Genomic DNA, 111,346 nt, shown 5'->3' on the forward strand with positions numbered 1-111,346 from the left:
CCACTCGGGTCGCCGCCTACGCCGCACCCGCCGCGAAGGCCCCGCTGGAGCGCACCACCGTCCCGCGCCGCCCCGTGGGCGCACACGACGTGCTCATCGAGATCAAGTACGCCGGCATCTGCCACTCCGACATCCACCAGGTCCGCGACGGCTGGGGCGAGGGCATCTACCCGATGGTCCCCGGCCACGAGATCGCCGGTGTCGTCACCGAGGTCGGCCCGGAGGTCACGAAGTTCGCGGTGGGCGACCAGGTCGGGGTCGGCTGCTTCGTGGACTCCTGCCGCGCGTGCGAGTACTGCCTGCGCGGCCAGGAGCAGTACTGCGTACAGGGCATGACCGCCACGTACAACGGCCGCGACAAGCAGGGCGAGCCCACCTACGGCGGCTACTCCACGCACGTCGTCGTCGACGAGAACTACACCGTCCGCATCCCCGACGGCCTCGCCCTGGACGCCGCCGCGCCGCTGCTGTGCGCGGGGATCACCCTGTACTCCCCGCTCAAGCACTGGCAGGCGGGCCCCGGCAAGAAGGTCGCGATCGTCGGACTCGGCGGCCTCGGCCACATGGGCGTGAAGATCGCCCACGCGCTGGGCGCCGAGGTCACCGTCCTGTCGCAGTCGCTGCGCAAGAAGGAGGACGGCCTGCGGCTGGGCGCCTCCCACTACTACGCCACCAGCGACAGGGCGACCTTCGAGGAGCTGTCCGGCACCTTCGACCTGGTCATCTCGACCGTCTCCGCCCCGATCGGCCTCGACGCCTACCTCGGCCTGCTGAAGGTCGACGGCGCGCTGGTCAACGTCGGCGCCCCGGAGGAGCCGGTCGAGCTCAACCTGTTCTCCGTCATCGGCGGCCGCAAGACCCTGGCCGGCTCCATGATCGGCGGCATCGCCGAGACCCAGGAGATGCTGGACTTCTGCGCCGAGCACGGACTCGGCTCGGAGATCGAGCTGATCCGCGCCGACCAGATCAACGAGGCGTACGAGCGGGTCCTGGCGAGCGACGTCCGCTACCGCTTCGTCATCGACACCACGACCATCTGACCCGGCCGGCGCTCACGTCCCGGGGTGACGGCCCCGGGACCGCTGCGCCAGGTGGCACCGCGCAGGGCCGAACGGGCGCACGGCGGCGCGGCCGGCAGGTCCTCATGCCCATCCGCTCAGCGCGCGCTCTGCATTGTCGGCCAACTCCTTGTAGGTGACGACGTCAACGCGACTCATGTGCGTGTTGAGCGTGCGCAACGCTTCATTGATGTCCTCCTCGGCCACGTCTGGCTGTACGGAGGGGTGGCCGATCAATACGAGAGCGCTCGCCCGGCGCGTTTCGATGCCCAGTTCATCCCTGATCCGGAGGCGGTGTTCGTCCAAGCCGACCAGATAGTTCACTGCCTGGCTCACTGCATCGTGCACGTCGGCCGTCGGCACCCAGCATCCCCGGTGTCTCTTGACCAGAGAGCCGCGAAGGCCCATGGAGCGCTTCAACTCCACGATGTGGAGGGAGCCGTCGCCGCGTATCAGCGGGATGTCGACCTCGTCACCGGGTACAAGTCTGCGCCGCACCGCCTGGCTTGCGAACTGTCCACCGAAGATCCAGTACTGCCCGTCCAGGGCGCGTTGCAGGTCTCCCTCGCTCGCTCCGGGATCTTCCACCGCCTTGCGCAGCTTCTTGAGGCCCTGTCGGCGCCGCCGGACTTCTGCGGCCTGCAGGAGCAGTTGACCCTCCTTGTCCGCTGCCAGGATCGCCAGAGAGTCGGGGGACATCACGATGCGGCGGGCGGCTTGCTCCGGGTCTTCCACGTCCACCCGCCCGTGGAAGACCTGCTCAAGCCACGCGGCCACCTCGCTGCTGCCACGAAGGATCCGATACCGCCCGGGGCGCTCCTGCGACTGCTGCATGTACCGGGCGTCCCGGCCGACGGCCTCGACATGGGCGAGTAGCTCGCCCGGGTTAGCCTCAGGGTGCTGACCGAGGTAGTCGCCTGCCAGTTGCGTGAAGAATTTCAAAGTCGCGGACAGCGTCCGCGCCAGGTAGTCCTGGTGAGAGCCGGGCGGCTGTGTCGATCGCTGGAACAGCCGGTACCGCTCCTCGAAATCGGGTCGGAGGATGCGGCCTTCGGCGTAGTCCAAAGAGTCTTGGATCAGCCGCACGACCTGCCACTCATCCGTCGTCGCTGCCGTCGAGCGAACCTCCTCCAGCAGTGTGACGAGTGCTCTGCCGCCTCTGCGACTGCGGCTCCGGCCTCCGGTCATGTGCTTGAGAACGGCTTCGAGCGCATCCTTGACCCGGGGATCCAGGGCGCGCTCGGCGACGTGCTGCAGCTGGAGCTGCAGCGCAAAGTCAGACCTCACATCCACGGGGACGATTGTGGGGCCCGGCACTGACAGCGGGTGCCTGACCGGTGGGCGGGAGCGACGGCCGTCGGTCCCGCCACGGTGCTTGCGGCAGCGTCGCGCGACGCCGGTGTTCAGCCGTCGGCCCTGGCCACGCCCACCGGGCAGGAGACGCCCGTGCCGCCGATGCCGCAGTAACCGCCGGGGTTCTTGTCGAGGTACTGCTGGTGGTAGGGCTCCGCCGGCCAGAAGGGGCGCTCCGCGGACGGGAGGACCGCCGTGGTGATCTGGCCGTAGCCCGAGGCCGTCAGGACCTGCTGGTAGGCCTCCCGGGAGGCCTCCGCCGCGGCCTGCTGGGCGGGGGAGTGGGTGTAGACCGCGGAGCGGTACTGGGTGCCGACGTCATTGCCCTGGCGGAAGCCCTGGGTGGGGTCGTGGGACTCCCAGAACAGCTTCAGGAGCGCCGCGTACGAGACCTGCGACGGGTCGAAGACCACCCGCACGACCTCGGTGTGGCCGGTCCGGCCCGAGCACACCTCCTCGTACGTCGGGTTCTCGGTGAAGCCGCCCTGGTAGCCGGCCAGGGTGGTCCACACCCCCGGCGTCTGCCAGAACGTGCGCTCCGCGCCCCAGAAGCAGCCCAGCCCGAAGTCGGCCACCTCCAGATGGGCCGGGTAGGGACCGGCCAGCGGGTTGCCGAGCACCGTGTGCTTCTCGGGCAGGCCGAAGACGGGTTCCGCGCGGCCGGCCAGGGCCTCCTCGCGGGTGGGGAGCTCGGGCGTACGGCGGTACGAAAACATGGGTTCCTCCTCGTGGTCTTCCTTCAACGGCAAAGGGCGGGCCGGGATTCCTCCCCGCCCGCCCCGTGCCCGCGACCCCGGACCTACGCCAGGCCCGGGGTGACCTCGCGTACGCACCAGTCGCGGGCCGTCACGTACCGGTTCCGCGGCGAGGCCGCATAGCTCCACGGCAGCGCGCCGACGTACCCGTCGACGTGCCGGAACTGCACGACCGCCTCCTCGTCGCGGTCCTGCATCCACAGCATCCACGCCAGGAGGTGGCGCAGCCGCACCGCCCGCCGGTCGTCCGCGGAGGCGGCCGCCAGGTCGGCGAGCGCCGCGTCGACGGCGGCGAGGACCTCCGGTTCCTTCAGGAACACGTCCGCCTTGAGGTCCTCCTCGTAGGTCTGCTGCTCGAAGTAGGCGATCAGCGGCAGCAGGGAGAGCAGCTCACCGGGTGCACCGGCAGCCGCCGACGCGCGGGCGAAGGCCAGTGCCAGCTCGTGCGAGCCGCGCCACTTCCGGCACCAGTACTGCAGGGCCGTGGTGTGCGCGCTGAGGATCTTCGGGTCGCGCCGGGTGATCTGCCCCCACAGCTCCTCGTACTGCTCGTGCGGGTAGCCGAGGCCCTGCGCGATCGGCTGCTCCACCATGTACGGGACCGGGTCGGCGGGGTCGGCCATCCGCTGGGCCGCGTGCGCGGACTCCTGTGCCTTGAGCAGCAGCTCGTGGAAGAGCCGGAACTGCTCCTGGGTCGTGCGGCTGCCGGACTGGCTGCCGCGCACGTTCCAGGCGACGTTCACCGCGGCGTCGGCCTCGACCAGGGCCGCCGTCGGGTCGGACGGGTGCTCCGCCCGCCAGGCCAGCAGGAACGCGTCGTCCTCCGCCGCGACCTCCGCCAGGGCGCGGACGCGCTGCCAGCGCTCCTCCCAGTCCGAGCCGGCCGCCGCCACGTAGGCGGCTCCGGCCTGCCAGTCGCCGGCGCGGACGGCCGCGACGGCCGCCGTCCGCTCCGGGGGCACCGGCTGGGCGTTGTCGGTGTCGAGGTCGGCCTCGGCGACGAAGCCCAGGGCGACGACCGCGGCTGCCTGCCGCGCCTTCTTCTCGGCCTTCTCGGCATCGGTGGCCGCCGCCCGGGCGGCGGCGGTCCCGGCCGGGCGGGTCTTCGTCCGGGCGGTGAGGAAGCGGTACGCGGCCCCGCCGAGCAGGAGGAGCGCGAAGATGATCAGACCGAGCATCAGAGCAGCACCAGCTTTCGCAGCGGTTCGGTGTCGGGCAGGTCCGCGACGAGCGCGTCCAGGGCGGGCTCCAGCCGGTCCTCGAACCCCTCGGCCGCGTACTGCAAGGCGGCCGAGTCGGACCAGGACAGCTGCCAGCGGGCCGCGCCGCGGGCCGTCAGCTCGGCGGTGACCAGCTGCTTCACCGCGCGCCGCAGGACGGGGCGGGCGAACTCGCGGGCGGCGCGGCCGGTGGCGGCCGCGGCCTCCTCGGACTTCGGGAAACGGTCCGCGATCCGCCAGCGCAGCGCCGGGTCGGCGTCGACGGCGTCCAGGAGGGCGGCCAGTTCCGGGGAGGCGCCTTCGGCGACGACGGCCTCGCGGATGTCCTGGGCACCCTCGCCGACGTACCGGGTCATGCTCTCGTGGACGAGTTCCGCCCAGTCCACCCGGGTGAGCGCGAGGGCCTCGGGGGTCAGGACCGCCTGCTCCAGCGCGGCCAGCGCGGCCTCGGGGGAGGCGAGCAGTTCCAGCGCCGGGCGGGCCGCCTGGCCGCCGCGGCCGTCGTCCGGCAGGGCCTCGATGCGGGCGACGCGCTCGGCGAGCGCGGGGTGGGAGTCGTACGGGGAGGTCGGCTCCTGCGGCAGCTCGCTGCGCAGGTCGTCCAGCTCCTCCGTACGGGCGTCGAGCAGGTGCCGCAGACCGCCGAAGACCTGGCCGGGGCGCGGCAGCAGGCCCGCGCCGACGCCGAGGGTGGCGTAGGAGTCCATGTAGAACCGGTGCGCGGGCGCCAGGACGTTGAGCTCGCGCAGGGCGGAGGCGGCGGAGTCGCGGCCGGCGACGCGGACGGAGGCCAGGTCGGCGGCGAGCTCCTGACGGCGGCTTCCGGAGAGGGTGGCGCGCATGTAGAAGTGCGCGTAACCCGTGTAGATCTTCGCCATGGCGCGGTACATGGCGCCCTGGCCGGCCGTGTCGACCTCCTTGGCCTTCTTGCCCTTGGCGAGGCGCTTCTCGGCGGCCTTCTCCTGGCGGGCCCGCTCCTTGGCGACCTTGGTGTCGGCGCGGTCGTGGAAGTGCCCGATGGTGCGGATCAGCTGGGCGCGGCCGCGGGCGATCAGCGGGGTGAGGCGGGTGTCGAGGTTGGCGTAGTGGCCCATCTCGTGGGCGAGCACGGCGCGCAGCTGCATCTCGTCCAGGCCCGTCATCAGGGGCAGTCCGAGGTAGAGGCGGCGGGTGCCGGGCAGCAGGCCCAGCAGCCGGGCGTCCTCGCCGACGGCCGCGTTGACCTCGTCGATCAGCAGGATCTCGTCGGGGGCGCGGGTGCCGACCTCGGCGGCGATCTCGCGGACGGTCCGCCACAGCACGGGTTCCTGCTGCTCGGTGACGGGGACGCCGGGCTGCGGTTCGCCCTTGGGGGTGCGCAGCATGAACATGCCGCGCACGATCGGGACCGCGAGGACCACCGAGACGATGAGGATCTTGCCGGCGACGCCGCCGTGCAGCCAGGTGACGGTGGCCCAGTCGACGGCGGCGAGGACGGCGAGCAGGACGAGGCCCAGCAGGTAGAAGCCTGCGAGCAGAACGAGGGCGCGCAGCGCGCGCAGTGAAGCGCCCATACGGACGGGGTCCCCCCACGGGATGAAGCGGTGCAGGTGTCGGATGCGGCGCAGGCGCCGCGGGCACGGCGCGTGCCGTGCTCGGCGCATCATGCGCGGTACCTGTCACTTACAGCAACCTTATGGCCGAGGGGGGCGGCCGTGGGTGCCGCCGGGCCGGGCTCCGGCCGGCCCCGCCGGCTCAGTGCGGCAGGGTGGCCGGGGACCCGCCGTTCGCCTCGTAGCCCGCCACCGCCAGCGCGCGGTACACCGCGTACTGCGCCGCCGGATCAGCCGAGACCGACCACGGCAGGGCGCCCACGTACCCGTCCACGTGCCGGACCTGCTCCATCGCCTCCGCCCAGCGCTCCATCGGCACCAGGAACGACAGCAGCATGTGCCGTACGTGCGCCAGCATCGGATCGTCCGGGCGCGCCGTGTGCACCGCGTACAGCGCACCCTCCACCGCCCGCGCCACGACCGCGCCCCGCCAGAAGTTGGTCAGGACGACCTCGGGGACGTGCTCGTACACCGCGAACAGCGGCAGGGCCGCCAGCAGCGAGCCCTGCGGGGCCCGGGCCGCCGCGGCGTGGGCGAAGGCGTCGGCCTGCTCCCGCGAGCCGTGCCACTTCTCGCACCAGTAGTGCAGGGCCGCCAGATGCGCGCCCATGTGCGCCGGAGCCACGTCGATGATCTTCGCCCAGAGCGCGTCGAACTCCGCCTCCGAATACCCCAGCGCCCGCGCGACCGCCAGCTCCGTGATGTGCGGGACCGGGTCGCCCGGCGCCAGCAGCGCCGCCTTGCGGCACGCCTCCCGGGCCTCCTCCAGGATGATCCGGTGGTCCGCCGAGCCCACCCCGCCCGAATGCCGCCACGCCTGCTGCACCAGCAGCTCGGCGTGCACCTGCGCCCCGCCCGCGTCCTTCTCGGCCTCCAGCCGCCACGCCTTCAGCCACTGCGCGCCGCTGCCCGGCTGCCGGACGAGCTCCAGCGCCGCCGCCCCGCCGAAGGCCTGGACGCGCTGCCAGCGCAGCTCCCCCTCCTTCGGGGTCCCGGCCAGCAGCTGCGACGCCGCCTGCCAGCGCCCGGTGCGCTGCACCGCCTCCAGCGCGTCCATCAGGTCCTCGTCGGGCCCCGGCACGCGCACGTCCAGCTGCTCCTGGCGGGCGAAGCCGTAGTTCTCCGGGTCCGCCGCGTCGGGGCTTCCGGGCTCGACCAGCTGTACGCCGCCCCGCCTGCGCCGCAGGTACGGGCTGAAAGCGGCCAGCAGCAGGCCCATCGCGAGCAGGAACCAGAGAATCTCCATGGCCCCCAGCGAACCAGACCACCGGGGTCAAACGCCAATGCGAAAGAGGCCCGCGGCGCAAGCGGGGCATAGCATCTGCCTCATGAGCGACGACAGCCACGAGCACCAGAGCTTCGAGACCCGCGCGATCCACGCGGGCAACACGGCGGACCCGCTGACCGGCGCGGTCGTACCCCCGATCTACCAGGTGTCCACGTACAAGCAGGACGGGGTCGGCGGCCTGCGCGGCGGTTACGAGTACAGCCGCAGCGCCAACCCCACCCGTACCGCGCTGGAGGAGAACCTCGCGGCGCTGGAGGGCGGCCGGCGCGGCCTCGCCTTCGCGTCCGGGCTCGCCGCCGAGGACTGCCTGCTGCGTACGCTGCTCACCCCGGGCGACCACGTGGTCATCCCCAACGACGCCTACGGCGGAACCTTCCGCCTCTTCGCGAAGGTCGTCTCCCGCTGGGGCGTGGAGTGGTCGGTGGCCGACACCTCGGACCCCGATTCGGTACGCGCCGCCCTCACCCCGAAGACCAAGGCCATCTGGGTCGAGACCCCCTCCAACCCGCTGCTCGGCATCACGGACATCGCCGTCGTCGCCGACATCGCGCGCACGGCCGGCGCCAAGCTGGTGGTCGACAACACCTTTGCCTCGCCCTACCTCCAGCAGCCCCTCGCCCTGGGCGCCGACGTGGTCGTGCACTCCCTGACCAAGTACATGGGCGGCCACTCCGACGTCGTCGGCGGCGCCCTCGTCACCGCCGATGCGGCGCTCGGCGAGGAGCTGGCCTACCACCAGAACGCGATGGGCGCCGTGGCCGGCCCCTTCGACTCCTGGATCGTGCTGCGCGGCATCAAGACCCTCGCCGTCCGCATGGACCGCCACGCCGAGAACGCCGCCAAGGTCGCCGAGGTGCTGACCCGCCACCCCAAGGTGCACAAGGTCCTCTACCCGGGCCTGCCCGAGCACCCCGGCCACGAGATCGCCGCCAAGCAGATGCGCAACTTCGGCGGCATGATCTCCTTCCAGGTCACCGGCGGCGAGGCCGCGGCGGTCGAGGTCTGCAACCGGGCCAGGCTGTTCACCCTGGGCGAGTCCCTCGGCGGTGTCGAGTCCCTCATCGAGCACCCGGGCCTGATGACCCACGCCTCGGTGGCCGGCTCGGCCCTGGAGGTCCCCGCGGACCTGGTCCGCCTCTCCGTCGGCATCGAGAACGCCGACGACCTGATCGCGGACCTGACCCAGGCCCTCGGCTAGTACCCGGGCCCGGGCCCGGACGAGAAGTGCGCCGCCGGGCGGTGGCTACCAGCCCTCCAGGGGCGGGGAGACATCGCTCGGCGGCACCTCCCACGGGCGGGTCAGCGAGGCCCACACCGCGAAGGCCACCGCCGCCGCGCACAGCAGCGTCCAGCCGGCCCGGCGCAGCGCCCGGCGGCGCCGCAGCAGCCGGTCGCCCCGGGCCGCGGCGCTCGCCGCGAGCCCGGCCGGAACCACCGGGTACGGGCCCTCCATCAGCCGCCTGACCTGGGCTTCCTTACGGTCCGGGACACTCATGCCGCCGCCTGTCCGGAGCGCATCGCGGCCACCGCCCGGCTGCACAGCACCCGTACCCGCTCGACCGGCAGCCCCAGCTGCGCGGCGGTGACCTCCTCCGCGACCCCCTCGTACACCCGCAGCACGAGGACGAGCCGCTCCAGCGTGCCGAGCCGGGCGAGGACCCCGGGACCGCCGTGCAGGCGCCGGCCCGTGCGGGCGAAGGCCGTGCACAGCTCCTGGCGGGTGGCGGCGTACGGGTCGTCGCCGCGCAGTCTGCGCCAGTTCGCGTACGTGTGGGCCAGCGCCCCCGCGAGCAGCCGCCGCGCGGCGGCCGGCCGGTCCGGCGCCTCGGCCGTCAGCAGCAGCGCGACATGCAGGAGCCGCCCCGCCGCCCCCGCGACGAAGGCCTCGAACTCCGCGTAGGCGCCCGGCCGGTGGTCGTCCACAGGACACATGGTGCGGGCAGCGCCACCACCCCGGTCAAGGGGTCGTACGCGCCCGGTCCGCGACCCGGCTCAGGAGGCCGGGCCGGCCTCCGCGACCGCGCCCATCAGCTCCGACAGCGACACGTTGAAACGGGTCAGCAGCGCGGTGAACGACTCGCGCTCCTCCTCGGTCCAGTCGTCCGTCACCCGGGCCATCAGCTCGCGCCGCGAGGAGCGGACCTCCTCCAGCCGCGCCTGCCCGCGCGGGGACAGCGCGAGGACCACGGCCCGGCCGTCCTCCGGGTGCGAGGTGCGCTTGACCAGCCCGCCGTCCACCAGCGGCGCGACCTGCCGGGTCACGGTGGAGGAGTCGATGCCCATGCCGCCCGCGAGCGCCTTGACGCCCATCGGGCCTTCCAGGTCGAGCCGGTTCAGCAGCAGGTAGGCGGCCCGGTCCATCGAGTTGCGGGCCTGGCCGACCCCGCCCAGGCGGGTCTGCTCGGCGCGGCGGGCGAAAACGGCCACCTGGTGCTGGAGCGCGTCGAGGAGACCGGCTTCGGCAGGCGTCTCGGCCGCCTTGGACAGGTCGGAATTGGCCGGGATGGAGGGCATGGCCGTGAGCTCTCTTCGCGTGGGGCCGACAAGGATGGGGGACAGAGTACGCGGCCGTGCGGGCGCCCGTACGCCGCGTACGAGAACTGGTACGGGCAGTCCCGACGCGGCCCGCGGACCTGTCCCGGATGGCGGGATTTCGCCCCTGTACGACCCCTCCACCGCGGCCCTGAGCCGCGCCCCGCACGGACTGCGAGACTGGCGGCATGAGCTACCGCGTGCCCCAGCCCGTCCCGCAGGTCATCCTCGACGACGTCCGGGGGGCCCAGAAGATGCTCTCCGGCGTCTCCCGGGTCACCCCGATGGAAGGCAGCCGGCACCTCTCCGCCCTCACCGGCTCCCCGGTCCACTTCAAGTGCGAGAACCTCCAGCGCACCGGCTCCTTCAAGCTGCGCGGCGCGTACGTGCGCATCGCGGGCCTGCGCCCCGAGCAGCGGGCCGCCGGCGTGGTCGCCGCCAGCGCCGGCAACCACGCGCAGGGCGTGGCCCTCGCCTCCTCCCTCCTCGGGGTCCGCTCGACGGTGTTCATGCCGGTCGGGGCGCCCCTGCCCAAGGTGGCCGCGACCCAGGAGTACGGCGCCGACGTACGGCTGCACGGGCAGGTCGTCGACGAGACCCTCGCGGCCGCCCAGGAGCACGCCGACCGCACCGGAGCCGTCTTCATCCACCCCTTCGACCACCGCGACATCATCGCCGGCCAGGGCACGGTGGGCCTGGAGATCCTGGAGCAGTGCCCGGAGGTCCGCACGATCCTCGTGGGCATCGGAGGCGGCGGCCTCGCCGCGGGCATCGCCGTCGCCGTGAAGGCGCTGCGGCCGGACGTCAAGGTCATCGGGGTCCAGGCCGCCGGCGCGGCCGCGTACCCGCCCTCGCTGAAGGCCGGGCACCCCGTGTCCGTCGACAACCCCGTGACGATGGCGGACGGCATCAGGGTCGGCCGCCCCGGCGACGTCCCCTTCAAAATCATTGGCGAACTGCTCGACGAGGTCCGTACGGTCTCCGAGGACGCGCTCTCCAGCGCGCTGCTGCTGTGCCTGGAGCGGGCCAAGCTCGTCGTCGAGCCGGCCGGCTGCAGCCCGGTGGCCGCACTGCTGAGCGAGCCCGAGCTCTACGGCGGCGGCCCGGTCGTGGCCGTCCTGTCCGGGGGCAACGTCGACCCGCTGCTCCTCCAGCGCATCCTGCGCCACGGCATGGCGGCCGCCGGCCGCTACCTGTCGCTGCGGCTGCGCGTGGCCGACCGGCCGGGGGCGCTGGCCGGACTGCTGGCCGTGTTGTCAGTGGTGGATGCGAACGTGTTGGACGTGAGCCATGTACGGACCGACCCGCGGCTCGGGCTCACCGAGGTGGAGGTGGAGCTGCAGCTGGAGACGAAGGGTCCGGAACACTGCGCCGAGGTCGCGCGGTCGCTGCACAGCGCCGGGTACAGGGTCATGGGCTGAGTACCGGATCAGTGACGTGACAGTCCGCTGAGGAATACGAATCACACTTCACACTGGGAGAACCTCTATGCCAGGCGCCATCTACGCCGAAGGCCTGGTCAAGACCTTCGGCGATGTCCGGGCTCTGGACGGCGTGGACCTCGACGTCCCCGAAGGCACCGTGCTCGGTCTGCTCGGCCCCAACGGAGCCGGCAAGACCACCACCGTGCGCGTCCTGACCACCCTCCTCAAGCCCGACAGCGGCAAGGCCGTCGTCGCCGGCATCGACGTCCTCAAGCACCCCAACGAGGTCCGCCGGGCGATCGGCCTCTCCGGCCAGTTCGCCGCCGTCGACGAGTACCTGACCGGCCGCGAGAACCTCCAGATGGTCGGCCGGCTGTACCAGATGGGCGCCAAGGCGGCGAAGGCCCGGGCGGGCGAGCTGCTGGAGCGCTTCAACCTCGCCGACGCCGCCGACCGTACGGCCAAGACGTACTCCGGCGGCATGCGCCGACGCCTCGACCTCGCCGCGGCCCTCGTCGTACGCCCGCCCGTGATGTTCATGGACGAGCCCACCACCGGCCTCGACCCGCGCAACCGCCAGCAGCTCTGGGACGTCATCCAGGAGCTCGTCGCCGGCGGCACCACCCTGCTGCTCACCACCCAGTACCTGGAGGAGGCCGACCACCTCGCCCACGACATCTGCGTGGTCGACCACGGCAAGGTCATCGCCCGCGGCACCTCCGACCAGCTCAAGGCCCGCACGGGCGGCGAGCGGGTGGAGGTCGTCGTCCACGACCGCGAGCGCATAACCGACGCCGGCGCCGTCCTCGCGGGCTTCGGCAAGGGCGAGACCACCGTCGAGGAGCACACCCGCAAGCTCACCGTGCCGGTGACCGGCGGCGCCAAGCTGCTCGCCGAGGTCATCCGCGAGCTGGACGCCCGGGGCATCGAGATCGACGACATCGGCCTGCGCCGCCCCACCCTCGACGACGTGTTCATCTCCCTCACCGGCCACGCCGCCGCCCTGGCCGACGAGGAGAACGGCGAGGCGCCACCGCAAGACGCCAAGGGCCGCAAGGCCCGGAAGGAGACGGCGAAGTGACCATCACCTCCCCGACCCCGGAGCTCTCCGCACCCCGCCCGCGCGGCGGCCTCGTCCAGGGCGCCAGCGACTCCCTGGTGATCGCCAAGCGGAACCTGATCCGGATGTCCCGGATTCCCGAGATGATCATCTTCGGCGTGATCCAGCCGGTCATGTTCGTCGTTCTGTTCAGCTACGTCTTCGGCGGCTCGATCAGCGTCGGCGGCAACACCTCACCGGCCGCCTACCGCGAATTCCTGATGGCGGGCATCTTCGCCCAGACCGTCACCTTCGCCACGGCCGGCGCGGGCGCGGGCATCGCCGACGACATGCACAAGGGCCTCATCGACCGCTTCCGCTCGCTGCCCATGGCCCGCGGTGCGGTCCTGACCGGCCGCACGCTCGCCGACCTCGTCCAGACCACCCTCACCGTGGTCGTCCTGGCCGTCGTCGCCCTGATCGTCGGCTGGCGCACCCACGAGAACTTCGGCAAGGTGCTCGCCGGCTTCGGCCTGCTGCTCCTGCTCGGCTACGCCTTCTCCTGGATCGGCGCTCTGATCGGGCTGTCGGTGCGCACCCCGGAGGCGGCCACCTCCGGCGGGCTGATCTGGCTCTTCCCCCTGACGTTCATTTCGAACGCCTTCGTGCCCTCCGACAACATGCCGGCCTTCCTGCGGCACATCGCGGAGTGGAACCCGTTCAGCGCCACCGTCCAGGCCGCCCGCGAGCTCTTCGGCAACCTGCCGCCCGGCTACGAGGCCCCCCAGGCCTGGCCGATGCAGCACCCGGTCCTCGCGTCCGTCCTGTGGTCGCTGGTGATCATCGCGGTCTTCCGCACCCTGGCGGTCCGCAAGTACCGCTCGGCCACCGCGTAGCGCAGGAGCTCGCACAACGCAGAGCCCCCGGCGGATTACTCCGTCGGGGGCTCGTGCGCGTCCGAGGGTGATCAGCCGGTGAACGGCTTGACGTCCAGGATCTTGACCGTGGCCTTCTTGCCGTTCGGCAGCTCGTACTCGGCGTCCTCGCCGATCTTCTTGCCGAGCACACCCGTGCCGAGCGGGGACTGCGGGGAGTACGTCTCGAAGTCCGCGGACGCGTACTCGCGCGAGGCGAGCAGGAAGGACATGGTGTCGTCCTCGTCGCCGTCGAAGGCGATCGTGACGACGGTGCCCGGGGCCACCTCGCCCTCCGCGGCGGGGGCGGTGCCGACCTTGGCGTTCTCCAGGAGCTGCGTCAGCTGGCGGACGCGGAGCTCCTGCTTGCCCTGCTCCTCCTTGGCCGCGTGGTAACCGCCGTTCTCCCGCAGGTCGCCCTCTTCGCGGGCGGCTGCGATCTTCGTGGCGATCTCCGTGCGTGCGGGACCAGAGAGGTAGTCCAGCTCGGCCTTCAGCTGGTCGTACGCCGCCTGGGTCAGCCAGGTGACGCTCTCGCTCGTCTGGGTCACGGGTGCTCCTCGTCGGTACAGGGGACTACATGGCCGCCAGCGGCGGGCGAAACCACGAGCCTAACAATTCGGGAAGAAAAGGGGGAGGACACCATGGGTATGAAGTGTGTCATTGGGCCCGGTGGGCGGCACGTGCCCGATGGGTCCGTCCGGGAGGCCCGCCGACCGCAGCCGCGGCTCGCCGGGCCGGTCAGCGGGCCTGGCCCTGCGCGGCGGCCGCCTGGCAGCCGACCAGTTCGATCATCACCGCGCGGCCGGTCGTGCGCAAGGAGACGACCTCGTCCACCCGCGCGTCCTTCTGCCCGAAAGTGAAGTCGGCACGCCCCACCTCGCCGTGGTCCCTGTCCTGGGAGCTCAGGGTGCACACACCGGTCACGGAGGGGTCCTTGCGCACCTCCAGGTGGACCTTCACCTCGGTGTCGGACACCACCTGGAACTTGATCACCTCGGCGCTGACGCTCTGCCCGGCCACGTAGTCCCAGCCGATCCAGCCGACCACGGCGATCAGCCCGACCCCGAGCGCCGACCCGACGATCTTCAGCCGCCGGTCCGCACGCTGGTCCCCGGACCGCCCGTAGCGACCCTCGGGCAGTCCCTCGCGCACCGCGCTCATGATCGTTCCTTCCGAGAGGTCAGGGTCTTGGCCGGTTCCGGGCCACCCCGGAATTTTTCCACCCCCCGATTCGGTCACTATAGGAGCCGTACGCCCTGACGAATCACAGAGGATCCTGTCTTGACCGAGCAGCTTCGACTGATGGCCGTCCATGCCCACCCCGACGACGAGTCGAGCAAGGGCGCGGCCACCATGGCCAAGTACGTGTCCGAGGGGGTGCCCGTGCTGGTGGTGACCTGCACCGGTGGCGAGCGCGGCTCGATCCTCAACCCCAAGCTCCAGGGTGACAAGTACATCGAGGAGAACATCCACGAGGTGCGCCGCAAGGAGATGGACGAGGCGCGCGAGATCCTCGGCATCCAGCAGGAATGGCTGGGCTACGTGGACTCCGGCCTGCCCGAGGGCGACCCGCTGCCGCCGCTGCCGCAGGGCTGCTTCGCCCTGGAGGACGTGGACGAGGCCGCCGGGCGGCTGGTGCGGAAGATCCGCGAGTTCCGGCCGCAGGTCATCACCACGTACGACGAGAACGGCGGCTACCCGCACCCCGACCACATCATGACCCACAAGATCTCGATGGTGGCCTTCGAGGGCGCGGCCGACACCGAGAAGTACCCGGAGGCCGAGTTCGGCCCGGCGTACCAGCCGCAGAAGCTCTACTACAACCAGGGCTTCAACAAGCCGCGCACCATCGCCCTGCACGAGGCGCTGCTGTCGCGGGGCATGGAGTCCCCGTACGGGGAGTGGCTGGAGCGCTGGAAGGAGTTCGAGCGCACCGAGCGGACGCTCACCACGCACGTGCCCTGCGCGGACTTCTTCGAGATCCGCGACAAGGCCCTGATCGCGCACGCCACGCAGATCGACCCGGACGGCGGCTGGTTCCGCGTCCCGATGGAGATCCAGAAGGAGGTCTGGCCCACGGAGGAGTACGAGCTCGCGAAGTCGCTCGTCGACACCTCCCTCCCCGAGTCCGACCTGTTCGCGGGCATCCGGGAGAATGCTCGGTCATGAGCGCTACGCAGGCAGCACTGACCCAGCTCCTCCCGCTGGCGGGTGACACCTTCGACAAGAACAAGGTGACGCCCGGTCTCCTGGGCTTCATCGTGTTCGCGGCCCTCGCCCTCGGCGTATGGGGCCTGATGAAGTCGATGAGCCGGCACATGAACCGCGTCGACTTCGAGGAAGCCCCGGACCCGGCGGCCCGGCCGGCCGGCGGCGAGCCGGCCCCGTAGGGAACGCCCCGAACGCCCCGAACGCCCCCGAACGCTCCGGGATGCGCCGCCCCGCCGACCGGCGGGGCGGCGGCTTCCGTGCGCCGCCGCCCTGGCTCCGGCGGCAACGGCCCCCTCAGGCGGAGGCCGTCGGCGGCAGCGGGACCCCCATGATCTCCCGCGAGTGCAGGTTCGGGACCAGCCCGAGGCGCCAGGCCTGCCAGTCCTCCGCCGGGTCCACCCCGCGCCCCAGGGCCACCGCGTACGCGTCGAGGCAGTCCTCCAGCCGGCCGTCCCGCATCGGGTGCGGGGCGTCGCCCAGCCGGGCCAGTTCGGCGCGGGCCTCCTCGGCGCCGCCGCCCGGGACCGCGTACGGCAGCAGCGTGCAGCGCAGGAAGCGGGCCCAGTCCTCGCCGCGCCGGTCCCCGTACGAGATGAACAGCCGGGCCGCCTCCTCGCACAGGCCGAGCGCCTGCGCCACCCGCCCGTTGCCTGCGTCGACGACGGCCAGTTCCAGGCAGGTCCAGGCCTCGCCGTGGGCCAGGGAGATCCGCCGGAAGTCGGCCCGCGCGTCCACCAGCAGCTGCCGGGCGAAGCCGGAGTTCCTCAGGTTCCCCGTCTGCGCGGCGCGCTGGTCGCGGGTGACGCGGCCCGAGTGGTGGCGGGCGTGGGCCAGCCCGTACACGTCCCGCATCCGCGAGAACATCGTGCGGGCCCGTTCCAGCTCCCGGACCGCCTGGTCGCGGTCGCCGCTCTCCTCCAGCGCCTGGCCCAGGTAGTACAGCGTCCACGCCTCGCCGCGCGCGTCCTCCGCCTCCCGGTGCCGGGCCAGCGCCTCCCGCAGGCCTTCCACCGCCGGTCCGGGATCGCCGTCCACCACCCGGGCCCGGCCCAGCTGGGTCAGCGCCCAGGCCTGGCCGCGGTCGTCGCGGGTGCGCCCGTACAGGTCGAGGGCCTGCCGCAGCTCCTCCTCGGCCCGCGGGACCTCGCCGAGCCGCAGGTGGACCTGGCCGAGCTGGAAGTGCGCCCAGGCCTCGCCGTGGACGCTCTCGCTCTCGCGGTGCAGGGTGAGGGACTGCTCCAGCAGGGCCATCGCCTCGGCCAGGTGCGCCCGGTCGCGTTCGACGGCCGCCAGCGCGTGCAGGCCCCAGGCCCGGTCGCCCGCCAGCTTGTCCGGTTCCTGCAGGACGAGTGCCTCCCGGATCCGGGCCGCGGCCTCGGGGAGCTGGCCCTGGTGGTGCAGGGTGATGCCGAGGGAGATCAGCGCCATGGCCGCGCCCGCGTCCTGCCGGGCCTCGCGGTACTGGTCGACCACCGAGGTCAGGGTGGTGCGGGCCTTGTCCAGTTCGCCGAGCTGGCGGGCCGCGATACCGGTGCGCCACTGCACCGACCGCACCAGCCGGCCTTGGCCGGGCCCCTGGTCCACGGCCCGCATCAGCTCGTCGATCTCGCCGAGCCGGTACAGGTCGCCGCGCAGCAGGCAGAAGTCGCACAGGGCGCCCAGCAGGTCGAGTACGGCGTCCTGGTCCACGCCGTCGGAGTGGCGCAGCGCGGCCGTGATGAAGCTCGACTCGTCGTCCAGCCAGCGCAGCGCCGCGTCCAGCGAGGCGAAGCCGTGGCCGCCGAAGTGGTGGGCGCGGGTGGACATCTTCCCGTCGACCATCCGGATCACGGAGTCGGCGAGCTGGGCGTAGTTGCGGATCAGCCGCCCGTGCGCGGCGGTGGCCTGCGCCCGGTCCTCGTCGGCGGCCAGGCGTGCGGCCGCGTACGAGCGCACGGCGTCGTGCATCCGGAAGCGCTCCCCGCGGACGTGGTCCAGCAGCCCGGCCCGTGCCAGCTCGCGCAGCAGCAGCCCGGCCTGCGCCCGGTCGGCGTCGATCAGCGCGGCCGCGGCGGAGGGGCCGAGCGAGGCCCGGCCGGCCAGGGTCAGGCGCCGCAGCAGCCTGCGCCGGTCCTCCGGCAGGGCGGCGTAGGCCAGGTCCAGGGCGTCGTCGAGGCTGCCCGCCCCGTGGGCCTGCTGCTGCGGGGCGGCGGCGTGGACCGGGGCCAGGACGCGCAGCGCCAGCGGCAGGCCGCCGCCGAGCGCGAGCAGGCCGGGCAGGGCGTCGGCTGCGTACGGGGCCGCGTCGGCGGCCTCGGCTCCGGCCCGGAGCAGGGCGGCCGCCTCGGGCTGCGCCAGGCGCTCCACCGGCAGCTGGTGCACCCAGGCCGCGAGGTCCCCGGGCAGTTCCAGCGGCTCGCGGGCGGTGACCAGCACCAGGCTCTCGGACCGCTCGGGCACCAGCGTGCGGACCTGCGCCGGGTCCGAGGCGTCGTCCAGGATGACCGTCACGGGCAGCCCCTGGAGGTGCTGGTGGTAGAGCTCGCCCAGGCGCCGTACCTGCTGCTCCGCGGAGGAGCCCTCGCGGAACAGCAGCTGCTCGCGGGGTGCCCCGAGCCGGTTGAGCAGGTGCAGCAGCGCCTCCCTGGTCGGCAGGGGGGACTCCCCGCTGAGGGAGCCGCCGCGCAGGTCCACCACGCACGCCCCGCGGAACTGGTCGCGCAGCGCGTCCGCGGCCCGCAGCGCCAGTGCGGTGCGCCCCGATCCCGGCTCGCCGTGCAGGACGACCACCACCGGACGGGTCTCCGTACTGGCCCGGGCCGCCTGCACCCACTGCGCGATGCGGGTCAGCTCGCTGCGGCGGCCGGTGAACGCCGCCTCGGGTGCCGGGAGTTGGCCGAAGGACTGCTCCAGTACGCTGCGCCGCCGGGCCTGCGCGCTGCGGTCGGTGCCCCGCAGCTGCGGGGCCGGCCGGGGTGCCCGCGCGGCGGTGGCCACCGCGCGCTGCTGCTCCAGGAACGGCCGGATCCCGCGGACCTCCAGCGCCGACAGCCACTGCAGCCTGAGCTGTTCCGCCCCGCCCGGCCGGCCGAGTTCCCCGGCGCGCCGGTTGGCGGCGGGCAGGTGCAGCGCGGTCACCTTGGCGACGGCGGCGACGGCCCCGGCGATGCCGGTGACGGCGCCGGCGGTCAGCGCGGTGCCGGCCGCCACGCCGAGCGCGAGGTCGGTCCCGGCGGCCGCGACGGCGGCAACGGCCGTCACCAGCAGGGCGGTCGAGGTGTTCCCGCGCCGGAACGCCTCGCCGAGGGACTGTTCCCCGGCCGCGGCCGCGGCCTCGTCCAGGGCCCGGGCGTACGCCCCGTACTCCTCGGCCGCGCTCGCCGCCAGGGCGTCCAGGGCCTCCCGGCCGCGCGCGAGGAGCGCCGCCGTGTCGACCGGTGCCCCCGCGGCCCGCCGCGCTTCCTCGTCCACGGCCCGCTCCAACAGCCGCTCGGCCTCACCGCGATGGCTGTCCCGCATCGGCATCCCCCTCAAGAGAGCTCCGGCAACGTGCGCCAAGTGTCCGCCGGGACGCGCGTCAGCGCGAGGAATCTGAGCTAGTTCAGAGGGAGTTGAGCCTTTGCCGGTCAGCCGCGCGCATATATGTACGTTCTAGGCTGGGCCGGTGGACCGAGGACGGGGAAGGCCGGTACGGACGGCGGCCGTGCTGCTGACACCGGCGCTGACGGGCTCCGGCTGCGCGCGGCCCCCGGCCGGCGTAGATGCGTCATGGGCTGCCCCGGATCGGCCCCGTGAGCGGGGGCAGGTCGGGCGGGGGTAGGGGACCTGCGGAGAGGAGGTTCTCGGCGTGGTCGGTGGTGCGTAGGGCCAGGGAGGGCGTTGGCGCGTCATGGCTCGCCCGGACTGCCACCGGCCGGCGAGCCCCCCTCTTCTCGCAGGTCCCGACCTCCGTCAGGGTGCACCGCCGGCCTCCGGGGCCGGTCTGGGTCGGGCGGGTCCGCCTCCTGGGCACCTCGGGCGACGCCCGTCAGCCGTGGGCTCGTGGCGTATCGGCCGGCAGGGCGGCGACCGGGCCGAGGAGGACGCCGCCGACCGCTTCGCCACCCTGATGCTCCTGCGCGAGGGCCCGTCCGGCGAGGCGAAGCTCCGTACCGCCGCCGAGGCGTACGAGCTGGCGGCGGCCGAAGGCCCCGCCCTCCGCGGCGACGAGCACGCCCCGCCCGAGGCCCGCGCGGCCGCCCACCTCTGCCTGCTGTACGGCGCGGGATACGCGCGGCGGCCCGGCTGGTGGGCCGCCGTACCGCCCTCGTCCTCGGGGTCCCGGCCGGCGCCCGCCGCCTCCGGCGTGGCGGGCCGCGCCTTCGCCGAGTTCGTCAAGGGCGGCTGGTCGATCCGCTCGACCCTGCCGGGCCCCGACGGCGGACGCAAGGACACCGGGCGGGCCGCCGTACGCGAGGACGGCACCTGGACCATCGTCTGGTCCGGCGTCGCCGGGACCTGGACCGGCCGCTGGTCCCTGCACCGGGGCCGCCTCGACCTCCGGGTGCTCACGGGACCGCGGCCGCTCACCGACCCTTACGACGGCACCGACCTGCGCATCCGCCATATGGACCTGTCCGGCGCCATGTCGGTCCACGTGTGCACCCGAGCCTGAGGCGGGCCCGCGCGGGGTGCGCGAGGATGGCCCCATGTCGAACCGCCTCGCGAACGAGACCTCGCCCTATCTCCTCCAGCACGCCGACAACCCCGTCGACTGGTGGCCCTGGTCGCCGGAGGCCTTCGCCGAGGCGCGGGAGCGCGACGTGCCGGTGCTGCTCAGCGTCGGGTACAGCAGCTGCCACTGGTGCCACGTCATGGCACACGAGTCCTTCGAGGACGAGCTGACCGCCGCCGCCATGAACGAGCACTTCGTCAACATCAAGGTGGACCGCGAGGAGCGCCCCGACGTCGACGCCGTCTACATGGAGGCCGTGCAGGCCGCCACCGGGCAGGGCGGCTGGCCCATGACCGTCTTCCTCACCCCCGATGCCGAGCCCTTCTACTTCGGCACCTACTTCCCGCCCGAGCCGCGGCACGGAATGCCCTCCTTCGTGCAGGTCCTCGAAGGGGTGCGGACCGCCTGGACCGGGCGGCGCGAGGAGGTGGCCGACGTCGCGCAGCGGATCGTACGGGACCTGGCCGGGCGGCAGCTGGACTACGGCAAGGCCGGCGCCCCGGGGCCGCAGGAGCAGGCGCAGGCGCTGCTCGCGCTGACCCGGGAGTACGACGCCGTGCGCGGCGGGTTCGGCGGGGCGCCGAAGTTCCCGCCGTCCATGGTGCTGGAGTTCCTGCTGCGCCACCACGCCCGCACCGGGGCCGAGGGGGCACTGCAGATGGCCGCCGACACCTGCGAGGCCATGGCCCGGGGCGGGATCTACGACCAGCTGGGCGGCGGGTTCGCGCGGTACTCCGTGGACCGGGACTGGGTGGTTCCGCACTTCGAGAAGATGCTCTACGACAATGCGCTGCTGTGCCGGGTCTACGCCCACGTGTGGCGGGCGACCGGCTCCGACCTCGCGCGGCGCGTGGCGCTGGAGACCGCCGACTTCATGGTCCGGGAGCTGCGCACCGCCGAGGGCGGCTTCGCCTCGGCGCTCGACGCGGACAGCGAGGACCCGGCGAGCGGCAAGCACGTGGAGGGCGCGTACTACGCCTGGACGCCGCAGCAGTTGGCCGAGGTGCTCGGCGAGGAGGACGGTGCCCTGGCCGCCGCGTACTTCGGGGTGACGGACGAGGGCACCTTCGAGCACGGCACGTCCGTGCTCCGGCTGCCGCAGGACGGACCCGCCGTGGAGGCCGGGCGGATCGCCGGGATCCGGGAGCGGCTGCTGCGGGCCCGCGCCGAGCGGCCCGCGCCCGGGCGGGACGACAAGGTCGTCGCCGCGTGGAACGGGCTGGCGATCGCCGCCCTCGCCGAGTGCGGGGCGTACTTCGACCGGCCGGACCTGGTCGAGCGGGCCACGGAGGCCGCCGATCTGCTGGTGCGGGTCCACTTCGACGCGGTGGCCGGCCGGGCCCGGCTCGCCCGGACCAGCAAGGACGGGCACGTCGGCGCGAACGCCGGGGTGCTGGAGGACTACGGGGACGTCGCGGAGGGCTTCCTCGCGCTGGCGTCGGTCACCGGCGAGGGGGTGTGGCTGGAGTTCGCGGGATTCCTCCTCGACCTGGTGCTGGACCGGTTCACCGCCGAGGACGGGTCGCTCTACGACACCGCGCACGACGCCGAGCAGCTGATCCGCCGCCCGCAGGACCCCACCGACACGGCGGCCCCCTCCGGCTGGACGGCCGCAGCCGGCGCGCTGCTCTCGTACGCGGCGCACACCGGCTCGGAGACGCACCGGACGGTGGCCGAGCGGGCGCTGGGGGTCGTGCACGCGCTGGGTCCGCGCGTCCCGCGTTTCATCGGGCACGGACTGGCGGTCGCCGAGGCCCTGCTGGACGGCCCGCGCGAGGTGGCCGTGGCCGGTGACCCGGAGGATCCGGCGACGGCCCGGCTCCACCGGACGGCGCTGCTGGGGACCGCTCCCGGGGCCGTGGTGGCGGCCGGTGTGCCGCAGGCGGCGGACGGCGGGGCCGAGTTCCCGCTGCTGGCCGGGCGCACCCTCGTGGACGGCCGTGCCACGGCGTACGTGTGCCGCCACTTCGTCTGTGCCCGGCCCACGACGGACCCGGCCGAACTGGCGCAGCAGGTGGGCGCGGTCCGCGACTGAAGCCGCCGGAGCTCCGCCGGGCAGCCCCGCCGCCGACCGCGCCGGGGCTGCCGCGGCGGGGCGCCGAGGCCCTAGCGCCCGTAGGCGGCCAGGGAGATGCCCACGTAGTGGGCCACGAAGGCGGCCAGCGTCAGCGAGTGGAAGACCTCGTGGAAGCCGAAGAAGCGCGGGGAGGGGTTGGGGCGCTTGATGCCGTAGATGACGCCGCCCGCGCTGTAGAGCAGGCCGCCCACGATCACCAGGACCAGGACGGCGATGCCGCCGGCCCGCATGAAGTCGGGCAGGAAGAAGACCGCCGCCCAGCCCATCGCTATGTAGCAGGGGGTGTAGAGCCAGCGCGGGGCGCCGACCCAGAAGACGCGGAAGGCGATCCCGGCCGCGGCCGCGATCCAGACCGCCCACAGCAGCGTCCGTCCGGTGGAGGGCGGGAGCAGGAGGACGGTCAGCGGGGTATACGTCCCGGCGATGATCAGAAAGATGTTGGCATGGTCGAGCCGCCGGAGGATGGCCTCGCCCCGGGGTCCCCAGGTGCCGCGGTGGTACACCGCGCTGATGCCGAACAGCAGGCAGGCCGTGAGGATGTACACCCCGCACGCCACCCGGGCCCGGGTCGAGTCGGTGAAGGCCATCAGCACGACGCCCGCGACGACGACGGCCGGGAACATCCCGGTGTGCAGCCAGCCGCGCATGAGCGGTTTGGCCTCGGGAGCGGCCGGCACGGCCACGGCAGCGGCGTCAGAAGTCATGAACGCCATGCTACCTACGGGTCCGTAGGTTTCAGTTGTGCGCTTTACGGAAGATTGACGGGAGTGGCGATGCTCACGTGAGAGGCCCCCTGGACATATGCGCACATCCACCGGATGATCAGATGAGTGCGGTCGGCACCGGATGAGCGGAGCGCGAAGCGTCCGGGTCGCAGCCCCCACGGGGCATACACCAAACACACCCCTCAACAAGGAGCAATCGTGGCGCGCGACAACGCGGCTCCCACTTCCGTCCCGACGAACCACCAGGCGCTGGTCGCCTGGGTGGACGAGATCGCAGCCCTCACCCAGCCGGACCGCGTCGTCTGGTGCGACGGCTCCGAGGCCGAGTACGAGCGCCTGTGCGAGGAGCTCGTCGCCAAGGGCACGTTCAAGAAGCTCGACGAGACCAAGCGCCCGAACTCCTACTACGCCGCCTCCGACCCCTCCGACGTCGCGCGCGTCGAGGACCGGACCTTCATCTGCTCCGAGAAGGAAGAGGACGCGGGCCCGACCAACCACTGGAAGGCCCCGGCGGAGATGAAGGAGCTCTTCGCCGGCGAGAAGGGGATCTTCCGCGGCTCCATGAAGGGCCGGACGATGTACGTCGTCCCGTTCTGCATGGGCCCCCTCGGCTCCGAGCTCTCCGCCATCGGCGTCGAGATCACCGACTCCGCGTACGTCGCGGTCGCCATGCGCACCATGACCCGCATGGGCAAGGCCGTCCTCGACGAGCTCGGCACCGACGGCTTCTTCGTCAAGGCCGTCCACACCCTCGGCGCTCCGCTCGCCGAGGGCGAGGCCGACGTGCCGTGGCCCTGCAACACCACCAAGTACATCTCGCACTTCCCCGAGACCCGCGAGATCTGGTCGTACGGCTCGGGCTACGGCGGCAACGCCCTGCTCGGCAAGAAGTGCTACGCGCTGCGCATCGCGTCCGTCATGGCCCGCGACGAGGGCTGGCTCGCCGAGCACATGCTGATCCTCAAGCTCACCCCGCCGCAGGGTGAGGCCCGGTACGTGGCCGCCGCCTTCCCGTCGGCCTGTGGCAAGACCAACCTCGCCATGCTGGAGCCCACGATCCCCGGCTGGACGGTCGAGACCATCGGCGACGACATCGCCTGGATGCGCTTCGGCGAGGACGGCCGCCTCTACGCGATCAACCCCGAGGCCGGCTTCTTCGGCGTCGCGCCCGGCACCGGCGAGCACACCAACGCCAACGCCATGAAGACGATGTACGCGAACACCGTCTTCACCAACGTCGCGCTCACCGACGACGGCGACGTCTGGTGGGAGGGCATGACGGAGGAGTCTCCCGCCCACCTCACCGACTGGAAGGGCAACGACTGGACCCCGGAGTCCGAGACCCCGGCGGCTCACCCGAACGCCCGCTTCGCCGTCCCGGCCTCCCAGTGCCCGACGATCGCCCCCGAGTGGGAGGACCCCAAGGGCGTCCCGATCTCCGCGATCCTCTTCGGCGGCCGCCGCGCCTCCGCCGTTCCGCTGGTCACCGAGTCCTTCGACTGGAACCACGGCGTCTTCATCGGTTCGAACATCGCCTCCGAGAAGACCGCCGCCGCCGAGGGCAAGGTCGGCGAGCTGCGCCGCGACCCGTTCGCCATGCTGCCGTTCTGCGGCTACAACATGGGCGACTACATGGCGCACTGGATCAAGGTGGGCGCCTCCGCGGACGCCGCCAAGCTCCCGAAGATCTACTACGTCAACTGGTTCCGCAAGAACGACGCGGGCAAGTTCGTGTGGCCCGGCTTCGGCGAGAACAGCCGCGTCCTGAAGTGGATCGTCGGCCGCCTCGACGGCACCGCCGAGGGTGTCGAGACCCCCATCGGCATCCTGCCGACCAAGGACTCGCTCGACCTCGACGGCCTGGACCTCCCGGCCGAGGACCTCGACTTCCTCCTCACCGTCGACAAGGAGGTCTGGCGCGAGGAGGCCGCCCTGGTCCCCGAGCACCTGAACACCTACGGCGACCACACTCCCAAGGAGCTGTGGGAGCAGTACCACGCGCTGGTCGAGCGCCTGGGCTGAACGAGCCCGAACGAGCCCGCCCGTAGAGGGCGCACGGATGTGGGAGCCCCCGACCAAGCGGTTCCCACCGCAGCACCGACCACCTGTCGCGTCTGTCAGTAGCCCTCGTGCTCCTGCAGACAGGTCGTGTGCGCCTGCTGACGGCGGGCCTCCCTTGTCAGGAGGCCCGCCGTCACGCGTTCCGCCTCCTCGTGGAGCAGCGCCAGCCGCCGCTCCAGGTGGCGCTCCGGCGACTCCCCGCCCGGCGTGACCGGGTCCACCAGCGCGTGCGGTGGTAGGTGTCCACGCATTCCGGGACGTCCTGTTCGATCGCCCGCGACAGCGTCTGCACCCACTGCGGTCCCGCGGCGGCCGCATCCGCCGCCCGCCCCTGCTCCAGCAGCGCCCCCGCTCCAGCAGCCGCGTGAGCAGCGCCTCGGCCTCCTGGGGCAGGTCCACCCCGTCCATCCAGTCCCGCAGCCGGGCCAACTGCCGTCGTACGTCGTCGACCTGCTCGGCGAGTCCCCCCGGCACGGGTGGCTGCGGCCGCTCGGGCGGGGCGATCAGCGCACCCGCCGCGTACAGGCCGGCCACGACCGCCGGCCCGTACCGGCCCGCGGCCCCGGTCGGGGCCAGACCCAACCCGGCCAGGCCGCAGGCGCTGCCGGCGAGGTTCTTCCCCGACTCCAGGTAGCCGAGCACCCTATTGGTAGCCACGGATCTCCTCGAAGGCCCCGTCCAGCGAGCCGTTCCCATTCGTCGCGTCGAACAGCCGGCCGCCGGTCAGCTCGGTGATGTGGCCGAGTTCCCTGCGGTCCGAGTCCCCGAAGAGCACCGCGAAGACCGGGGTGCGCTTCTGCGCCTCGGGCAGGGCCGCGTAGAAGCCGTCGAAGTGCGCGGCGTTCGCGCCCTCGGCGTTCCGGCCGTCCGTCATCAGCACGATGGAGGTGAAGGCGTCCGCGACGCCCTGCCCCAGGTGCTGGTAGGCGGCCTCCAGGGGAGAAGAACGGCCTGGTGGTCTGGGCTCCCTGCACCCCGGCCGCGGCCTCGGTCTCCGTGGCGGGTTCGCTGCTGCTGGGGAAGGCGAAGTCGTAGTCCCCGAGGGCGAGCTGGTCCATCGCCCAGGAACCCGACGTTTGCCGTCTTCACGGTGTAGCCCTTGGATCCGAGGGCTTTGACGACGTCGGGATCGCGGAAGTATTCGGACTTCTCGGATCCGATGACGCCGTGCACCGCGGTCTTCGTTGCCGTGGTCCCCGGCCGTTCGTCCCCCAGGAGCACGACGGCCGCCACACCGCCGAGCAGCAGGACCGCCAGGGCGATTCCCAGGATGCGTCTCACGGGTGCAGCGTGCTCACGGAAACCCGCATTCCGCGCGGAGTTGCATGAACGTCCGGTGTGCAGGCGGTCCCACTTCGAAATGCTGTGTGGGTCCGAGGGTGCTGGCAGGCGGGGCGGCAGGCCGGGAGGATCGTGCCATGGGCGTGAGCGCATTGAAGTGGCAGGGCTGGGTGGTCGGCCTCGTGGCCCTGGCCGGAATGCTGGTGTTCGCCCCGTTGGGCCTGTACGTGTGGGCCAGCGCCGAGCCGGGCCCGCCGCCGGTGCGGCCCGCGGTGGAGGACGTACGGATCACGGGGTGCCGGATCGACGCGGCGAGCCGGCGCGTGGTGGCGGCGGTGGAGGTGACGGGCAGCCCCGCGGGGCCCGGCGCGTACGTGGTCACGGTGGAGTTCCGCGACACCGCCGAGCCGGGGCCGGGCACACGGGCGGCGCAGGCGCTGGTCCGGGTCCCCGGTGTGGCTCCGGGCGCGCAGGAGCGCAGCGAGGCCGTCGGCCCGGTGTGGCCGGTCGCCACCGCGGCCTGGTGCGGGGTCGCGGGGGCGGAGTTCGTGCCCGCACCCTGAGCGCGGCGCGCGCGTGGCACCCGGTCCGGGGCCTCGGCGGCCCCGGACCGGGGCCGTCAGAGGGCGCCGGCCAGGTCCGTGGAAGCCAGGGCGGCGGCATGCGCGTCCATGCGCTGGGCGGCGAGGATCGCGACGGTGGTGTCGGCACGGGACGCGGCGACGACCAGGGCGCGCCCGGCCAGGTCATGGGCCTTGCGGTGCAGTGCGGGGAGCTCCTCGGCGGGAGCCTTCGGGGCGCGTGCGGGCTCGGCTCCACCGCGCAGCCGGGTCACCTGGGCGGCGATGCGGGCGGCCTCGCCGTCGAGCCCGAGCTCGTCCGTGACGGCGAGCAGGGCCGCCAGATGTCCGGCGAGCTGGGTGTCGAGCGCTTCGGCGCGACTGCTGTGCGGGTAGCCGGTGTGGCTGTCGGTGTGACGGCCGCCCACTCGGTGGACGACCGACTTGGTACGGATCGGCTCGTACATGAGGAGGCCTCCTGCGTGGTCAGGAGGCCATCCTACATTGGATTCGTTCTAAAGTTGTGTTCGATCCGGTACTGATACCGCTCCGATGGGCTACGGCTGGCCGTAGCCGTCGAGGAACGTGCCGATCCGGACCACCGCGTCGCCCAGGTCCTTGGCGTTCGGCAGCGTCACGATGCGGAAGTGGTCGGGCTCGGGCCAGTTGAAGCCCGTGCCGTGCACGACCATGATCTTCTCGGCCCGGAGCAGGTCGAGGACCATCTGGCGGTCGTCCTTGATCTTGTAGACGGTCGGGTCGAGCTTCGGGAACAGGTACAGCGCGCCCTTGGGCTTCACGCAGGTGATGCCGGGGATCTGCGTCAGCAGCTCGTACGCCGTGTCGCGCTGCTCCAGCAGCCGCCCGCCGGGCAGCACCAGGTCCTCGATCGACTGGCGGCCGCCGAGGGCGGTGGCAACGGCGTGCTGCGAGGGCATGTTGGCGCACAGCCGCATGTTGGCCAGGATCGTCAGGCCCTCGATGTAGGAGGCGGCGTGCTGCTTGGGGCCGCAGACCGCCATCCAGCCGGCCCGGTAGCCCGCGACGCGGTAGTTCTTGGACAGCCCGTTGAAGGTCAGGGTCAGCAGGTCCGGCGCGATCGCGGCGGTGTTCGTGTGCGTGGCGCCGTCGTAGAGGATCCGGTCGTAGATCTCGTCCGAGCAGACGATCAGGTTGTGGCGCCGCGCGATGTCCGTGAGCCCGCGCAGCATCTCGTCGTCGTAGACGGCGCCGGTCGGGTTGTTCGGGTTGATGATCACGATGGCGCGGGTGCGGTCGGTGACCTTGCGCTCGATGTCCCCGAGATCGGGCATCCAGTCGGACTGCTCGTCGCAGCGGTAGTGCACGGCGGTGCCGCCCGCGAGCGAGACGGAGGCGGTCCAGAGCGGGTAGTCGGGCGCCGGCACGAGCACCTCGTCGCCGTCGTCCAGCAGCGCCTGCATCGACATCTGGATCAGCTCGGAGACGCCGTTGCCGAGGTAGACGTCCTCGACGTCCAGGTCGATGCCCTTGGTCTGGTAGTGCTGCATGACCGCGCGGCGCGCGGAGAGCAGCCCCTTCGCGTCCCCGTACCCGTGGGCGTTGCCCAGGTTGCGGAGCATGTCCTCAAGGATCTCGGGAGGGCACTCGAAGCCGAAGGCCGCGGGGTTGCCGGTGTTGAGCTTGAGGATGCGATGACCTGCTGCTTCGAGCCGCATCGCCTCTTCGAGGACGGGGCCGCGGATCTCGTAGCAGACGTTGGCGAGTTTCGTTGACTGGATCACCTGCATGACGGGAGCTTACGGGCCCGGCGGCGCGCCCGCTGCGGTATTGCGGCCAGGAGTGGAGGAGGGATATGTCCCGTTTCGCGTGATGGCCGGGTGACGCCCGGCTCCGCCCTTGGAAAACCCGGCCGCACCCCGCTGCGGCCTGCGGAATGGCGGAGTACGGTCCGGACGGGACGCGGCGGGTGTTGCGCTCGTCACGTGGCCTGCGCTGTGGGTGCCCGTCGGTGTGCGGGGCGTCCTGGCGGTGACCGTCTACGACAGCGACTCGATGATCACCAGCGGGAGCTCGCGGGGTGCGGCCGCCGCCCGGTAGTCGTCGAAGAGCGGCCACAGGGCCGTCATCGCCGGCCAGTACACGTCCCGCTCCACCGGGCATGCCGTGCGCGCCGTGGCCCGCAAGACGGCCGGGCCGACCTGGAGGCGGACCTCCGGGTGCGCCGTGAGGTTGCGGTACCAGGCCGGGTGCTCCGCCGCGCCCCACCCCGCCGCCACCACCAGGTGCCGGCCGGCGTCCTCCGCGTAGATCAGCGGGGTCCGCGCGGTGCGGCCCGTGGCGCGGTCGACGGTGGTCAGCAGGAGCGTCGGGACCCCGTGCCAGAGGTGCCCGTCGAGACCGCCGGTCGTGACGTAGTCGCGTACGTGCTCCCGCTCGCGGACCGGCTTCGGGTCGGCGGGGTGGTCCCAGTCGATGGTGACCGTCTGCATGCTGCCTCCGAGTAACGACCCCCGCCAGGCTTAACGATCCTGCACCCCTCTGGATGCGGTCGCCCCGCGGTCGTCCCGGGGCACGGCCGGGCCCCGGCCCGGGCGCGCGCTGCCCCGGACCGGGGCCCACCAGCAGCCACCGCGGCGCTGCCGCCCGCCCGGTCGGGGACCTAGGGCAGGTAGCGCTCGATGACCTCCGGGCCCTCCTTCTCGATCAGCTGCCGGGCCTTCTCGACCCGCTCCGGAGTCGGGTCGGCGCCCGTCGCCATGACGAGGTCCTCGGGGTCGTACGCCCGCTCACCGCCCGTCCACAGCTTGGCGGGACGGTCGCCCGTGGGCTGCTGGTCCGATTCACTTTCCATCGGGTACCTCCTCGAAGTGCCCCCCCGGTCCCCCCATCCTCCGGCGGCGGCCCCAAGAACGCACTTCGGCCCGGTCAGCGCCCCCGGAGGGGCGTGCGGCGGACCGCCCGGCCGGCCAGGACGTCCGTCCTGCGGCCCTCCCGCACCACGAACCGCCCGTCGATCAGGACGTGCGGGATGCCCGTCGGCCGGGCGCGCGGGTCCTCGTACGTGGACCCGGCCGCGACCGTCAGCGGATCGAAGAGGACGAGGTCGGCGCGGTGGCCCTGCCGGACCAGCCCCCGGTCCGGCAGGCGCAGCCGGGCCGCCGGGCGCCCGGCCAGGTGCGCCACGCACTCCTCCAGGGAGAGCACGCCCAGCTCCCGCACGTAGTGGCCGAGGTAGTGCGGGAAGGTGCCGTACGCCCTCGGGTGCGGCTTCGCGCCCTGGAGGATGCCGTCGGAGCCGCCCGTGTGGATCCGGTGCCGCATGATCGCCCGGACGTTCTCCTCGTGCCCCACGTGCTGCAGGATCGTCGGCCCGAGCCGGTCCCCGAGCAGCAGCCGCCGTGCGGTGTCCCAGTCGGGCAGGCGCGTGCCGACGTACGCGGCCAGAGCCGGATCGGTGACGCCCGACACCTCGATCGCGGACCAGTCGACGGGCACCCCGTGGCAGCCGTCGGAGCCGGTCACCTCCAGTGCGTGGCGGATCCGCTCCGCCCACGCCTCGTCGCGCAGCCGGGCGAGCACCGCCTCGGGGCCGCCCTCGCCCGCCCAGCTGGGCAGCAGCGCCGCGAGGGTGGTGCAGCCGGCGGTGTACGGATAGCTGTCGAGGGTGATGTCGCAGCCCTCGGCGAGCGCCGCGTCCAGCAGCGCGAGCAGCTCGGGCGCCCGGCCCCGGTTCTCGGGGAAGTTCATGGTGGCGTGGGCCAGGTGCAGGGCGCAGCCGGCCTCCCGGGCCAGCGCGACCATCTCCGCATAGGCGTCGAGCGCGCGGTGCCCGTACGAGCGGTGGTGCGGGCAGTAGTAGCCGCCGTACGCCGCCACGACGCGGCACAGCCCGGCCAGCTCGGCACCCTGCGCGTACATGCCGGGGGTGTAGGTGAGCCCCGAGGACATCCCGACGGCGCCCTGCGCGAGGCCCTCGGCGACCAGCGTGCGCATCCGGTCGAGCTCGGGGGGTGTGGCGGGCCGGTCCTGCCAGCCCAGGACGTACGCGCGGACGGTGCCCTGGGGCACGAGGTAGGCGGCGTTGACGGCGATGCCCGTGCGGTCGAGCCGGTCGAGGTAGCCGCCGACGGTGCGCCAGTCGAAGTCCACGTCGTCGCCGGGGCCGTTCCAGCCGGCGATGGCGGCCCGCACCTCCGCCAGGGTGCGCTCGTCCACGGGCGCGTAGGAGAGCCCGTCCTGGCCGAGCACCTCCAGGGTCACGCCCTGGGCGGCCTTCGCGCTGTGGTCCGGGTCGCGCAGCAGGGCGAGGTCGCTGTGGGCGTGCATGTCGGTGAAGCCCGGTGCCAGGACGAGGCCGTCCGCGTCCAGGGTCCGCCGCCCGCCGGACCGCGACCGCCCGATCCCGGCGATCCGGCCCTCGTGCACGGCGACGTCGGCGGTGTACGAGGGGCCGCCCGTGCCGTCGACGACACGGGCCCCCCGGATCACCAGGTCCACCGCGGCGGCCGGGGCCTAGAAGAAGGTGCGCACGTAGTCGGTGACGGTGCCGTCGGCCTCCACCACCGGGATCAGCGGCCACTTCTCGAAGATGGTGCACGGATGGGACATGCCCAGGGCCACCCAGTCCCCGACCTGGACGGCGTCCGCGGAGTCGGTCTCCAGCCAGGCGTGCTGGTCGGACAGCTTGACCACGCGGACGCCCGTCGCGGGCCGCTCGGCGCCGGTGAGGGGGTCGCGGACCAGTTCGGCCTCGGGCAGGCCCAGGTCGTAGGCGACGTCGCGCTTGCCGGCGTTGACGAAGGCCTGGCCGGCGGTGGGGCGCGAGACCACCTGGGTCCACAGGCGGAAGGCGGGCCGCAGGCCCCCTTCCGCGGGAACCCGGTTGAAGGGGGTCAGGCGGCCGTACCAGCCGTGGTCGTGGGAGACGTACGCCCCGGAGCGCAGCAGGCGCAGGACGGGCCGGGACAGTTCGGGCAGTTCGCCGAACACGTCGGCGACGGCGTCGAACCAGGCGGAGCCGCCCGCGCTGACGACGATCTCGTCCAGGCCGGCGGAGAACCGCCCGGCCTTGTCGAACTCGACGGCCAGCCCGGTGAGCCGGCGCAGGTAGGCGTGGACGCGGTCCGGGTCGGCGCCGGGCACCTCCGCCTCGTACCCGGCGACGCCGACCAGGCGCAGGGTGGCCGTCGCGGCCACGGCGTCGGCGACGGCCCGGCAGTCGTCCTCGGTCCGCGCGCCGGTGCGGGCGCCCTCGCCCGCGCCGAGCTCGACGACCACGTCCACGCGCCGCCCGGCCCCTCCGGTGTGCTCCCGAAGCGCCCGGTCCATGAGCTCGGCGCCGCGTACGGAGTCGACGTAGCAGACGAACCGGAACTCCGGGTCGGCGGCGAGCTCGTCGGCGACCCAGCGCAGCGCGACGGAGTCGACGAGCTCGTTGGCGAGGAAGATCCGCTGGATGCCGAAGGCGCGGTAGACGCGGGCCTGGTGGGGGACGGCGGCGGTGATGCCCCAGGCGCCGTGGTCGAGCTGGCGCCGGAACAGCTGGGGCGCCATGCAGGTCTTGCCGTGCGGGGCGAAGGCGAGCGAGTGGCGCTCGGCGTAGGCGCCGAGGACGGTGAGGTTGTGCTCCAGCGCCTCGGCGTCGAGGGTCAGGACGGGGGTGGTGAACCCGCCGGTGTAGAGGTCGCGGCGCTCCGCGGCCAGCTGCCCGACGGTCAGGCGGGCGCGTTCGGCGTCCGGGGGCAGGCCCTTGAAGCGGTGGTCGACCGGTTCGTCGGCGAGCCGCCGGACTGCATCGCTGCCCATGCCAGGTTCCTCCTTGCGTTGCGGGGTACGCAACGGTTGTTGCAGGGTGTGCCCTCGGCTGTCTAACAGCCCGCGCGACGGCGGGTCAACATCGCGCCGCACCGCCCCCGCAGGCCGCGCTTTCGTCCACCGGCAGGCCGAGGGCCGCTGCCGGTCGGGCGCCCGGCTCCAGGATCAACGCAGGGGGCGCCCTCCCGGCGGAAGGCGCCCCCGTTCACCCGGTCCGGACCGCTAGACGCAGTACTGCGCCTGCTTGCCGATCGAGCGGTACATGCAGTCCGCGTTCTCCAGCAGCTGGAGCACCGCGTCCCGGTTGCGCGCCGTCTCGCGGTCGATCACCTCGTCGGGCGGGTAGAAGCCGCCCCCGCCGCCGGTGTCCGACGGGTACATCTCGAAGGTGTAGGCGAAGATCTTCTGGTTGCCCCACAGCCAGTCGTCGATGGTCCCGTCCGTGATGTACAGGTCGCTCGACTGCTCGGGCGTGTAGCCGTTGCTGCGCGCCATGCTCGTGCCGATGGTCTTGTACACGGCGAGGTCGTCGGCGGTCATGCCCGGAGCCGTGTCGTTGTACGTCCACCCGAACGGCCACAGCACCAGCTCGCTGTACGTGTGGAAGTCGATGGCGGCGGTGATCTGCTGCTTGCCGCCGACCACGCGGCTGCGGACGAAGTCCGAAACCACCTTCACCTCGGGAGCCGACTCGGCGGCCGCGCCCCGGTAGGTCTCGGAGCTCTTGCTGCCGCTGGATCCGCCACAGCAGCCCCACTTGTAGTTCCAGTTCCGGTTCTCGTCGGTGCCGACGTAGGAGGAGCCGGAGTTGGGCTGCCGGTTCTTGCGCCACGAGCGGTACGAGCCGGTCGCGATGTCGTACTCGCCGCCGTCCGGGTTGAGGTCCGGCACGATCCAGATCTCGCGCGCGTTGACCATGTTGGTGACCCGCGCGTCGGTGCCGTACTTGGAGCCGAACTCCTTGAGCAGGTAGAGCGCCATCTCGACGGTCAGGTGCTCCCGGGCGTGCTGGTGGTGCGTGAAGAGCACCTCGGGCTCGTTCTCGTCGGTGGCGACGTTGTCGCTGATCTTGATGGCGATGATGTCCCGGCCCTGGTACGACTTCCCGATCACCTTCTTGCTCATGATCGAGGGGTACTGGGCGATGCGCTGGTCGATCTCGGCGTTCGCCTCGGCGTAGTTGTGGTACAGCGAGTCCTTGGACGGGAAGTCCATCGGGCTCGCCGCCACGCCGCGCTCGGAGCGGTCCGGCGGCCCGGGCAGGGCGGTCAGCTTGTAACCGAGCGCCCGCAGGGTCTTGGCCTGGAGGGGGTCGGCGCTGACGACGACCGAGCGGGCGTCGACCTCGTCGATCGAGACGCCCGTGCGGAGCAGGGCCGTCCGCTCGGCGGCGGTGGACGGGCCCTGGATCTCGTACTGGGCGATCGCCTCGTCCTGGGTGGCGGTGGACGGTGTGGGCGGTGGGGCCGCCGTCGCGCTCATGCCGTAGGCGGGTGCGCCGAGCGCGAGAGCGAGCAGGGCCGCCGTGACGGCGGCCCTGCGTCGGGTGTGGAGCCGCATGCGTTCTCCTGGGTGGGAGTGTGGGGGTAGCCGTGCGGACGCGCACAGCGTGCTCTTGTGGCATGTCCGGGTCAAGACCCGCCGTGCACTTATCAGACACGCGGCCGGGTCTGCCGTACGGCCACCCCCACAGGTACCGCCTAGGGGAGTCCGTGGACCTTCGGACCCACCGCGTCGGACCAAGCACCACCCGCCTTGGCGTCCCAGTTGGTCGACCAGGTCATCGCCCCGCGCAGCCCCGGGTAGGTCTTCGAGGGCTTGAAGGAACCGCAGTTCGTGCCCCGCGCCAGGCAGTCCAGCGCGTTGTTCACGACGGTCGGCGAGACGTACCCGCTGCCCGCGCCGCTCGGGGAGGCCGGGACGCCGATGCCCACCTGCGAGGGGTCGAGGCCGCCCTCCAGCTGGATGCAGGCCAGCGCGGTGAGGAAATCGACCGAGCCCTGCGAGTAGACCTTGCCGTCGCAGCCGTTCATCGAGCCGCTGTTGTAGTACTGCATGTTGACGACGGTGAGGATGTCCTTGATGTTCAGCGCCGTCTTGAAGTAGCCCCCCGCCGTCGACTGCATGTCGATGGTCTGCGGAGCCATCGTGATGACCAGGGACGGCCCCGCCTTCGCGGACAGCGCGCGCAGCGCCTGCGTCATGTAGGTCGGGTTGAGGCCGTTCTCCAGGTCGATGTCGATCCCGCTGAAGCCGTACTCCTGCATCAGTGCGTACGCCGAGTTCGCCAGGTTGGCCGCGGAGGCCGCGTCGTTGACCGAGATGGTGCCCTTCTCGCCGCCGACGGAGAGGATGACGGACTTCCCGGCGGCCTTCTTCGCGGCGACGTCGGCCTTGAACTGGGCGACCATGTAGCCGCCGAGGCCGGCCGTGTCGAGGTTGAAGGTGATGGCCCCGGGCGTGGTGGTGGCGTCGGCGAAGGAGACGGCGATGATGTCGTACTGCGCGGAGACGTCGGAGATCTTCTGGACGGTGGCGCCGTTGTTGAAGTTCTGCCAGTAGCCCGTCAGGGCGTGCCTGGGCACCGACGGGTTCGGGCCGGGGTCCCCGCCGCCGGTGGTGGTGCCGGTCACCGCCGCCGACTTCGGGCCCTCGCCCGCCGCGTTGTACGCGCTCACCTGGAAGGAGTACGAGGTGGCCGCGGCGAGCCCGGTGATCTGGGCCGGGGAGGCGGAGACCGTCCGGACGCGGACGCCGTCCTGGTACACGTGGTAACCGGTGGCCCCGGAGACCGCGTTCCACGAAAGCGTGAGCCCGCTTGCGCTCTGGCCGGAAACGGCGGGCCGGGCCGGGGCGCCGGGGACGGAGGGGCCGGGATCGGTGCCGCCACCGCCGTCCGGACCGAAGACGCTGAGCTCGTCGGCGAAGTACGCGGGCTGCCCGTACCAGCCGTGCGTCCAGACGGTGACCTCGGTGGTGCCGGGGCCGGTGCTGAAGGTGGTGGAGAGCTTCTGCCAGCCGCCGCCCGAGCCGGGGGTCCAGGTGGACACGTCCTGGGTGCCGGTACCGGTCGCGCCGAGGTACACGTACGAGCCCTGGACCTGCGCGCTCAGCGTGTACGTCGAGTTCGGCTTGACGGTGACGGTCTGGCTGCACCGGGCGTTGTCCTGGCCCGCCGGGGTGGCCTTGAGCGCGCCGGAACCGGTGTGGACGGGCGAGGGGACGACGGCGCCGCTGCCCGAGGTGCAGGTCCAGCCGGCGAGACCGGACTCGAAGCCTCCGTTGCGGGCGACGTTGACGTCGGCGGCCTGGGCGGTGCCGGTGGCGAGGGCGGTCAGGCCCGCGGCGGTGAGGGCGGCCGCGCCGACAAGGGCGAGGGAGCGTATGCGGTTCACGTGGGCTCCGTGGGGGGAGGAAGGAAGGCGAAGGGGGTGGTGCAGCGGGGGTGTTGAGGAGCATGTGGGGGATCCCCGCAGACCGGTGCGCCCCAAGTTGGTCCAGACCAATCCTCGTGTCAAGACTCTTTGCAATGTGGCTTGAACTGATCGGGCCCCGGGTCCTGGTTGCCCGGGTTTTCGGCCACCTGTGACAGGGCGTCGGAAGGCGGGAATCACCAAGGGCCTGACCTGCCAGGGACGACGCGGATATGGTGCTGGAGCACGGGGGATGTGCGTCGATCGTTTGCGGTCGCGCAGGGTGCGCGCGTACGGGAGCGGGCGCACCGACACATGTGGCGTACGGGGTGAACAGGGGGATTCGCGTGCCGACCGCCATTGCCGTCACCAGCACCGATCTGGTGCTGCCGGCCCCTGACCGGCACACGCCGCCGGCCGTCGTGCTGCGCCCGCCGGGGCAGCTCGACCTGGAGGGCGCCCTCGCCGAGACCAGCACCCTGCTGGAGCGCCACGGCCACCTCGTGGCCGTCGTCCCGGACTGGCTTCCGCCCGCCGCCGTCCGCCGGCTGCACACGGTACGGGCCATCCTCGAAACCGACCGGATCGCCCTCGTCGGCACCGATCTGCCCCCGCTCGCGACCGCCCTGCTGGTACGTCAGCTGCGTCAGCTCAGCGTGTGCGACTTCAGTCCCGGTGTCGTGGCCTCCGCCGCCCGGCTGCTGTCGCACTACATCCACGCGGGCGCCCTGCTCGGCTCGGTGGCCCGGCTGGACCGGGTCGCGGTGAGCCTCAAGGCCCACGCGAAGTCGTGGTCGCCGGGCGCGCAGTTCGCCGTACTCGCCCACCCGGCCCCGCACCTGCTCAAGCTGGGCGGCTCCGGGTCGGGGGCCCACCGCAGCGGCGGACTGCCGCCCGGCCCCGACTTCGCCACCCACCTCACCTTCGCGCGCGGCCAGCTCGCCTCCGACTGGGTGACGGCCGAGCTCGCCCCCGCCTGGCGGGTCCAGGGCGTGATGGAGAACCCGCTGCCGGCCGACTCGGCCGCCTGGTGGGCCACCCCCAAGCTGGTGGAGTTCGCCGCGGCCATCCCGGACCTGTCCGTGCTCTACCAACTGGTGGCGTCCGTACGCCGCGAGGAGTGCCGGTGGTGCGGGTTCGAGCTGATCGGCGACCGCTGCGGCTTCTGCGCCGCACCCCTCACCGCGCCCCCGCCCGCCGCACCCGCGAGTGCGTCCGGGGCTTCCGGCGCCGGCAGCCCTTCCGGGACCACCGGCTCCTCCCGTTCCTCCCGCTCCTCCAGCTCCTCCAGCTCTTCCAGATCGTGACTCCGACCGGCCCGAACGAACGAAGAACGGCGAGGTAGTACGGCTCATGAACTCACGCCAGCGCCGCGGCGTCATCCTGCTGCTCCTGTCGGCCCTGTGTGCCCTCGCGGCGTTCGGCGGGGTTCTCGTGGTGATCGGTGACGTCAATTCCAAGGTGGGCTCCGAGGTCGTCGCGTACCGCGCCAAGGCCGACATCGCGCCGTACAGCCCCCTGGCGGCCGGCCAGTTCGAGGAGGTCGCCATCCCCAAGCGCTGGCTGTCCGCGACCGCCGTCACCGACCTCGGCCAGGTCAAGGACAAGATCGCCCTCACCACCCTGAGGAAGGGCTCCCTGCTCCAGGCGGACATGTTCGTCGACAAACCCCAGCTCCAGCCCGGGGAGCAGGAGATCGCCATCATGATCGACGCCGCCACGGGCGTGGCCGGCAAGATCTACTCCGGGGCCAAGGTCAACATCATCGCCACCTTCAGGGGCGCCAAGGACACCGAGCCCTCCCGCTCGGTGATCATCGTGGCCAATGCCCGGGTCCTGAACGTCGGCAAGCTCACCCCGCTGGACCGGGACAGCGACAAGAAGGGCCCGGCCGAGGCCGTCCCGATCACCTTCGCCCTGAACACCAAGGACACCCAGCGCGTCGCCTACGCCGAATCCTTCGCGGAGCACGTCCGCCTGGCCCTGGTGGCCCCCGGCACCGACTCCGCGCCCGGCGCGGCCGACCGCACGTACACCCTCGACGGGGACAGGTGAGGCCCGGATGACCACGCGAATCCTCCCCGCGGCCGGAGACCCGGACGCCGCCCGCACCCTCTCCACCCTCCTCGGCCGGATCCCGGGCGCCGAACCGGCCGCCCCGGTCCCCGACTCCGCCTCCCTGCTGGACACCCTGGCCCGGCTGGCCGCCGACTCCATCGACGAACTGCCCGAGGTCGTCCTCCTCCACGAGCGGATCGGCCCGGTGCCCGCCCTGGACCTGATCCGCGAGGTCGCCCTGCGCTTCCCGGCGGTGGGCGTGGTCCTGGTGTCCTCCGACGCCGGCCCGGCGCTCTTCTCCGCCGCCATGGACGCGGGCGCGCGCGGCCTGGCCGGCCTGCCGCTCGCCTACGAGGAGCTCGCCGCCCGCGTCCAGTCCGCCGCCCAGTGGTCCGTGGGCGTACGCCGCCACCTGGGCCGCGGGCCCGAGCCGTTCACCGGCCCCGGCGGGCGGCTGGTCACGGTCAGCGGAGCCAAGGGCGGGGTGGGCACCACCTTCACGGCGGTGCAGTTCGCGCTGGCCGCCACCGCCGCGGGGCGGCGTACCGCACTGGTCGACATGGACCTCCAGGCCGGCGACGTCGGCTCCTACCTGGACGTCCAGTTCCGGCGTTCCATCGCCGACCTCGCCGGCATCCAGGACATCTCCCCGCGCGTCCTGCAGGACGCGGTCTACGACGACCGCACCGGCCTCGCCCTGCTGCTGGCCCCGGCCGACGGCGAACGCGGCGAGGAGGTCGACGACCGGGCCGCCCGGCACATCGTCACCGCCCTGCGCAGCCGCTACGAACTCGTCGTCGTCGACTGCGGAACGCAGGTGACCGGCGCGAACGCCGCCGCCGTCGAGATGGCGGACGTGGCGGTCCTGGTCACCACCCCCGACGTGGTCGCCGTACGCGCGGCCAAACGGATGGTCCGGATGTGGGAGCGGCTCCAGGTGCGCAAGGCCGAGGACACCGCGGTGGTCGTCAACCGCTGGAGCAAGCACACCGAGATCCAGCCCTCCCTGATCGCGAAGATCACCAAGACCCGGCCGACGCGCACCCCGGTCCCGGCGGCCTTCAAGGAACTCCAGGCCGTCGTCGACGCGGGCCGGGTGCAGGACCTCGACAACCGCTCCACCGTGAAGCAGGCCCTGTGGGCGGTGGCGGGCGAACTGGGCCTGCTCGCGGCCGCCGATCCGGAAGCCGCCGCCCCCGGCGCGGCCCTGGCCGTACGGGCCTCCGGACCTGTGGCCCGGCTGCGGGCCGGCGACCGGGGCGCCCTCGGGCCCTGGCTGCGCCGCGGCCGGGAGGGCTGAGCCATGGCCGGCGCCCGCGGGGACCGCGGCCAGGTGGCCGTCGAGTTCGTCGGCACGGTCCCGCTGATCCTGCTGCTCGTGGCGGCCGTGTGGGAGTGCGTACTGATCGGGTACGCGTTCTCGCTGGCGGGAAACGCGGCGGACGAGGCGGCCCGCGCGGGCGCGGTGCACGGGGGCGGCGCGTGCGCCGCAGCGGCCGGCCGGCACATCAGCGGCGCCTGGACCATGGAGGCGTCCTGCGCGGAGTCGGGCGACCTCGTCAAGGCCACCGTCACGCTGCACCTCCCGGTGTTCCACCCGGGCCTCAGCATCGGCGTCCCGATCACGGGCGAGGCCGCCGCGGCCAAGGAGAGGGAGAACTGAGATGCCCCACCGGCTCACCCCCGTCTCCGGCCCCGGCCCGGACCCCCGTTCCGGCCGCGCGCCCGGCTCCGGTCCGGCGCCCGGCTCCGGTTCGGCGCCCGGCTCCGGTCCGGCGCCCGGCTCCGGCCCGGCGCCCGGCGTCTGCCGCGCCCGCGGCGTCCGCCGAGCCCCCGCGGAGGCGCGCGACCGCGGCCAGGTGGCCCTGGAGTACATCGGGTTCATCCCCATCCTGCTCTTCGTGGCGCTGTGCGGGATCCAGCTCGGCTGGGTCGCGTACGTCCACGAGCAGGCCGACACCGCCGCCCGTACCGCGGCGCGCGTCGAGGCCCGCAACGGCCGCGGCGGGGCGGCGGCCGGGAAGGCGGCCGTCAAGGGGGGTTTGGCCCCGCAGGTGGACGTGTCCACGACCGGCGACGCCGTCACCGCGACGGTGACCATCAAGATCAAGTCCATCGTGCCCGGGCTCGCCCTCGACCCGGCCACGGCCACCGCCGTCATGCCGAACGACGACCCGGAGGTGACCGGACCATGAGCCTGCGCTCCCGCGTCAACACCCCCGACGACCGCCACGGTCCGCGCGAGGACGGCCGGCTGGTCTCCTCCTACCGCGCCAAGCTGCTGGAGGAGATCGACCTCGCCGAGATGTCCGCGCTCGCACCCGCCGAGCGCCGGGCACGGCTGGAGCGCGTCCTCGGGCACATCATCAGCCGCGAGGGCCCCGTCCTGTCCACCGTCGAGCGGGCCCAGCTGATCCGCCGGGTCGTGGACGAGGCGCTCGGCCTCGGGGTGCTCGAACCGCTCCTCGAAGACCCCTCCATCTCCGAGATCATGGTCAACGGCCCGGACCAGATCTTCGTGGAGCGCGCCGGCCGGGTCGAGCAGCTCCCGCTGCGCTTCGCCTCGCACGAACAGCTGATGCAGACCATCGAGCGCATCGTCTCCACCGTCAACCGCCGCGTGGACGAGGCCAACCCGATGGTCGACGCCCGCCTGCCCAGCGGCGAACGCGTCAACGTGATCATCCCACCGCTGTCCCTGACCGGGGCCACGCTCACGATCCGCCGCTTCCCGCGCGCCTTCACCCTCCACGAGCTGATCGCCCTCGGCTCGCTCGACGAGCAGATGCTGCTGCTCCTGTCCGGGCTGGTCCAGGCGAAGATGAACGTGATCGTCTCCGGGGCCACCGGCACGGGCAAGACCACCCTCCTCAACGCCCTCTCCGGCCTGATCCCCGAGGGCGAGCGGATCATCACCATCGAGGACTCGGCCGAGCTGCAACTCCAGCAGGCCCACGTGATCCGCCTCGAATCCCGCCCGGCCAACGTGGAGGGCAAGGGCCGGATCACCATCCGCGACCTGGTCCGCAACTCCCTGCGGATGCGCCCCGACCGGATCATCGTCGGCGAGGTCCGCGGCGGTGAGACCCTCGACATGCTCCAGGCGATGTCGACCGGCCACGACGGCTCCCTGGCCACCGTCCACGCGAACAGCGCCGAGGACGCCCTGATGCGCCTGCAGACTCTGGCGTCGATGTCCGAGGTGGAAGTGCCCTTCGAGGCGCTCCAGGACCAGATCAACAGCGCCGTGAACGTGGTCGTCCAGCTCACCCGCTTCGGCGACGGCTCGCGCCGCATCACCGAGATGGCCATCCTCGACTCGCACGGCCGCGAGCCCTTCCGGCTCACCACCGTGTGCCGCTTCGCGGCCCAGCCGATGGCCGCCGACGGCCGCGTCCACGGCCGCTTCGAGTACCACCCGCTGCCGCGGCGGATCGCGGACCGCCTCTACATGAACAACCAGCCGATCCCGCAGGCCTTCGGGGTCGCCCTGTCGGACGACGCACTCGCCACCCGCATCACCCGGACCGTCCTGTGAACCCACTCGTCCTCCTCACCCTCGGCGCCACCCTGCTGGCCTGCGTGCTCGTCGTCGCCGGCGTCCACGCCTACGCCGCCGGCCGGGCCCAGCGCGCCGCCCTCGTCGAACGCCTCTCCCAGGAGGGCGCACCCCCGCCGGCCGGCCGCAGACGCCGCTTCACGGGCGTGGACCGCCGACTGCGCCGTACCGCGCTGGGCCGCCGGATCGAGGTGAAGCTGGCGGTGACGGGCCTCGATCTGACGCCGGGCGAGTTCTTCGTCTACGTACTCGCCTCCGTGGCCGGAACCTGGCTGATCGCGGCGAGCTTCCTGGCCCCCTTCTTCGGCCCGGTGGCCGGGCTGACCGGCCTGTGGGCGGCGAACGCCTTCCTCAACTGGCAGCGGGCCCGGCGTACCGAACGCTTCATCAACCAGCTCCCCGAGCTCGCCCGCATCCTCGCCAACGCCACCCAGGCCGGGCTGGCCCTGCGTACGGCCATCGCCATGGCGGCGGAGGAGCTGGAGGCCCCCGCGGGCGAGGAGCTCTCCCGGGTCGCCGACCGCCTGGCCGTCGGGCACTCGATCGAGGAGTCGCTGGGCGAGATCGCCGAGCGGCTCCCCTCCCGGGAACTGGTCGTCCTGGTCTCCACCCTGGTCCTGTCCGCGCGGGCCGGCGGGGCGCTCGTGGGGAGCCTGCGCAATCTGACGGTCACGCTGGAGCAGCGCAAGGAGACGCGGCGCGAGATCCGCACCCAGCTCTCCCAGGTGACGGTGACCGCCTACTTGGTACCGGCGATCGGGCTCGGATCGCTGCTGCTGGTCAACCTGATGATGCCGGGCGCGCTGGACCGGATGACCGGCGCGTTCATCGGCCAGACGGCCGTGCTCGTCGCACTCGGCCTCTTCACGCTCGGCTTCGTCCTCATCCGCCGCCTGTCGAAGATCGATGTGTGAGGGCCGGTCATGACTGCTCTGCTGCTGGCGCTCGCGGCCGCGGTGTCGATCCTCGGCGTCTTCCACGGCGTCCGCCTCTACCGCGCCGACGTGAAACTCCCCTCCGACCTGGCCCTGGCCTTGGAGGTCGGCGCCACCCGTACGACGGCGGTCGGCTCGGCCGTCGACCGGATGGGCATCCGCTGGGCTCCGCTGGTGCTGCGCCTGATGGGCCCCCAACGGGTGGCGCGCAAACGCCGCCAGATCGACATGGCCGGCAACCCGGCCGGCCTGACCATCGACCGCTACGCGGCCCGCCGTGCGGTGTACGGCTTCCTGGGCGCCGTGGGTGCCTTCGCGATGCTGCTGGGCGGCCGGCTCGTACCGGCGCTGCTGATGGTGGCGTTCGGACTGTTCTGGATCGAGGTCGGCCTGTGGTCGGCGATCCGGGTCCGCCGCGACCACATCGAGCGGACGCTGCCCGACTTCCTCGACGTGCTCGCGGTGGTGGTCAGCGCGGGGCTCGGCTTCCGGCAGGCGCTGGAACGGGTGGCCGGCAAGTACGAGGGCCCGTGGTCGGACGAGGTCCGCATCACCCTCCAGCAGATGGACATGGGCGTCAGCCGCCGCCAGGCCTTCGACGAGCTGCGGCGGCGCAACGACTCGGAGCAGGTGGCCCAGTTCGTCACCGCGCTCCAGCAGGGCGAGGAGCTGGGCTCCCCGATCGTGGAGACGCTGATCGCCATCGCGGAGGACATGCGCCGCACGGACGCCCAGAACGCACGGCGGCGGGCGGCCCGGGCCGTGCCGAAGGCCACCTTCGCGGTCACCATGTTCATGCTGCCGGGAACGCTGATCCTGCTGGTGTGCGGGTTCGTGTACGGCGCGGACGTCGACTTCGGCGCGATGCTCGGGGGTGGATGAGCCATGGCGGTACTGGACATCGCGGCCGGGGCGTTCGGCCGCCACCGGCCGGAGACGGCGACGGGTACGGGGACGGGTACGGCGTCGACGGGCGCGTGGGCCGGGGGAGCGGCGGCCGGGGGAGCGGCGGCCGGGGGAGCGGCGGCCGGGGGCGCTGCGGCCGGAGGAGCGGCGGCCGGGGGTGCGGTGCAGGCTCCCGCTCCGGCCCTCCAGGCGGGGGCGCTGCAGGCGCTGTGCCGCCAGGTCTTCGCCTTCCGGATGGTGATGATCGGCCTGGGGGCGCCGCTGGCCCTGGGGCGCACGGCCCCCGGCGGACCGGCGTACCTCGTCGGCGGCGCGATCCTGCTCACCTTCATGCTCTCGTACGTCCTGTTCCGCGACTGGGAGCGGTTCGGGCCGCTGCTGCTGCGCCACCGGTGGCTGCTGGCCGCCGACATGGCGTTCAACGCCCTGCTCCTGGCCACCGCGACCCCCGAATCCCCGCTCGGCTTCGTCTCCTTGTGCACCCCGCTGCTGGCAGGACTGGTCTACGGGTGGCGGGGCTCGGCCGTCTACGCGGCCCTGCAGGCGGCCCTGGTGACGGCCTCGGGCGGCGCCCTGTCCCTGGCCGGCCTCTGCCTCCTGGCGGGCGCGGCCGGGTCCTGCCTGCGGGACCTGCTGTTCCGCTTCGGGGCGGCGAGCCGGGCCCTCACCGAGACACGGGCCCGCCTGGCGGTGGCCGAGGCGGTCCGCGCCGAACGGGACCACCTGGCCCGCGAAATGCACGACTCGGTGGCGAAGACCCTGCACGGCCTGGCGCTGGCCGCCGACGCCCTCGCGCGCACCACGGACCCCGAGGCAGTCCGCCGCCAGGCCGCACTCCTGGCGGGCGCGGCCCGCCTCGCGGTCGCAGAGTCCCGGGAGCTGCTGACCGACCTGCGGCGCGATGCGGATGCGCCGGGCGTCTGCCTGCTGGGCGAACTACGCAGGATGACCGCCCCCGGCGTGGAACTGCGCACGAGCGGAACCCTGCCGCCGGTCCCGGCCGCGGTGGCCCGCCACCTGCTGGCGGTGGCCTCGGAGGCCCTGGAGAACGCCCGCCGCCACGCCGGAGCCACGGCGGTGACGGTGACGGCCGGGGTGGAGGGCGGCCACCTCACGCTCACCGTCGAGGACGACGGCCGCGGCCTGCCCGGCACCGCCCCCGACCTCCGGGCCCTGCACCGCGCCGGCCGCTTCGGGCTGCTCGGCATGGCGGAGCGCGCGGCGGCCATCGGGGCCCGCCTGCACATCGGCCCCCGCCCGGCCGGCCCCGGCACCGAGGTACGCCTGGACCTCCCGCTCGCGGCCCTGCCCCGGGAGGAGACCCCGTGATGCCGCTCCGCGTCCTGATCGCCGACGACAACCCGGTCGTCCGCGCCGGCCTCGCGGCCCTCCTGGCCACCGCCGACACCGTCGAGGTCGTCGCCCAGGCGGCGGACGGCCGCGAGGCCCTGAGCCTGACCAGGCGCCACGCCCCCGACGTGATCCTGCTGGACGTCCGCATGCCCGGCGTCGACGGCATCTCGGCCCTGCCGCACCTGGTCCAGCTGGCGCCGGTGCTGATGCTGACGTACAGCCAGGAGGCGCAGATCGTCCGCGAGGCCCTGCTCTTGGGCGCGGGCGGCTACCTGGTCCACGGCGAGTTCACGGCGGACGACCTGCTCCGCGCGGTCCACGACGTCCGCGAGGGCCGCGCCCACTTCACCCCGACGGCGGCCACCGCCCTCCTCGCGGAACTCCGCACCTCTTCGCAACCGCAACGAACTGTGGCACAGTCTTCTGAGCGGCTGCACAACCTGGCGCTCTTCGGGCTGAGTTCGCGGGAGGTGGAGATCATGGATCTGATCGCGTCCGGGATGAGCAACCAGCAGATCGCGGCGGCGTGCTTCATCAGCGAGAAGACGGTCAAGAACCACATCAACCGCATCTTCGCGAAGCTCCAGAGCACCACCCGCAGCGAGGCCATAGCCCGCTGGCTGGGAACCGCCCGTCCAGGGGTGACCGGCCATGGGTAGACGGAGTGCGCAGTGGGTCCGTAATTGGGCCCCGGGACCCTTGGTGATGACTCGTCACTCGCCGTACGGTCCGCAAACCAGCACCGTCACCGGCCCGGGAGGAAACCCCCATGCTGCAGAACACCCTGGCAAGGCTGCGGACCCACCTCACCCCCCACCGAACCCGGGACCGCGGCCAGACGGCCTTCGAGTACCTCGGCATCATCCTGGTGGTGGTGGTCATCATCGGCGCGATCGTGGGCACGGGCATCGGCCAAGCCATCACCAACCGGATCGCCACGGCGGTCGCATCAGTCACCGCCGGAAGGTGATTTCGAAGAGCCTGAACGATCGAGGGCAGGCTTTTCCGGTTTACATCGTCGTGATAACCGGCATGCTGTTCGCGGCATTTGCCTTCTTTGTGGTGGGAGCGGCGGCACTTACGCGCAGCGATGCGCAAGGGGCGGCTGACGCCGCCGCGCTGGCGGCGGCACGTGACGCGCGAGACCACTTGGTGCCGGGGTTGGATTTCTCCAGGTTCGGCCCCCAGGAATGGGAAAAGGTTCTGCGAGGCGAGTTGCTCGACGATGCGGGAGCATGCGGGCAGGCGCGGAGCTTCGCGGAACAGAACGACGCGTCGGCGACCTGCACGGCTTCTATGCCCCGGTTCACCGTCGGGGTGACGACCAATAGAACGGTGGGGAAGTCGGTTGTCCCGGGAACGGACAGCGTCCATGGAAAGGCGAAGGCGACCGCTGCGATCGAATCGCGCTGCCGCCTGGATGCTGCCCCTACCCCTACCCCTACCCCTACCCCCGCCCCCACCCCTACCCCGAGCCCCAGTCCGAACCCGCAAGCGCCTTCGAGGGTCAAGTTCACGTGCAAGGGCGGCAAGCCGTTCGAGGTGGACCCCGCGAAGCCCGGGCCGTGGCGCACGTTGGCGAGAAGACTGTTCGACGTGCGCTTGGTCGATTGACAATGGATGAGAGAAGGAAGCGGCATAGATGAGCACTCGGCACTCGGTGAACGTCCGTCGGGGAGCGGCTGTCGTGGCGGCGGCAGTCTTGGCACTCACCGTGGCCGGCTGCGGCGGGGGCGATGACCAGAAGAACAAGGCTCGGCAGAGTCCTGCGCCCTCAAGGTCCCAGAGTGGCCAGCCTCAGTCACCACCCAGCAGCAGCGTCCAACCCACGCCGACCGAGGTGCTCGCTAGCGTCAACGGCGAGGCTGGAATGACCCTCACCGTCAACTCTGCAGTTCGCGATGCCGCTGGCTTTCTTACGGTCAGTGGTCAACTGAAAAACACCGGCAGCCAGCCCTTCGCCAACGTGGCAGCTTGGCGTGGCAACGAACTCAACAGCAGTGGAGCCTCGGTGGCGGGTGTCACGCTCGTCGACAAGGCTGCCAAAAAGAGGTACTACGTGCTTCGCGACACCGACGGCAGATGCCTCTGCACCACCGGACTGACGATCATTGACGCCGGCCAGGTGGTGCCGTTCTTCGCGCAGTTCCCCGTGCCACCGAACAGCACAAGTCAGGTGGAATTCAGTCTGCCGACCTTCGCCACGGCGACCGTCAAGATCTCCGGGTGACCCCATGACACAAAGCCACCGCACCACCGCTGCGACGGTAGTCGTCGGGCTCGTCATCGCCGGGGGGCATTTCCTCGGGGCGGGCAGTGCGTATGCCGATGACGTCAAGCCCTCCGTTCCGCCCGGCACCGAGCCGTCCGCCGCCGCCCCCGTGCCCATCGACTCCAACGCCCCCGGGCTGAAGATCCCCCAGGGCGGGACGCTGGCGCCCATCAAGGTGCTGGACATCGCCGAGGTCGTCGAAGACCTCGGCGGGGAGCAGCGGCGGCAGGAGACCAATCAGACCGTCATGATGGCGTTGCAGTCCGAGGTGCTGTTCCCCGAGAACAGTGCCGTCTTCAACGCCCAGGCCGCCGCCCGGATACAGGCCATCGCCAACGAGATCAACACGCAGAAGGCCACCCGCATCCGGGTCTTCGGGTTCACCGACGACCAGGGCAGCTACGAGCACGGCAAGGAGCTCTCCAAGCAGCGCGCCGATGCCGTGCAGGCCGAGTTGGCCAAGACGGTGACCAACCCCGGTGTCATCTACGACGTCCGGGGGTACAGCGAGGACTACCCGATCGCGGACAACAGCACCGAGGAAGGCCGCAAGAAGAACCGCCGCGTCGAGATCACCTTCCCCCGCAGCGTCGGCAACTAGGCCGCCGCGGCCAGGACGGACGCCGCCGCCCGGGCGCGGTGGGCCGGTTCCGGGCCGGGGGTGAGGGCGGCGACCGCCGTCGCGCCCTCGACCAGGATCAGCAGCTGGTCCGCCAGGTCGGGACGGTCCGGTCCGGCCAGGTCGGCCAGCAGGGCCCGTAGCTCCGCCTTGTGGCGGCGTACGACGTCCAGGACGCCGGCGGGGCCGGTGCCCAGCTCCCCGTAGGCGTTCAGGAACGCGCAGCCGCGGAAGTCCGGCTCCGTGAACCACCGCGCCAGCCAGTGGAAGACGGCTCCGACCGGGTCGGCCGCGTCGGCCTTCACCGCCTCGCGCAGGCTGTTCATCCAGCGCCGGTCGCGCCGGTCCAGGTAGGCCGCGACCAGCGATTCCTTGGCCGGGAAGACCTTGTAGAGCCGCTTGAGCGGGACGCCCGACGCCGTGCGGATGCGGTCCATGCCCACGGCCTGGATCCCCTCCGTGTAGAACAGCGCCTCCGCGGCGTCCAGCAGCCGGGTGCGGCCCTCTTCGTCGTCCATGCGGGGAGCGTAACCCAGAATCGCTTGCGCAGAGAACGATCGTTCTCTATCGTCCGAGAACGATCGTTCTCGTCGTCGAGGTTCGAGAGGCTGCCGCCATGGCCGTGTCCGTACGCCCGCCCCTGCCCCCCTTCACCGAGGAATCCGCCCGCGCCAAGGTCCAGGCGGCCGAGGACGCCTGGAACTCCCGGGACCCCGAGCGCGTGGCCCTCGCGTATACCGAGGACTCCGTGTGGCGCAATCGCGACCGCTTCCTCAGCGGCCGCGCCGAGATCCGGGAGTTCCTCGCGGAGAAGTGGGAGCGCGAGCTGGACTACCGCCTGCGCAAGGAACTCTGGGCGTACACCGGCAACCGCATCTCCGTCCGCTTCGAGTACGAGTGGCACGACAGCGCCGGCCAGTGGTGGCGCAGCCACGGCAACGAGCAGTGGGAGTTCGACGAGGACGGCCTGATGCGCCGCCGCGAGGCCAGCATCAACGACATCCCCATCACGGAGTCCGAGCGCCGCCTCCGCCGCCCCACGCCGTGACGCCCCTTTCGCCCGTCAGGCTCTGGAGGCTCCCAGGCCGACCAGGGCGCGGGTGACCAGCTCCGCCTGGTGGGTGGTGCCGCGGAGGTTCGGGTGGAGCAGGGTGCAGGCCTCGCCGGGTGAAGGGATCGCCCGGCAGAGGATGGACGGCTCATCGCTCTGGTCTCCGGGGCCCGTCAGCTCGTCCTTGATGCCGTACATCCAGCGCTCCTCCCCGCTCGCGCACACCCCGTGCCCGGCGCTGGAGGCGTACGTGTCCACATAGGCCGCGCCCGCCTTCCCGGCCTGCTCGCGCAGGACGGTGTTCACCCGCCGCTCCATGCTGTCCAGCCACGGCAGATCGCCCTTGGCGGCGGTGCCGAACTGCTGCCACGAGCCCCAGCGGCAGCCGGCGCTGTCGTCGACGAGCGCCGGATACCCGACCAGCGCGACCCTGGCCTGCGGTGCGCGGGCCCGGACGGCCTGCATGAGGGTCCCCAAGTCGGCTTCCAGGGAGGCGAATCTGTCGTTCAGGGCGGAGGCCCCCTTCCCCGTCGTGTAGTACGAGGTGCACGGCTTGCCCATGCCGAAGGCGGCAACGCCCTGCGCGACGCACTGCTCGACGATCTCCTTGAAGCCGATCGAGTTGCCTCCGATGCCGATGGTGACCAGGTCGGTGCCGGCCGACAAGGCGGCGATCTGGGCCGGCTTGGCGGGCCAACCGCCGGGCGGCGGCACTGAGGGAGGCCCGGTCATGTCGGTCTGCTGCTCCAGCAGGCCCCCTCTGACATCGGCGGCGGAACAGGTCACATCGGTGAGCCGCACCCGCAGCTGCCGCGCTGCCTGCTGCGGATAGCTCTGGGCGGAGCGCCCGCAGCCGTCCTCCGTCGCCCACGGCCGGACGAAGGCGCCCGCGCTGTACGAGTCGCCCATGGCGACCCAGTTCAGGGCCCGGGGCGGGGAAGGGGCCGCCGCCGCGGCGGTCGGTGCGGCCGTGGTGGAGGTGACGACGGAGAGGGTGGCGAGGGTGGTCGCGGCGGCGAGCGCCAGCCGGGTACGGGTGGTGACCATGGCGGTGTCCTCTGGCTCGGGCGCCCGAGGCTCGTCCCCCACCGGCGCGTTTCACCAAAAGTAGCCGGGATCGTCACCCTGGGTAATCGCTCGATCGGGTGATCCCGTAACGCCCCCACACCCTCTCCTCCGCCCCGCTCCCACCCTCGGCCTCGCCCCGCCCCCGTCACCGCTCGTGGTGCGCCCGCGTGATCAGGTCCGTCGCGACCTCCAGCGCCGCCAGGCGGGTCTCCTCCGGATCCCCCTCCACGTGCTGGAGGAACATCATCCCCGCGTGCAGCGTGAACAGGGCGCTGACGCAGCGCACCTGGTCCACCGTCGGGGCGCCCTCCGTGCGCAGCAGGTCGACCAGGGTGAAGAGCCGGCGCTTGACCGTCTCGCCGATGCTCAGCTCCCGCATCGTCGCCTGGTTCTCCTGCATGAAGCGGTACAGCGAGGCGCCGGCCACCATCGCCTCGCTGTAGCGCCGCAGCACCTCGCGCTTCGTCTCCAGCGTCCGCGGCTGCTCCTTCGCCCACTCGATCAGCTCGTCGATGGGGCGCGTCAGGTCCTCGAAGACGCTGATGATGATGTCTTCCTTGGTCTTGAAGTGGTAGTACAGCGCCGCCTTCGTGACCTCCAGCCGCTCTGCGATCTCCCTCAGCGACGTCTTCTCGTACCCCTGCTCGGCGAAGAGCTCCAGTGCGACGTCCTGGATGCGCTGACGCGTGTTGCCACGACGCGCCTGCGGACTGCTGCTGGACATGGCTCTCCCCAATTACTTACTTGACGCCCGGCTAGTGACGGGTCTACCGTCCCCAGTGTAGTGAACTAGCCGGGCGGCAAGTAAGTGCCCGGGAGCGGGTGCAACGGGGAGTGGACATGGTCGATATCACGAAGGCGGCGCAGACCTCGGAGGAGGTGAAGCCGCGCAGCGTTCGTGTGGTCCTCATGGCGCTCATGATCGCCATGCTGCTGGCCATGCTGGACAACATGATCATCGGTACGGCGATGCCCACCATCGTCGGCGAGCTCGGCGGGCTTGAGCACCTCTCCTGGGTGGTCACGGCGTACACGCTGGCCACCGCGGCCTCCACCCCCATCTGGGGCAAGATCGGCGACATGTACGGGCGGAAGGGCTCCTTCCTCACCTCCATCGTGATCTTCCTCATCGGCTCCGCGCTCAGCGGCATGGCCCAGAACATGGGCCAGCTCATCGGCTTCCGCGCCATCCAGGGCCTCGGGGCCGGCGGTCTGATGGTCGGCGTCATGGCGATCATCGGCGACCTGATCCCGCCCCGTGAGCGCGGCAAGTACCAGGGCATGATGGCCGGCGTGATGGCCCTCGCCATGATCGGCGGCCCGCTGGTCGGCGGCACCATCACCGACCACATGGGCTGGCGCTGGTCCTTCTACATCAACCTGCCCCTGGGCGCGGTCGCGCTCGCGATGGTCACCGCGGTCCTCCACCTGCCGAAGAAGACAGGGCAGGGGGAAGGCCGGAAGATCGACTATCTGGGCGCGGCCCTGCTCACCCTCGCCATCACCTCGACCGTGCTCGTCACCACCTGGGGCGGCACCGAGTACGCCTGGGGCTCCGGCGAGATCGTCGGCCTGATCATCCTCGGCCTGCTGTCGATCGCCGCGTTCCTCTTCGCCGAGACCAAGGCCGCCGAGCCGGTCATGCCGCTGCACATCTTCCGCAGCCGCAACTTCACGCTCATGTCGGTGATCGGCTTCCTGGTCGGCTTCGCGATGTTCGGCGGCGTGCTCTACCTGCCGCTGTTCCAGCAGGCGGTCCAGGGCGCCTCCGCCACCAACTCCGGCCTCCTGCTCCTGCCGATGCTGCTCTCGATGATGGTCGTGTCGCTGATAGCGGGCCGGATCACCACCAGCAGCGGCAAGTACAAGATGTTCCCGATCATCGGCGGCGGGCTCATGGTCGTCGGCCTCTTCCTGCTCGCCCAGATGGACACCGGTACGAGCCGCCTGGTCTCGGGCGTCTACATGGCCGTCCTCGGCGCGGGCCTCGGCTTCCTGATGCAGATCACCATGCTGGTCGCGCAGAACAGCGTCGAGATGAAGGACATGGGCGTCGCGTCCTCCTCGGCCACCCTCTTCCGTACGCTCGGCGGCTCCTTCGGCGTGGCCCTGATGGGCTCGCTGTTCACCAGCCGGGTCACGGAGACCATGGGCGAGCGCCTCGGCCCGGACGCGGCCGGCGCCGCGGGCTCCGCACAGCTCGACGCGGCCAGCCTGGCCAAGCTGCCGGAAGTGGTCCGCGAGGCCTACCAGCACGCGGTCGCCGCCGGTACGCACTCCGCGTTCCTGCTCGGCGCGTTCATCGCCGTACTGGGCTTCGCGGCGGCCTGGTTCGTCAAGGAGGTCCCCCTCCGCGGCGCGGGCCCGCAGGCCGGCGGCGCGGGCGCGGACAAGGCGGCGCAGGCTCCGCAGGAGTCCCTCTCCCACTGAGCGGGTGGACGGCCCGCGGAACGAACGGCCCCGGCGGACGACGATCGTCCGCCGGGGCCGTGTCACGTCCCGGGGCTGACGGCCGATCAGGGTCCCTTGCAGGTACTCGGGACCAAATCGGTGCGATCAAGGACCAAGGTCCTATTGCCTGAAATCCGGCCGAAATCGGTGGGAACCCTTCCGCGTTGCCACACGTCCTGAACGGGAGAGTGATCGCGAGGCGGAGGGGAGTGGATCGTCCATGGGCTTCAGGACGCGCACCGACCGACAGGGCCTGCGGGCCAGGGTGGCCGTCGCGGCCTCGGCCGTTGCCGTGGCGGCGACGATAGGAGGAGTCACCGCCCTGGCGGCGTCGGACCGTCCCGCCCCGGGCGGCAGGCAGCCGTCACCGCCTCAGGCGGCCCCCGCGCCGCAGGAGCCCGCGCGCGGCGGCGCCCCGCCGAAGGCGGGCATACCCGAGGACATAGCCCATGCGTCGGAGAGCGGCGGCAATGCCGTCAACATCACCATTGACGACGGCCCCGACCCCCAGTGGACCCCCCGGGTGCTCGGCGTCCTCAAGAAGCATGACGTGAAGGCGACGTTCTGCATGGTCGGACCGCGGGCAGCGGCCCACCCCGACCTGGTCAAACAGGTCGTCGCGGGCGGCCACCGCCTCTGCGACCACACCGTGGACCACGACACCGCCATGGCCAGGAAGCCGGCCGCCTACCAGGAGAGGCAGATCCTCGCCGCGAAGAAGATGATCGAGGACGCGGCGGGCGGCGCGGCCGAGGTGGAGTACTACCGGGCCCCCGGCGGCGCGTTCACGCCCGACAGCCGCCGCACGGCCGCCGCGAACGGCATGCGCCCGCTGGGCTGGAACGTCGACACCAAGGACTTCCAGAAGCCCGGTGTCCCGGCCATCGTCAACACCGTCAAGAAGGAGCTGGGCAACGGCCCGACGGTCCTCTTCCACGACGGCGGCGGCAACCGCGGGCAGACCGTCGAAGCCCTCGACCAGGTCCTTTCCTGGCTGCGCGAGCAGGGCCGGCCGACCGGCTTCCCCGTCCGGACCACCCCGTAGCGGCCGGGCCACCACGTCATCTGACACGCCGTCCGGCGGCGAACGGGTGAGGATCGACGCCCCGGCGGCGCCCGCGGTGTTCCCTGGTCGCACCCGCACCACCCGCACGACCGGCCAGGAGGCCTCCGTGATCGCGCCGAGCAAGCTGTCCGACCCCGCCGTCAGGGCCTTCGTCACCGCCGTCAACGCGCACGACCAGGCGGCCTTCGCGCAGCTGCTGACAGCCGACGCGAGCATGTCCGACGACGGCTCGGACCGGGACCTCGCCGAGTGGACCGACAAGGAGATCTGGTCCTGCAACGGCCACATGGACGTCGTCTCCGAGTCCGACGGCGGCCACCGCCTCGTCGTCGACTACCGCAACGACACCTGGGGCGAGATGCGCACCGCATGGCGGTTCACGGTCACCGGCGACGGCCGCATCAGCCGCTTCGAGACCGGTCAGGCCTGAGCCGCCTCCCCGGCGGCCGCCCCGGCCCCGGCCCGCGCCGGCCCCGCGTCCAGGCCCCGCGCGATCCGCAGCACCGCCGCCGTCAGGGGCGCGTTCTCCGGGGCCGCCCCGCCCGGGAAGCCGAAGCGGCGGCGCGTGTACCCGTACGCGAGGCCGGTCGCCGGGTCCGCCCAGCCCAGCCCGCCCGCCGCACCGCTGTGCCCGAAGGCCCGCGGGCCCACCGCGGGCTGCCGCTCGAAGCCCAGCCCGAAGTGGTCCGGCTCCGCGGTGACCCGGTCCTCGCCCGGGGTGTGCAGCCTCGCGAACTCGGCCGCCGTTTCCGGCTTCAGCAGCGGGGCCCGGCCGTCCACCTCGCCGATCGCCGCCGCGTACAGCCGGGCCACCCCGCGGGCCGTGCCGATTCCGCCGGCCGAGACCGGGCCAAGCGCCTTCACCTTCGGGTGGTTGGCGTACACCACCAGGTCCATCGGCCGCTTGCCGTGCGCGTTGAAGGCCACCGGCAGCAGCTCCGGGACCTGCGCCCCGCCCGACTGCGCGGCCGCCAGCTGCCCGGGCGTCGGGAGCATGTCCAGCACCGGCTTCCACCGGCCCTCCAACGCGCCCGGCAGACCCATGTAGAGGTCGAGGCCGTACGGCGCCCGGATCCGCTCCTCGTACACCTGGGGCAGCGCCCGGCCGGTCACCCGCCGCACCAGCTCGCCGACCAGCGCGCCGATCACGAAGGCGTGGTAGCCGTAGGCCGTCCCCGGTTCCCAGTACGGCTTCTGCCCGGCCAGCCGCGCCGCGATCAGCGCGTCGTCCGCGATCTCCTCGTAGTCGAAGCCCTCGGGGGCGCTGAGCAACCCGGCCCGGTGCGACACCAGCTCCCGTACGGTCAGCCGCTCCTTGCCGTCGCCGGTGAACTCCGGCCAGTACGCCGACACCGGCCGCTCCAGGTCGAGTACGCCGTCCTGCACCAGCAGCGCCACCACCAGGTAGGCGGCACCCTTGGTGATCGAGTAGACGCCGGTCAGTGTGTCGGGCCCGGTGTCCTCGCCCGCCCACAGGTCGACCACCCGACGGCCGCCGTGGTGCACCGCGAGCTGGGCCTCGGGGGAGTGCGCCTCGGCTGCGGCGAAGGCCTCGAACTCCTCCCGCACCGGCTCCCAGCCCGCCGCCACCGTGCCGTTCACCTTCACGCCCATGGGGCCCCCTTCGCCGTGCTCCGTCGGTTCGGCACGCACAACCGGAGATGATCATGGGATATTCCGGCACGGCTCCCGTACGGGTGAAAGCCCGCCCGGCGTCGTTCCAGCGCGCCGGGGGCTCCCGTTGGACCGGACATGAAGCGCACCCGCATTGCCGCTCTCGCCCTCGCCGCGACTGCGGCGGCCCTCGCCCCCGCCTTCGGCCAGGGCGCCGCCACCGCCGCCGAGGGCAGCTACCTCCAGGACCCGGCCGGCGGCGAGAACACGATGAAGTCGCTGTGGACCGACGACGAGATGCACAAGGTGGAGGGGCAGCTGCGCTTCTACCCCGGCATCCAGTACAGGACGGTCACCCGGCGCGGCCCCTCGGCCGCACCGGACTTCGGACACCAGGCGCCCGACCCGAAGTCACTCGCCTGGCTGCCCTCGTTCGATTTCGGGTGGGTGGTGTCGGACTCGACCGTGGTGAAGAAGGCGGTGACCACCAAGGAGGGCATCCACCCCGTCGTCGTGCACGCCGTCCTGCGTTCGGCGGACCGGGCCAAGGTGGTCGAGGTGCACCGGGAGCTGAAGGACCAGGCCGCGACCGGGCGCGCCAAGGTGCCGGGCGGCAAGCGGGTCGCCTGCGACACGGGTGAGTACACGGTGGAATGGTCGGTCACGCGCTCGGGCTACGGGACGCTCACGGGCTCGCTGCGCTGGAACTCCAGCTGCGAGCAGCACCGGACGGCCTTCGCGGCGGAGCACGGCCCGCACTAGCGGCGCACTGGCGGCGAAGAGAAGGCCCGCGGAGAGAAGGTCCGCGGAGAGAAGGCCTGGCGGGAGAGGGGCCGGTCGCCCCCTGCGCCTTGTGGGCGCTCGGCGGGGCGACTGGACCGCGGCCTTGGATCAAGAGCCGTGGACCATCATGCCGCATCGGATGGGATGCGGCGGGGGTCGAAAGTCCCTTGTTCGATGGGATGTTCGGCCGAATGGGTGGTGCGCCGGGCGGCTGCTCAGTGCTTGCGGCCGGCCTCGTTCGCCTTCGAGGCGATCTCCTCCAGGACGCTCTTCGCGTCGCCGTTGGGTTCCACCGCGCGGCCGATGTTGCGCTTGATGGTGTCGCTGACCGTCACCCACGAGGGGTCGTTCACCGGGTAGAGCTGCGCACCGCGCAGGGCCGTCAGGAACTGCGTGTTGGTGCTGTCGATCCCGCCGTCCAGGGTCCTGGAGGCGGACACGGTGGAGGGCAGCAGGTGGTAGCGGCCCGCGAACTCCGACATGTTCTTGTCCTGGTAGACGAAATCCAGGAACTTGCCGATCTCCTTGCCCTTGTCGTTCTGCTTGAACGCCATCATCCAGTCGGCCACACCGACGGTCGGCGTGACCTCCCCGGCGCCGAGCGAGTCCGACACCGGCATGGACACCGTGCCCACGCTGATGCCCTTCGCCCGCGCCTCGTGGACGAGCGAGGGGTAGCCGTTGACCATCCCGACCTCGCCGCGCAGGAACGCGGCGAAGGCGTCGGCCCGGTTGAGCTGGGACGGCGGGACAGGTCCCGTCAGGCCGGGCGTCACCAGGTTGTCCTTGACCCACCGGAAGGTCTGGATGTTCTGGTCGGAGGCCAGGCTGTAGTTGCCGCTGCTGTCGGCGTAGCCGCCGCCGTTGCTCAGTTCCCAGATCAGCGCCTCGGCGTGCGCCTCCTCCGGCCCCAGCGGAAGGGCGTACGGGAACTTCACGCCCTTGTCCTTGAGGGCCTTGGCGGCGGACTTCAGCTCGGCCCAGGTCTTGGGCGGGTTGTTGATGCCCGCCTTGGAGAACAGGCTCTCGTTGTAGAAGAGGAGGCGGCTGCTCGCCACCCAGGGCAGGCCGTAGAGCGTGTTGCCGATGGAGCCGGCCTCGGCGAGCGGCTGGAGGAAGTTCGCCTCGGCGGAGATGGAGAGGAGTTCCTCCGCGGAATAGAGCTTTCCCTGCGCCGCGAAGTCGGAGTAGGAACCCATGAGGGCCATGTCCGGGGCGTTTCCGGCCTTGACCATACGCGAGACCTCGCGGTCGATGTCGGCCCACGGCAGGAGCTGCACCTCGACCTTGATGCCGGGATTGGCCTTGGTGAAATCAGCCGTCACCTTGTCCCAGTAGGTCTTGGAGCTGGTGGCCTGGCTGTCGCCGTATTCCGCGGCCACCAGGCGCAACGTACCGCTGTCGCCTGCACCGTCGCCCGAACCGCTGCATCCGGCCAGTGGGATCAGCAGACCGAGCACGACCGCGGTGGCGGCCGTGCCGAAGATTCTTCGTCGCACGGGTGTATTCCCCTGAATTTCTTTTGAGTCCCGTTACTACTTATGAGTTGCTCCGGGCTGGGGTGTCCGTCCGTGGCCCGTTGGCCGGAATTCTCTCCTGAAGCGGGGCGATTGATTCCATTGGGTCGGTACTTGTGGTCAATGCTCCAAGTGCGGCATTTCCGGCTGGTGTTTTCCCCTAGCTGATCCATAAATCGGACGCGCGTAGACATGCCGAAAAGCCCGTTTCACGCACTGTGTGCCGCGGTGACGGGGGGAGGGTGTGAGGAGGGTGCCGGTACGGGTGAGGCAGGCGCTCAGGGCGTGAAGTCGCCCGCGTACGGATCGGGCTCGCCGGTCTCCGGGTTGCGGCCCTCCTGCCAGCGGCGCTGGGCCTTGCGCCAGTGGACGAAGCTGAGGTGGCCCCCGTCCCAGAAGGTGATGCTGACGGGGCTCACGTCGAACTCGTCCGCGCAGAGCCGGTAGAGGAACTCCGCCATGCCGTACGGGTACACGGCGAAGGCGTCGGCGGTGTGCCGGCCGACCACCAGGACGGGCCAGCGGTCCGGATCGGGGTCGTTCCTGAGCCAGCAGAGGATGTCCGACCCGCCGGTGACACCCCAGGCGATGATCGACTCGGGGTCCAGGTCCAAGGCCGCCCGGCCGCCCCCCGCCTCCCAGGCGAGGCGGGCGTTCTCGGTCTCCTCGGCCATCTCGGCGGGATCCCACTGGAGTCCGGGCTTGGGCAGCGGCAGCAGGATGCTGGCCTCGCCGTTGATGGAGCCCGCGCCGAAGCGGCCCATGAAGGCGACGTAGTCGGACGGGAAACGGGTGTGCCAGGCGGCCTCGGCGGCCGGCCAGTCGATGTCCTCGTCGGCGCCGTGGGTCGCCGGCATGATCTGCTCCAGCGCCTTGACCCGCGCGTTCTCCGTCATGCCGCTCCCCTGACACCCCAGCCCAACCGCCCCAACCTACCGCCGTGTCCGCGCACCGCCTAGCCGCGGCTGAGACGCTCCGGGCGGCCCGGCTCCCCTATGTCCACGCGCGACCCGGTCCGCAGTCCCCACGCCGCCATGGAGCCCGCCTCCGCCTCCAGGACGTGCCGGGAACGCAGCCGGGGCAGCCCGAGCCGGCCCGGAACCATGGTGGTCAGCGCGATCACCTCCAGCCGCCGGTCCAGGTACGCCACGTCGATCGCGAACCGCATCCCGAAGGTGTGCACGCTCCCGGCGGGGGTGAGCAGCAGGGCGCCGGTGATCCCGTCCCGCCCCAGCAGCCCGCGGGTCCGGGCCCGGTAGGAGGCGGCCACCTCCAGCGGGATCGCGTCCCCGACCCCCACGACGCGCAGCACCGACCCGCCGTCCCTCCACCCCTTGGCCATGCGGGCAGCGTAGGGCCTGTCCTCGGGATCGTGCCGGGCCCATTGGGTCTCCGGGCCCATGCCGGCCGGGCCGCCGCGGCCTACCGTCGCCGGATGGGCCTGGTCGTGATCATCCTTGCCGCGGGCTACGGCGTGGCCGCCGGGCTGCTGCTGCCGCGCGCCGCCTACCGGCTCTCCGTGGCGCCGGGGGAGCCATGGCGGGAGCGCTGCCCGCGGGAGCACGCCCTCGCGGGCTGGCTCGGCCCGGCGCGCTGCCGCGCGGGGGGCGCCGGGGAGCGGCACGCGTACGGGCCGGGGGCCGCGCCGGTCGCGGCGGTCAGCAGTGCGGTGTGCGGGCTGCTCGGCGCCGCCGCCGGGGGACGGCCCGAGGCGGTGGTGTTCGCCGGGTTGGCACCCGTACTCGTCCTGCTCGGGCTGGTCGACCTCGCCGTGCACCGGCTGCCCGACGTCCTGACCCTGCCCCTGGCGGCCCTCACGGCCGCCGGGCTCGGGGCCGCCGCCCTGCTGCCCGGCGCCGCCGGGTCCTGGCGGCACGCCCTGGCCGGCGGGGCCGCGCTCGCCGCCGCGTACCTGGTGCTGTACCTGATCAACCCCGCCGGGATGGGCTTCGGCGACGTCAAGCTGGCGCTCGCCCTGGGCGTCACTCTTGGGTGGTACGGCTGGGGGGTATGGGCCGCGGGGGCCTTCCTCGGCTTCCTCTACGGCGCCCTGTACGGCCTCGGCCTGGTGCTGAAGGGCCCCGGAGGAGCCAAAAGGGGTTTCGCGTTCGGTCCGTTCATGGCCGCCGGGGCCCTCACCGGAGTGCTGCTGGGTGGTTTCGGAGCGTAATCATCGCGCGCCGGTGCACGCAGCAGGCTTTACGAAGGGTTATGGTGGAACCCCCCCCTCGGGCCGGTCCGTATCCCCCCCACGGACCGGCCCGTTTTCCGTTTCGCCCCATCCTCTCCGGCGGCCGCGCAAAAGCGCAGGTCAGCTGCGCTGGGCCCAGATGTTGGTGCCGGGAGTGGAGACGGCGAAGGAGTCGATCTCCTTCAGCTCCTCCTCCGACAGGGGCGCGCCGGCCAGGGCCGCGATGTTCTCCTCCAGCTGCGCCACGCTCGACGCGCCGATCAGCGCCGAGGTCATCCGCTCGTCGCGCAGCACCCAGCTGAGCGCCAGCTGCGCCAGCGACTGCCCGCGCCGGGCCGCGATCTCGTTGAGCCCGTGCAGCCGCCGCCGCACGTCCTGCGACAGCAGGTCCGGGTTCAGGGACTTGCCCTGGGCGGCCCGCGAGCCCTCCGGGATGCCCTGGAGGTACTTGCCGGTCAGCAGCCCCTGCGCGAGCGGCGCGAAGGAGATGCAGCCCATGCCGGCCTCCTCCAGGGTGTCCAGCAGCGCGTCCTCCTCCGTCCAGCGGTTGATCATGGAGTACGAGGGCTGGTGGATCAGCGGGCGCACCCCCGCCTCGCGCAGGATCCGCGCCGCCTCGGCCGTCTGCTCCGCGGTGTACGAGGAGATGCCGACGTAGAGCGCCTTGCCCTGCTGGACCGCGGACACGAGGGCGCCCATGGTCTCCTCCAGCGGGGTCTCCGGGTCGAAGCGGTGCGAGTAGAAGATGTCGACGTGGTCCACCCCCATCCGCTTCAGCGAGGCGTCGAGCGAGCTCATCAGGTACTTGCGGCTGCCCCATTCGCCGTAGGGACCCTCGTGCATGAGGTAGCCGGCCTTGGTGGAGATGATCAGCTGGTCCCGGTAGGACGCGAAGTCCTGCGCGAAGATCTTGCCGAAGTTGAGCTCGGCCGAGCCGGGCGGCGGGCCGTAGTTGTTGGCCAGGTCGAAGTGGGTCACGCCCAGGTCGAAGGCCCGGCGCAGGATGGCGCGCTGGGTATCCAGGGACCTGTCGTCGCCGAAGTTGTGCCAGAGGCCGAGGGAAATGGCGGGAAGCTTGAGGCCGCTGCGCCCGGTGCGCCGGTACTCCATGGAGTCGTACCGAGAGGGCTCTGCCCGATAGGGATTGGTATCAGTCACGTTGTCCTCCCTATCACGGACCTGTGACGTACCGAGTTGGGTACCCGATCCCGCCGCGCAGTAATGTGGCGGCCTCGGGGGTAGGGACCGCATTTCGCACGGGGGCATTGCACGGAGGGGCTGGAAGATCGTGAAGCTGCGCGACCTGGTGTACAGGCTCTACGCACGCCGGGTGGAAGGCCGCCTCGACCATGACGCGTCGCCCAAGCACATCGGCGTGATCCTGGACGGGAACCGGCGCTGGGCGAAGGCGTCCGGAGGTACGACGGAGCAGGGCCACCAGGCGGGGGCCGACAAGATCTCCGAGATGCTGGGCTGGTGCACCGAGACCGACGTCGAGGTCGTCACCCTGTGGATGCTGTCCACCGACAACCTGGACCGGCCGGAGGTCGAGCTCCGCCCGCTGCTCAACATCATCGAGAACACGGTCCGGGGCCTGGCCGCGGACGGGCGCTGGCGCGTCCACCACGTCGGCAACCTCGACATCCTCCCCGACCGGACGCAGTCCGTCCTCAAGGAGGCCGAGCAGGCCACCCACGACGTCGACGGCATACTGGTCAACGTCGCCGTCGGCTACGGAGGCCGCCAGGAGATCGCCGACGCCGTCCGCTCACTGCTGCTGGAGCACGCGGAGAAGGGCACCTCCTTCGAGGAGCTCGCCGAGATCCTGGACATCGACCACATCGCCGAGCACCTCTACACCCGCGGCCAGCCCGACCCGGACCTGGTGATCCGCACGAGCGGCGAGCAGCGGCTGTCCGGATTCATGCTGTGGCAGAGCGCCCATTCCGAGTACTACTTCTGCGAGGTCTTCTGGCCGGCCTTCCGCAAGGTCGACTTCCTGCGGGCCCTGCGCGACTACGCCGCCCGCCACCGGCGCTACGGCACCTGAGGCCTGACGCCCCCTCGGCACCCCCGGCCCGTACACGGCGCGCCCCGGACCTCCGTCCGCGGCGCGCCGTCTCCGTACAGGGCCTTCACCTGGGATTCACCGAGCGTCCGTCATATGCCATGGCATGGCCGGGCCTGATCTGGGAATACCCCTTTCAGGTCGATGCCCGATCCACGGGTGTCGAGTCTCAGCGGGCGGCATGGGGCCGTCCGCCCGGGAGGCCCTTTGCACCAGGACGCACGTGCGGTTCGCACGGACGGAGTGGGAGGGCCGGAAATCGGCCCTGGCAGGGTGCCGATGACCGGTCCGGTCTTCATGGCCCGACCTCTTCCGAGGGGGTACGTCCTTCCGTGGTGACCAGCACAAAGCGCCGCCTGCCCGACAGGCGGACCTACGTCCTCGACACCAGCGTCCTGCTGGCAGACCCCAACGCGATCCGCCGCTTCGACGAGCACGAGGTGGTGCTCCCGATCGTGGTGATCACCGAGCTGGAGGCCAAGCGGCACCATCCCGAACTCGGCTACTTCGCCCGGCAGGCACTGCGCCTGCTCGACGACATCCGGGTCCGCTACGGTCGCCTCGACGCACCCATCCCGCTGGGGGATCTGGGCGGCAGCCTCCGTGTCGAGCTCAACCACTCCGACCCGGGCGTCCTGCCCGTCGGCTTCCGGCTGGGGGACAACGACTCGCGCATCCTCGCGGTCGCCCGCAACCTCCAGGCCGAGGGCTACGACGTCACGGTCGTCTCGAAGGACCTCCCGCTGCGCATCAAGGCCTCCTCGGTGGGGCTGCTGGCGGAGGAGTACCGCGCGGAGCTCGCGATCACCGACGCCGGCTGGACCGGCATGAGCGAGCTCTCCCTGTCCGGGGAGCAGGTGGACCTCCTCTACTCCGAGGAGCGGCTCTACGTACCGGAGGCTGCGGAACTGCCCGTGCACACGGGTCTGGTCCTGCAGTCCGAGCGGGGCAAGGCCCTGGGCCGGGTCACCGCGGACGGAAACGTCCGGCTCGTCCGGGGCGACCGCGAGGCCTTCGGGCTCCACGGGCGCAGCGCCGAGCAGCGCATCGCCCTCGACCTGCTGCTGGACCCGGAGATCGGCATCCTCTCCATGGGCGGCCGGGCCGGCACCGGAAAGTCGGCGCTGGCGCTGTGCGCGGGCCTGGAGGCGGTCCTGGAGCGCAGGCAGCACCAGAAGGTGATGGTCTTCCGGCCGCTGTACGCGGTGGGCGGCCAGGAGCTGGGCTACCTGCCCGGGGACCAGTCCGAGAAGATGAGCCCCTGGGCCCAGGCGGTCTTCGACACCCTCTCTTCGGTGGCGGGGCGCGAGGTCATCGAGGAGGTGCTGAACCGGGGGATGCTGGAGGTCCTGCCGCTCACGCACATCCGGGGGCGCTCCCTCCACGACGCCTTCGTCATCGTCGACGAGGCGCAGTCGCTGGAGCGCAATGTCCTGCTGACCGTTCTGTCCCGTATCGGCGCCAATTCGCGGGTTGTTCTGACCCACGACGTCGCCCAGCGGGACAACCTGCGGGTCGGCCGGTACGACGGAGTGGTCGCCGTCGTCGAGAAGTTGAAGGGGCACCCGCTCTTCGCCCACGTCACGCTCGCCCGCTCCGAGCGCTCCCCGATCGCCGCGCTGGTCACGGAGATGCTGGAGACGCTGTAAGGGAAGAAGAGGGTAAATCCCCCATAGCGGAAGAGAGAGTTGGCGCCGCCCGGCAAAGGCCCGAGAGCCTAGCCGGGCGGTGTCGTGCTGCACAGGCCTTTGGTGGAACCAGCAGCCCCGTGGGAGGTGTGACCTTTCCCACGCAACGGAGAATTGCCTTGCGGTGTCGAGGTCCGGCAGAGTCTGTTTTCCGTCAGGCCCCGCATGCGGCACACCTGTATCTCCCGTGAGGTACGCGCAGCACCACAACTCCACAGTCGTTCGCCGCATGCCGCCCGAGCACCACGCGGCAGCACCCGCAAGGGAGTTGCCCACGGGCCCGCGTCTCCAGTGATCGCCGTAACCGGAGGCCAGTGTCGAAGGGGCACTATTGCGCCCGCCCGGTCACTGCGGACGCTGCTGGAAGGACACCGTGTGAGCCGGATCTCGGTCCGGGGATTCGCCGTGGCTTCGGCCACTGCGGTCACCACCGTCGGCGCCGTCGTGGGCGTTGCCACGGGCGACCCCGCCTCGAACAGCCTTGAGACCACCGCGTCGGGGGCGACTCTCCTCACCGACATCCCGGTCGGCGACCAGGCGCAGGTCCAGAACGCCTCCCTGACGCAGCAGGCCGACGCCATCGCCGCGGGTGCCGACGCCGACGCCAAGCGCTCGGCCGAGGAGGCCGCCCGCCTCCAGGCCGCCGAGGACGCCAAGTCCAAGAAGGCGGAGGCCCAGAAGGCGGCGGACGAGAAGGCGAAGAAGGAGCGCGAGGAGAAGGAGCAGGCCGCGAGCCGCTCCGCGACCCGCAGCGCCGGCGACTTCGCGGTCCAGAGCTCCTACACCGTCGCCCAGGTCAAGGCGATCGCCCAGCAGATCGTCCCCGCCGGGCAGTTCCAGTGCTTCTCCAACATCGTCAACCAGGAATCCACCTGGAACTACAAGGCCGTGAACTCGTCCTCGGGCGCGTACGGTCTGGTCCAGGCCCTTCCCGGCTCGAAGATGTCCTCGGTCGCCGACGACTGGCGCACCAACCCGGCCACCCAGATCCAGTGGGGCCTGAACTACATGAACGGCCGCTACGGCAGCCCCTGCGGCGCCTGGAGCTTCCACCAGGCCAACGGCTGGTACTAGCCCGGCAGTCGCCGCTCAACCTCCGGGAGCCCCGCACCGTCCTACGGTGCGGGGCTTCCCGCGTGTACGGTCATCCGAGGTGTCCACGGGGGTCCGCGGGCGGGGGAGAGGGAAAGACATGGCGAAGAGGGCAGGCTGGCTCGGCCGGCTCGGGAGCAGGCTGAGCCGCATGGAGGCCCGGCTCGAACAGTGGCGCGCCGAGGTGGACGCGGAGAACGGCGGCGAAGCCCCGGCCGGCGCCCCCGCGGGCGTACCGGTCCACGCCGCCGCGCCGCCCGCGCCCGGACAGGCTCCCGGCTCCGGCGCCGAACACCCGGGCCACCACGCCCCGCGCGAGCGCCCCGATCCGGTGAGCGTGGTCCCCTGGGGCATGCGGGTCGCCGCCGAGGTCAGCTGGCGGCTGCTGCTGCTCGCCGGAATGCTCTGGGTGCTGATGAAGGTGATCAGCGAAGTCCGCCTGGTCGTCCTCGCCTTCGCCGCCGCCCTGCTCGTCACCGCCCTGCTGCAGCCGTTCGTGGTCCGGCTGCGGCGTCTCGGGCTGCCCCGCGGGCTGGCCACCGCCGTCACCGCGATCCTCGGCTTCGTCGTCATCGGGCTGGTCGGCTGGTTCGTCGTGTGGCAGGTGATGGAGAACCTCGACGACCTCTCCGCGCGCGTCCGCGAGGGCATCAACGAGCTCAAGGCCTGGGCGCTGGACAGTCCGTTCCACGTGACCGAGAAGCAGATCAACGACATCGCGAAGAACCTCAGCGAGACGATCGGCACCAACACCGAGCAGATCACCTCCGCCGGTCTGCAGGGCGTCACCGTCCTCGTCGAGGTGCTGACCGGGATCCTGCTCTCGATGTTCTCGACCCTCTTCCTGCTCTACGACGGCAAGCGCATCTGGACCTGGGTGCTCGGCCTGGTCCCGGGCGCGGCCCGGCCCGGAGTCGCGGGCGCGGGTCCGCGCGCCTGGCGCACCCTGACCGCGTACGTCCGGGGCACGGTCCTCGTCGCACTCATCGACGCGGTCTTCATCGGCCTCGGCATCTACTTCCTCAAGGTGCCGATGGCCGTGCCGCTCGCCGTCTTCATCTTCCTGTTCGCCTTCATCCCGCTCGTGGGAGCGGTGGTCTCCGGGGCCCTGGCCGTCGTGGTCGCCCTGGTGACCCAGGGCCCGGTCACCGCCCTGCTGGTGCTGGCCGTGGTGCTGGCCGTGCAGCAGATCGAGGGGCACGTGCTGCAGCCCTTCATCCTGGGCCGGGCGGTACGGGTGCACCCGCTCGCCGTGGTGCTGTCGGTGGCCGCCGGCGGGATGATCGCGGGCATCGGCGGGGCGGTGGTCGCGGTCCCGCTGGTCGCCGTCACCAACACGGTGGTGGTCTACCTGAGGGCCTACTCCCGCGACCAGCTGCGCCACGGGGTCGCGCCGGTCGGCCCCGCGCCGCACGGCTCGACGGCGCTGGAATCGGCTGCGCGGGAGGCCGCCCGTGATCAGCGAGCCTGAGTTAGCGCGGGAAATGGGAGGAGGACCCTCCGCCCGGGGAGGCGCGGCCCGACACGGCGGGCGACCGCGTACGGCAGCCGCGGGGCGGCTGGTGGTGGGCGCTCGGCGGGGCCGTCCTGGCCTCCGCCGTCTGGGCGGGGGTGCCGGCGGCGCAGGATCGTTTCGCTGATACGCCGCGCATCGCGCCCCGGGCTCGGTGAACGGGCGCTGATGAACCGGCAGACCCAGGGCATGCGGCTCCAGGTGCTCGACGGCGGCGCGGTCTTCACGCTCAGCGTGGAGTGGTTCGGGGAGGACGCGGACAGCACCCCGGACGTGGACGCCGTCCAGGCGGCGATGATCGAGGACATGCGTGCGCTGATGACGGCCCTGAGGACCTGAGCCGGCGTACGGCCGAGACCCTCAGCCGGTCGCGTCGGGGCCGGCAATCCGGCAACCGCCGGCCTCCAGCAGGGCGCCGGCGTCGAGGGTGACCTTGGCGCCGATGGAGTCGGGCAGGGTGAGCTGCCGGCCGGGGGCGTAGAGCGTGTGGCTGTCGTAGCCCTCGCCGACGGGATCGGTGAGCAGGTGGACGCGCACGTTCTTGCGGTCGACGATCACGTAGACGGGGATCCCGGCTTGGGCGTAGGCGCGGACCTTGGTCTTGAGGTCGTTGCTGTGGTTGCTGCTGGTGACTTCGAGGACGAGGCGGAAGCAGACTGGCTCGTAGCAGTTGTTCTCGGTCTCGTGGTTCGCGTAATCGGCGTCGACCACGGCGAGGTCGGGCACGGCGTAGTCCGCCGGACCGGTCGGCAGCCACAGGCCGAGGCTCTGGAGCACCTCGGATTCCTCGCCGTGCAGCCCGGCAGCGAGGAAAGGGATCATGAGAGTGGTCAGCGCGCTGGCGTGGGGGCCATCCGCCGGTGGGGCCACGATGATGTTCCCTTCGAGGATCTCGACGCGGTGGCCCGGCAGCTGCTCCATGATCCGGTTGGCGGCTCTGAGCAGCGTGTACGAGTCATCGTCGTGGGGGTGCTCGACTGCTGCGGCAGACATGGCGCCTCCTGGTGGTGGATGTCGAGGCCATCATCGTAGGGCGGTACAGCGCCCGGTGTCCTGCAAGCCATGGGCCACCCGAACGTGCGAAAGGGCCCCCGCGGCCGGATCGGCGGCGGGGGCCCGGGCTCGTGCGCGTGCGGTTACTCGGCGGCGAGGGCGGCCTCGGCGTCGAGGGTGACCGCCACGGCCTGGATCACCGAGGCGATCTTGAAGGCCTCCTGGATCGTCTCGCGGTCGACGCCGGCCTTGCGCAGGACCTGCTCGTGCGAGTCCAGGCACTGGCCGCAGCCGTTGATCGCGGAGACCGCGAGCGACCACAGCTCGAAGTCGACCTTCTCCACGCCCGGGTTGCCGATGACGTTCATCCGCAGACCGGCCCGCAGGGTCGCGTACTCCGGGTCGGAGAGCAGGTGGCGGGTGCGGTAGAAGACGTTGTTCATCGCCATGACCGCGGCGGCCGACTTGGCGGCGGTGTACGCCTCCGGCGACAGGGCCGCCTTCGCCTCCGGCTCCAGCTCACGCAGGACGCGCGGGGAGCGGGCGGCGATCGCGCAGGACAGGACCGTGCCCCAGAGCTGCTGCCCGGTCAGGGTGTCCTGGTTGCCGATGACCGAACCGAGGTTCAGCTTCAGGTCCTTGGCGAAGTCCGGTATGGCGGACTTGAGGGAGTCGAGGGACATCCGTCACTCACCGGCCAGCAGCGCGCCGGCGTCGAGGGTGTCCTCGCCCTTGGTCCAGTTGCAGGGGCACAGCTCGTCGGTCTGGAGGGCGTCGAGGACCCGCAGGACCTCCTTGGGGTTACGGCCCACGGAACCGGCGGTCACCATCGAGAACTGGATCTCGTTGTTCTGGTCGACGATGAAGACGGCGCGCTGCGCGAAGCCGTCCTCGCCCTGGACGCCACAGGCCTGCATGAGCTCGTGCTTGGAGTCGGCGAGCATGGGGAAGGGCAGGTCACGCAGGTCGGCGTGGTCCTTGCGCCAGGCGTGGTGGACGAACTCGGAGTCGCCGGAGACGCCGAGGATCTGGGCGTCGCGGTCCTGGAACTCCTCGTTCAGCTTGCCGAACGCGGCGATCTCGGTCGGGCAGACGAAGGTGAAGTCCTTCGGCCAGAAGAACACCACGCGCCACTTGCCCTCGTAGGTCTTGTGGTCGATCTGGGCGAACTCGCTGCCGGCCTCAAGCGAGACGCAAGCGGTCAGATCGTAGGTGGGGAACTTGTCACCGACAGTGAGCACGTGCTCTCCTTGCAAACAGGAAAGTAACCCTTTTGGGGGCTTTCCGAGAGGGTTGGACGGATCTCACATGCTGACACAGCTGCATTGATTGCAGAAATAGCTAGTCTTGCGGCAGGTGATCGGAGGTACCTATCAGTGGCTGTCGGTAACAGGGGAGCGAAGCAGGCGACGCTCGCGCAGCTGCGCGCCTTCGCGGCCGTCGCCGAGTACCTGCACTTCCGGGACGCCGCCGCGTCGATCGGGATGAGCCAGCCGGCCCTGTCGGGGGCCGTCTCCGCGCTGGAGGAGGCGCTCGGCGTCCAGCTGCTGGAGCGCACCACCCGCAAGGTGCTGCTGTCCCCGGCCGGCGAGCGGATCGCGGCCCGGGCGCGGGCGGTGCTCGACACGATGGGCGCCCTGCTGGAGGAGGCCGAGGCGGTACGGGCGCCCTTCACCGGGGTGCTCAGGCTGGGGGTGATCCCGACGGTGGCCCCCTACCTGCTGCCGACGGTGCTCGGGCTCTTCCACCGCCGCTATCCGGGGATGGACCTCCAGGTCCACGAGGAGCAGACGGCCTCGCTGCTGGAGGGCCTGGCGGGCGGGCGGCTCGACCTGCTGCTGCTCGCCGTGCCGCTCGGGGTTCCCGGGGTCACCGAACTGCCCGTCTTCGACGAGGACTTCGTACTGCTCGCGCCGCGCGAGCACCCGCTCGCCGGACGCAGGGACATCCCGCGCGAGGAACTGCGCGACCTGCAGCTGCTGTTGCTGGACGAGGGGCACTGCCTGCGGGACCAGGCCCTCGACATCTGCCGGGAGGCCGGGAGGTCCGACGGGGCGGACGTCACCACGACCGCCGCCGGACTGTCCACCCTCGTACAACTGGTCGCCGGGGGACTGGGGGTGACGCTGTTGCCGCGGACCGCGCTGCGGCTGGAGACCGCCCGCAACGAGCACCTGGCCACCGGGTACTTCGCCGAGCCCGCCCCCTCGCGGCGGATCGCCCTGGCCATGCGGACGGGAACGGCCCGGCAGGAGGAGTTCCGCGCCGTCGCGGCCGCGCTGCGGGAGGCCGTACGCCCGCTGCCGGTCTGGCCCGCCGCCTAGGCGGCGGCCCCCCGGCAACGGGCGCGCGGGCCCGTGCGCGAGGGGCCGGCCCCGTCAGTCCGAGGAGCGGGGGCGGCCGCGCGGGCGGATCGGGGCGGCCGTCCCCGGGAGGCGGCCGGCCTCGGACAGGGCGCGGCGGAGCAGGAACTCGATCTGCGCGTTGGCGCTGCGCAGTTCCTCGCCCGCCCAGCGCGCGAGGGCCTCGTACACCTGCGGGTCGAGCCGCAGCAGCACCTGCTTGCGCGCCTGCCGCGCCGCCTTCGAGCCCTGCTGCGCCTCCTGCTCCGGCTCGCCGGCGGGGCTCACTGGTAGAGGGTGCCCGTGTTGACGACGGGCTGGGCGGCGCGGTCGCCGCACAGGACCACCATCAGGTTCGAGACCATGGCGGCCTTGCGCTCCGGATCCAGGTCCACGATGTCCTCCTCGGCCAGCCGGGTCAGGGCCAGTTCGACCATGCCGACCGCCCCTTCGACGATCGTCTTGCGCGCCGCCACGACCGCACCCGCCTGCTGGCGCTGGAGCATCGCGGAGGCGATCTCCGGAGCGTACGCGAGATGCGTGAAGCGGGACTCGATGACGTGGACGCCGGCCGCCTCGACCCGCGTCCGCAGCTCGGCCGCCAGCTTCTCGGTGATCTCCTCGGCGTTGCCGCGCAGCGACAGGCCGCCCTCCTCGTGCGCGTCGTAGGGGTACTCGATCGCGATGTGCCGCACGGCCGCCTCGGCCTGCGTCTCGACGAACTCGGTGAAGTCGTCCACCTCGAAGATGGCCCGTGCGGTGTCCTCGACCTTCCAGACCACGACCGCCGCCAGCTCGATCGGGTTGCCGTAGGCGTCGTTGACCTTCAGGACGGCCGTCTCGTGGTTGCGGACGCGGGTGGAGACCTTCCTGCGCGAGGTCAGCGGGTTCACCCAGCGCAGGCCGTCCGTGCGGATCGTCCCGCGGTAGCGGCCGAAGAGCTGGACCACCCGCGCCTCTCCCGGCGCCACGGTGTTCAGGCCGCTCATCGCGAGGACCGCGGCGGGGATCAGCAGCACCCCGGGCACGATGAGGGCCGGCTGCTCGGCGGCCGCACCGAGGGCGGTCAGGGCGGCTCCGGCGAGCACCCCCAGCAGGCCGAGCAGCAGCGCCAGCCCGCCGCCCATGCTGCGGGCCGTGAACTCCCGTACTTCTGTCGCCTGACCGGCCGTGCCTGCCGTGTTCGTCATCATCTGCCCCGTTTCGCTAGGTCACGGTCTCTCGGACCGCCTAGCAAAGTGATATCACTTTTTTGGAGCGCCGCAACCCTACGCGCTTTCTGCGCGTCGGTTCCCTTGATGTGGGTGCTGATTCTCACGTCCGAAATGACCGATATTGGCCTTGCTTGGCCAACCTTTGTCACAACCTGCGGTGTTAGCTTGCTGAGCTGACGTCGGGGGGATATCGAGCGGAGCGGGAGCGATGGGCCGAGCAGATGCGCGCAAGGCGCAGCAGCAGCGCAGTGCGCGGCGGGCGCCGCGCGGGCGCGCCACCGGGAAGGGGCGGGCCGGCAAGCCGACCGGCATACGCCGCTTCTTCACGTGGAAGAAGATCCTGGGGGCCTTCTTCGGGGTGATCCTGCTCGGCATGGCCGCGCTGGTCGCCCTCTACTTCTACGTCGACGAGCCCGACCCCAACGCCGACGCCATCCAGCAGAGCAACGTCTACAAGTACGCCGACGGCTCGATCATGGCGCGCGACGGGAAGATGAACCGGGAGATCGTGCCGATCGACCGGGTCCCCAAGGAAGTCCAGACCGCCTTCATCGCCATCGAGAACAAGTCCTTCTACCAGGACCGCGGCGTGGACTTCCTCGGCGTCGCACGCGGGGTGTTCAACACGGTCACCGGCAAGGGCAAGGCCGGCGGTTCGACGATCACCCAGCAGTACGTCAAGAACTTCTACCTGAACCAGGACCAGACGGCGACCCGCAAGCTCAAGGAGCTGGTGATCTCCCTCAAGGTCGACCAGCGCATGGAGAAGGACGACATCCTCGCGGGTTACCTGAACACCAGTTACTTCGGGCGCGGCGCCTACGGCATCCAGGCCGCCGCCCAGGCCTACTACGGCGTCGACGTCGGCCAGCTCACCCTGGAGCAGGGCGCCTACCTGGCCGCCGTCCTCCAGGCCCCCAGCCAGTACGACTGGGCCGTGGCCGGCGACAACGGCAAGAAGCTGGCGATGGTCCGCTTCAACGGCGTCCTCGACAACATGGTCGAGATGGGCAAGCTCGACGCCGAGAAGCGCAAGACCCTGACCTTCAAGGAGCCGGTCAAGCCCAAGGCCACCCCGGGCCTGGAGGGCCAGAAGGGCTACCTGAAGCAGGCGGCCGACGCCGAGCTGCGGCGGCAGACGAACATGACCGAGGCCCAGCTCAAGGCCGGCGGCTGGGAGATCGTCCTCAACATCGAGCCGAAGAAGCAGGCGGCGATGGAGCAGGCCGTCCAGGACGAGCTGGAGTCCCAGCTCAAGCGCAACGACCGGCCCGTCGACGCGAGCGTGCAGGCGGGCGCCACCTCCGTGGACCCGAAGACCGGCCACATCGTCGCCATGTACGGCGGCACCGGCCTGTCCGACCACTGGTCGAGCAACGCCCTGCGCACCGACTTCCAGCCGGGATCCACCTTCAAGCCGGTCGTACTGGCCTCGGCGCTGGAGAACAAGGCGACCACGCACGACGGCAAGCCGATCACGCCGAACGCGCTCTACGACGGCACCAGCAAGCGCCCGGTCGTCGGCAGCGACGTCCCGTTCGCCCCGCAGAACCAGGACAACGTCAACTACGGCGACCCGCTGCTCACCGTCCAGGCGGCCACCAACTCCTCCGTGAACTCCGTCTACGCGCAGATGATCGTGGACGTGGGCCCGCCGAAGGTGAAGAAGACGGCCCTCCAGCTCGGCATGAAGGACCGCGACGGCTGGCCCGAGGACAAGCCGGCCATGTCGCTGGGCACCATGAGCGCCAACACCATGGAGATGGCGGGCGTCTACGCCACCTTCGACAACCACGGCAAGAAGGTCACCCCGGCCATCATCAAGAGCGCCAAGCACGCCGACCGCCAGTTCACGCCGGTCGAGTCCGTCGGCGGCCAGGCCATCACCCGCGAGACCGCCGACACGGTGACCAAGGTGCTCACCGGCGTCGTCAACGACGGCTCCGGCAAGGCCGTCAAGAGCTCCGCCTACCAGGCCGCCGGCAAGACCGGCACCACCGAGTCCAACGTGGCCGCGTGGTTCACCGCGTACACCCCGGAACTCGTCACCGTCGTCGCGATGTTCGGCGAGGAGCCCGGCACCGCCAAGCAGGTCACCCTCACCGGTACCGCCGGCGGTGGCCGAGCGGGTGGTTCCAGCTTCCCCGCCGAGATCTGGAAGGCGTACACGCTGGCCGCGCTCAAGGGCGTCAAGACCGGCGAGTTCGACCTGGAGGAGGCCAAGATGGGGGCGCCGGCGGCGCCCAGCCGCAGCACCACCCCGTCGAGCTCGGCGAGCTCGTCCAGCCCCGCGCCGAGCACCAGCAGCCACGCGCCGCAGTCCCCGGACCCGAGCAAGAGCCCGCAGTCCCCGGACCCGAGCAAGAGCTCGGCGAAGCCGGACCCGACCAAGAGCCCGAAGCCGGACCCGACCAAGAGCCCGCCGAACCCGCCGTTCCCGCCCGTGGTGAACCAGGAGCAGTAGGCGCCTGGAGCCGGAGGTTCCCGTACGACCGCCGCCCCGCAGCATCCGTGCTGCGGGGCGGCGGTCTTCGCGTACGGGCCGGTCAGCGCCGGTCGTGCGTCCCCGGCAGCGGGAGCTCGAACCAGACCACCTTGCCGCTGCTCAGCCGGGTCGCCCCCCAGCGGCGGGCCATGCGGTTGACGAGGAACAGGCCCCGGCCGCCCTCGTCGGTCTCCCGCGCCCGGCGCTGGCGCGGCAGCTGCGGGGAATCGTCCCCGACCTCGCAGCGCAGGACGTCCGTCCGCAGCAGGCGCAGCGTGACCGGCCGCTCCGCGTACCGGACGGCATTGGTCACCACCTCGCTGACCAGCAGTTCCAGCGAGTCCTGGAGGTCCTCCAGACCCCACCGGCCCAGCGCGCGGCGGGCGAACCGGCGGGCCCGGCCCGGAGCGGTCTCCTCCGGGTCCAGGAACCAGTAGGCCACGTCACTGGGCGCGATCCCGTCGAAGCGGGCGGCGAGCAGCGCGATGTCGTCGTCCCGGTCGCCCGGACCGAGCATGTCCAGGACGTCGTCGCACAGCGCCTCCAGCGGCGGCGGGTGGTCGAGCCCGGTCAGCTGCGCGGTGGTGGCCAGGCGCTCGCGCAGCTGCTCGATGCCGGTCCACACGTCGCGCAGCCGGCTCTCGACCAGCCCGTCGGTGTAGAGCAGCAGGGTGGCCCCGGCGGGCGCGTCCAGTTCCACGGCCTCGAAGTCGACGCCGCCGACCCCGATGGGCGCGCCGGGGGGCACCCGCAGCACCTCGGCACGGCCGCCGAGGTGCAGGAGCACCGGCGGCGGGTGGCCGGCGTTGGCGATGGTGATCCGGTGCGAGACCGGGTCGTAGACGGCGTACAGGCAGGTGGCCATGCGGTCGGAGCCGAGGCGCTGGGCCTGCTCGTCCAGGTGGTGCAGGACCTCGGCGGGCGGCAGGTCGAGCTGGGCCAGGGTCTGCGCGGTGGTCCGGAGTTGGCCCATGATCGCGGCCGAGGTCATGGAGTGGCCCATGACGTCGCCGACCACGAGCGCGACCCGGCTGCCGGGCAGCGGTATGGCGTCGTACCAGTCGCCGCCCACCCGGGCGGTCTCGGCGGCGGGCAGGTAGCGCGATGCCAGCCGGACGCCGGTGGGCTGCGGCAGGCTGTCGGGGAGCATGGTGCGCTGGAGCTCGTCGGCGATGTACGCCTCGCGGCCGTACAGCACCGCCTTGTCGATGCCGAGCGCGGTGTGGGTGGCCAGCTGGGCGGCGACCAGGAGGTCGTTCTGCTCGAATGCGGGCCGTTCGGGGCTGCGCAGGAACACGGCCGCACCGATGACGCGGCGCCGGCCGCGCAGCGGGGCGAGGATGGCCCGCCGGCCGCGCGGTACGGGATGCTCGGCGCCCAGGAGTTCGGGGAGGGCGTCCTGCGCGCCGACGGCGGACTCGAAGACCGGCCGTACGCCGCGCAGGACTTCGGCGAGTGCCCCGCCGGGGCGGATCTCGCACAGCTCGGCGGCGGGCAGGTCACCCTGCGGGCCGACCATCGGCAGCTGGCTGAAGTCGAGCTCGCCGCCGGCCCCCGCGGCCCCGGCGCCCTCGGCCCCCGGGGTGCCCGCTGCCGCCGGGCCGGCCCCGGGCGGGCCGGCGGCGGTCGCGGTCAGGGCTCCGGTCAGATCGTCGATCGGGCGGAGCCGGTCGGTGCGGCGCAGCCTTAACACCACCGGGCCGACGGGGCGCTCGTCCCCGACCGGCAGCGGGTCCCGCAGGTAGACGAGGATGGCGTCCGAGAACGTCGGCACCGTGGCCCGGCACAGCCCGAGCACGATCTCGTCGAGGTCGATGCCGCGGGCGATGCGCCGGGTGGCGGCCCCCACGAAGCGCAGCCGGTCCCCTTCCCGGCGGGCCACTGCGCCGCCGGCCGCGGCGGCGCTCCCGCCGCCCGTCCCGCTCCCGTCCTGGCCGGACGGCCCGGCGGCCGGGCCGGCGGGCTCCTGCGCCGTGAGCCCGGCCCGCGCCGCGGGACCGTCCCCGGCGTCGGCCTGCCCGGCTGCCCCGCCCTGGAGGTCGATGTCGTGGTCCCACCCGTCGACCGCGTCCTCGCCGCCGGCGCTGCCGCCGCCCGGGGCCGCCGATGCACTGCGGGCCGCTGCGAGTTCGCGCGTGCCGCCCGGTATCCCGGACCGGCCGGCCGCCGCCTCACCGGCCTCCCGGCCGCCGCCGGGCACCGGGTCCTGGCCCTCGGGCACGGCCGGGCCGCGGGCCGCGTTCTTCGCCGCCTCGCCGTCGCGCCCGCGGGAGCCGCCGACCCCGCGCGTGCGGGGCCGCGGGACCTCCGCGCCCCGGCCGCCGACCGGTGCGTCGGGGGCCGGCCAGGCCGCATCCCCCTCGGTCTCCGCGTGCGGGCGCCCGGCGTCGCGGGCAGCGCCGCGTACGGCCTCGGCGGCCGGGACGGGGGCCTTGCCGTGGCCCAGCTCGTCGGTCCCTCCGCCGGCGGCGGTGGCCTTGCCGCGGCCGGGCTCGTCCGTCCCACCGCCGGAGGCAATGGCGGCGGGCTGCGGGCCCTCCTGCGAGGTGGGGTACTCCGTCACGCGTGGAATTCCGTCCGTTTGCGCTCGATGTGCGCTGCACTCAACTCGGTCAGTCGCGGTATACCCGCTCAGCGGCGGGGGCACCATCACCCGCGGTTCCGCGTCCCGCTCGTTACCTCTCGCTCTGCGCTGACCTCCGGTCAAGTCCCGCGTACGGCACGATCTTTAGAGTGGCACCCACCGGGCGCGGCGTCCGCGCCCGGCCTTGCGGAGGGAGATCCTACGGTTGTTCCCCGGGGGCGCATCAAGGGTCTCATGAGGTCATATGCGCCGGGGTGCGGTCCCAGTCCTCGGGCAGCACCGGAACTCCCCACGCCGGGTCCGGCCGCCAGTCCTGCCAGCCGTCGCGGAACGGCGCCCCCCACCCCGAGATCAGGTCGACCGCGGCCCGTCCGGCCTCCCGCACCTGCCGCGCCTGCTCCGCGCCGATCAGGCCGGACCGCTGCGCCTGCGCGAACTCGTCCTCGTCGCGCCACTCCCACGTGCGGTCGGGGTAGACGGAGATGTCCAGGAAGTGGTCGACGGAGTCCACCCCGCCGGCCCACCGCGTCCGGGGCTCCTCAAGGTTCACGTACCAGTTCTTGAACCGCCAGCCGTGCTCCCAGAACAGCCACACCGACCAGGGGTCCCCGGGCCGGGCCAGCTTCAGCACCCCCGCGCCGAACCAGCGCGCGCGTACGGTCGTGCGCGGCGCGGTGTAACGGGTGGCGAGCGGCTCCTCGTGTACCGGGGTGCCGTCGGCGAGCACCGGTTTGACGCACTCGGTGCCCGGGGCCATCCACACCGCCAGCAGCTCGTCGGTGTCCCGCACCACGGTCACCGGACGGCAGATGTGGACCGCGCCCTTGAGCCCCGGGGCGTGGTCGCGGTAGCGCCAGAGGATCTGCTCCCCCGGCCGCCAGCGGGTGCCTTGCGCGTCGCCGCCCCCGCGGCCTGCCGTCCCTGTCATGCGCAGATCTTAGGGCGGGGGCCACCGCGCCCGCTGCGGTGCAGGTCACGGAGGTGTTCGGGGACGGGAAACGACCGAATCCGGCCCCTGCCCAGTGACGTTTTCAGGGCCTGGTCATCCGCAGGACGTCCAGGGCCTCGTCCAGCTGTTCCAGGGTGAGGTCCCCGCGGTCCACGTAGCCGGACTCCAGGACGACCTCCCTGATCGTCTTCCGCTCCGCCAGGGACCTCTTGGCGACCTTGGCCGCCTCCTCGTAGCCGATGTACCGGTTCAGCGGGGTCACCACGGAGGGCGAGGACTCGGCGTACTCCCTGGCCCGGGCCGCGTTGGCGGTGATCCCGTCGATCGTGCGGTCGGCCAGCAGCCGGCTCGCGCTGCCGAGCAGCCGGATCGATTCCAGGAGGTTCCTCGCCATCACCGGGAGCATCACATTGAGCTCGAAGTTGCCCGCCGCACCCGCGACGGCGACCGCCGTGTCGTTCCCGGTGACCTGTGCGGCGACCATGAGCACGGCCTCCGGGATCACCGGATTGACCTTCCCGGGCATGATCGAGGACCCCGGTTGCAGGTCGGGCAGATTGATTTCGGCCAATCCCGTGCGCGGGCCCGAGGCCATCCAGCGCAGGTCGTTGGAGATCTTGGTGAGCGAGACGGCGATTGTACGGAGCACACCCGAGGTCTCCACCAGCGCGTCCCGCGCCCCCTGGGCCTCGAAGTGGTTGCGGGCCTCGGTCAGCGGCAGCCCGGTCGCCCGGGCCACCTCGGCGATGACGGCCGCGGAGAATCCGGGCGGCGTGTTGATCCCCGTACCCACCGCCGTCCCGCCGAGCGGCAGTTCGGCGAGCCGGGGCAGGGCCGAGCGCAGCCGCTCGACGCCGAGGCGCACCTGCGCGGCGTATCCGCCGAACTCCTGGCCCAGCGTCACCGGGGTGGCGTCCATCAGGTGGGTGCGGCCCGCCTTGACCACCTCGGCGAACTCGGCGGACTTGCGCTCCAGGGCGGCCGCGAGGTGCTCCAGGGCGGGGATCAGCTCGCCGGTGACGGCGGCGGTCGCGGCGATGTGGATGGACGACGGAAAGACGTCGTTGGAGCTCTGCGAGGCGTTGACGTGGTCGTTGGGATGCACGTCGCGACCGAGCCGCTCGGTGGCCAGGGTGGCGATCACCTCGTTGGTGTTCATGTTGGAGGAGGTTCCGGAGCCGGTCTGGAACACGTCCACCGGGAAATGCCCGTCCCACCGGCCCTCGGCCACTTCGGCCGCGGCGGACCGGATGGCCTGCGCGACGTCCTCCTCCACCACGCCGAGGCGGGAGTTCACCTCGGCCGCGGCGGCCTTGATCCGGGCCAGCGCCTCGATGTGGGCGCGCTCCAGCCGCTGCCCGGAGATCGGGAAGTTCTCCACCGCGCGCTGGGTCTGGGCCCGCCACTTGGCGTCCGCGGGCACCCGTACCTCGCCCATGGAGTCGTGCTCGGTCCGGTACGCACCGCGGGTCTGATCGTCGGTCATGTTCACAGCCTCCTCAAAAAGTTGAGCAATTCTCTTGTTCAAACTGTTCCCAACTCCCCTACCGGCCAGTAAATACCCGGGGTAACACTGCTATCGGGGAGGCGTTCATGGGACGTGCACGCACGAAACCCAAGCTCAGATCTACCTTCGCCGCCGTCGCGGCGATCGCGGCCGCCCTCGGGGGCGTCACCGCCATCACCCCCATGGCCCAGGCGGCCACACCCGCCGGGGCCGTGACCCCGCTCTCGCCGGAGCTGGAGGCCGTCCGGGCCGCGGAGGCCACCAGGATCTACGGAGATCCGGCGATCCGCCCGCTCGCCGAGCGCAAGACCGGGCTGATCTCGCTGGGCGACAGCGAGATATCCGGCGAGGGCGTCGGGAACTACGACCCGGCGACCAACACCTCGGCCAACCAGTGCCACCGCTCGCCCGACACGGCGATCCACCGCACCGGCATCCCGGCCGACCTGACCTTCAACGTGGCCTGCTCCGGCGCGTACACCGGCAACATCAGGATCGGCGGCAGCAAGCAGTACGCCGACGAGCTGGTCCAGAGCGACAACCTGGCCATCAAGGCCCGCAACACCCGCATCAAGCTGGTGCTGCTCGTCGCGGGCGCCAACGACGACCTCCAGTTCGGCCCGGTCATGACCGACTGCGTCACCCGCTGGGTCCTCAGCCAGGGCACCTGCGAGCCCAAGTACGCCCCCGGCTGGCAGGCGCGCGTCGACGGCCTGAGGCCGAAGGTCGAGTCGACCGTCGCCGACCTCAAGACGGTGATGCGCGACGCTGGCTACGCCGACTCCGACTACAAGCTGGTCGTGATGGGCTACCCCAGCCCCATCGGGCCCGACTTCCACGACAACCCGGACTTCCCCGGCAAGCTCCCCGGAGGCTGCGCCGGCTACGACTCCGACGCCACCTGGGGCCGCAACCACGCGGTGCCGGCCTTCGAGAAGGGCATGCGCCAGGCGGCCCTCGCCTCCGGCGCCGTCTACCTGGACAACTCGCGGCTCTTCCACGGCCACGAGGTGTGCATGGAGGACCCCTGGGCCCGCGGGCTCTACCTGGACCTCGGCGACCACTTCCCGTGGGACGAGAACACCGCCCGGCAGTCCTTCCACCCCAACTACCGCGGACACGGAGCCTTCGCGTCCTGCCTGACCCAGCTCTACGGCTCCGGTCTGCGCGAGGCCTCCTGCGCCGACCCGGCGAGCACCGGGACACCCGTCCTCCAGGCCGGGGCCTGGGACGCGCTGTACAAGCCGCTGAAGAACGAGGCGAACGGCAACTGCCTGGACTCCGAGGGGGGTTCCAGCGCCAACGGCACGAAGGTCCTCGGCTGGGACTGCCACGGCGGGCGCAACCAGGGCTGGTGGTACGACTCCGCCCGCAAGGCCGTCCACATCGAGCTCACCCAGGACCGCTGCCTGGACGCACCGGGCGCCAACTACGGGGCCGGCACCGGCCTCGTCCTCTGGAACTGCCACGGCGGGGCCAACCAGCAGTGGGTCCGCGACGGCGCCACCGTCCGGCCCGCGGCCGCCCCGGGCATGTGCCTGACCGTGGCCGCGGCGCACGAGCCGCTGCGGCTGCAGACCTGCAACGGATCGGCGAACCAGCGCTTCGCGTAACCGCCGCCCGCCCCGCCAGACCCGTACCCCCCACACCCGGCCGGCGCACCCCGGCCGGGTGGCACCCACCGCGCGGTGCCTCACAGTCCGCGCAGGTACTCCCGTACCTCCCGGGGCCGGTTCGTGATCAGCGTGTCCACGCCGAGGCGCAGGCACAGCTCCACGTCCTCGATCTCGTCCACCGTCCACACCCGCACCCGAAGCCCCTTGGCCTTCAGCCGCCCCACCAGCCCCGGATCCCTCCGCACGAGGTCGATGCCCGGGCCGGCATGGCCCGCGAACGGCGGGCGCAGCGGCCGCAGCGGCCGCTCGATCAGATAGACGGCGGGCAGGCCCGGCGCGAGCCGGTGCAGCCGGACCAGGGCGGTCCGCGAGAAGCTCATCACCTCGACGAGGCCGTCGGCGCCGTCGGCGAGCCCGTGCTCCTTGAGCACCCGCACGAGCTCGGCCTCCAGCCGGCCGCCGGCCCGGGTGGGGTGCTTGGTCTCCACGGCCAGCCCGACGGGCCGGTCCGCGGCCAGCGCCTCCTTGAGCAGGTCCTCGAAGAGCAGCACCTGCGCGCCCCGGTGCTCCTCGCCCTTCCACCGGCCGAAGTCGAGGGCGGACAGCTCCTCGTAGGTCATGGCGGAGACGACCCCGCGCCCGTCCGAGGTCCGCTCCACCCGCCGGTCGTGCACGCACACCAGCCGCCCGTCGGCGCTGAGCCGCACGTCGCACTCCAATGCGTCCGCGCCGTCGGCGATGGCCTGCCGGTAGGCGGCGAGGGTGTGCTCGGGGTGCTCGTGGGAGGCGCCGCGGTGGGCGATCACCCGGATGTCCGTAGGCGTGGGGCTCATGGTGCCGAACCTTAGCGGCCCCCGGCCACCGTCCGGTGACCCGCACCCGCCGCCGCGGTGACGGGCCGCCGGCGGGCAGGGCGCGGGGCAAGCCGAGAGCCCCCGGCGGGTGCCGAGGGCTCTCGGGCTGGTGTTGCCGGCGGATCAGCCGAGGCCGGGGCCGCGGACCGGGATGTGGGTGAAGGTGGGTTCCGGGGCCGGGTTCTGGAAGAAGTCGTTGCCCTTGTCGTCGACCACGATGAAGGCCGGGAAGTCCTCGACCTCGATCTTCCAGACGGCCTCCATGCCGAGCTCCTCGTACTCCAGGACCTCGACCTTCTTGATGCAGTCCTGGGCCAGGCGGGCGGCCGGGCCGCCGATCGAGCCCAGGTAGAAGCCGCCGTGCGTGCCGCAGGCGTCCGTCACCTGCTGCGAGCGGTTGCCCTTGGCCAGCATGACCTTGGAGCCGCCCGCCGCCTGGAACTGCTCGACGTACGAGTCCATGCGCCCGGCCGTGGTCGGCCCGAAGGAGCCCGAGGCGTAGCCCTCGGGGGTCTTCGCCGGGCCGGCGTAGTAGACCGGGTGGTCCTTGAGGTACTGCGGCATGTCCTCGCCCGCGTCCAGCCGCTCCTTGATCTTGGCGTGCGCGATGTCGCGCGCCACGACCAGCGGGCCGGTGAGGGACAGCCGGGTCTTCACCGGGTGCCGGGTGAGGGTCGCCAGGATCGTCTCCATCGGCTGGTTCAGGTCGATGGAGACCACGTCCGAGGACTCGCTGAGGTGCTCGTCGGTGGTGTCCGGCAGGAACCGCGCCGGGTCGCGCTCCAGCTGCTCCAGGAAGACGCCCTCGGCGGTGATCTTCGCGACGGCCTGGCGGTCGGCGGAGCAGGACACCGCGATCGCGACCGGCAGGGAGGCGCCGTGGCGGGGGAGGCGGACGACGCGGACGTCGTGGCAGAAGTACTTGCCGCCGAACTGCGCGCCGATGCCGATCTTCTGGGTCAGCTCGAAGACCTGCTGCTCCAGCGCCTCGTCCCGGAAGCCGTGGCCCAGCGGGGAGCCCTCGCGCGGGAGTTCGTCCAGGTAGTGGGCGGAGGCGTACTTCGCGGTCTTCAGGGCGTGCTCGGCGGAGGTGCCGCCGACGACGATCGCCAGGTGGTAGGGCGGGCAGGCCGCCGTACCGAGCGAGCGGATCTTCTCCTCCAGGAACTTCATCATGGAGGCCTCGTTGAGGACCGCCTTGGTCTCCTGGTACAGGAAGGACTTGTTGGCCGAGCCGCCGCCCTTGGCCATGAAGAGGAACTTGTACGCGCCGCCGTCCGTCGCGTACAGCTCGATCTGCGCGGGCAGGTTCGAGCCGGTGTTCTTCTCCTCCCACATCGTCAGCGGGGCCATCTGCGAGTAGCGCAGGTTCAGCCGCGTGTACGCGTCGTAGATGCCGCGGGAGAGGGCCTCCTCGTCACCCCCCGAGGTGAGCACGTTCTGGCCGCGCTTGCCCATCACGATCGCCGTGCCCGTGTCCTGGCACATCGGCAGGACGCCCGCCGCCGCGATGTTCGCGTTCTTCAGCAGGTCGAGGGCGACGAACTTGTCGTTCGAGGAGGCCTCGGGGTCGTCGATGATGCGGCGCAGCTGCGCGAGGTGCGCCGGGCGCAGGAAGTGCTGGATGTCGTGGATGGCCTCTTCGGCGAGCTTGCGCAGCGCCTCCGGCTCGACCTTGAGGAACGTACGGCCGTCGGCCTCGAAGGTGGAGACGCCTTCGGAGGTCACCAGCCGGTACGGGGTGGTGTCCTCGCCCAGGGGCAGCAGGTCGGTGTACGCAAATTCTGGCATGACGGCAGTCATTCCTCACTCGGCAGACAGCGCTGACGACCGTTGGCAGCGCAGTCAACCAGCGTAGGACCTCCGCCGGGCGCCGTGTCTGTGAGGTAGGGCTCACCGCCGACTATCGCGATCTATCGTGTCTCGCTATGCTGAGGGTCGTGGACCTGGAAAAGCACCCTGCCGCCCCTGCCGGCCCCGCCCCTGCCGGCCCCTCCGGCCCCGCGGCCCTGCGCGCCTCCGACGCCGACCGCGACCGGATCGCGCACATCCTCGCCGACGCCCTGGCCGAGGGCCGGCTGACCGCCGACGAGCACGCCGAGCGCCTCGACTCGCTCTACGCGGTGAAGACGGTGGGGGAGCTGGAGGCGCTCGTACGGGACCTGCCCGCGCCCGGCGGCGCGACCGCAGCCGTGCCCTCGTACGCCCACGCCCCGGCCGGACCGGCCGGGACCGCCGAGACGGTCCTCGCCGTGTGCAGCAGTGCCTCCCGCAAGGGGCGCTGGCGTCCCGGCCCGTACACCCGCGCGGTGTCCGTGATGGGCGACATCGGCATCGACCTCACCGAGGCCGTCTTCGCCCAGCAGGTCACGGAGATCCAGGTGACCTGCGTCCTCGGGAACGTCGAGGTCCTGGTGCCGGAGAACGTGACGCTGCGCGGCTACGGCGGCGGGGTCCTCGGCAACTTCGAGGTGCGGGGCGAGGGCGGCGCCGCCGCCGACCCGAACGCGCCGGTGGTGATCGTCCGCGGCTTCTCGCTCCTGGGCAACATCGAGGCCCGCCGCAAGCCCGGCGCCCGTCTGGTCGACCTCGCCCGCGCCGAGCGCGACCGCCCGGGCGGCCGCTAGCCGACGGTCGGCGGCCACGGTCGGTCCGCCTCCCGGCCGGCGCGCCCGGGGCGGATTTCGGTCGCATTTCCCCGGGACGCCACGCGGACGGCACGCAGTGCATAGGGCCGCGCACAGCGGGTAGGGACAGGTGCATCGTCTCTCGCTTGCGTACCCGTCGTCAGGAGTAGACCGTGCAGCATCCGCCGCATCAGTCCCTGCAGGTAGCCGCCATACCGAGCCTTCGGCCGCGTCCGGCGGCCATGCCGAAGCCGCGGGTGCCGGCGAGGGAAGAGGACGGCCCGTGGCACGCGGAGGCGGTGTGCCGCCGGGACGAGGCGGGCCTCTTCTTCGCCCCCTCCAAGGAGCCGACGGCGGCCAGGCTCGCCCGCGAGGAGGCCGCCAAGCGCGTCTGTGCCCGCTGCCCCGTCATGGTCGCCTGCCGCGAACACGCCCTGCTCCAGCCCGAGCCGTACGGGGTCTGGGGCGGCCTCACCGCGGCCGAGCGCCGGGTCGTGCTCGCCCGGCGCCGCCGCCGCGCGGCGGAACTGCGCCAGGCCCCGGGGGCGGGCCCGATCGCCGCCGCGGGCTGACGCCCGACTGCTCCCGCTCGTCCGACCCGCCGCCCATCCGCCCACCGGGCAGCATCGCGGTCCCCCGGACACCGAAGGGGCGGTCCCGCCGCACGCGGGACCGCCCCTTCGGTGTGCCGTCCGCGGCCTACTGGGCGCGGTCGAAGTCGATCGCGCTGTACGCGCGCAGCTTCGAGAGGCGGTGGGTCGAGTCGATCTGCCGGATGGTGCCCGACTTCGAGCGCATGACCAGCGACGAGGTGGTCGCCGTCTCCGAGCGGTAGTGGACGCCGCGCAGCAGCTCGCCGTCCGTGATGCCGGTGGCGACGAAGAAGACGTTCTCGCCGGACACCAGGTCGTTGGTGTGCAGGACCCGGTCCAGGTCGTGGCCCGCGTCGATGGCCTTCTGGCGCTCGGCCTCGTCCTTCGGCCACAGCTTGCCCTGGATGGTGCCGCCGAGGCACTTGATCGCGCAGGCCGAGATGATGCCCTCGGGGGTGCCGCCGATGCCCAGGAGCAGGTCCACGCCCGTGCCCTCGCGCACCGCCATGACCGAGCCGGCCACGTCGCCGTCCGAGATGAACTTGATCCGGGCGCCCGTCTCGCGGATCTCCTTGACGATGCCCTCGTGGCGGGGGCGGTCCAGGATGACCACGGTGACGTCCTCCACGGCCATGTTCTTGGCCTTGGCGACGCGGCGGATGTTGACCGAGACCGGGGCGTTGATGTCGACGAAGTCGGCCGCCTCGGGGCCCGTGACCAGCTTCTCCATGTAGAAGACGGCGGACGGGTCGAACATGGTGCCGCGGTCGGCGGCGGCCAGGACGGCGATCGCGTTCGGCATGCCCTTGGCGTTGAGCGTGGTGCCGTCGATGGGGTCCACGGCGATGTCGACCTCGGCGCCGGAGCCGTCGCCGACCCGCTCGCCGTTGTAGAGCATCGGCGCTTCGTCCTTCTCGCCCTCGCCGATGACGACGACGCCGTTCATCGAAACGGTGGAGATCAGGGTCCGCATCGCGTTGACCGCGGCGCCGTCGGCGCCGATCTTGTCGCCGCGTCCGACCCACCGGCCCGCGGCCATGGCCGCGGCCTCGGTCACCCGGACGAGTTCCAGGGCGAGGTTGCGGTCGGGGGCCTCGGGAGAGACTTCGAGCTGGGGCGGCAGGTTGTGCTCGGTCATCGGAGCGCACCTTTCTGTACGACGACGGCCGGGGAAGTGAGGGTGACTGGACTCTATCGGTACGTCGACAAATTGAGCATGGCGGGTCACGTATGAGCGGAATATCGGTCAGTCGTTTGGCCTGAGCGGACGTCTTGCGGACCCGGCCGGACCAGACCCCCGGCGGTGATCGCTCCCCGCCATGGGGGACGATGGTGGCGTGGCAGGTATGAAGGGCAAGCAGACGGTCTGGGACATGGTCCGGTCGCTGGCGGTGATCGGTGTCGTGGTCGCCGGTATCTACATTTTCGTCCCGCATGACGAGAAGGCCGACCCGACGCACGTGGTCGACTACCGGGTGGAGACGAACACGGCCCGGCGCGCGGCGCCGTACCCGGTGGCCGCCCCCGTGGGGCTCCCCGGGCAGTGGCGGGCCACCTCGGTGAGCTTCGACCGCAAGGACGCCCACGCGTGGCACCTCGGCTTCCTGGACCCGCAGGGGCAGTACGTGGCGGTCGAACAGTCCAGCGACGCCTCGGCCAAGCACCTGGCCAAGGTGACCCGCCAGGCGCAGCCCACGGGCGCGCGGCAGCAGGTCGGCGACCTGTCCTGGGAGCGCTGGGAGGGCGAGAAGTACGACGCCCTGGTCCGGCAGGAGCAGGGGCACGCCACCGTGGTGACCGGGACGGGGTCCTTCGAGGAGCTCGCCACGATGGCGGCGGCGCTGGAGTTCAAGCAGGGCCAGTAGGCGCGCGGACGCGTCAGACCGCGCGGGCGGGACGCGCGGAAGGCCGCGCACGCCGGGAATCCCCGGGTGCGCGGCCTTTCGCATGTCCGCTCGACGGTGGTGGGTCGGGCGGCGGTGCCGTCGGACGGTGGTGTCAGACGGTGGTGATGACCTCGTCGAAGCTCAGGCGCGGGCCGCGCGGGAACCACGCGTCCTCGCCCGGCTTGCCGATGTTGACGACCATCAGCGGGGTGTGGTCGTCGTCCAGGAACTCCTTCTGGACGGCGGCGAAGTCCAGGCCGGCCATCGGGCCGGCGGCCAGACCGGCGGCGCGGATGCCCACGATGAAGTACGCGGCCTGCAGGGCGGCGTTCACCAGGGCGGTCTGCTCGCGGACCGGGCGCTCGGCGAAGAAGGCGTCCTTGGCCTGCGGGAAGTGCGGCAGCAGGGTGGGGAGCTCCTCGTGGAACTCGTTGTCCGCGGAGAGGATCGCGACGAGCGGCGCGGCGGCGGTCTTGGCCTGGTTGCCCTCGGCCATGTGGGCCACCAGGCGGGCGCGGGCCTCGGCGGAGCGGACCAGGGTGATGCGCAGCGGCGTCGAGTTGAAGGCGGTGGGGCCGTACTTGACCAGGTCGTAGATCGCCTGGACCTGCTCCTCGGTCACCGGCTCGTCGGAGAACGAGTTGGCGGTGCGGGCCTCGCGGAACAGCAGGTCCTGGGCGGCGGAGTCAAGAACGAGAGACATCGGGAAAGCCTTCTTCCATGCGGAGGTGAAGCGATGTCCGAAACTCTACGGCCGAAGTAGTCTAATTTTCAACTAAACCTGCAGTCGAGTGGCTTGAATCACGTTTTGACCCGCGGCGCCCCGGTCTCAGCCGTCCCGCTCGTCCCGCCCGCCGCTCCCCTCGCCCTCCGCCTCACGGGCCGCGAGCGCCGAGTCCAGCCGGGCGCGGGCGCCCTCCAGCCAGTGGCGGCACACCTTGGCCAGCTCCTCGCCGCGCTCCCACAGAGCCAGCGAATCCTCCAGCGAGGTACCGCCCGCCTCCAGCTTCCGGACGACCTCGATGAGCTCGTCCCGCGCCTGCTCGTACCCCAACGAGGTACCGGTTTCAGTCATTCCCGTCCCATCCCGTGTCCGCATTCGTGTACCAGCCGTGCCCCGCCCCGCCGGGGGCGGGCTCCGCGGCCCGCCTCATTCGCGGACCCGTACGGAGAACTCGCCCTCCGCCACCCGGGCCCGCAGCACCTCGTCCGCCGCGACCTCCTGCGGGGAGCGGACCACGTGCCCGTCCGCCCGCTGGAGCACGGCGTACCCCCGCTCCAGCGTCGCCGCCGGGGAGAGGGCCACCACCCGGGCGAGCGTGTGCGCCAGCTCCGAGTCCGCCCGGTCCAGCAGATGCCCCAGCGTGCGCCGGCTGCGCCCGAGCAGGGCCTCCAGCTCGTCCTCCCGGCCCTCCACCATCCGCTGCGGATGGACGAAGACGGGCCGGGCCAGCGCCTGCGCCAGCCCCCGCTCCTCCCGGTCGAGCAGCCCGCGTACGGCACGCAGCCCCCGCGCCTGGAGCTGGCGCACACGCTCCAGCTCCTCGCCGACGTCCGGGACCACCTTCTTCGCCGCGTCCGTGGGCGTCGAGGCCCGCAGGTCCGCGACCAGGTCCAGCAGCGGGGAGTCCGGCTCGTGCCCGATGGCCGAGACCACCGGGGTCCGGGCCGCCGCGACCGTCCGTACGACCTCCTCGTCGGAGAACGGCAGCAGGTCCTCCACGCTGCCGCCGCCCCGCGCCACGATGATCACGTCGACCTCGTCCAGCTCGTCGAGCTCCTTGACCGCCTGGATCACCTGCGGCACGGCGTACACCCCCTGCACCGCCACGTTGCGCACCTCGAAACGGACCGCCGGCCACCGCCGCCGGGCGTTCTCCAGCACGTCGCGCTCGGCCGCCGAGGCCCGCCCGACCACCAGCCCGACCAGCTGGGGCAGGAACGGCAGCGGCTTCTTGCGCTCCGGCGCGAACAGGCCCTCCGAGGCCAGCGACCGCTTCAGCCGCTCCAGCCGGGCGAGCAGCTCCCCGATGCCGACCGGCCGTATCTCCGTCGCCCGCAGGGACAGCTGGCCGCGCGGGGCGTACCACTCCGGCTTGGCCAGTACGACGACCCGCGCGCCCTCCGTCACGGCGTCCGCGACCTCGTCGTACACCTGGCGGAAGCAGGTCACGCCGATCGAGATGTCGTGCGAGGGGTCGCGCAGCGTCAGGAAGACCACCCCCGCCCCCGGCCGCCGGGAGAGCTGCGTGATCTGCCCCTCCACCCACACCTGGCCGAGGCGGTCGATCCAGCCCCCGATGAGCCGGGACACCTGACCGACCGGCAGCGGCGCCTCGGCCGACGTATTCAGACCCATGCACGCAGGCTAGCGGCCGGGACCGACACCGGTCAGGGGGCGTCGCCCGGATCCGCCGCGCGTCGGCCGCGCTGGACGGCCAGCACCCCCAGGCCCACCGCCAGCCACACGGCCCCCGCCACCTGAGCCGTCCAGGACGCCTCGACGATCACCGCGACCGTCACGGCCGCACCCAGCACCGGCACCACCAGGTGCCGCCACCACACCGGCGCGCCCCCGGCCCGGCGCACCACGAACCACCCCACCACCGACGCGTGCAGCAGCGTGAACGCCACCAGCGCCCCGATGTCCACCACCGACACCAGCCGGTCGAGCCCGTCGTCGCGCCGGGCCGCCCACACCGCCGCGACCAGGGTCACCGCGGCCGCCACCAGCAGCGCCGGCCGCGGCGTACCGGACGAGGTGCGCGCCAGCAGCCCGGGCAGCCGCCGCTCCCGGGCCATCGCGAACACCAGCCGCCCCGCCGCCGCCTGCCCGGCCAGCGCCGCGAACGCCGCCCCCACCGCCTTGCTCACGGCGACCAGATCGTGCAGCCAGGAGCCCACCGAGGACTCCACGGCGGTGTAGAAGGCCGGCCCCTGCTGCGCCGGGTCCGCCGCCAGCTCCGCCGAGGGCACCGGCATCAGCAGCGCCGCCAGATAGCTCTGCACGATGAACAGCAGCCCCGCCAGCCCCAGGCAGAACAGCACCGCCCGGGCCACCCGCTGCGAACCGCCGGTCACCTCCTCCGCGAACGAGGCGATCGCGTCGAAACCCAGGTAGGACAGGACCGCGACCGACACCGCGGCCACCGGGAAGCCGCCCGCCCCGCCGTCGCCGGTCAGCGGGGACAGCCAGCCGCGCCGCGCCCCGTCCTGGACCAGCACGGCCACCGCGGCGGCCACGAACACCAGCAGCACCGCGATCTCCACGGCCACCACGGCGAAGCCCACGCGCGCCGCGGCCCGTACGCCCCACAGGTTGAGCGCGGTCGTCACCAGCACCGCCAGCGCCGTCCACACCCAGCGCGACACCTGCGGCACCAGCGCGTTCATCGCGATCCCGGAGAACAGGTACGCGACGGCCGGGATCAGCAGGTAGTCGAGCATCGCCATCCACCCGGCGATCAGCCCCGGCCCCTCGCCCAGACCCTTGCGGGCGTAGGTGAACACCGAGCCGGCCTGCGGGGCCACCTGCACCATCTGCGCGTACGAGAAGGCCGTGAACGCCATCGCGACGGTCGCGCACAGGTACACGAGGGCGACGGCGCCGTGGGATTTCGCGTCGAGGGTGCCGAAGATCCCGACCGGGGCCATGGGGGCGATGAAGAGCAGCCCGTAGACGACCAGGTCCCGGAAGCCCAGGCTCCGCCGCAGGGCGGTCGCAGGCGCCGTACTGGAACCGGAATCCGTCACGGACGCCATCATTCCTCCGGGGGACGGCCGGTACGGGCGTCCGGCACCTCCACCCAGTCTGTGCGCAGCGGCCGACGCCCGGCCTTCGGAAGACCCCCGTACGATGGACCGCATGAGTGCTGCCGCCCCTGCTCCCGCTTCCCGCCGCGTCCTGCTCGCCGCCCCCCGCGGCTACTGCGCGGGCGTGGACCGAGCCGTGATCGCCGTCGAGAAGGCCCTCGAACAGTACGGGGCGCCGGTCTACGTCCGGCACGAGATCGTGCACAACAAGTACGTCGTCCAGACCCTGGAGAAGAAGGGGGCCGTCTTCGTCGAGCGGACGGAAGAGGTCCCCGAGGGCTCCATCGTGATGTTCTCCGCGCACGGCGTGGCGCCGGTGGTGCACGAGGAGGCGGCGCGCGGCAGGCTCGCGACGATCGACGCGACCTGCCCGCTGGTCACCAAGGTCCACAAGGAGGCGATCCGGTACGCCAACGAGGACTTCGACATCCTCCTCATCGGCCACGAGGGCCACGAGGAGGTCATCGGAACCTCGGGCGAGGCCCCGGAGCACATCACGATCGTGGACGGCCCCGCGGACGTGGACAAGGTCGAGGTGCGCGACGAGTCCAAGGTCGTCTGGCTCTCCCAGACCACCCTCTCGGTCGACGAGACCATGGAGACCGTCGACGCGCTGAAGCAGAAGTTCCCCCTCCTCGTCTCCCCGCCGAGCGACGACATCTGCTACGCCACGTCGAACCGGCAGGCCGCGGTCAAGGCGATGGGAGCCGACTCCGACCTGGTGATCGTCGTCGGATCCAAGAACTCCTCGAACTCGATCCGGCTGGTCGAGGTCGCGCTCGACGCCGGCGCACGCGCCGCGCACCTGGTCGACTTCGCGAGCGAGATCGACGAGGCCTGGCTGGAGGGCGTCTCCACGGTCGGTCTGACCTCGGGCGCCTCGGTGCCGGAGGTGCTGGTCGAGCAGGTGCTGGAGTGGCTGGCGGAGCGCGGCTTCGAGGACGTCGAGATCGTCAAGACCGCCGAGGAGTCGATCGTCTTCTCGCTGCCGAAGGAGCTGCGCCGCGACCTGCGCGCCGAAGCGGCTGCGCTGGTCGCCGACAAGTAGCGGCCGCGTTCCGTACGGTGATCCCATGCAGATCTTCGGCGTGGACATCGGCGGTACCGGGATCAAGGGCGCTCCCGTGGACCTGGACCGTGGCGAGCTGGCGCAGGAGCGCCACAAGGTACTGACACCGCATCCGGCCACCCCCGACGGGGTGGCCGGATGCGTGGCCGAGGTGGTGGGCCACTTCGGCTGGGACGGCCCCGTGGGGGTGACGTTCCCGGGGGTGGTCACGAGCGGCGTCACCCGTTCGGCGGCCAACATGGACAAGGCGTGGATCGGCGTCGACACCGCCACCCTGCTGAGCGAACGCCTGGGCGGCCTGCCGGTCACCGTCCTGAACGACGCGGACGCGGCCGGCGTCGCGGAGATGACGCACGGGGCGGGCCGCGGGCGCACCGGCACGGTCATCCTGCTCACCCTGGGGACGGGCATCGGCAGCGCCCTGTTCACCGACGGGCGGCTGGTGCCGAACACGGAGCTCGGGCACCTGGAGCTGAAGGGCCACGACGCGGAGACACGGGCGTCGGTCAAGGCCAAGGAGGACCACGAGCTCACCTGGGAGCGCTGGGCGAGGCGGCTGGAGAAGTACATGGCCCATGTGGAGATGCTGTTCTCCCCGGACCTCTTCATCCTGGGCGGCGGCGTCAGCCGCAAGCCGGAGAAGTTCCTTCCGCTGATCGACGGCATCCGGGCCGAGATCGTCCCCGCGGCCCTGCAGAACAACGCGGGCATCGTGGGGGCGGCCATGGCGGCGAAGGCCGCCAGGGTGACGTCGGCGGCGGCGGACCGCTAGGCCCTGCCTTCCGGGCCGGCCCTGGGACTGTACGGGCTCAGGCGGTGGGGCGGGGGAGTCTGCGACGGCGCCCGCTCAGCACCGCCTTGCGCACCAGCGCGATCAGGGCCGCGACCAGCGTCCCCCCGTACAGCCAGCCGGCGTGCAGGGACAGTACGGACACGATCCCCATGAGCTGGGCGCCGAAGCCGCCGGAGCCGCCCGTCAGGGGCCACACTCCGGCGGCGAAGGCGATCGGCGCGCTGATCGGCGCGGTGACCAGCTCGGCGGGCCGGACCCACAGCGCCGTGGCGGCACAGACGGGCAGGAAGAGCAGCCCGTACGCGAAGAGCGAGCTGTCGAAGAGCAGCCAGGCGATGCCGGCCGCCAGCGTCATCGCGGCGCACGCGAACAGCCCGCCGCCGAGCCCGGTCAGCCGGGCCCGCGGCATGCGGCGCACCGGCGCCGGCCGGGGCCGCGGACGCCCGCCCTGCGCGGGGACGTGCCCCTGCGCGTGCTGCTGTCCCGGCCGCTGTCGCTGCGGGTGATCCATCGAGCGCGTCCTGTATTGCTCCACCCCACCACGCTAGGCGGGACGGACGCGGTATCGGGGCGGGGACACGCGTACAACGAGAGCAGCTCATCGGAAAGTAAACTGTCCGGTGGTCCTCTCCTGGGCCGCCGCCCCCTCCAGCTACGGGAAGTCGCCAACGTGTCGCTCACGATCGGAATCGTCGGTCTGCCGAATGTCGGCAAGTCGACCCTGTTCAACGCCCTGACCAAGAACGACGTGCTGGCGGCCAACTACCCGTTCGCCACGATCGAGCCGAACGTCGGCGTCGTCGGCGTCCCCGACCCCCGCCTGGCCGTCCTGGCCGGCATCTTCGGCTCGCAGCGGGTCCTGCCGGCCACGGTCGACTTCGTCGACATCGCCGGCATCGTCCGCGGCGCCTCGGAGGGCGAGGGCCTCGGCAACAAGTTCCTCGCGAACATCCGCGAGTCGGACGCCATCTGCCAGGTCATCCGGGCCTTCAAGGACGAGAACGTCGTACACGTCGACGGCAAGGTCTCGCCGAAGGACGACATCGAGACGATCAACACCGAGCTGATCCTCGCCGACCTCCAGTCCATCGAGAAGGCGGTCCCCCGCCTGACGAAGGAGTCCCGCCTCCAGAAGGACAAGGTCGCCGTCCTGGCGGCGGTCGAGAAGGCCCAGAAGATCCTGGAGGCGGGCGACACCCTCTTCTCCCAGGGCATCACGAAGGGCACGGAGCAGGGCGACCTCCTCCACGAGCTCCACCTGCTGACCACGAAGCCGTTCCTGTACGTCTTCAACGTGGACGAGGACGAGCTGATGGACGACGCCTTCAAGGCGGAGCAGAGCGCGCTGGTCGCCCCGGCCGAGGCGATCTTCCTCAACGCCAAGCTGGAGCAGGACCTCGCCGAGCTGGACGACGAGGAGGCCCTGGAGCTCCTCCAGTCGGTCGGCCAGCAGGAGCCCGGCCTGGCCACCCTGGGCCGCGTCGGCTTCCAGACCCTGGGCCTCCAGACCTACCTGACGGCCGGCCCGAAGGAAACCCGCGCCTGGACCATCAAGAAGGGCGCCACCGCCCCGGAGGCGGCGGGCGTGATCCACACGGACTTCCAGCGCGGCTTCATCAAGGCCGAGGTCATCTCCTTCGAGGACCTGGTCGCCTGCGGCTCGGTCACCGAAGCCCGCGCCAAGGGCAAGGCCCGCATGGAGGGCAAGGACTACGTCATGCAGGACGGCGACGTGGTCGAGTTCCGCTTCAACGTGTAGTCGTGTTGTTGCTTTACGCTGAGTGATTCGTCAAGCGTGCAGGTCAGAAGGGGTCGGCTCCTCCCGGGGTCGGCCCCTTCGTGGTAACCGTGCCGGATGGGTGCTGGATGTTTTGACGCCGGATCAGCCGGCGTCAGGTGTCGTAACGGTGGAGCGATGCCCGACGTGCACAACCCACACCACGAGCTCCCCGTTGTCGATTGTGTAGACGACGCGGTAGCCGCCGACTCGCAGCCGACGGCGTTCCGGCTGCGACACGAGCGCGGTGGTGTTGAAGCCGAGGGCGTCGCTCTCCAGCTCGGTCAGCTTGGCCAGGATGCGCAGCGCCATGTCGCGTGGGATCTTCCGAAGCTCGGCCTGCGCCTCTGGCCGGAAGGCGGTTCGGTACTCACTCACCTCGCGCCAGCGTCTCCCTCATGATGTCCTCGATCGGGATACCGGGAGCCGGGTTGGCCATGCGCTCGTCGATGATCCGGTTGATCTCGCGCTCTTCCCACTCCTGGTACTTGCGCAGCACCTCGATGGAGACGACGGCGGCGACTTCCTTGCCTCGGCGCGTGATCACTGTGGGTACGTCGTCGCGATCCGCGCGCTCCACGACCTCAGCCAGGTGGGCGCGCACGTCGCGGATGGACTCTGTGGGCAGCGGCTGTGTCATGCGCTCAAGCGTACCGAGTGTGCCATGTGTACACCACCTTGGCGGGCCGCGTGGTGCGCAGTGGCAGGTCTGGTCGGCGTGAGACCGCCTCAGGCCTTGACGACCTCGACGGAAGGGCCGCACAGGAGCGTCAGATCCTCGGGGTCGGACGTGAGGACCGTGACCGGCCGGGGTGCGTTGCGGGCGATGACGGCGAAGGCGGCATCGACGGCGTACCTGTGGCCGTGGAGGTGATGGGCGCGCAGAAGCGCGGCGGCCTGGTCGGTGATCTCCTTGGTAACGCCGTGAACGTCGACGCGGGAGAGGACCCACTTGATACGGGCCGGGTGGATGCCCTCGTAGTCGGCCTCAAGCATGGTCATGGCGCTCCTCGAAGTGGGGACGCCGGTGCCGCCGCCGCTGCCTCCAGCGGCTTCCGGTCGGCTGCACGTGGTCCTGGCGCAGGGTCAGGTGTCGTCAGCGGTGGAGCGGCGCACGACGTGCACGTCGAGGTGCGGGGCGGAGGCCGGGTCGGGAGACTGGGGGTATGGCTGGCAAGGCAGTACTTGAGGGCGGGCCGGACGACCTGCAGGAGCGGGTCGTTCCCGCCGCCCCTTCCGGAGAAGACCTGAAGATCCCGCACCGGGGTGGCTACGAGCACTTCCGGGCCACCTCCCGGCAGCAGGACGGTCCCGAGGGGCGGATGCCGGTGTACGAGTGGTGGGAGCGGACCGAGATCGCCGAATGAGGTGCCGTCCGGGCGCCCGCCGCCCTACGTGAACCGTGCCGTCGCGACCGTCGAGCCGTCCGGTGCGAGGAGGCGGGCCGAGGACAGGGTCGTGGGGTCCACGTGGGCCGGCGCCACCCAGTAGCCGTAGCCCTCGTTGAGGGCGAACGTGCCGAGTGAGGTCATGCTGCCGTCCGGGTGGACCAGTACGCACCGGACCGCGCCGAGCCCCTCGCCGTCCAGGTCCACCGCCATGTACACCCAGCCCTGGGTGCCGGGGTGCACGAAGACCCGGCCCACCTCCAGCCCGTCCGCCATGAAGGGCGCCTGGACGAGCTCGGCGTTCGCCCTGGTCGTGACGGCGGAAGGGGCGGTGGCCTGGTTGATCGCCGTGCCGGCCGCCCAGCCGGCGAACCCGCAGGCCACGGCCAGGGCCGCCGCCACGGCGGCGATCCGCGGCCGCAGGAGGCGCCGCCGCTGCACCGGCGGGTTGGACTGCCGCAGGGCCTTGGCCACGCGGGTCTCGAAGCCGACCGGCGGTTCGGTGCCCGGCAGCAGCCCGAGCAGGACGTCGGCGGCCAGGGACAGCTGCTCGACGCGTACCCGGCAATCGGCGCAGTGGTCCAGGTGGGCGACCGCTCGGGCGCGTTCCTGGGCCGGGAGGATGCCCAGCGCCAGCTCGGCGTCGAGTTCCCTCAGGTGCTCGCAGGTCATCTCGCTCATCGCCGGCTCTCCTCGGCCGCCAGGGTGATCCGCAGCTTGTGCATCGCAGCCCTGATGCGTGTCTTCGCCGTGCCCAGCGGGATGCGCTCCATGTCGGCGACCTGCTGCGCGGTCATGCCGTAGATCCCCGCCATCACCAGGGCCCGGGCCTGCTCCTTGGGCAGGGCCGCCACGGCGGTACGGACCCCGGCCGACGTCTCCGAGGCCACGGCCCGCTGCTCGGGGGTCTCCGTCACGATGTCGAGCAGGGCGTCGAGGTCCTCGGGGGCGACGGGGGCCGCCCGGCGGGTCCGGACCGCGTCGATCGCCAGGTTGTGCGCGATCGTCATCAGCCAGGTCCTCACCGACCCGCGGCGGGCGTCGTAGATTTGGGCATGCCTCCACGCCCGCTCGAACGTCTGCTGAGCGACGTCCTCGGCGAGCTGCGGATCACCCACCACGGCAATGGCCACGCCGAACACCGTCCGTTGAAAGCGCCGCACGAACGCGACGGCGATCTCGGGATCGCCGGTCGCCAGACCAGACAGAAGTGCCTCGTCCGGCGCGCGTCCGAGAGGGAGGCCCATTCTCTCCACATCAGTGGATACGGGCGCCTTGCGCGATGGGATTGCACCACACTTGCCCCATTCTGCACCCACCGCCTCCCATCCTCAGGTCGGCGCCCGCCGTATCCCTTCAGGGACAACTCCGGAGGGCTGAGCGATGACAGGGAAGAAGACGGGGACGGCGTGGGCGCGCAGCCGTGTGGGGCCGGCCCTGGCGGCCGGGGCACTGGCCGCCGGGCTGCTCGGGGCCTGCGGGGACGGTTCGGCCTCGACCGCTCCGCCGCCCCCGGGCGGGAGCACGGTGACGGCGGCCACGCGGGTCGCGGCGGACTTGAGCGACTTCCGCATCGGACTGTCGCAGAAGGCGTTCAAGGCCGGCCCTTACACCTTCGAGGTCAAGAACACCGGCCACCACGAGCACGCCCTGGAGATCGAGGGTCCGGGCGGGGAGCAGCGGTCCAAGACCCTGGCCCCGGGGGAGAGCGGCCGCCTCGACATCACCCTGAAGGCCGGACGCTACGAGCTCTACTGCCCGGTCGACGGACACAAGGGCATGGGGATGGAGACGGAGATCACCGTGGGCGGTGCCTCCTGAGCAACCGGGCCGGCGCAGCCCGGTTGCCGAGCCGCGCCCCCGGGGCCCCCGGGGGCCTCGGGGCACGGCTCGGAGCCCGGTCTCAGAGCCCGCGCACCGACGCGACCGTGAAGGTCGTCGGGGTGCCCGGGCCCATCGGGCCGCCCTTGTCGAACTGGGAGCGGACCACCAGCGTCCGGCCCGGCGTGTGGCTGAGGGTGGTCGGGATCTGCAGGGACGCGTCGGTGACCGTACGGTTCAGCCGGGCCTCGGTGCCGTCGGGGCTCAGCCGCCAGCGGGTCAGGGTGTTCGTGGTGTTGTGGGCGACGCGCAGGGTGCCGTCGGCGGCGAGGTCGAGGCCGTCGGCGTGCAGGAGGTCGCCCCCGTGGAGCGCGACCCGGGAGATCGCGCCGGTGCGCAGGTCGATCCGGTGGAGGTCGCCCGCCACCATGTCCACGGCCAGCAGGAAGCGCCCCGCCGGGTCGGAGGCGATGCCGTTGAGGGAGAAGCGGCCCTCGACGGGCGGGGTGAGGTACGGGCGCAGGTCGTACGCGGCGGTCAGCGGGCCCGAGCCCGCGGCGAGCAGCTCCGGGGTGACCCGGTAGACCACCCCGCGCACGCTGTCGGTCAGGTAGGCCGTGCCGTCCGGGGTGATGGCCAGGTCGTTGACGAACAGCGGCTCGGACCCGGTGACCTCGAAGTGGGCCAGGCGCGCACCGGAGCCGGTGTCGTAGACGGAGACGCCCGAGGTGGAGTCGGTCACCCACAGGCGCCCGCGCAGGTCGACGCGCAGGCCGTTCGCGGTGTGGCGCCCGTCGGTGCCCGGCGGCAGGAAGACCTCGGCGGCGGCCCGGCCGGGACGGGCCCGGTAGACCGTGCCGTCCGCGTACGAGCCCACGTAGACGGTGTGGTTCCGGGGGTCGGCGGCTATGCCCTCGGGGTAGACCTTCTCGCCGGGAAGCGTGAACGCGGTGGTGATGCGGCTGTCCGCGGACGGGCGGCCGGCGGCCTGGGCGGCCGGCGCCGCGCCCAGGGCGAGGGCGGTGGTCAGGGTCAGGAACGTGACGGGCAGGATCCTCTTCAGCACAGCGATGTCCTCTTCCGTATAGGTGAACACGAAGATAGGTTAGAGCTCTAATCCATGCAAGGGCCGTAGGATGCGGGGATGACCTCCATGCCTCCCGAGGAGCGCATCGGCTCGCACATCAAGCGCGCCGAACAGGCGCTCCTCGCGGCGAAGAACGCCGCCTGCAAGCCGGCCGCAGTAACGGTTCCGCAGTACGCCGCGCTACTCTGGCTCGCCGAGAAGCCGGGGATCTCCGCAGCCGCCCTCGCCCGCCTGTGCGGGGTGACGCCGCCGACGATGAACACCGTGCTGAAGAACCTCCAGGAGCGCGGGCTCATCGAGCGGAGCCCGCACGAATGGCACCGCAACGTGCTGGAGACCCGGCTCACGGAGGAGGGGCGGGCCGCCATGGAGCTGGCCGACGCCGGCGCGGTCGGGGTGGAGCGGGCGCTCGCCGCCGCGTTCTCCGAGGAGGAGCGGGAGCTGCTGATCCGGCTGCTGGGCCGGTGTGCGGAGGTGCTCGAAACGCGGAGGTGAACGCCGCCGCCGGGCGGCGGGCCGCCCAGGCCACGCAGTCCCCGCACGCCCCCGCACCAGCAGGCCCGTGGCCAACCAGCCGTTCTGTCCCGTCGGGGGACAGGCATGACCGTTCGGAGCACCGTCCGTGGACCAGTACCAGTACCGGCAGCGCAAGCGCTCCCGGCGCGCGATAGCGACCGCCGTCGCCGTGGCGCTCGCCCTCGTGCTCGGCGTCGGGGGCTTCACCGCCTGGAAGCTCGACTGGTTCTCCGGCAACGGCGACGCCGTGAGCTTCGGCAAGGAGCCGTCCCCCGCCCCCACCCCGGACGCCCCGGGCGGCGCCGCGCCGTCGCCGGCCGCGCCGACCCCGGCCAAGCCCAGCGGGGACCCGGACGTGGCCCTGCCGACCGGGCCGAAGTCGGACTTCAAGCAGACCGCCCGGCTCGACGACGGCACGGTCATCGCGAAGGCCCGCCTCGCGGGCGCGAAGTCCGGCTTCGAGGGCGACGTCTGGGTGTGGGCGCCCAAGGAGTACGACGATCCGAAGTACGCCAAGAGCGCCTTCCCGGTGCTCATCGCGCTTCCCGGCGGCAACGGCTTCCCGACCAACTACTGGGCGGACCGCAGCCTGGGCCTGCAGAAGGCGGTCAGCGAGGGTGTCCAGGCCGGCACCAGCCTGCCGTTCATCCTGGTCATGCCGGTGCTCAACCCGGACAACAAGTACTACTACGACGGCTCCGACATCCCCGGCCAGCCGAAGATGGGCACCTGGATCGCCGAGGACGTCCCGGACTTCGCCCGCGCCAATTTCCGTACGTACAAGTCCCGTGACGGCTGGGCCTTCATGGGGTCCTCCTCGGGGGCGTTCGTCGGCATGAAGACCGTGCTGCAGTACCCGGAGCGCTTCAAGGCGGTGATCGCCAGCGGCGGCGAGATCGTCCCCGACTCCCCGCTCTGGAAGGGCCACCAGGCGGAGATGGACGCGAACAACCCGGAGAAGCTCGCCCAGAAGCTGATCGACCGCAACGGGCCCGAGGTCTACGTGAACTTCCAGATCGGGACCAAGGAGAGCGGGCGGCAGCGGATGACCGCCTTCCAGCAGCAGTTCGGCAAGGGGCCGGTCAAGACGACCATCCGCGACATCCAGAACGGCGAGCACAACGGCTGGCACTACGTCAGGGGGATGAAGGAGGGCTCCCTGGAGTGGATCAGCAAGGTGCTCAAGGGCCCCCAGGCCGAGCCCGCAGCCGGCTGACCCCGCAGCCGGCCGGCCCCGGTCCTGTTCGAATCCCTCCCTCGTACGTCCCGTTCCCGCGTGGCACACACCACGTCACACCGGTCCCAGGCAACCCATGTGGTCGTTGACACCTCTGTAAGGGGTGTAGGGGGACCAATCGGTCCGACCCGCGCTTGTGACCGAGCGCCGGAGAAGGAACGGGACAATTCCGTGCAGCATGACCAGCTTCAGGCCGGCGGCGAAGGCAGCCTCATGACCGAGGAAGGCCCGCAGACCACGGGCCGCCGCCGTCCGCAGCACCTGCGCAGACTCTTGATCAGTGGCGGACTCGCGTTCGCCCTGGCCGCCGGGGGCGGTGCGGCCGCGTACAAGTACGGGCTCTTCTCGGACATAGGGGATCCGGTGTCCTTCGGAAAGGTCCAGGAGTCGGCGGCCGCCGAGGACATCCGGCCGGGCGTGAGCATGCCGACCGGGCCGAAGGCCACGTTCGTCCGCACGTACCGGATGCCGGACGGCACCCAGATCGGCCGGACGACCCTGACCGGGGCGAAATCCGGATTCACGGGCGACGTGTGGGTGTGGGTCCCGAAGGAGTACGACGATCCCCGGTACGCCAGGAGCGGCTTCCCGGTCCTCATCTCGCTGCCGGGCGGACGCGGGTACCCCAGGAACTACTGGGGGACGGGCCCCGGGCTCGGCCTGGAGCAGGCCGTGATCGACGGGGCGAAGGCGGGCAAGAGCCTGCCCTTCATCCTCGTCATGCCGGTGATCAACGCCGACACCAAGCACCACTTCGACGGATCGGACATCCCCGGGCAGCCCAAGATGGGCACCTGGATGGCGGATGACGTCCCGGATTTCACACGGGCCAATTTCCGCACCTTCACCTCCCGTGACGGGTGGGCCTTCATGGGCTCCTCCTCGGGCGGGTTCGGCGCCTTCAAGCACGTGCTGAAGTACCCCGAACGCTTCAAGGCGGCCATCGCCAGCGGTGTGGACTTCGTCCCCGACTCCCCGCTGTGGAAGGGGAACCGGCAGGCCATGGACGAGAACAACCCGGAGAAGCTCGCCGAGAAGCTGATCGCCGCCGGCGGCCCGGACGTCTACATCAACTTCCAGATCGGCACCGCCGAGGGCGGCCGGGACGCGACGGAGAAGTTCATGCAGGAGTACGGGAAGGGTCCGGTGCACACCCGGCTCCAGGTGATCCAGGATGGGGAGCACAACGGAAAGTCCTACGTACGCGGTATGAAGGAGGGCTCCCTGGAGTGGATCAGCAAGGTCATGCTGGCACCGACACCCGACCCCGTTCCCGGCGCGCGGTGAACGCAGTGGTGAAGGGGGCCTCCGCTGCTGCCGCCGCCGGTGTGGCGGCATTGCTGGCCGTCGCCTTCGTCAAGGCGACGGACGCGAACGGCAGCGGGGTGCACCCCTTCCCCGCCGTGGGCGTGCTCATGGCGAACGGCGAGCACTGGTGCACGGCGAGCGTCGTCGACAGCCCGAAGGGCAACGTCGTCGCCACCGCCGCGCACTGCGTGGCCCCGGCCGGGGAGAACGGCGCGCCGGGGGAGCTCGCCCACGACGGGCAGGCCATCGGAGAGCTCTCCTTCGCCCCCGCGTTCTCCGGCGGAGGGGCGGGCCGGCTGCCCCTCGGGGTGTGGAAGGTCCGGGCGGTCCACGTGGACGACCGCTGGACGAAGTGGGGCGAGGACACCGCCGACTTCGCCTTCCTCAGCATCGAGCCGGACGAGGACGGGCACTCCGTCCAGCAGGCGGTCGGCGGCGCCGTCGAGGCCCCGAAGCCCGACTGGACCTCGGGGTACGAGCGCGAGGTGACCGTGGTCGGCTATCCGGAGTCCGACCGCAACCCGCAGAACCAGCCCGTCTCCTGTACGACGCAGACCGGCCACGACCAGGACGACCCCGCCATGCTGTACATGAGCTGCGCGGGCTTCTGGACGGGCACCAGCGGCAGCCCCTGGATCGCCGACCGGGGCGGGCCCGGCAACCCGGGTCGGCTGATCGGGGTACTGAGCGGCGGGGACACCGACGTGGACTCCACGGCCGCGCTGTTCGACGAGCGGGCGAAGGCGCTGTACGAGCAGGCGGCCCGGGACTGACGGCGGCGCCTCAGCCCTTCAGCAGGTCGTTCAGTTCGCGGTACGGGGCCGCGTCGGCCAGCGCCGCGTACGTGCCGCCCGCGACCAGCTCGGCGGAGGCCCGCCGGACCAGCTGGTACGCGGCCTCCGCGACCCAGGAGCCGAGGCTCACCCGGGCCACGCCGAGGGCGCCGAGCTCGCCGACGGAGGGGGCGCCGGGGCCGGCGAGGACGTTGAGGGGGGCGTCGATGCCCTTGGCGAGCTCCGCGACGGTCGCGGGGTCGGTGACACCGGGCACGAAGATGCCGGAGGCCCCCGCCCGCAGGTAGGCGGCGGCACGGGCCAGGGTCTCGTCGAGCCGCGTCCCCTCCTCGCCGAGGCCGAAGAGGAAGGTGTCGATGCGGGCGTTGATGTAGAGCGGGATCCCGGCGGCGTCGGCGGCGGCGCGGGCCGCGGCCAGGCGCTCCGCGTGGTCGGCGGGGGCGCGGGTGCCGTCCTCGATGTTGACGCCGACCGCGCCGGCGGCGAGGACGCCGGTCACGGTCTCGGCCACCCCGGCCGGGTCGGCGCCGAAGCCGCTCTCGATGTCGGCGGTCACGGGGACGGAGACGGCACCGGCGACGCGGGCGACGAGGTCGAGCGCGCGGTCGCGGCTCAGCGCGTCACCGTCGGGCGCACCGAGGGACCAGGCGACACCGGCGCTGGTGGTGGCGACGGCGGGGGCGCCGGAGGCCTCGACGAGACGGGCGCTGACCACGTCCCAGGCGTTGGCCAGGGCGAGCGGCGCGGCGGGGCCGTGCAGGGCGGTGAACCGGCGGGCGAGGTCAAGGCTGTTGGTCATGGGGGCAGTTCATCAGACGGCGGTCGCAGGGGCTGGCGATTTTCCGACACCTTCGTCCGAGCGCCGAGGGCCGAGCACCGCAGCCCCGGCGCCGGCCCCGGCCCCGGCGCCGGCCCCGGGCCCCGGCCCCGGATCAGGTTCGGGTCACTCGGGGAGGCCGGCCTTGGCTCCGGCGCCGCACAGCGGGACGACCGCCGTGCGCCCCTTGAGGGGGTCCGCCGGGGACAGCGGCCCCACCGCCGCCCAGCAGGCCGCCGCCGTCGGCTCGACGAACAGGCCGCGGCGGGCCAGGTCCCGCTGGGCCGCGCGCAGGGCCGGTTCGGGGACCGTCAGGAAGGTGCCGCCGGAGGCGCGCACCGCGGCGAGGATCTGCCGGGCCCGCGGCGGGGCCGGGATCGCGATGCCCTCCGCCAGCGTCGGCAGTTCGGGCACGGGGGCCGCGTCCTGCGCGCCCGAGGCGAAGGCGGACGCCAGCGGGGCCACGGCCTCGGCCTGGACGGCGATCAGCTGCGGTGGCCGCACGCCCCGCCGGGCGAGCTCCCGTACCGCCAGCGCCGCCCCGAGCAGGAGGGTGCCGTTGCCCACGGGCAGCACCAGGGCGTCGGGGAGCCGGCCGCCGAGTTCCTCCCACACCTCGTACACGTAGGTCTTCGTCCCGTGCAGGAAGTACGGGTTGAAGACGTGGCTGGCGTAGAAGACGCCGGGCAGGTCCGCCTCGGCCCGCGCGGCCAGCGCCGCGGCCTCCCGGCCGCCGGGCACCACACGGACCGCGGCCCCGTGCGCGCGCATCTGGTCGGTCTTCTTCGCGGAGGTGCCCTCGGGCACGAAAACTTCACAAGTGAGCCCGGCGCGGGCGCAGTACGCCGCGATCGCCGTTCCCGCGTTGCCGCTGCTGTCCGCGACGACCCGCTCCGGACCCAGGCGCCGGGCCAGCTCGGCGAGCATCACCGCCCCCCGGTCCTTGAAGGACAGGGTCGGCATCAGGAAGTCGAGTTTGGCGTGAATCCGCTCCCCGAGCGGGACCAGCGGGGTCCTCCCCTCCGACATCGTCACGGAGAAGGCCCCCGGCAGCGGCAGCGCGCCGCCGTACCGCCACAGCGAGGGAGGTCCGGCGTCCGGGGCGAGCGGACTGGCCGGATCCGGGGTGAAGTCGAGGTCCCACGGGCCGCCGCAGACGGGGCAGCACCACGGCGCCGTCCGGACGTCCGCGCGCGTCTCGTCCTCGGGGCAGACGTAGCCGGGGAGTGCGTGCGTCATGTGCGGAGCGCCTTTGCTCTTTCATGGCGGTTGTATGGCACGGATGTTACGCGTTCGCGGTCCTCTTGTGGGATGGCGAAAGGGTGGGTCAACCTTTCGGGAGCGGCGGTCCGGCCACCCAGTGAATTGTCATGGGCATGCCTATCGGGCCGCTCCGTGTCATCCACGAGGAGGCCCCCCACATGTCCGTGATACGCCACACCCGCCGCACGATCGCGGGCCTCGGCACCACCGCCCTCGCGGCCCTCGCGCTCGGCGCGGCCGCGGCCTTACCCGCTTCCGCGGCCGAGGGCGGCCCCCAGGGCGTCATCGAGAACGCCGGAGCCCCCGGCTCGGTGGCCGGCAGCTACATCGTGACCCTGAAGGACTCCGCCGCCCGCTCCACCGCGGACAGCGGAAGGGCCGTCGCCCGGCGCTACGGCGCGAAGATCGACCGGACCTACAGCGCGGCCCTCAACGGCTACTCCGTCGCCGTCTCCGAGGCGCAGGCCAGGAAGCTGGCGGCCGATCCGGCGGTCGCGTCCGTCGTCCAGAACCGGGTCTTCACCGTCGACGACGCCCAGGGCACCCAGCCCGCCCCGCCGTCGTGGGGCCTGGACCGCATCGACCAGCGGGCGCTGCCGCTGGACAGCAGCTACACGTACCCGGACAAGGCCGGCGAGGGCGTCACCGCCTACATCATCGACACCGGCGTCCGCATCACGCACCAGGACCTCGGCGGCCGCGCGTCCTACGGCTACGACGCCGTCGACAACGACAACACCGCCCAGGACGGCCACGGCCACGGCACACACGTCGCCGGCACGGTCGCGGGCACCACCTACGGCGTGGCCAAGAAGGCCAAGATCGTCGGTGTCCGCGTCCTCGACAACAACGGTTCCGGAACGACGGCCCAGGTCGTCGCGGGCATCGACTGGGTGACCCGGAACGCGGTGAAGCCCGCCGTGGCGAACATGTCCCTCGGCGGGGGCGCCGACTCCGCGCTCGACACCGCGGTACGCAACTCCATCGCCTCCGGCATCACCTACGGCGTGGCCGCGGGCAACGAGTCCACGGACGCGAGCACCAAGTCCCCGGCGCGCGTCGCCGAGGCCATCACCGTGGGCGCCACCACCAGCGCCGATGCCAAGGCGAGCTCCTCCAACTACGGCTCGATCCTCGACGTCTTCGCCCCCGGTTCCTCCATCACCTCCTCCTGGGGCACCGGCGACACGGCGACCAACACCATCTCGGGCACCTCGATGGCGACCCCCCACGTGGTGGGCGCCGCAGCCCTGTACCTCTCGCAGAACCCGTCGAGCACGCCCGCCCAGGTCTCCTCGGCGCTGGTCGCCGCCGCCACCCCCAACGTGGTGACCGGCCCCGGCTCCGGCTCCCCCAACCGCCTGCTGTACGTGGGCGGCGGCACCACCCCGCCCACCGGCCCGCGCTTCGAGAACACGGCGGACTACGCGGTCAACGACAACGCGACCGTCGAGTCCCCGCTCACCGTCAGCGGGGTCACGGGCAACGCCCCGGCGGCGCTGAGCGTCTCGGTGGACATCAAGCACACGTACATCGGTGACCTGAAGGTCGACCTGGTCGCCCCCGACGGCACCCTCTACAACCTGCACAACCGCAGCGGCGGCAGCGCGGACAACCTCGTCAGGACCTACACGGTGAACGCCTCTTCGGAGGTGGCCAACGGGGTGTGGAAGCTCCGCGTGAACGACAACGCGAACCTCGACACCGGCAAGATCGACTCGTGGGCGCTGCAGTTCTGATGCCGCGGACCGCATGACGGCGGGGGCGACCGGTGACCGGTCGCCCCCGCTGCGTACTATTTCGCGCATTCGTTCGCGATCTTTGTGATGGAGTCCCTCACCCCGTGAGCACCCCGCCCTCCCCCCACTGGCCCGCTCCGTCCCAGCAGCAGCCGTACCGGGAGCCCGCGCTCAACGGTTTCGCCCTGGCGTCCCTGCTGGTCGGGCTGTTGTGCCTGCCGCCGCTCGGCATCGTCTTCGGGATCGTGGCCCTCGTGCAGATCGCCCGGAAGGGGGAGCGGGGCCGGCCGCTCGCGGTCGCGGGCCTCGCGGTGTCGGTCGTGATGACGCTGTCCGTGGTGGCGGTCACGGGCCGGTACGGGCCGGTGCTCCTGGACCGGCTGGAGGCGCTGCCGCAGTACGAGGACGTCGAGGGCGAGTTGGCCGACATCGACGAACTGCGGGCCGGGGACTGCTTCAACGTTCCCGGCGGGGACCTCCTCGACGAGAGCCCGCTGATCCACCGGGTGGCCTGTACGCAGGTGCACCACGCGGAGGTCACCTCCTCGACCCGGTTCGAGGACGAGGTGTTCCCCGGCACGCAGCAGGTGAAGAAGTGGGCGGCGGACGCGTGCTGGAAGGCGCAGGACGCGTACGCCATGGACACCTGGGCGCTGCCCTCCTACGCGCAGATGTACTACTTCACGCCCTCGCGCGAGGCGTGGAGCGACGGCGACCGGCGGCTGCTGTGCGTGATCGGCACGACCGGGCAGGACCACCGGGGGAGCCTGCGCAAGGACGCCGGGATGCTGAAGCCGGAGCAGGTGTCCTTCCTGCGGGCGATGAACGACGCGGACCTCGCGCTGGGGGGCGCCCCGGACGAGGAGATCGACGAGGCGCTGCCCTCGTACCGGGAGTGGGCGCGCGGGGTGGACGCGGCGCTCGGTGCCGAGGCCCGGATGCTGGAGGAGGCGAAGACCGGCCCGGAGGCCGCCGCCGCGGCGCAGGCCCGGTTGAAGGAGGTCGCGTCGGCGCGCGGGCACTGGCAGCGGGCTTCCCGGGCGACGCGGCCGGCGGATTTCCAGGACGCCTGGGACGCGGCTTCGGGCGCCTTGTCGGTGGGTACGGAGAAGGCCCTGCGCGGTGCGCTCGGGCTGTCGACGGCGGTTCCGGAGTGGCTGGCGGACGAGCCCCGGGACGGGCCCGGCACCGGAGCCGCGTGAATCCCCCACAGGTAACGCACGGTAACGGGTTTGAATGACCAGGCTTCATCACTTCGGGTGAAACTCTGGCCCTCGCTTGCGGCGTACACCGTCGGTTGCCAGGGTGTAGCTGTCTGTCAACCTGATGGGAGTGGCCAGTGACTTTCGGTGAGCAGCCGGCCTATCTGCGCGTCGCCGGGGATCTGCGACGGAAGATCGTCGATGGGTCCCTGCCCCCGCACGCCAGGCTCCCTTCCCAGGCCCGGATCCGCGAGGAGTACGGGGTCTCCGACACCGTGGCGCTGGAGGCGCGCAAGGTCCTGATGGCGGAGGGCCTGGTCGAGGGCCGGTCCGGATCGGGTACGTACGTACGGGAGCAGCCGGTTCCCAGGCGGGTCGCGCGCTCCGGGTACCGCACGGGCGGGGCGTCGACACCGTTCCGCCAGGAGCAGGCGGAGGCCGGCGCGCGCGGTACGTGGGACTCCAGCAGCGAACAGACGGCGGCCACCGCGGACATCGCCGAGCGGCTCGGGATCGCACCGGGCGAGCGGGTGATGCGGACGCGGTACGTCTTCCGCGACGCGGGGGAGGCGATGATGCTGTCGACCTCCTGGGAGCCGCTCGCCGTGACCGGCAGGACCCCGGTGATGCTGCCCGAGGAGGGCCCGCTCGGCGGCTCGGGGGTGGTCGACCGGATGGCCGCGATCGACGTGGTCGTCGACAACGTGGTGGAGGAGGTCGGGGCCCGGCCGGGTCTCGCGGAGGAGCTCATGCTGCTCGGAGGGGTCCCGGGCCATGTGGTGCTGGTGATCGGGCGGACGTACTACGCCTCCGGGCTGGCCGTGGAGACCGCCGATGTGGTGGTCCCGGCGGACCGCTACCGCCTCTCGTACCACCTGCCCGTCCGCTGAGCCGGCGCGCGCGGGCGGGGAAGACCCGCGCTTGCGCTCCCGGGTGACGGCGCGTCATGCACGGCCGTCGAGCGCCGGCGGCCCGTCGGGAACGGGCCGATCTGCTCCACGAGCCGCCGCCCCGGCGCGACCTGCGGGAACGTCAGCCGACCGCCTCGGCAGGGGGTCCCGGGGGGTGCTCCCGATGCCGAGGGTGCGCCGGTTCTGAACCGGCGTACGCGGCCCACTCGTACGCATGGCCGGATGCGTACGCCTGTGAGGTACCTCTTCGTGAAAAACCGTATCCGCTGTGTAAAGGTCGGGCGTAAGCTCGGGCATATGCGCAATGCGGTTTCCCGGGCAGGTACATCGGCGGAGGGTGAAACGCGATGAACGACAGCGGTGCCCTGCTCCCGTGGCTGGTCATACGTCAGGACGACAACGGCAACCGCTACCGGGTGGGCCGGTACGCCACCCGGGCCGAGGCCCAGAAGGTCGTCGACAGCCTCGACGACCGAGGACACAAGCAGCTCTACTGGGTCGAGCAGATCGGCCGGACCGCCACGACGAACTGAGCGTCGCAGGCCCGCGGCACCGGCAGCCGCGGCCCTGCCTTAGGCTCCGCCCATGACGGTACGCGTGGTCGTGGGCGGAGCCCTTTGTCATGAGGGCCGCCTGCTCGCGGCCCGTCGCAGTGCGCCCCCCGAGCTGGCCGGCCGCTGGGAACTGCCGGGCGGCAAGGCCGAACCCGGCGAGTCCGTCCCCGAGGCGCTGGTGCGCGAACTGCGCGAGGAGCTCGGCGTGGAGGCCGAGCCGCTGGAACGGATCCCCGGAGAGTGGCCGCTGCGGCCCGGTCTCGTGCTGCACGTGTGGACCGCCGCGCTGCTCTCCGGCGAGCCGGCACCGCTGGAGGACCACGACGAGCTGCGCTGGCTCGGCCCCGACGAGCTGGACGGGGTGGACTGGCTCGACCAGGACCGGCCGGGGGTCGCCGAAGTGGGCCGCCGCCTGCGCGACGGCCGGTACGGCGCAGCGGGCGACGAGCGGCGCGGCCGGCTGCACGGAGGGTCGCACGGGGGCGCGTGACACCTCTGCTCTAGGCCGTCTGCGCCACAGTGCGCCGGTGCAGGGGGATCGGGTGGTACGACGCCTCGAATATCGGGTATGCCGCTATTAGTCCCTAATGTGCACCGCCCCTCGTGGCTCTGTCCCTGCGGAATCGGACGGGGGCCCTTGCCGGCCCGGGAAGTGATCGGCGTGATCGACACAGACGGTGAATGCGCCGAGTGGGCCTTCCCCGCCGAACCCGGTGCCGTCCGCGCCGCCCGCCATGCCGTGCGCGGCCAGCTCCGCTCCTGGGGTCTCGAAGCCGTCGGCGATGTCACCGTCCTGCTGGTCAGCGAGCTGGTCACCAATTCCCTGCGGTACGCCTCGGGGCCCATCGGCGTCCGTCTGGAGCGGCGTGAATCAGCCGTCGACGGCGACTCGGAGGGCCCTGCGCTGCTCGTGGAAGTTTCCGATCCGCTTCCGGATCCGCCCCGCAAACGGCTTGCCGCACCCGGCGACGAGGGGGGCAGGGGGCTCCATCTCGTGGCCGTGTCGGCGCAGAGCTGGGGGACACGGCACGGGAAATCGGGCAAGACCGTGTGGTTCGAGTTGGCTCTTCCTGGTGAGTAACAAGGTGAAGGGTGGCCGACGATCACGGGATGTGGCTCGAAACAGTCGGGACCTTTTTGTGATCGTGAACGCCGTGCCGTCCGGGGCCGTGGTGCTGAATACTTCGGTCATGGCCGGTCCGGTTGCGGTGAGCTGGAGGGGACGGTCGCGTGAGCGAGATACCTGCGCAGGCACATCAGACCCGTGTGTCCGGGGAGACGTGGCACGACTCCCTGTGGCACAGCAGTCCGCCTGGCTCGATATATGACTACATAAAGGTCGCGTCGTTCTCGATCGGGCCGGACGGGCTCATCGACCAGTGGAGTCTGCGCGCCGAGGACCTGTTCGGGCTGACCGCCGCCCAGGCCGTGGGGCGCGATCCCGTCGACGCGTTCATGCCGCCGGAGCTGCGCGCCGACGGGCACCGCAGGGTCTCCGAGATTCTCGACGGCAAGGAGTGGACCGGCCTCGTCCCCTTCCGGATCCCCGGCGGGGGCGGCGCGCACGGCGTGGCCGAGATCTACGTGATGCCCACCCAGACCGAGACCGGCCGGCGTGCCGCGCTCTGCGTCGTGGTCGACGTACGCGCGCTGCGACGGATCGAATCCGACCTCGCGGCCTCGCAGGCCATTTTCGGCCAATCCCCTTTCGGTTTCCTCCTCTTCGGGACGGACCTCACCGTGCAGCGGGCCAACCGCCGCTTCGCGACCGTCTTCGGCGGCGCCGTGGAGGAGCACCGCGGCCGCACCGTCCACGACTACCTCCCGCCCCAGGAGGCCGACCGGATGGCCGACGCCCTGCGGCGGGTCCTGGAGACCGGGGAGTCCGTCACCGACCTCCAGATCACCGGCTCCGCCCCCGGCAGCCGCGAACACCGCCACTGGTCCATCAACCTCTACCGGGTGCACGGCGGCTCCGGCCGCCCCGTCGGCGTCGCCGGCCTCGGCACCGACGTCACCCGCCGCCACCTCGCCGCCCGCGAGGCCGCCGGGGTCCGGCGCAACCTGGCCCTGCTCAACGAGGCCGGGCACCGCATCGGCAACTCCCTCGACCTGGAGACCACCGCCCGGGAACTCCTGGACGTCACCGTGCCCGGCTTCTGCGACCTCGCCGCCGTCGACCTCTACCAGGGGCTGCTGCTCGGCGACGACGACCGGCCCGCCCGGCCCCAGGGCCCCGGGGTACCGTCCCTGCCGGCCGGGCTCGGCCCCGGCCGCGCGCCCTCCGCCCCGCTGCGGCGGGTCGCCTTCGCCTCCGCCGTCTCGGACGCCCCGCTCTCGGGCCCCGTCGCGCCCGTCACCGTGGGGGAGATCCACCGCTACCCGGCCGCCTCGCCGGGCGCGATGGCCCTGCGCACCGCCCGCCCGCGGCTGATCGAGGGCGGCGGGGCGGACGACCTCGTGCAGTCCACGCTGGTCGTGCCGATGGTCGCCCACGACACCGTCGTCGGGCTCGCGCAGTTCTCCCGTACGAAGGGCAGCGAACCGTTCGGGGAACGGGACCGGGCCGTCGCGGTGGAACTCGCCGCCCGCGCCGCCGTCTGCATCGACAACGCCCGCCTCTACCGGCGCGAGCACGAGCGGGCGCTGATCCTCCAGCGCAGCCTGCTGCCGCCCGGGGACCCGGAGGCGGCCGGTCTGGACATCGCCTGCCGGTACCTGCCGGGCAACGCGGCGACCGAGGTCGGCGGGGACTGGTTCGACGTCATCGAACTGCCCGGACACCGCACGGCCCTGGTCGTCGGCGACGTGATGGGCCGGGGGCTGCGGGCCGCCGTCGCCATGGGGGAACTGCGGACCGCCGTACGGACCCTGGCGCTGCTGGACCTGGAACCGGCGGAGGTGCTCTCCGCGCTGGACGAGATCGCGCGGGGCCTCGGCGCACCCGGCGGATCCCAGCAGGCCTCCCGGGCGGCCCTGCACTCGCGGGACGCCGACCGCTCCGAGGTCTACCTCGCGACCTGCGTGTACGCCGTCTACGACCCGGTGACCCGGCGCTGCACGATCGCCAACGCCGGCCACATGCCCCCCGTCCTGGTGGAACCGGCGGAACCGGGCGCCCCGCCCCGGCCTGCGCTGCTGCTGGAGGTACCGCCCGGGATGCCGCTCGGCGTGGGCGGCGAACCCTTCGAGGAGGTGGACGTGGAACTCCCCGAGGGCTCGCTGCTGGCGCTGTACACGGACGGGCTGGTGGAGTCCCGGGAGCACCCGCTGGAGGAGGGGCTGCGCGGACTGCGCGAAGCGCTGGCCGACCCGGTCCGCCCGCTGGAGGACGTGTGCGACCACGTGCTCAACACGCTCGACACCCGGCACGGCGAGGACGACATCGCCCTGCTGATGGCACGCGTCCAGGGGCTTCCGGTGGACGCCGTCGGGGACTGGCAGCTGCCCCGCGAGGCGCGCTCGGTGGGCCGGGCACGCGAGCTGGCCCGCGCCAAACTCCCCGCCTGGGGGCTGGAGGGGCTGCTCGACACCACGGAGCTGCTGGTCAGCGAGCTCGTGACCAATGCCCTGCGGTACGGCGAGGGGGAGATCCGCCTACGCCTCCTGCTGGACCGCACCCTCGTGTGCGAGGTGTGGGACGGAAACCTGGTCCAGCCGCGGCGCCGCCGCGCCCGGGACACCGACGAGGGCGGCCGGGGCCTGCAGCTGGTGGGCCTGCTCTCCGCGGGCTGGGGCACCCGCCGCACCCACCGGGGCAAGACCGTCTGGTTCGAGCTCCCGCTCCCGGGGGCCGCGGCCGAACCGG

The 111,346-nt window shown here is 72.1% G+C and carries 110 protein-coding genes and 3 pseudogenes (2 of these 113 running past the window's edge); 58 read left to right on the forward strand and 55 right to left on the reverse strand.

The genetic code is table 11. From position 1 onward, the window contains the following. On the forward strand, positions 1-1,040 hold the 3' portion of the coding sequence (locus tag ABZ128_RS00775; RefSeq protein ID WP_356845238.1) for an NAD(P)-dependent alcohol dehydrogenase. Its footprint begins 46 nt before the window's first position; the window shows 1,040 of its 1,086 coding nt (coding positions 47-1,086); its start codon lies beyond the left edge, outside the window; its stop codon occupies positions 1,038-1,040. A gap of 102 nt (positions 1,041-1,142) precedes the next feature. On the opposite strand, the gene ABZ128_RS00780 is transcribed toward ABZ128_RS00775, so the two are convergent. The 5 genes from ABZ128_RS00780 to ABZ128_RS00800 form a co-directional block, all read right to left on the reverse strand. After that, on the reverse strand, positions 1,143-2,351 hold the full coding sequence (locus ABZ128_RS00780) for a Shedu anti-phage system protein SduA domain-containing protein (protein ID WP_356845240.1): 1,209 nt from the start codon (positions 2,349-2,351) through the stop codon (positions 1,143-1,145). A 110-nt stretch (positions 2,352-2,461) separates the two neighbouring features. Beyond that, entirely contained in the window at positions 2,462-3,127 is a 666-nt protein-coding gene (gene msrA / locus ABZ128_RS00785) for a peptide-methionine (S)-S-oxide reductase MsrA (RefSeq protein ID WP_356845242.1), read from the reverse strand. Between the two features lie 83 nt (positions 3,128-3,210). Next, on the reverse strand, positions 3,211-4,344 hold the full coding sequence (locus ABZ128_RS00790) for a hypothetical protein (RefSeq protein ID WP_356845244.1): 1,134 nt from the start codon (positions 4,342-4,344) through the stop codon (positions 3,211-3,213). Beyond that, the gene (locus ABZ128_RS00795) at positions 4,344-5,939 is read right to left on the reverse strand and encodes a M48 family metalloprotease (RefSeq protein ID WP_356845246.1); all 1,596 of its coding nucleotides are present in this window, start codon (positions 5,937-5,939) and stop codon (positions 4,344-4,346) included. Before ABZ128_RS00795 ends, ABZ128_RS00790 begins: the two co-directional genes overlap by 1 nt. Positions 5,940-6,120: 181 nt before the next feature. Further along, positions 6,121-7,224: a hypothetical protein gene (locus ABZ128_RS00800; RefSeq protein WP_356845248.1), complete on the reverse strand. Its 1,104-nt coding sequence runs from the start codon at positions 7,222-7,224 to the stop codon at positions 6,121-6,123. Positions 7,225-7,306: 82 nt separating this feature from the next. Between ABZ128_RS00800 and ABZ128_RS00805 the strand changes: the two genes are divergently transcribed. Continuing rightward, positions 7,307-8,464 (forward strand): cystathionine gamma-synthase, encoded by a 1,158-nt coding sequence (locus ABZ128_RS00805; protein ID WP_356845250.1) that lies wholly within the window; start codon positions 7,307-7,309, stop codon positions 8,462-8,464. Between the two features lie 45 nt (positions 8,465-8,509). Here the strand turns inward: ABZ128_RS00805 and ABZ128_RS00810 are convergent, their stop codons facing one another. The 3 genes from ABZ128_RS00810 to ABZ128_RS00820 form a co-directional block, all read right to left on the reverse strand. Then, positions 8,510-8,761, reverse strand: a complete 252-nt coding sequence (locus tag ABZ128_RS00810) for a hypothetical protein (protein ID WP_356845252.1) — start codon at positions 8,759-8,761, stop codon at positions 8,510-8,512. Then, positions 8,758-9,189 carry a sigma factor-like helix-turn-helix DNA-binding protein gene (locus ABZ128_RS00815; RefSeq protein WP_356845254.1) on the reverse strand — a complete coding sequence of 144 codons (432 nt, stop codon included), beginning with the start codon at positions 9,187-9,189 and terminating at the stop codon, positions 8,758-8,760. Before ABZ128_RS00815 ends, ABZ128_RS00810 begins: the two co-directional genes overlap by 4 nt. Positions 9,190-9,258: 69 nt before the next feature. After that, the gene (locus ABZ128_RS00820; RefSeq protein ID WP_356845256.1) at positions 9,259-9,780 is read right to left on the reverse strand and encodes a MarR family transcriptional regulator; all 522 of its coding nucleotides are present in this window, start codon (positions 9,778-9,780) and stop codon (positions 9,259-9,261) included. 206 nt (positions 9,781-9,986) lie between these two features. Here ABZ128_RS00820 and ilvA point away from each other — a divergent pair, with 206 nt between their 5' ends. From ilvA to ABZ128_RS00835, 3 genes are all read left to right on the forward strand, one after another. Next, positions 9,987-11,219: a threonine ammonia-lyase gene (gene ilvA / locus ABZ128_RS00825; protein WP_356845258.1), complete on the forward strand. Its 1,233-nt coding sequence runs from the start codon at positions 9,987-9,989 to the stop codon at positions 11,217-11,219. Between the two features lie 67 nt (positions 11,220-11,286). Beyond that, the gene (locus ABZ128_RS00830; RefSeq protein WP_356845260.1) at positions 11,287-12,303 is read left to right on the forward strand and encodes an ATP-binding cassette domain-containing protein; all 1,017 of its coding nucleotides are present in this window, start codon (positions 11,287-11,289) and stop codon (positions 12,301-12,303) included. Continuing rightward, positions 12,300-13,157 carry an ABC transporter permease gene (locus tag ABZ128_RS00835; protein WP_356845262.1) on the forward strand — a complete coding sequence of 286 codons (858 nt, stop codon included), beginning with the start codon at positions 12,300-12,302 and terminating at the stop codon, positions 13,155-13,157. The genes ABZ128_RS00830 and ABZ128_RS00835 overlap by 4 nt, the downstream gene beginning before the upstream one ends. 71 nt (positions 13,158-13,228) lie before the next feature. Here ABZ128_RS00835 and greA read toward each other — a convergent pair whose 3' ends face one another. Next, positions 13,229-13,726, reverse strand: a complete 498-nt coding sequence (greA, locus tag ABZ128_RS00840) for a transcription elongation factor GreA (RefSeq protein WP_356845263.1) — start codon at positions 13,724-13,726, stop codon at positions 13,229-13,231. 190 nt (positions 13,727-13,916) lie between these two features. Next, the gene (locus ABZ128_RS00845; protein WP_356845265.1) at positions 13,917-14,339 is read right to left on the reverse strand and encodes a DUF4307 domain-containing protein; all 423 of its coding nucleotides are present in this window, start codon (positions 14,337-14,339) and stop codon (positions 13,917-13,919) included. Between the two features lie 120 nt (positions 14,340-14,459). Between ABZ128_RS00845 and mca the strand changes: the two genes are divergently transcribed. Both mca and ABZ128_RS00855 read left to right on the forward strand, forming a co-directional pair. After that, positions 14,460-15,347 carry a mycothiol conjugate amidase Mca gene (gene mca / locus ABZ128_RS00850; RefSeq protein ID WP_356845267.1) on the forward strand — a complete coding sequence of 296 codons (888 nt, stop codon included), beginning with the start codon at positions 14,460-14,462 and terminating at the stop codon, positions 15,345-15,347. Beyond that, entirely contained in the window at positions 15,344-15,568 is a 225-nt protein-coding gene (locus ABZ128_RS00855) for a hypothetical protein (protein ID WP_356845269.1), read from the forward strand. Before mca ends, ABZ128_RS00855 begins: the two co-directional genes overlap by 4 nt. Positions 15,569-15,683: 115 nt before the next feature. Here the strand turns inward: ABZ128_RS00855 and ABZ128_RS00860 are convergent, their stop codons facing one another. Then, a complete protein-coding gene (locus tag ABZ128_RS00860) occupies positions 15,684-18,887 on the reverse strand; it encodes a tetratricopeptide repeat protein (protein ID WP_356845270.1) in 3,204 nt (1,067 codons plus the stop codon). Positions 18,888-19,401: 514 nt separating this feature from the next. Between ABZ128_RS00860 and ABZ128_RS00865 the strand changes: the two genes are divergently transcribed. Beyond that, on the forward strand, positions 19,402-20,022 hold the full coding sequence (locus ABZ128_RS00865) for a DUF4344 domain-containing metallopeptidase (protein WP_356845272.1): 621 nt from the start codon (positions 19,402-19,404) through the stop codon (positions 20,020-20,022). A 34-nt stretch (positions 20,023-20,056) separates the two neighbouring features. After that, positions 20,057-22,117, forward strand: a complete 2,061-nt coding sequence (locus tag ABZ128_RS00870; RefSeq protein WP_356845273.1) for a thioredoxin domain-containing protein — start codon at positions 20,057-20,059, stop codon at positions 22,115-22,117. Between the two features lie 71 nt (positions 22,118-22,188). Here ABZ128_RS00870 and ABZ128_RS00875 read toward each other — a convergent pair whose 3' ends face one another. Then, entirely contained in the window at positions 22,189-22,872 is a 684-nt protein-coding gene (locus tag ABZ128_RS00875; RefSeq protein ID WP_356845275.1) for a hemolysin III family protein, read from the reverse strand. 210 nt (positions 22,873-23,082) lie between these two features. On the opposite strand from ABZ128_RS00875, the gene ABZ128_RS00880 reads away from it, so the two are divergent. Next, positions 23,083-24,906, forward strand: a complete 1,824-nt coding sequence (locus ABZ128_RS00880) for a phosphoenolpyruvate carboxykinase (GTP) (RefSeq protein WP_356845277.1) — start codon at positions 23,083-23,085, stop codon at positions 24,904-24,906. Positions 24,907-25,001: 95 nt separating this feature from the next. Here ABZ128_RS00880 and ABZ128_RS00885 read toward each other — a convergent pair whose 3' ends face one another. The 3 genes and pseudogenes from ABZ128_RS00885 to ABZ128_RS00895 all read right to left on the reverse strand — a co-directional run. After that, positions 25,002-25,196 (reverse strand): hypothetical protein, encoded by a 195-nt coding sequence (locus ABZ128_RS00885; RefSeq protein WP_356845278.1) that lies wholly within the window; start codon positions 25,194-25,196, stop codon positions 25,002-25,004. A 392-nt stretch (positions 25,197-25,588) separates the two neighbouring features. Beyond that, a pseudogene (locus tag ABZ128_RS00890) lies at positions 25,589-25,888 on the reverse strand (hypothetical protein); the annotation flags it as partial. Between the two features lie 49 nt (positions 25,889-25,937). Further along, positions 25,938-26,226, reverse strand: a pseudogene (locus ABZ128_RS00895) (hypothetical protein); the annotation flags it as partial. 143 nt (positions 26,227-26,369) lie between these two features. Here ABZ128_RS00895 and ABZ128_RS00900 point away from each other — a divergent pair. Continuing rightward, a complete protein-coding gene (locus ABZ128_RS00900) occupies positions 26,370-26,789 on the forward strand; it encodes a hypothetical protein (RefSeq protein ID WP_356845280.1) in 420 nt (139 codons plus the stop codon). Positions 26,790-26,845: 56 nt separating this feature from the next. Here the strand turns inward: ABZ128_RS00900 and ABZ128_RS00905 are convergent, their stop codons facing one another. The 8 genes from ABZ128_RS00905 to ABZ128_RS00940 form a co-directional block, all read right to left on the reverse strand. Next, a complete protein-coding gene (locus tag ABZ128_RS00905; protein WP_356845281.1) occupies positions 26,846-27,253 on the reverse strand; it encodes a hypothetical protein in 408 nt (135 codons plus the stop codon). Between the two features lie 90 nt (positions 27,254-27,343). Beyond that, positions 27,344-28,555 (reverse strand): pyridoxal phosphate-dependent aminotransferase, encoded by a 1,212-nt coding sequence (locus ABZ128_RS00910; protein WP_356845283.1) that lies wholly within the window; start codon positions 28,553-28,555, stop codon positions 27,344-27,346. A 249-nt stretch (positions 28,556-28,804) separates the two neighbouring features. After that, positions 28,805-29,257 carry a nitroreductase/quinone reductase family protein gene (locus ABZ128_RS00915; RefSeq protein ID WP_356845285.1) on the reverse strand — a complete coding sequence of 151 codons (453 nt, stop codon included), beginning with the start codon at positions 29,255-29,257 and terminating at the stop codon, positions 28,805-28,807. Between the two features lie 170 nt (positions 29,258-29,427). Beyond that, positions 29,428-29,619 carry a hypothetical protein gene (locus ABZ128_RS00920; RefSeq protein WP_356845287.1) on the reverse strand — a complete coding sequence of 64 codons (192 nt, stop codon included), beginning with the start codon at positions 29,617-29,619 and terminating at the stop codon, positions 29,428-29,430. A 74-nt stretch (positions 29,620-29,693) separates the two neighbouring features. Further along, positions 29,694-31,265, reverse strand: coding sequence for a D-aminoacylase (locus ABZ128_RS00925; RefSeq protein WP_356845289.1), 1,572 nt, complete (start codon positions 31,263-31,265; stop codon positions 29,694-29,696). A 15-nt stretch (positions 31,266-31,280) separates the two neighbouring features. Beyond that, positions 31,281-32,573, reverse strand: coding sequence for an alanine racemase (locus ABZ128_RS00930; RefSeq protein WP_356845290.1), 1,293 nt, complete (start codon positions 32,571-32,573; stop codon positions 31,281-31,283). 231 nt (positions 32,574-32,804) lie between these two features. Further along, the gene (locus ABZ128_RS00935) at positions 32,805-34,142 is read right to left on the reverse strand and encodes a M14 family zinc carboxypeptidase (protein WP_356845292.1); all 1,338 of its coding nucleotides are present in this window, start codon (positions 34,140-34,142) and stop codon (positions 32,805-32,807) included. 140 nt (positions 34,143-34,282) lie between these two features. Next, positions 34,283-35,977 carry a glycoside hydrolase family 18 protein gene (locus tag ABZ128_RS00940; protein WP_356845294.1) on the reverse strand — a complete coding sequence of 565 codons (1,695 nt, stop codon included), beginning with the start codon at positions 35,975-35,977 and terminating at the stop codon, positions 34,283-34,285. A 365-nt stretch (positions 35,978-36,342) separates the two neighbouring features. On the opposite strand from ABZ128_RS00940, the gene ABZ128_RS00945 reads away from it, so the two are divergent. The 14 genes from ABZ128_RS00945 (at position 36,343) to ABZ128_RS01010 (ending at position 47,679) form a co-directional block, all read left to right on the forward strand. Then, on the forward strand, positions 36,343-37,302 hold the full coding sequence (locus ABZ128_RS00945) for a hypothetical protein (protein ID WP_356845296.1): 960 nt from the start codon (positions 36,343-36,345) through the stop codon (positions 37,300-37,302). 46 nt (positions 37,303-37,348) lie between these two features. Next, positions 37,349-38,050 carry a Flp pilus assembly protein CpaB gene (cpaB, locus tag ABZ128_RS00950; protein WP_356845298.1) on the forward strand — a complete coding sequence of 234 codons (702 nt, stop codon included), beginning with the start codon at positions 37,349-37,351 and terminating at the stop codon, positions 38,048-38,050. 7 nt (positions 38,051-38,057) lie between these two features. Next, on the forward strand, positions 38,058-39,353 hold the full coding sequence (locus tag ABZ128_RS00955; protein ID WP_356845300.1) for an AAA family ATPase: 1,296 nt from the start codon (positions 38,058-38,060) through the stop codon (positions 39,351-39,353). Between the two features lie 3 nt (positions 39,354-39,356). Further along, complete coding sequence (locus ABZ128_RS00960; RefSeq protein ID WP_356845302.1) at positions 39,357-39,716, forward strand: TadE/TadG family type IV pilus assembly protein; 360 nt, start codon at positions 39,357-39,359, stop codon at positions 39,714-39,716. 1 nt (position 39,717) lies between these two features. Next, entirely contained in the window at positions 39,718-40,248 is a 531-nt protein-coding gene (locus ABZ128_RS00965; RefSeq protein ID WP_356845303.1) for a TadE/TadG family type IV pilus assembly protein, read from the forward strand. After that, entirely contained in the window at positions 40,245-41,591 is a 1,347-nt protein-coding gene (locus ABZ128_RS00970) for a CpaF family protein (protein ID WP_356845305.1), read from the forward strand. The genes ABZ128_RS00965 and ABZ128_RS00970 overlap by 4 nt, the downstream gene beginning before the upstream one ends. Next, positions 41,588-42,526, forward strand: a complete 939-nt coding sequence (locus tag ABZ128_RS00975; protein WP_356845307.1) for a type II secretion system F family protein — start codon at positions 41,588-41,590, stop codon at positions 42,524-42,526. The genes ABZ128_RS00970 and ABZ128_RS00975 overlap by 4 nt, the downstream gene beginning before the upstream one ends. A 9-nt stretch (positions 42,527-42,535) precedes the next feature. Next, a complete protein-coding gene (locus tag ABZ128_RS00980; protein WP_356845309.1) occupies positions 42,536-43,429 on the forward strand; it encodes a DUF5936 domain-containing protein in 894 nt (297 codons plus the stop codon). A 3-nt stretch (positions 43,430-43,432) separates the two neighbouring features. Further along, positions 43,433-44,782 carry a histidine kinase gene (locus tag ABZ128_RS00985; RefSeq protein ID WP_356845311.1) on the forward strand — a complete coding sequence of 450 codons (1,350 nt, stop codon included), beginning with the start codon at positions 43,433-43,435 and terminating at the stop codon, positions 44,780-44,782. Next, a complete protein-coding gene (locus tag ABZ128_RS00990; RefSeq protein WP_356845312.1) occupies positions 44,782-45,465 on the forward strand; it encodes a response regulator transcription factor in 684 nt (227 codons plus the stop codon). Before ABZ128_RS00985 ends, ABZ128_RS00990 begins: the two co-directional genes overlap by 1 nt. Positions 45,466-45,575: 110 nt before the next feature. Continuing rightward, positions 45,576-45,776, forward strand: coding sequence for a hypothetical protein (locus ABZ128_RS00995; RefSeq protein ID WP_356845314.1), 201 nt, complete (start codon positions 45,576-45,578; stop codon positions 45,774-45,776). After that, positions 45,773-46,420, forward strand: a complete 648-nt coding sequence (locus ABZ128_RS01000; RefSeq protein WP_356845316.1) for a pilus assembly protein TadG-related protein — start codon at positions 45,773-45,775, stop codon at positions 46,418-46,420. Before ABZ128_RS00995 ends, ABZ128_RS01000 begins: the two co-directional genes overlap by 4 nt. Positions 46,421-46,676: 256 nt before the next feature. Further along, complete coding sequence (locus tag ABZ128_RS01005) at positions 46,677-47,036, forward strand: hypothetical protein (RefSeq protein ID WP_356845317.1); 360 nt, start codon at positions 46,677-46,679, stop codon at positions 47,034-47,036. A 4-nt stretch (positions 47,037-47,040) separates the two neighbouring features. Further along, the gene (locus ABZ128_RS01010; protein WP_356845319.1) at positions 47,041-47,679 is read left to right on the forward strand and encodes an OmpA family protein; all 639 of its coding nucleotides are present in this window, start codon (positions 47,041-47,043) and stop codon (positions 47,677-47,679) included. On the opposite strand, the gene ABZ128_RS01015 is transcribed toward ABZ128_RS01010, so the two are convergent. After that, a complete protein-coding gene (locus ABZ128_RS01015; protein WP_356845321.1) occupies positions 47,676-48,215 on the reverse strand; it encodes a TetR/AcrR family transcriptional regulator in 540 nt (179 codons plus the stop codon). The genes ABZ128_RS01010 and ABZ128_RS01015 overlap by 4 nt on opposite strands. A 104-nt stretch (positions 48,216-48,319) precedes the next feature. On the opposite strand from ABZ128_RS01015, the gene ABZ128_RS01020 reads away from it, so the two are divergent. Further along, on the forward strand, positions 48,320-48,745 hold the full coding sequence (locus ABZ128_RS01020; RefSeq protein WP_356845459.1) for a nuclear transport factor 2 family protein: 426 nt from the start codon (positions 48,320-48,322) through the stop codon (positions 48,743-48,745). 15 nt (positions 48,746-48,760) lie between these two features. Here the strand turns inward: ABZ128_RS01020 and ABZ128_RS01025 are convergent, their stop codons facing one another. Further along, positions 48,761-49,795: an SGNH/GDSL hydrolase family protein gene (locus ABZ128_RS01025; protein WP_356845323.1), complete on the reverse strand. Its 1,035-nt coding sequence runs from the start codon at positions 49,793-49,795 to the stop codon at positions 48,761-48,763. 166 nt (positions 49,796-49,961) lie between these two features. After that, entirely contained in the window at positions 49,962-50,540 is a 579-nt protein-coding gene (locus ABZ128_RS01030; protein WP_356845325.1) for a helix-turn-helix domain-containing protein, read from the reverse strand. A 116-nt stretch (positions 50,541-50,656) separates the two neighbouring features. Between ABZ128_RS01030 and ABZ128_RS01035 the strand changes: the two genes are divergently transcribed. The 3 genes from ABZ128_RS01035 to ABZ128_RS01045 all read left to right on the forward strand — a co-directional run bounded on the left by ABZ128_RS01035 (position 50,657) and on the right by ABZ128_RS01045 (position 53,763). Continuing rightward, the gene (locus tag ABZ128_RS01035; protein ID WP_356845327.1) at positions 50,657-52,246 is read left to right on the forward strand and encodes an MDR family MFS transporter; all 1,590 of its coding nucleotides are present in this window, start codon (positions 50,657-50,659) and stop codon (positions 52,244-52,246) included. A 241-nt stretch (positions 52,247-52,487) separates the two neighbouring features. Further along, the gene (locus tag ABZ128_RS01040) at positions 52,488-53,312 is read left to right on the forward strand and encodes a polysaccharide deacetylase family protein (protein WP_356845329.1); all 825 of its coding nucleotides are present in this window, start codon (positions 52,488-52,490) and stop codon (positions 53,310-53,312) included. A 127-nt stretch (positions 53,313-53,439) separates the two neighbouring features. Beyond that, positions 53,440-53,763 (forward strand): nuclear transport factor 2 family protein, encoded by a 324-nt coding sequence (locus tag ABZ128_RS01045; protein WP_356845460.1) that lies wholly within the window; start codon positions 53,440-53,442, stop codon positions 53,761-53,763. Here ABZ128_RS01045 and ABZ128_RS01050 read toward each other — a convergent pair. Further along, positions 53,754-54,947 (reverse strand): serine hydrolase domain-containing protein, encoded by a 1,194-nt coding sequence (locus tag ABZ128_RS01050; RefSeq protein ID WP_356845331.1) that lies wholly within the window; start codon positions 54,945-54,947, stop codon positions 53,754-53,756. The two genes, ABZ128_RS01045 and ABZ128_RS01050, sit on opposite strands and share 10 nt — an antisense overlap. Positions 54,948-55,085: 138 nt before the next feature. On the opposite strand from ABZ128_RS01050, the gene ABZ128_RS01055 reads away from it, so the two are divergent. Further along, the gene (locus ABZ128_RS01055) at positions 55,086-55,709 is read left to right on the forward strand and encodes a hypothetical protein (protein ID WP_356845333.1); all 624 of its coding nucleotides are present in this window, start codon (positions 55,086-55,088) and stop codon (positions 55,707-55,709) included. 236 nt (positions 55,710-55,945) lie between these two features. Here ABZ128_RS01055 and ABZ128_RS01060 read toward each other — a convergent pair whose 3' ends face one another. From ABZ128_RS01060 to ABZ128_RS01070, 3 genes are all read right to left on the reverse strand, one after another. Further along, complete coding sequence (locus tag ABZ128_RS01060) at positions 55,946-57,229, reverse strand: extracellular solute-binding protein (protein WP_356845335.1); 1,284 nt, start codon at positions 57,227-57,229, stop codon at positions 55,946-55,948. 296 nt (positions 57,230-57,525) lie between these two features. Then, positions 57,526-58,143, reverse strand: a complete 618-nt coding sequence (locus tag ABZ128_RS01065; RefSeq protein ID WP_356845336.1) for an SMI1/KNR4 family protein — start codon at positions 58,141-58,143, stop codon at positions 57,526-57,528. Positions 58,144-58,202: 59 nt separating this feature from the next. After that, entirely contained in the window at positions 58,203-58,589 is a 387-nt protein-coding gene (locus ABZ128_RS01070; protein WP_356845338.1) for a DUF192 domain-containing protein, read from the reverse strand. A 93-nt stretch (positions 58,590-58,682) separates the two neighbouring features. Between ABZ128_RS01070 and ABZ128_RS01075 the strand changes: the two genes are divergently transcribed. Further along, positions 58,683-59,417 (forward strand): A24 family peptidase, encoded by a 735-nt coding sequence (locus ABZ128_RS01075; protein WP_356845340.1) that lies wholly within the window; start codon positions 58,683-58,685, stop codon positions 59,415-59,417. Positions 59,418-59,558: 141 nt separating this feature from the next. On the opposite strand, the gene mgrA is transcribed toward ABZ128_RS01075, so the two are convergent. Then, positions 59,559-60,596 (reverse strand): L-glyceraldehyde 3-phosphate reductase, encoded by a 1,038-nt coding sequence (gene mgrA, locus ABZ128_RS01080; RefSeq protein ID WP_356845344.1) that lies wholly within the window; start codon positions 60,594-60,596, stop codon positions 59,559-59,561. Positions 60,597-60,726: 130 nt separating this feature from the next. Here mgrA and ABZ128_RS01085 point away from each other — a divergent pair, with 130 nt between their 5' ends. From ABZ128_RS01085 to ABZ128_RS01105, 5 genes are all read left to right on the forward strand, one after another. Beyond that, positions 60,727-61,488: an isoprenyl transferase gene (locus tag ABZ128_RS01085; protein WP_356845346.1), complete on the forward strand. Its 762-nt coding sequence runs from the start codon at positions 60,727-60,729 to the stop codon at positions 61,486-61,488. Between the two features lie 350 nt (positions 61,489-61,838). Continuing rightward, positions 61,839-63,155: a PhoH family protein gene (locus tag ABZ128_RS01090; RefSeq protein ID WP_356845347.1), complete on the forward strand. Its 1,317-nt coding sequence runs from the start codon at positions 61,839-61,841 to the stop codon at positions 63,153-63,155. A gap of 396 nt (positions 63,156-63,551) precedes the next feature. Continuing rightward, positions 63,552-64,268, forward strand: coding sequence for a transglycosylase SLT domain-containing protein (locus ABZ128_RS01095; protein WP_356845461.1), 717 nt, complete (start codon positions 63,552-63,554; stop codon positions 64,266-64,268). Positions 64,269-64,386: 118 nt separating this feature from the next. Then, the gene (locus tag ABZ128_RS01100) at positions 64,387-65,757 is read left to right on the forward strand and encodes an AI-2E family transporter (RefSeq protein ID WP_356845348.1); all 1,371 of its coding nucleotides are present in this window, start codon (positions 64,387-64,389) and stop codon (positions 65,755-65,757) included. 210 nt (positions 65,758-65,967) lie between these two features. Beyond that, positions 65,968-66,138 carry a hypothetical protein gene (locus ABZ128_RS01105; RefSeq protein WP_356845349.1) on the forward strand — a complete coding sequence of 57 codons (171 nt, stop codon included), beginning with the start codon at positions 65,968-65,970 and terminating at the stop codon, positions 66,136-66,138. Between the two features lie 21 nt (positions 66,139-66,159). On the opposite strand, the gene ABZ128_RS01110 is transcribed toward ABZ128_RS01105, so the two are convergent. The 3 genes from ABZ128_RS01110 to ABZ128_RS01120 all read right to left on the reverse strand — a co-directional run bounded on the left by ABZ128_RS01110 (position 66,160) and on the right by ABZ128_RS01120 (position 68,033). Beyond that, a complete protein-coding gene (locus tag ABZ128_RS01110; RefSeq protein WP_356845350.1) occupies positions 66,160-66,792 on the reverse strand; it encodes a Uma2 family endonuclease in 633 nt (210 codons plus the stop codon). Between the two features lie 143 nt (positions 66,793-66,935). Continuing rightward, positions 66,936-67,475, reverse strand: coding sequence for an alkyl hydroperoxide reductase (locus ABZ128_RS01115; protein ID WP_356845351.1), 540 nt, complete (start codon positions 67,473-67,475; stop codon positions 66,936-66,938). A 3-nt stretch (positions 67,476-67,478) separates the two neighbouring features. Next, positions 67,479-68,033: a peroxiredoxin gene (locus ABZ128_RS01120; RefSeq protein ID WP_356845352.1), complete on the reverse strand. Its 555-nt coding sequence runs from the start codon at positions 68,031-68,033 to the stop codon at positions 67,479-67,481. Positions 68,034-68,168: 135 nt separating this feature from the next. On the opposite strand from ABZ128_RS01120, the gene ABZ128_RS01125 reads away from it, so the two are divergent. Further along, complete coding sequence (locus ABZ128_RS01125; protein WP_356845353.1) at positions 68,169-69,116, forward strand: hydrogen peroxide-inducible genes activator; 948 nt, start codon at positions 68,169-68,171, stop codon at positions 69,114-69,116. 54 nt (positions 69,117-69,170) lie between these two features. On the opposite strand, the gene ABZ128_RS01130 is transcribed toward ABZ128_RS01125, so the two are convergent. Further along, positions 69,171-69,422, reverse strand: a complete 252-nt coding sequence (locus ABZ128_RS01130; RefSeq protein WP_356845354.1) for a hypothetical protein — start codon at positions 69,420-69,422, stop codon at positions 69,171-69,173. Further along, positions 69,419-70,327, reverse strand: coding sequence for an SPFH domain-containing protein (locus ABZ128_RS01135; protein WP_356845355.1), 909 nt, complete (start codon positions 70,325-70,327; stop codon positions 69,419-69,421). The genes ABZ128_RS01130 and ABZ128_RS01135 overlap by 4 nt, the downstream gene beginning before the upstream one ends. Before the next feature lie 229 nt (positions 70,328-70,556). Here ABZ128_RS01135 and ABZ128_RS01140 point away from each other — a divergent pair, with 229 nt between their 5' ends. Continuing rightward, positions 70,557-72,812: a transglycosylase domain-containing protein gene (locus ABZ128_RS01140; protein ID WP_356845356.1), complete on the forward strand. Its 2,256-nt coding sequence runs from the start codon at positions 70,557-70,559 to the stop codon at positions 72,810-72,812. Positions 72,813-72,894: 82 nt separating this feature from the next. On the opposite strand, the gene ABZ128_RS01145 is transcribed toward ABZ128_RS01140, so the two are convergent. The 3 genes from ABZ128_RS01145 to ABZ128_RS01155 all read right to left on the reverse strand — a co-directional run bounded on the left by ABZ128_RS01145 (position 72,895) and on the right by ABZ128_RS01155 (position 77,852). After that, a complete protein-coding gene (locus tag ABZ128_RS01145) occupies positions 72,895-75,396 on the reverse strand; it encodes a SpoIIE family protein phosphatase (protein WP_356845357.1) in 2,502 nt (833 codons plus the stop codon). Between the two features lie 253 nt (positions 75,397-75,649). Next, a complete protein-coding gene (locus ABZ128_RS01150; RefSeq protein ID WP_356845358.1) occupies positions 75,650-76,345 on the reverse strand; it encodes a DUF402 domain-containing protein in 696 nt (231 codons plus the stop codon). Positions 76,346-76,448: 103 nt separating this feature from the next. Beyond that, positions 76,449-77,852, reverse strand: a complete 1,404-nt coding sequence (locus tag ABZ128_RS01155) for a class II fumarate hydratase (protein WP_356845359.1) — start codon at positions 77,850-77,852, stop codon at positions 76,449-76,451. Between the two features lie 107 nt (positions 77,853-77,959). Between ABZ128_RS01155 and ABZ128_RS01160 the strand changes: the two genes are divergently transcribed. Then, a complete protein-coding gene (locus tag ABZ128_RS01160; RefSeq protein WP_356845360.1) occupies positions 77,960-79,486 on the forward strand; it encodes a ricin-type beta-trefoil lectin domain protein in 1,527 nt (508 codons plus the stop codon). An 80-nt stretch (positions 79,487-79,566) separates the two neighbouring features. Here the strand turns inward: ABZ128_RS01160 and ABZ128_RS01165 are convergent, their stop codons facing one another. Beyond that, positions 79,567-80,322, reverse strand: coding sequence for a glycerophosphodiester phosphodiesterase family protein (locus ABZ128_RS01165; RefSeq protein WP_356845361.1), 756 nt, complete (start codon positions 80,320-80,322; stop codon positions 79,567-79,569). A 144-nt stretch (positions 80,323-80,466) separates the two neighbouring features. Next, positions 80,467-82,134 carry a fumarate hydratase gene (locus tag ABZ128_RS01170; RefSeq protein WP_356845362.1) on the reverse strand — a complete coding sequence of 556 codons (1,668 nt, stop codon included), beginning with the start codon at positions 82,132-82,134 and terminating at the stop codon, positions 80,467-80,469. 149 nt (positions 82,135-82,283) lie between these two features. On the opposite strand from ABZ128_RS01170, the gene ABZ128_RS01175 reads away from it, so the two are divergent. Further along, on the forward strand, positions 82,284-82,970 hold the full coding sequence (locus tag ABZ128_RS01175; RefSeq protein ID WP_356845363.1) for a DUF1707 domain-containing protein: 687 nt from the start codon (positions 82,284-82,286) through the stop codon (positions 82,968-82,970). Between the two features lie 173 nt (positions 82,971-83,143). Next, on the forward strand, positions 83,144-83,542 hold the full coding sequence (locus ABZ128_RS01180; RefSeq protein ID WP_356845364.1) for a WhiB family transcriptional regulator: 399 nt from the start codon (positions 83,144-83,146) through the stop codon (positions 83,540-83,542). Between the two features lie 127 nt (positions 83,543-83,669). Here ABZ128_RS01180 and glpX read toward each other — a convergent pair whose 3' ends face one another. Beyond that, positions 83,670-84,701: a class II fructose-bisphosphatase gene (glpX, locus tag ABZ128_RS01185; RefSeq protein ID WP_356845365.1), complete on the reverse strand. Its 1,032-nt coding sequence runs from the start codon at positions 84,699-84,701 to the stop codon at positions 83,670-83,672. Between the two features lie 208 nt (positions 84,702-84,909). On the opposite strand from glpX, the gene ABZ128_RS01190 reads away from it, so the two are divergent. Continuing rightward, a complete protein-coding gene (locus tag ABZ128_RS01190; RefSeq protein ID WP_356845462.1) occupies positions 84,910-85,428 on the forward strand; it encodes a DUF4245 domain-containing protein in 519 nt (172 codons plus the stop codon). Between the two features lie 133 nt (positions 85,429-85,561). On the opposite strand, the gene ABZ128_RS01195 is transcribed toward ABZ128_RS01190, so the two are convergent. The 4 genes from ABZ128_RS01195 to ABZ128_RS01210 form a co-directional block, all read right to left on the reverse strand. Beyond that, positions 85,562-86,152, reverse strand: a complete 591-nt coding sequence (locus ABZ128_RS01195; protein ID WP_356845366.1) for a malonic semialdehyde reductase — start codon at positions 86,150-86,152, stop codon at positions 85,562-85,564. Positions 86,153-86,278: 126 nt separating this feature from the next. Then, positions 86,279-86,524: an exodeoxyribonuclease VII small subunit gene (locus ABZ128_RS01200; RefSeq protein WP_356845367.1), complete on the reverse strand. Its 246-nt coding sequence runs from the start codon at positions 86,522-86,524 to the stop codon at positions 86,279-86,281. Positions 86,525-86,599: 75 nt separating this feature from the next. Then, on the reverse strand, positions 86,600-87,808 hold the full coding sequence (gene xseA / locus ABZ128_RS01205; RefSeq protein WP_356845368.1) for an exodeoxyribonuclease VII large subunit: 1,209 nt from the start codon (positions 87,806-87,808) through the stop codon (positions 86,600-86,602). A 32-nt stretch (positions 87,809-87,840) separates the two neighbouring features. Beyond that, positions 87,841-89,211 (reverse strand): APC family permease, encoded by a 1,371-nt coding sequence (locus tag ABZ128_RS01210; RefSeq protein WP_356845369.1) that lies wholly within the window; start codon positions 89,209-89,211, stop codon positions 87,841-87,843. Positions 89,212-89,305: 94 nt separating this feature from the next. Between ABZ128_RS01210 and ABZ128_RS01215 the strand changes: the two genes are divergently transcribed. Next, positions 89,306-90,310 (forward strand): 4-hydroxy-3-methylbut-2-enyl diphosphate reductase, encoded by a 1,005-nt coding sequence (locus tag ABZ128_RS01215; protein WP_356845370.1) that lies wholly within the window; start codon positions 89,306-89,308, stop codon positions 90,308-90,310. Between the two features lie 25 nt (positions 90,311-90,335). Then, on the forward strand, positions 90,336-91,103 hold the full coding sequence (ppgK, locus tag ABZ128_RS01220) for a polyphosphate--glucose phosphotransferase (RefSeq protein ID WP_356845371.1): 768 nt from the start codon (positions 90,336-90,338) through the stop codon (positions 91,101-91,103). A 37-nt stretch (positions 91,104-91,140) separates the two neighbouring features. Here ppgK and ABZ128_RS01225 read toward each other — a convergent pair whose 3' ends face one another. Further along, positions 91,141-91,659: a DUF6542 domain-containing protein gene (locus ABZ128_RS01225; RefSeq protein WP_356845372.1), complete on the reverse strand. Its 519-nt coding sequence runs from the start codon at positions 91,657-91,659 to the stop codon at positions 91,141-91,143. A 135-nt stretch (positions 91,660-91,794) separates the two neighbouring features. On the opposite strand from ABZ128_RS01225, the gene ychF reads away from it, so the two are divergent. Next, complete coding sequence (gene ychF / locus ABZ128_RS01230) at positions 91,795-92,883, forward strand: redox-regulated ATPase YchF (RefSeq protein ID WP_356845373.1); 1,089 nt, start codon at positions 91,795-91,797, stop codon at positions 92,881-92,883. 123 nt (positions 92,884-93,006) lie between these two features. Here the strand turns inward: ychF and ABZ128_RS01235 are convergent, their stop codons facing one another. The 3 genes and pseudogenes from ABZ128_RS01235 to ABZ128_RS01245 all read right to left on the reverse strand — a co-directional run. Beyond that, on the reverse strand, positions 93,007-93,279 hold the full coding sequence (locus tag ABZ128_RS01235; RefSeq protein WP_356845374.1) for a type II toxin-antitoxin system RelE/ParE family toxin: 273 nt from the start codon (positions 93,277-93,279) through the stop codon (positions 93,007-93,009). Further along, positions 93,272-93,541 carry a type II toxin-antitoxin system Phd/YefM family antitoxin gene (locus tag ABZ128_RS01240; protein ID WP_055621811.1) on the reverse strand — a complete coding sequence of 90 codons (270 nt, stop codon included), beginning with the start codon at positions 93,539-93,541 and terminating at the stop codon, positions 93,272-93,274. Before ABZ128_RS01240 ends, ABZ128_RS01235 begins: the two co-directional genes overlap by 8 nt. 89 nt (positions 93,542-93,630) lie before the next feature. After that, positions 93,631-93,909: pseudogene (locus ABZ128_RS01245) on the reverse strand (DNA-binding protein); the annotation flags it as partial. A 158-nt stretch (positions 93,910-94,067) separates the two neighbouring features. Here ABZ128_RS01245 and ABZ128_RS01250 point away from each other — a divergent pair. Beyond that, positions 94,068-94,268, forward strand: a complete 201-nt coding sequence (locus tag ABZ128_RS01250; RefSeq protein WP_356845375.1) for a DUF5988 family protein — start codon at positions 94,068-94,070, stop codon at positions 94,266-94,268. A gap of 24 nt (positions 94,269-94,292) precedes the next feature. Here ABZ128_RS01250 and ABZ128_RS01255 read toward each other — a convergent pair whose 3' ends face one another. Then, positions 94,293-94,970 (reverse strand): hypothetical protein, encoded by a 678-nt coding sequence (locus tag ABZ128_RS01255; protein ID WP_356845376.1) that lies wholly within the window; start codon positions 94,968-94,970, stop codon positions 94,293-94,295. Further along, the gene (locus ABZ128_RS01260; protein WP_356845377.1) at positions 94,967-95,536 is read right to left on the reverse strand and encodes a sigma-70 family RNA polymerase sigma factor; all 570 of its coding nucleotides are present in this window, start codon (positions 95,534-95,536) and stop codon (positions 94,967-94,969) included. The genes ABZ128_RS01255 and ABZ128_RS01260 overlap by 4 nt, the downstream gene beginning before the upstream one ends. A gap of 136 nt (positions 95,537-95,672) precedes the next feature. On the opposite strand from ABZ128_RS01260, the gene ABZ128_RS01265 reads away from it, so the two are divergent. Beyond that, positions 95,673-96,110 carry a cupredoxin domain-containing protein gene (locus tag ABZ128_RS01265; protein ID WP_356845378.1) on the forward strand — a complete coding sequence of 146 codons (438 nt, stop codon included), beginning with the start codon at positions 95,673-95,675 and terminating at the stop codon, positions 96,108-96,110. Positions 96,111-96,192: 82 nt separating this feature from the next. Here ABZ128_RS01265 and ABZ128_RS01270 read toward each other — a convergent pair whose 3' ends face one another. Next, on the reverse strand, positions 96,193-97,206 hold the full coding sequence (locus ABZ128_RS01270; RefSeq protein ID WP_356845379.1) for an SMP-30/gluconolactonase/LRE family protein: 1,014 nt from the start codon (positions 97,204-97,206) through the stop codon (positions 96,193-96,195). 48 nt (positions 97,207-97,254) lie between these two features. Between ABZ128_RS01270 and ABZ128_RS01275 the strand changes: the two genes are divergently transcribed. The 4 genes from ABZ128_RS01275 (at position 97,255) to ABZ128_RS01290 (ending at position 101,031) form a co-directional block, all read left to right on the forward strand. Beyond that, positions 97,255-97,692 carry a MarR family transcriptional regulator gene (locus ABZ128_RS01275; protein ID WP_356845380.1) on the forward strand — a complete coding sequence of 146 codons (438 nt, stop codon included), beginning with the start codon at positions 97,255-97,257 and terminating at the stop codon, positions 97,690-97,692. A 127-nt stretch (positions 97,693-97,819) separates the two neighbouring features. Beyond that, on the forward strand, positions 97,820-98,929 hold the full coding sequence (locus tag ABZ128_RS01280; RefSeq protein WP_356845381.1) for an alpha/beta hydrolase-fold protein: 1,110 nt from the start codon (positions 97,820-97,822) through the stop codon (positions 98,927-98,929). Positions 98,930-99,163: 234 nt separating this feature from the next. Then, on the forward strand, positions 99,164-100,237 hold the full coding sequence (locus ABZ128_RS01285) for an alpha/beta hydrolase-fold protein (RefSeq protein ID WP_356845463.1): 1,074 nt from the start codon (positions 99,164-99,166) through the stop codon (positions 100,235-100,237). Then, the gene (locus tag ABZ128_RS01290; protein ID WP_356845382.1) at positions 100,234-101,031 is read left to right on the forward strand and encodes a trypsin-like peptidase domain-containing protein; all 798 of its coding nucleotides are present in this window, start codon (positions 100,234-100,236) and stop codon (positions 101,029-101,031) included. The genes ABZ128_RS01285 and ABZ128_RS01290 overlap by 4 nt, the downstream gene beginning before the upstream one ends. A 10-nt stretch (positions 101,032-101,041) precedes the next feature. Here ABZ128_RS01290 and ABZ128_RS01295 read toward each other — a convergent pair whose 3' ends face one another. Both ABZ128_RS01295 and ABZ128_RS01300 read right to left on the reverse strand, forming a co-directional pair. Beyond that, on the reverse strand, positions 101,042-101,851 hold the full coding sequence (locus ABZ128_RS01295) for an isocitrate lyase/phosphoenolpyruvate mutase family protein (protein ID WP_356845383.1): 810 nt from the start codon (positions 101,849-101,851) through the stop codon (positions 101,042-101,044). Between the two features lie 144 nt (positions 101,852-101,995). Next, a complete protein-coding gene (locus tag ABZ128_RS01300; RefSeq protein ID WP_356845384.1) occupies positions 101,996-103,108 on the reverse strand; it encodes a pyridoxal-phosphate dependent enzyme in 1,113 nt (370 codons plus the stop codon). 182 nt (positions 103,109-103,290) lie between these two features. On the opposite strand from ABZ128_RS01300, the gene ABZ128_RS01305 reads away from it, so the two are divergent. From ABZ128_RS01305 to ABZ128_RS01335, 7 genes are all read left to right on the forward strand, one after another. Beyond that, positions 103,291-104,871: a S8 family peptidase gene (locus ABZ128_RS01305; RefSeq protein ID WP_356845385.1), complete on the forward strand. Its 1,581-nt coding sequence runs from the start codon at positions 103,291-103,293 to the stop codon at positions 104,869-104,871. 104 nt (positions 104,872-104,975) lie between these two features. Next, positions 104,976-106,073 carry a DUF4190 domain-containing protein gene (locus ABZ128_RS01310; RefSeq protein WP_356845386.1) on the forward strand — a complete coding sequence of 366 codons (1,098 nt, stop codon included), beginning with the start codon at positions 104,976-104,978 and terminating at the stop codon, positions 106,071-106,073. A gap of 137 nt (positions 106,074-106,210) precedes the next feature. Next, positions 106,211-106,963, forward strand: coding sequence for a GntR family transcriptional regulator (locus ABZ128_RS01315; RefSeq protein WP_356845387.1), 753 nt, complete (start codon positions 106,211-106,213; stop codon positions 106,961-106,963). 368 nt (positions 106,964-107,331) lie between these two features. After that, entirely contained in the window at positions 107,332-107,517 is a 186-nt protein-coding gene (locus tag ABZ128_RS01320; RefSeq protein WP_356845388.1) for an SPOR domain-containing protein, read from the forward strand. Between the two features lie 52 nt (positions 107,518-107,569). Continuing rightward, complete coding sequence (locus ABZ128_RS01325) at positions 107,570-108,028, forward strand: (deoxy)nucleoside triphosphate pyrophosphohydrolase (RefSeq protein ID WP_356845389.1); 459 nt, start codon at positions 107,570-107,572, stop codon at positions 108,026-108,028. 162 nt (positions 108,029-108,190) lie between these two features. Further along, positions 108,191-108,619: an ATP-binding protein gene (locus ABZ128_RS01330; protein ID WP_356845464.1), complete on the forward strand. Its 429-nt coding sequence runs from the start codon at positions 108,191-108,193 to the stop codon at positions 108,617-108,619. Between the two features lie 212 nt (positions 108,620-108,831). Continuing rightward, positions 108,832-111,346: the 5' portion of a SpoIIE family protein phosphatase gene (locus tag ABZ128_RS01335; RefSeq protein ID WP_356845465.1), read on the forward strand. The gene runs 44 nt beyond the window's last position; only the first 2,515 of its 2,559 coding nucleotides appear in the window; it begins with the start codon at positions 108,832-108,834; the stop codon falls past the right edge of the window.

Origin of the sequence: Streptomyces sp. NPDC006326, from assembly GCF_040612915.1 — a bacterium.
GTDB lineage: Bacteria > Actinomycetota > Actinomycetes > Streptomycetales > Streptomycetaceae > Streptomyces.

Bases quoted from the DNA above. Each gene is read 5' to 3' on its own strand.
- ABZ128_RS01115 (WP_356845351.1), bottom strand. From the start codon at position 67,475: ATGTCCCTCGACTCCCTCAAGTCCGCCATACCGGACTTCGCCAAGGAC.
- ABZ128_RS01210 (WP_356845369.1), bottom strand. From the start codon at position 89,211: ATGGCGTCCGTGACGGATTCCGGTTCCAGTACGGCGCCTGCGACCGCC.
- ilvA (WP_356845258.1), top strand. From the start codon at position 9,987: ATGAGCTACCGCGTGCCCCAGCCCGTCCCGCAGGTCATCCTCGACGAC.
- ABZ128_RS00935 (WP_356845292.1), bottom strand. From the start codon at position 34,142: ATGCGGCTCCACACCCGACGCAGGGCCGCCGTCACGGCGGCCCTGCTC.
- ABZ128_RS00790 (WP_356845244.1), bottom strand. From the start codon at position 4,344: ATGCTCGGTCTGATCATCTTCGCGCTCCTCCTGCTCGGCGGGGCCGCG.
- ABZ128_RS00805 (WP_356845250.1), top strand. From the start codon at position 7,307: ATGAGCGACGACAGCCACGAGCACCAGAGCTTCGAGACCCGCGCGATC.
- ABZ128_RS01195 (WP_356845366.1), bottom strand. From the start codon at position 86,152: ATGTCTCTCGTTCTTGACTCCGCCGCCCAGGACCTGCTGTTCCGCGAG.
- ABZ128_RS01255 (WP_356845376.1), bottom strand. From the start codon at position 94,970: ATGAGCGAGATGACCTGCGAGCACCTGAGGGAACTCGACGCCGAGCTG.
- ABZ128_RS00920 (WP_356845287.1), bottom strand. From the start codon at position 29,619: ATGGAAAGTGAATCGGACCAGCAGCCCACGGGCGACCGTCCCGCCAAG.
- ABZ128_RS00875 (WP_356845275.1), bottom strand. From the start codon at position 22,872: ATGGCGTTCATGACTTCTGACGCCGCTGCCGTGGCCGTGCCGGCCGCT.
- ABZ128_RS00965 (WP_356845303.1), top strand. From the start codon at position 39,718: ATGCCCCACCGGCTCACCCCCGTCTCCGGCCCCGGCCCGGACCCCCGT.
- ABZ128_RS01170 (WP_356845362.1), bottom strand. From the start codon at position 82,134: ATGCCAGAATTTGCGTACACCGACCTGCTGCCCCTGGGCGAGGACACC.
- ABZ128_RS01305 (WP_356845385.1), top strand. From the start codon at position 103,291: ATGTCCGTGATACGCCACACCCGCCGCACGATCGCGGGCCTCGGCACC.
- glpX (WP_356845365.1), bottom strand. From the start codon at position 84,701: ATGACCGAGCACAACCTGCCGCCCCAGCTCGAAGTCTCTCCCGAGGCC.
- ABZ128_RS01285 (WP_356845463.1), top strand. From the start codon at position 99,164: ATGACCGAGGAAGGCCCGCAGACCACGGGCCGCCGCCGTCCGCAGCAC.
- ABZ128_RS00990 (WP_356845312.1), top strand. From the start codon at position 44,782: ATGCCGCTCCGCGTCCTGATCGCCGACGACAACCCGGTCGTCCGCGCC.
- ABZ128_RS00830 (WP_356845260.1), top strand. From the start codon at position 11,287: ATGCCAGGCGCCATCTACGCCGAAGGCCTGGTCAAGACCTTCGGCGAT.
- ABZ128_RS00980 (WP_356845309.1), top strand. From the start codon at position 42,536: ATGACTGCTCTGCTGCTGGCGCTCGCGGCCGCGGTGTCGATCCTCGGC.
- ABZ128_RS00870 (WP_356845273.1), top strand. From the start codon at position 20,057: ATGTCGAACCGCCTCGCGAACGAGACCTCGCCCTATCTCCTCCAGCAC.
- ABZ128_RS01040 (WP_356845329.1), top strand. From the start codon at position 52,488: ATGGGCTTCAGGACGCGCACCGACCGACAGGGCCTGCGGGCCAGGGTG.
- ABZ128_RS01055 (WP_356845333.1), top strand. From the start codon at position 55,086: ATGAAGCGCACCCGCATTGCCGCTCTCGCCCTCGCCGCGACTGCGGCG.
- ABZ128_RS01155 (WP_356845359.1), bottom strand. From the start codon at position 77,852: ATGACCGACGATCAGACCCGCGGTGCGTACCGGACCGAGCACGACTCC.
- ABZ128_RS01200 (WP_356845367.1), bottom strand. From the start codon at position 86,524: ATGACTGAAACCGGTACCTCGTTGGGGTACGAGCAGGCGCGGGACGAG.
- ABZ128_RS01250 (WP_356845375.1), top strand. From the start codon at position 94,068: ATGGCTGGCAAGGCAGTACTTGAGGGCGGGCCGGACGACCTGCAGGAG.
- ABZ128_RS00810 (WP_356845252.1), bottom strand. From the start codon at position 8,761: ATGAGTGTCCCGGACCGTAAGGAAGCCCAGGTCAGGCGGCTGATGGAG.
- ABZ128_RS00930 (WP_356845290.1), bottom strand. From the start codon at position 32,573: ATGGGCAGCGATGCAGTCCGGCGGCTCGCCGACGAACCGGTCGACCAC.
- ABZ128_RS00795 (WP_356845246.1), bottom strand. From the start codon at position 5,939: ATGGGCGCTTCACTGCGCGCGCTGCGCGCCCTCGTTCTGCTCGCAGGC.
- ABZ128_RS01165 (WP_356845361.1), bottom strand. From the start codon at position 80,322: ATGAGCCCCACGCCTACGGACATCCGGGTGATCGCCCACCGCGGCGCC.
- ABZ128_RS00910 (WP_356845283.1), bottom strand. From the start codon at position 28,555: ATGCAGGTGATCCAGTCAACGAAACTCGCCAACGTCTGCTACGAGATC.
- ABZ128_RS00800 (WP_356845248.1), bottom strand. From the start codon at position 7,224: ATGGAGATTCTCTGGTTCCTGCTCGCGATGGGCCTGCTGCTGGCCGCT.
- ABZ128_RS00845 (WP_356845265.1), bottom strand. From the start codon at position 14,339: ATGAGCGCGGTGCGCGAGGGACTGCCCGAGGGTCGCTACGGGCGGTCC.
- xseA (WP_356845368.1), bottom strand. From the start codon at position 87,808: ATGGGTCTGAATACGTCGGCCGAGGCGCCGCTGCCGGTCGGTCAGGTG.
- ABZ128_RS00995 (WP_356845314.1), top strand. From the start codon at position 45,576: ATGCTGCAGAACACCCTGGCAAGGCTGCGGACCCACCTCACCCCCCAC.
- ABZ128_RS01015 (WP_356845321.1), bottom strand. From the start codon at position 48,215: ATGGACGACGAAGAGGGCCGCACCCGGCTGCTGGACGCCGCGGAGGCG.
- ABZ128_RS01325 (WP_356845389.1), top strand. From the start codon at position 107,570: ATGACGGTACGCGTGGTCGTGGGCGGAGCCCTTTGTCATGAGGGCCGC.
- ABZ128_RS00820 (WP_356845256.1), bottom strand. From the start codon at position 9,780: ATGCCCTCCATCCCGGCCAATTCCGACCTGTCCAAGGCGGCCGAGACG.
- ABZ128_RS01105 (WP_356845349.1), top strand. From the start codon at position 65,968: ATGAACCGGCAGACCCAGGGCATGCGGCTCCAGGTGCTCGACGGCGGC.
- ABZ128_RS01030 (WP_356845325.1), bottom strand. From the start codon at position 50,540: ATGTCCAGCAGCAGTCCGCAGGCGCGTCGTGGCAACACGCGTCAGCGC.
- ABZ128_RS00955 (WP_356845300.1), top strand. From the start codon at position 38,058: ATGACCACGCGAATCCTCCCCGCGGCCGGAGACCCGGACGCCGCCCGC.
- ABZ128_RS01100 (WP_356845348.1), top strand. From the start codon at position 64,387: ATGGCGAAGAGGGCAGGCTGGCTCGGCCGGCTCGGGAGCAGGCTGAGC.
- ABZ128_RS01265 (WP_356845378.1), top strand. From the start codon at position 95,673: ATGACAGGGAAGAAGACGGGGACGGCGTGGGCGCGCAGCCGTGTGGGG.
- ABZ128_RS01260 (WP_356845377.1), bottom strand. From the start codon at position 95,536: ATGGGCCTCCCTCTCGGACGCGCGCCGGACGAGGCACTTCTGTCTGGT.
- ABZ128_RS01150 (WP_356845358.1), bottom strand. From the start codon at position 76,345: ATGACAGGGACGGCAGGCCGCGGGGGCGGCGACGCGCAAGGCACCCGC.
- ABZ128_RS00970 (WP_356845305.1), top strand. From the start codon at position 40,245: ATGAGCCTGCGCTCCCGCGTCAACACCCCCGACGACCGCCACGGTCCG.
- ABZ128_RS00985 (WP_356845311.1), top strand. From the start codon at position 43,433: ATGGCGGTACTGGACATCGCGGCCGGGGCGTTCGGCCGCCACCGGCCG.
- ABZ128_RS00905 (WP_356845281.1), bottom strand. From the start codon at position 27,253: ATGTACGAGCCGATCCGTACCAAGTCGGTCGTCCACCGAGTGGGCGGC.
- ABZ128_RS01275 (WP_356845380.1), top strand. From the start codon at position 97,255: ATGACCTCCATGCCTCCCGAGGAGCGCATCGGCTCGCACATCAAGCGC.
- ABZ128_RS01190 (WP_356845462.1), top strand. From the start codon at position 84,910: ATGAAGGGCAAGCAGACGGTCTGGGACATGGTCCGGTCGCTGGCGGTG.
- ppgK (WP_356845371.1), top strand. From the start codon at position 90,336: ATGCAGATCTTCGGCGTGGACATCGGCGGTACCGGGATCAAGGGCGCT.
- ABZ128_RS01110 (WP_356845350.1), bottom strand. From the start codon at position 66,792: ATGTCTGCCGCAGCAGTCGAGCACCCCCACGACGATGACTCGTACACG.
- ABZ128_RS00960 (WP_356845302.1), top strand. From the start codon at position 39,357: ATGGCCGGCGCCCGCGGGGACCGCGGCCAGGTGGCCGTCGAGTTCGTC.
- ABZ128_RS01065 (WP_356845336.1), bottom strand. From the start codon at position 58,143: ATGACGGAGAACGCGCGGGTCAAGGCGCTGGAGCAGATCATGCCGGCG.
- ABZ128_RS01215 (WP_356845370.1), top strand. From the start codon at position 89,306: ATGGACCGCATGAGTGCTGCCGCCCCTGCTCCCGCTTCCCGCCGCGTC.
- ABZ128_RS01035 (WP_356845327.1), top strand. From the start codon at position 50,657: ATGGTCGATATCACGAAGGCGGCGCAGACCTCGGAGGAGGTGAAGCCG.
- ABZ128_RS01295 (WP_356845383.1), bottom strand. From the start codon at position 101,851: ATGACCAACAGCCTTGACCTCGCCCGCCGGTTCACCGCCCTGCACGGC.
- ABZ128_RS01005 (WP_356845317.1), top strand. From the start codon at position 46,677: ATGACCCTCACCGTCAACTCTGCAGTTCGCGATGCCGCTGGCTTTCTT.
- ABZ128_RS01320 (WP_356845388.1), top strand. From the start codon at position 107,332: ATGAACGACAGCGGTGCCCTGCTCCCGTGGCTGGTCATACGTCAGGAC.
- ABZ128_RS01070 (WP_356845338.1), bottom strand. From the start codon at position 58,589: ATGGCCAAGGGGTGGAGGGACGGCGGGTCGGTGCTGCGCGTCGTGGGG.
- msrA (WP_356845242.1), bottom strand. From the start codon at position 3,127: ATGTTTTCGTACCGCCGTACGCCCGAGCTCCCCACCCGCGAGGAGGCC.
- ABZ128_RS01160 (WP_356845360.1), top strand. From the start codon at position 77,960: ATGGGACGTGCACGCACGAAACCCAAGCTCAGATCTACCTTCGCCGCC.
- ABZ128_RS01140 (WP_356845356.1), top strand. From the start codon at position 70,557: ATGGGCCGAGCAGATGCGCGCAAGGCGCAGCAGCAGCGCAGTGCGCGG.
- ABZ128_RS01075 (WP_356845340.1), top strand. From the start codon at position 58,683: ATGGGCCTGGTCGTGATCATCCTTGCCGCGGGCTACGGCGTGGCCGCC.
- ABZ128_RS00855 (WP_356845269.1), top strand. From the start codon at position 15,344: ATGAGCGCTACGCAGGCAGCACTGACCCAGCTCCTCCCGCTGGCGGGT.
- cpaB (WP_356845298.1), top strand. From the start codon at position 37,349: ATGAACTCACGCCAGCGCCGCGGCGTCATCCTGCTGCTCCTGTCGGCC.
- ABZ128_RS00860 (WP_356845270.1), bottom strand. From the start codon at position 18,887: ATGCGGGACAGCCATCGCGGTGAGGCCGAGCGGCTGTTGGAGCGGGCC.
- ABZ128_RS00885 (WP_356845278.1), bottom strand. From the start codon at position 25,196: ATGCGTGGACACCTACCACCGCACGCGCTGGTGGACCCGGTCACGCCG.
- ABZ128_RS01240 (WP_055621811.1), bottom strand. From the start codon at position 93,541: ATGACACAGCCGCTGCCCACAGAGTCCATCCGCGACGTGCGCGCCCAC.
- ABZ128_RS01300 (WP_356845384.1), bottom strand. From the start codon at position 103,108: ATGACGCACGCACTCCCCGGCTACGTCTGCCCCGAGGACGAGACGCGC.
- ABZ128_RS01025 (WP_356845323.1), bottom strand. From the start codon at position 49,795: ATGGTCACCACCCGTACCCGGCTGGCGCTCGCCGCCGCGACCACCCTC.
- ABZ128_RS01135 (WP_356845355.1), bottom strand. From the start codon at position 70,327: ATGATGACGAACACGGCAGGCACGGCCGGTCAGGCGACAGAAGTACGG.
- ABZ128_RS00915 (WP_356845285.1), bottom strand. From the start codon at position 29,257: ATGCAGACGGTCACCATCGACTGGGACCACCCCGCCGACCCGAAGCCG.
- ABZ128_RS01010 (WP_356845319.1), top strand. From the start codon at position 47,041: ATGACACAAAGCCACCGCACCACCGCTGCGACGGTAGTCGTCGGGCTC.
- ABZ128_RS01050 (WP_356845331.1), bottom strand. From the start codon at position 54,947: ATGGGCGTGAAGGTGAACGGCACGGTGGCGGCGGGCTGGGAGCCGGTG.